This window comes from Acetobacter conturbans, assembly GCF_011516755.1.
Classification (GTDB): domain Bacteria; phylum Pseudomonadota; class Alphaproteobacteria; order Acetobacterales; family Acetobacteraceae; genus Acetobacter; species Acetobacter conturbans.
In genome coordinates this window covers 57,672-172,056 of record NZ_WOSY01000002.1, presented here as the reverse complement: position 1 = coordinate 172,056, position 114,385 = coordinate 57,672, and the positions used below count along the sequence as shown (strand labels likewise).

General features: G+C 58.1%; 107 protein-coding genes and 3 tRNA genes (2 of these 110 only partly in view). 51 read left to right on the top strand and 59 right to left on the bottom strand.

Annotation, left to right across the window (positions count from 1 at the left end):
* From upp to GOB81_RS02835, 4 genes are all read left to right on the top strand, one after another.
* Positions 1-521: the 3' portion of a uracil phosphoribosyltransferase gene (gene upp / locus GOB81_RS02850; RefSeq protein WP_173568857.1), read on the top strand. Its footprint begins 124 nt before the window's first position; 521 of the gene's 645 nt are visible here — the last part of the coding sequence; its start codon lies beyond the left edge, outside the window; it ends in the stop codon at positions 519-521.
* A 42-nt stretch (positions 522-563) separates the two neighbouring features.
* Entirely contained in the window at positions 564-1,019 is a 456-nt protein-coding gene (locus GOB81_RS02845; protein WP_173568983.1) for a 23S rRNA (pseudouridine(1915)-N(3))-methyltransferase RlmH, read from the top strand.
* A 378-nt stretch (positions 1,020-1,397) separates the two neighbouring features.
* Complete coding sequence (locus GOB81_RS02840; RefSeq protein WP_173568856.1) at positions 1,398-3,152, top strand: hypothetical protein; 1,755 nt, start codon at positions 1,398-1,400, stop codon at positions 3,150-3,152.
* 440 nt (positions 3,153-3,592) lie between these two features.
* On the top strand, positions 3,593-4,120 hold the full coding sequence (locus GOB81_RS02835) for a Hint domain-containing protein (RefSeq protein WP_173568982.1): 528 nt from the start codon (positions 3,593-3,595) through the stop codon (positions 4,118-4,120).
* A 39-nt stretch (positions 4,121-4,159) separates the two neighbouring features.
* Here GOB81_RS02835 and GOB81_RS02830 read toward each other — a convergent pair whose 3' ends face one another.
* The 3 genes from GOB81_RS02830 to gltX all read right to left on the bottom strand — a co-directional run bounded on the left by GOB81_RS02830 (position 4,160) and on the right by gltX (position 7,836).
* Complete coding sequence (locus tag GOB81_RS02830) at positions 4,160-5,245, bottom strand: glycosyltransferase family 61 protein (RefSeq protein WP_173568855.1); 1,086 nt, start codon at positions 5,243-5,245, stop codon at positions 4,160-4,162.
* Between the two features lie 5 nt (positions 5,246-5,250).
* Positions 5,251-6,387, bottom strand: a complete 1,137-nt coding sequence (locus GOB81_RS02825; protein WP_173568854.1) for a glycosyltransferase family 61 protein — start codon at positions 6,385-6,387, stop codon at positions 5,251-5,253.
* 120 nt (positions 6,388-6,507) lie between these two features.
* Positions 6,508-7,836, bottom strand: coding sequence for a glutamate--tRNA ligase (gene gltX, locus GOB81_RS02820; RefSeq protein ID WP_173568853.1), 1,329 nt, complete (start codon positions 7,834-7,836; stop codon positions 6,508-6,510).
* A gap of 354 nt (positions 7,837-8,190) precedes the next feature.
* Here gltX and GOB81_RS02815 point away from each other — a divergent pair, with 354 nt between their 5' ends.
* The gene (locus tag GOB81_RS02815) at positions 8,191-11,868 is read left to right on the top strand and encodes a methyltransferase domain-containing protein (protein WP_173568852.1); all 3,678 of its coding nucleotides are present in this window, start codon (positions 8,191-8,193) and stop codon (positions 11,866-11,868) included.
* A gap of 11 nt (positions 11,869-11,879) precedes the next feature.
* Here the strand turns inward: GOB81_RS02815 and GOB81_RS02810 are convergent, their stop codons facing one another.
* Positions 11,880-12,899, bottom strand: coding sequence for a HoxN/HupN/NixA family nickel/cobalt transporter (locus tag GOB81_RS02810; RefSeq protein ID WP_173568851.1), 1,020 nt, complete (start codon positions 12,897-12,899; stop codon positions 11,880-11,882).
* 29 nt (positions 12,900-12,928) lie between these two features.
* On the bottom strand, positions 12,929-14,206 hold the full coding sequence (gene gluP / locus GOB81_RS02805; RefSeq protein WP_338421299.1) for a glucose/galactose MFS transporter: 1,278 nt from the start codon (positions 14,204-14,206) through the stop codon (positions 12,929-12,931).
* 171 nt (positions 14,207-14,377) lie between these two features.
* Here gluP and galE point away from each other — a divergent pair, with 171 nt between their 5' ends.
* From galE to GOB81_RS02785, 4 genes are all read left to right on the top strand, one after another.
* Positions 14,378-15,361 carry a UDP-glucose 4-epimerase GalE gene (gene galE, locus GOB81_RS02800; protein ID WP_173568850.1) on the top strand — a complete coding sequence of 328 codons (984 nt, stop codon included), beginning with the start codon at positions 14,378-14,380 and terminating at the stop codon, positions 15,359-15,361.
* Positions 15,362-15,364: 3 nt separating this feature from the next.
* Positions 15,365-15,781 carry a cytidine deaminase gene (locus GOB81_RS02795; protein ID WP_173568849.1) on the top strand — a complete coding sequence of 139 codons (417 nt, stop codon included), beginning with the start codon at positions 15,365-15,367 and terminating at the stop codon, positions 15,779-15,781.
* Between the two features lie 294 nt (positions 15,782-16,075).
* Complete coding sequence (locus tag GOB81_RS02790; protein WP_242010007.1) at positions 16,076-16,690, top strand: trypsin-like serine peptidase; 615 nt, start codon at positions 16,076-16,078, stop codon at positions 16,688-16,690.
* A 139-nt stretch (positions 16,691-16,829) separates the two neighbouring features.
* Positions 16,830-17,426, top strand: coding sequence for an acetate uptake transporter (locus tag GOB81_RS02785; protein ID WP_173568847.1), 597 nt, complete (start codon positions 16,830-16,832; stop codon positions 17,424-17,426).
* Between the two features lie 70 nt (positions 17,427-17,496).
* Here the strand turns inward: GOB81_RS02785 and GOB81_RS02780 are convergent, their stop codons facing one another.
* Both GOB81_RS02780 and GOB81_RS02775 read right to left on the bottom strand, forming a co-directional pair.
* Positions 17,497-17,898 (bottom strand): VOC family protein, encoded by a 402-nt coding sequence (locus GOB81_RS02780; protein ID WP_173568846.1) that lies wholly within the window; start codon positions 17,896-17,898, stop codon positions 17,497-17,499.
* Positions 17,899-17,961: 63 nt separating this feature from the next.
* Positions 17,962-19,761: an ABC transporter ATP-binding protein gene (locus GOB81_RS02775; RefSeq protein WP_173568845.1), complete on the bottom strand. Its 1,800-nt coding sequence runs from the start codon at positions 19,759-19,761 to the stop codon at positions 17,962-17,964.
* Between the two features lie 196 nt (positions 19,762-19,957).
* Here GOB81_RS02775 and GOB81_RS02770 point away from each other — a divergent pair, with 196 nt between their 5' ends.
* Both GOB81_RS02770 and GOB81_RS02765 read left to right on the top strand, forming a co-directional pair.
* Positions 19,958-20,989, top strand: a complete 1,032-nt coding sequence (locus GOB81_RS02770; RefSeq protein WP_173568844.1) for a glycosyltransferase family 4 protein — start codon at positions 19,958-19,960, stop codon at positions 20,987-20,989.
* Between the two features lie 277 nt (positions 20,990-21,266).
* On the top strand, positions 21,267-21,656 hold the full coding sequence (locus tag GOB81_RS02765) for a hypothetical protein (protein ID WP_242010026.1): 390 nt from the start codon (positions 21,267-21,269) through the stop codon (positions 21,654-21,656).
* 8 nt (positions 21,657-21,664) lie between these two features.
* On the opposite strand, the gene GOB81_RS02760 is transcribed toward GOB81_RS02765, so the two are convergent.
* Entirely contained in the window at positions 21,665-22,084 is a 420-nt protein-coding gene (locus GOB81_RS02760; RefSeq protein ID WP_173568843.1) for a secondary thiamine-phosphate synthase enzyme YjbQ, read from the bottom strand.
* A 27-nt stretch (positions 22,085-22,111) separates the two neighbouring features.
* On the opposite strand from GOB81_RS02760, the gene GOB81_RS02755 reads away from it, so the two are divergent.
* Complete coding sequence (locus GOB81_RS02755; protein ID WP_173568842.1) at positions 22,112-23,443, top strand: carbohydrate porin; 1,332 nt, start codon at positions 22,112-22,114, stop codon at positions 23,441-23,443.
* 14 nt (positions 23,444-23,457) lie between these two features.
* On the opposite strand, the gene GOB81_RS02750 is transcribed toward GOB81_RS02755, so the two are convergent.
* The 4 genes from GOB81_RS02750 to cmk form a co-directional block, all read right to left on the bottom strand.
* On the bottom strand, positions 23,458-24,828 hold the full coding sequence (locus tag GOB81_RS02750) for a chloride channel protein (protein WP_173568841.1): 1,371 nt from the start codon (positions 24,826-24,828) through the stop codon (positions 23,458-23,460).
* Between the two features lie 153 nt (positions 24,829-24,981).
* Positions 24,982-25,908, bottom strand: a complete 927-nt coding sequence (locus GOB81_RS02745) for a cation diffusion facilitator family transporter (protein WP_408736890.1) — start codon at positions 25,906-25,908, stop codon at positions 24,982-24,984.
* Positions 25,901-26,953, bottom strand: coding sequence for a cation diffusion facilitator family transporter (locus GOB81_RS02740; RefSeq protein WP_408736895.1), 1,053 nt, complete (start codon positions 26,951-26,953; stop codon positions 25,901-25,903). The genes GOB81_RS02745 and GOB81_RS02740 overlap by 8 nt, the downstream gene beginning before the upstream one ends.
* Positions 26,944-27,648: a (d)CMP kinase gene (cmk, locus tag GOB81_RS02735; protein ID WP_173568839.1), complete on the bottom strand. Its 705-nt coding sequence runs from the start codon at positions 27,646-27,648 to the stop codon at positions 26,944-26,946. The genes GOB81_RS02740 and cmk overlap by 10 nt, the downstream gene beginning before the upstream one ends.
* Positions 27,649-27,871: 223 nt before the next feature.
* Between cmk and GOB81_RS02730 the strand changes: the two genes are divergently transcribed.
* Together GOB81_RS02730 and GOB81_RS02725 are read left to right on the top strand one after the other, a co-directional pair.
* Complete coding sequence (locus GOB81_RS02730) at positions 27,872-28,072, top strand: DUF2905 domain-containing protein (protein ID WP_173568838.1); 201 nt, start codon at positions 27,872-27,874, stop codon at positions 28,070-28,072.
* A 51-nt stretch (positions 28,073-28,123) separates the two neighbouring features.
* Complete coding sequence (locus GOB81_RS02725; RefSeq protein WP_242010005.1) at positions 28,124-28,567, top strand: hypothetical protein; 444 nt, start codon at positions 28,124-28,126, stop codon at positions 28,565-28,567.
* A 16-nt stretch (positions 28,568-28,583) separates the two neighbouring features.
* On the opposite strand, the gene secF is transcribed toward GOB81_RS02725, so the two are convergent.
* The 4 genes from secF to GOB81_RS02705 form a co-directional block, all read right to left on the bottom strand.
* The gene (gene secF / locus GOB81_RS02720; RefSeq protein ID WP_173568837.1) at positions 28,584-29,525 is read right to left on the bottom strand and encodes a protein translocase subunit SecF; all 942 of its coding nucleotides are present in this window, start codon (positions 29,523-29,525) and stop codon (positions 28,584-28,586) included.
* A 12-nt stretch (positions 29,526-29,537) separates the two neighbouring features.
* Positions 29,538-31,094 (bottom strand): protein translocase subunit SecD, encoded by a 1,557-nt coding sequence (gene secD, locus GOB81_RS02715; protein ID WP_456304167.1) that lies wholly within the window; start codon positions 31,092-31,094, stop codon positions 29,538-29,540.
* Positions 31,095-31,482: 388 nt separating this feature from the next.
* Positions 31,483-33,414 carry a glycosyltransferase gene (locus GOB81_RS02710; protein ID WP_173568835.1) on the bottom strand — a complete coding sequence of 644 codons (1,932 nt, stop codon included), beginning with the start codon at positions 33,412-33,414 and terminating at the stop codon, positions 31,483-31,485.
* Between the two features lie 123 nt (positions 33,415-33,537).
* Positions 33,538-36,816, bottom strand: coding sequence for a Hint domain-containing protein (locus tag GOB81_RS02705; protein WP_173568834.1), 3,279 nt, complete (start codon positions 36,814-36,816; stop codon positions 33,538-33,540).
* A gap of 316 nt (positions 36,817-37,132) precedes the next feature.
* Here GOB81_RS02705 and GOB81_RS02700 point away from each other — a divergent pair, with 316 nt between their 5' ends.
* Genes GOB81_RS02700 through GOB81_RS02670 form a run of 7 tightly spaced genes read left to right on the top strand, consistent with a single transcriptional unit; the run spans position 37,133 to position 42,112 of the window.
* Positions 37,133-37,438 (top strand): AtpZ/AtpI family protein, encoded by a 306-nt coding sequence (locus GOB81_RS02700; RefSeq protein WP_173568833.1) that lies wholly within the window; start codon positions 37,133-37,135, stop codon positions 37,436-37,438.
* Positions 37,439-37,466: 28 nt separating this feature from the next.
* Positions 37,467-38,216, top strand: coding sequence for a F0F1 ATP synthase subunit A (locus GOB81_RS02695; protein WP_173568832.1), 750 nt, complete (start codon positions 37,467-37,469; stop codon positions 38,214-38,216).
* Positions 38,217-38,268: 52 nt separating this feature from the next.
* Positions 38,269-38,493 (top strand): ATP synthase subunit C family protein, encoded by a 225-nt coding sequence (locus tag GOB81_RS02690; protein WP_010667433.1) that lies wholly within the window; start codon positions 38,269-38,271, stop codon positions 38,491-38,493.
* A gap of 15 nt (positions 38,494-38,508) precedes the next feature.
* A complete protein-coding gene (locus GOB81_RS02685) occupies positions 38,509-39,126 on the top strand; it encodes a F0F1 ATP synthase subunit B family protein (protein WP_338421298.1) in 618 nt (205 codons plus the stop codon).
* Between the two features lie 22 nt (positions 39,127-39,148).
* Positions 39,149-39,643: a F0F1 ATP synthase subunit B family protein gene (locus tag GOB81_RS02680; RefSeq protein ID WP_173568976.1), complete on the top strand. Its 495-nt coding sequence runs from the start codon at positions 39,149-39,151 to the stop codon at positions 39,641-39,643.
* Between the two features lie 16 nt (positions 39,644-39,659).
* Positions 39,660-40,445 (top strand): glycosyltransferase family 2 protein, encoded by a 786-nt coding sequence (locus GOB81_RS02675; RefSeq protein ID WP_173568831.1) that lies wholly within the window; start codon positions 39,660-39,662, stop codon positions 40,443-40,445.
* On the top strand, positions 40,439-42,112 hold the full coding sequence (locus tag GOB81_RS02670; protein WP_173568830.1) for an ArnT family glycosyltransferase: 1,674 nt from the start codon (positions 40,439-40,441) through the stop codon (positions 42,110-42,112). The genes GOB81_RS02675 and GOB81_RS02670 overlap by 7 nt, the downstream gene beginning before the upstream one ends.
* A gap of 437 nt (positions 42,113-42,549) precedes the next feature.
* On the opposite strand, the gene GOB81_RS02665 is transcribed toward GOB81_RS02670, so the two are convergent.
* The 7 genes from GOB81_RS02665 to GOB81_RS02635 all read right to left on the bottom strand — a co-directional run bounded on the left by GOB81_RS02665 (position 42,550) and on the right by GOB81_RS02635 (position 50,632).
* Positions 42,550-43,500 carry a hypothetical protein gene (locus GOB81_RS02665; protein ID WP_173568829.1) on the bottom strand — a complete coding sequence of 317 codons (951 nt, stop codon included), beginning with the start codon at positions 43,498-43,500 and terminating at the stop codon, positions 42,550-42,552.
* Between the two features lie 402 nt (positions 43,501-43,902).
* A complete protein-coding gene (locus tag GOB81_RS02660) occupies positions 43,903-44,505 on the bottom strand; it encodes a PqiC family protein (RefSeq protein WP_173568828.1) in 603 nt (200 codons plus the stop codon).
* Positions 44,506-44,537: 32 nt separating this feature from the next.
* Positions 44,538-45,524 (bottom strand): MlaD family protein, encoded by a 987-nt coding sequence (locus GOB81_RS02655; RefSeq protein WP_173568827.1) that lies wholly within the window; start codon positions 45,522-45,524, stop codon positions 44,538-44,540.
* Complete coding sequence (locus GOB81_RS02650) at positions 45,514-46,359, bottom strand: ABC transporter ATP-binding protein (protein ID WP_173568826.1); 846 nt, start codon at positions 46,357-46,359, stop codon at positions 45,514-45,516. The genes GOB81_RS02655 and GOB81_RS02650 overlap by 11 nt, the downstream gene beginning before the upstream one ends.
* A 3-nt stretch (positions 46,360-46,362) precedes the next feature.
* Positions 46,363-47,541 (bottom strand): ABC transporter permease, encoded by a 1,179-nt coding sequence (locus tag GOB81_RS02645; protein ID WP_173568825.1) that lies wholly within the window; start codon positions 47,539-47,541, stop codon positions 46,363-46,365.
* A 176-nt stretch (positions 47,542-47,717) separates the two neighbouring features.
* Complete coding sequence (locus GOB81_RS02640; protein WP_173568824.1) at positions 47,718-49,157, bottom strand: DUF2252 domain-containing protein; 1,440 nt, start codon at positions 49,155-49,157, stop codon at positions 47,718-47,720.
* Positions 49,158-49,213: 56 nt separating this feature from the next.
* Positions 49,214-50,632 (bottom strand): amino acid permease, encoded by a 1,419-nt coding sequence (locus GOB81_RS02635; RefSeq protein WP_173568823.1) that lies wholly within the window; start codon positions 50,630-50,632, stop codon positions 49,214-49,216.
* Positions 50,633-50,820: 188 nt separating this feature from the next.
* On the opposite strand from GOB81_RS02635, the gene argC reads away from it, so the two are divergent.
* From argC to GOB81_RS02615, 4 genes are all read left to right on the top strand, one after another.
* A complete protein-coding gene (gene argC / locus GOB81_RS02630) occupies positions 50,821-51,759 on the top strand; it encodes an N-acetyl-gamma-glutamyl-phosphate reductase (RefSeq protein ID WP_173568822.1) in 939 nt (312 codons plus the stop codon).
* Positions 51,760-51,762: 3 nt separating this feature from the next.
* Entirely contained in the window at positions 51,763-52,410 is a 648-nt protein-coding gene (gene grxB, locus GOB81_RS02625; protein ID WP_173568821.1) for a glutaredoxin 2, read from the top strand.
* Between the two features lie 52 nt (positions 52,411-52,462).
* Positions 52,463-52,547: transfer RNA gene (locus GOB81_RS02620), tRNA-Leu, on the top strand.
* A gap of 16 nt (positions 52,548-52,563) precedes the next feature.
* Entirely contained in the window at positions 52,564-53,754 is a 1,191-nt protein-coding gene (locus GOB81_RS02615) for a phosphoserine transaminase (protein ID WP_173568820.1), read from the top strand.
* A 602-nt stretch (positions 53,755-54,356) separates the two neighbouring features.
* Here the strand turns inward: GOB81_RS02615 and GOB81_RS02610 are convergent.
* Positions 54,357-55,397 carry a cysteine synthase A gene (locus GOB81_RS02610; RefSeq protein WP_173568819.1) on the bottom strand — a complete coding sequence of 347 codons (1,041 nt, stop codon included), beginning with the start codon at positions 55,395-55,397 and terminating at the stop codon, positions 54,357-54,359.
* Between the two features lie 138 nt (positions 55,398-55,535).
* On the opposite strand from GOB81_RS02610, the gene GOB81_RS02605 reads away from it, so the two are divergent.
* A complete protein-coding gene (locus tag GOB81_RS02605; protein ID WP_173568818.1) occupies positions 55,536-55,943 on the top strand; it encodes a rhodanese-like domain-containing protein in 408 nt (135 codons plus the stop codon).
* A 36-nt stretch (positions 55,944-55,979) separates the two neighbouring features.
* On the opposite strand, the gene GOB81_RS02600 is transcribed toward GOB81_RS02605, so the two are convergent.
* Both GOB81_RS02600 and mtnA read right to left on the bottom strand, forming a co-directional pair.
* Positions 55,980-56,858, bottom strand: a complete 879-nt coding sequence (locus GOB81_RS02600) for a DUF2272 domain-containing protein (protein WP_242010024.1) — start codon at positions 56,856-56,858, stop codon at positions 55,980-55,982.
* Between the two features lie 246 nt (positions 56,859-57,104).
* Complete coding sequence (gene mtnA, locus GOB81_RS02595) at positions 57,105-58,205, bottom strand: S-methyl-5-thioribose-1-phosphate isomerase (RefSeq protein WP_173568816.1); 1,101 nt, start codon at positions 58,203-58,205, stop codon at positions 57,105-57,107.
* Positions 58,206-58,696: 491 nt separating this feature from the next.
* On the opposite strand from mtnA, the gene GOB81_RS02590 reads away from it, so the two are divergent.
* On the top strand, positions 58,697-59,230 hold the full coding sequence (locus GOB81_RS02590) for a hypothetical protein (protein ID WP_173568815.1): 534 nt from the start codon (positions 58,697-58,699) through the stop codon (positions 59,228-59,230).
* A 101-nt stretch (positions 59,231-59,331) separates the two neighbouring features.
* Here the strand turns inward: GOB81_RS02590 and GOB81_RS02585 are convergent, their stop codons facing one another.
* Genes GOB81_RS02585 through GOB81_RS02575 form a run of 3 tightly spaced genes read right to left on the bottom strand, consistent with a single transcriptional unit; the run spans position 59,332 to position 61,189 of the window.
* Positions 59,332-59,727, bottom strand: coding sequence for a flagellar protein FlgN (locus tag GOB81_RS02585; RefSeq protein ID WP_173568814.1), 396 nt, complete (start codon positions 59,725-59,727; stop codon positions 59,332-59,334).
* Complete coding sequence (locus tag GOB81_RS02580) at positions 59,724-60,041, bottom strand: rod-binding protein (RefSeq protein ID WP_173568813.1); 318 nt, start codon at positions 60,039-60,041, stop codon at positions 59,724-59,726. Before GOB81_RS02580 ends, GOB81_RS02585 begins: the two co-directional genes overlap by 4 nt.
* Complete coding sequence (locus GOB81_RS02575) at positions 60,038-61,189, bottom strand: flagellar basal body P-ring protein FlgI (RefSeq protein ID WP_173568812.1); 1,152 nt, start codon at positions 61,187-61,189, stop codon at positions 60,038-60,040. Before GOB81_RS02575 ends, GOB81_RS02580 begins: the two co-directional genes overlap by 4 nt.
* Before the next feature lie 150 nt (positions 61,190-61,339).
* Between GOB81_RS02575 and GOB81_RS02570 the strand changes: the two genes are divergently transcribed.
* From GOB81_RS02570 to GOB81_RS02525, 10 genes are all read left to right on the top strand, one after another.
* Positions 61,340-61,804: a flagellar assembly protein FliX gene (locus tag GOB81_RS02570; RefSeq protein WP_173568811.1), complete on the top strand. Its 465-nt coding sequence runs from the start codon at positions 61,340-61,342 to the stop codon at positions 61,802-61,804.
* A gap of 126 nt (positions 61,805-61,930) precedes the next feature.
* Complete coding sequence (gene dksA / locus GOB81_RS02565) at positions 61,931-62,344, top strand: RNA polymerase-binding protein DksA (protein ID WP_173568810.1); 414 nt, start codon at positions 61,931-61,933, stop codon at positions 62,342-62,344.
* Positions 62,345-62,431: 87 nt separating this feature from the next.
* A tRNA-Thr gene (locus GOB81_RS02560) sits at positions 62,432-62,506 on the top strand.
* A gap of 342 nt (positions 62,507-62,848) precedes the next feature.
* Complete coding sequence (locus tag GOB81_RS02555) at positions 62,849-64,231, top strand: MATE family efflux transporter (RefSeq protein ID WP_173568809.1); 1,383 nt, start codon at positions 62,849-62,851, stop codon at positions 64,229-64,231.
* A gap of 97 nt (positions 64,232-64,328) precedes the next feature.
* The gene (locus GOB81_RS02550) at positions 64,329-66,653 is read left to right on the top strand and encodes a cache domain-containing protein (RefSeq protein ID WP_173568808.1); all 2,325 of its coding nucleotides are present in this window, start codon (positions 64,329-64,331) and stop codon (positions 66,651-66,653) included.
* Positions 66,650-67,609, top strand: coding sequence for an MlaE family ABC transporter permease (locus tag GOB81_RS02545; protein WP_338421297.1), 960 nt, complete (start codon positions 66,650-66,652; stop codon positions 67,607-67,609). The genes GOB81_RS02550 and GOB81_RS02545 overlap by 4 nt, the downstream gene beginning before the upstream one ends.
* 51 nt (positions 67,610-67,660) lie before the next feature.
* Positions 67,661-68,359 (top strand): ABC transporter ATP-binding protein, encoded by a 699-nt coding sequence (locus GOB81_RS02540; RefSeq protein ID WP_173568807.1) that lies wholly within the window; start codon positions 67,661-67,663, stop codon positions 68,357-68,359.
* Positions 68,359-69,309: an MlaD family protein gene (locus GOB81_RS02535; RefSeq protein WP_173568806.1), complete on the top strand. Its 951-nt coding sequence runs from the start codon at positions 68,359-68,361 to the stop codon at positions 69,307-69,309. The genes GOB81_RS02540 and GOB81_RS02535 overlap by 1 nt, the downstream gene beginning before the upstream one ends.
* On the top strand, positions 69,306-70,259 hold the full coding sequence (locus tag GOB81_RS02530; RefSeq protein WP_173568805.1) for an outer membrane protein assembly factor BamD: 954 nt from the start codon (positions 69,306-69,308) through the stop codon (positions 70,257-70,259). Before GOB81_RS02535 ends, GOB81_RS02530 begins: the two co-directional genes overlap by 4 nt.
* Positions 70,256-70,462 carry a hypothetical protein gene (locus tag GOB81_RS02525; protein ID WP_173568804.1) on the top strand — a complete coding sequence of 69 codons (207 nt, stop codon included), beginning with the start codon at positions 70,256-70,258 and terminating at the stop codon, positions 70,460-70,462. The genes GOB81_RS02530 and GOB81_RS02525 overlap by 4 nt, the downstream gene beginning before the upstream one ends.
* 12 nt (positions 70,463-70,474) lie before the next feature.
* On the opposite strand, the gene GOB81_RS02520 is transcribed toward GOB81_RS02525, so the two are convergent.
* From GOB81_RS02520 to GOB81_RS02490, 7 genes are all read right to left on the bottom strand, one after another.
* Positions 70,475-71,881, bottom strand: coding sequence for a pilus assembly protein TadG-related protein (locus GOB81_RS02520; RefSeq protein ID WP_173568803.1), 1,407 nt, complete (start codon positions 71,879-71,881; stop codon positions 70,475-70,477).
* Between the two features lie 91 nt (positions 71,882-71,972).
* A complete protein-coding gene (locus tag GOB81_RS02515; RefSeq protein WP_173568974.1) occupies positions 71,973-73,436 on the bottom strand; it encodes a SulP family inorganic anion transporter in 1,464 nt (487 codons plus the stop codon).
* A 33-nt stretch (positions 73,437-73,469) separates the two neighbouring features.
* Positions 73,470-75,065: a tetratricopeptide repeat protein gene (locus GOB81_RS02510; protein ID WP_173568802.1), complete on the bottom strand. Its 1,596-nt coding sequence runs from the start codon at positions 75,063-75,065 to the stop codon at positions 73,470-73,472.
* 53 nt (positions 75,066-75,118) lie between these two features.
* Positions 75,119-75,709: a CarD family transcriptional regulator gene (locus tag GOB81_RS02505; RefSeq protein WP_173568801.1), complete on the bottom strand. Its 591-nt coding sequence runs from the start codon at positions 75,707-75,709 to the stop codon at positions 75,119-75,121.
* A 193-nt stretch (positions 75,710-75,902) separates the two neighbouring features.
* A complete protein-coding gene (locus GOB81_RS02500; protein WP_173568973.1) occupies positions 75,903-77,558 on the bottom strand; it encodes a porin family protein in 1,656 nt (551 codons plus the stop codon).
* 270 nt (positions 77,559-77,828) lie between these two features.
* Positions 77,829-78,704, bottom strand: coding sequence for a bestrophin family protein (locus tag GOB81_RS02495; RefSeq protein WP_173568800.1), 876 nt, complete (start codon positions 78,702-78,704; stop codon positions 77,829-77,831).
* Between the two features lie 633 nt (positions 78,705-79,337).
* Positions 79,338-79,715, bottom strand: a complete 378-nt coding sequence (locus GOB81_RS02490) for a hypothetical protein (protein ID WP_173568799.1) — start codon at positions 79,713-79,715, stop codon at positions 79,338-79,340.
* 43 nt (positions 79,716-79,758) lie between these two features.
* On the opposite strand from GOB81_RS02490, the gene GOB81_RS02485 reads away from it, so the two are divergent.
* Together GOB81_RS02485 and GOB81_RS02480 are read left to right on the top strand one after the other, a co-directional pair.
* Positions 79,759-80,337, top strand: a complete 579-nt coding sequence (locus GOB81_RS02485; protein WP_173568798.1) for a YqaA family protein — start codon at positions 79,759-79,761, stop codon at positions 80,335-80,337.
* A 213-nt stretch (positions 80,338-80,550) separates the two neighbouring features.
* Positions 80,551-83,136: an HWE histidine kinase domain-containing protein gene (locus GOB81_RS02480; RefSeq protein WP_173568797.1), complete on the top strand. Its 2,586-nt coding sequence runs from the start codon at positions 80,551-80,553 to the stop codon at positions 83,134-83,136.
* Positions 83,137-83,161: 25 nt separating this feature from the next.
* On the opposite strand, the gene GOB81_RS02475 is transcribed toward GOB81_RS02480, so the two are convergent.
* Positions 83,162-84,145 carry a zinc-dependent alcohol dehydrogenase family protein gene (locus GOB81_RS02475; RefSeq protein ID WP_173568796.1) on the bottom strand — a complete coding sequence of 328 codons (984 nt, stop codon included), beginning with the start codon at positions 84,143-84,145 and terminating at the stop codon, positions 83,162-83,164.
* A 178-nt stretch (positions 84,146-84,323) separates the two neighbouring features.
* Between GOB81_RS02475 and GOB81_RS02470 the strand changes: the two genes are divergently transcribed.
* Entirely contained in the window at positions 84,324-84,671 is a 348-nt protein-coding gene (locus tag GOB81_RS02470; protein WP_173568795.1) for a DUF3147 family protein, read from the top strand.
* A gap of 40 nt (positions 84,672-84,711) precedes the next feature.
* Here GOB81_RS02470 and GOB81_RS02465 read toward each other — a convergent pair whose 3' ends face one another.
* From GOB81_RS02465 to GOB81_RS02435, 7 genes are all read right to left on the bottom strand, one after another.
* Positions 84,712-85,227 (bottom strand): DUF1543 domain-containing protein, encoded by a 516-nt coding sequence (locus GOB81_RS02465; RefSeq protein WP_338421296.1) that lies wholly within the window; start codon positions 85,225-85,227, stop codon positions 84,712-84,714.
* Positions 85,228-85,408: 181 nt separating this feature from the next.
* Positions 85,409-87,619: a TonB-dependent receptor gene (locus GOB81_RS02460; RefSeq protein ID WP_173568794.1), complete on the bottom strand. Its 2,211-nt coding sequence runs from the start codon at positions 87,617-87,619 to the stop codon at positions 85,409-85,411.
* Positions 87,620-87,729: 110 nt separating this feature from the next.
* Entirely contained in the window at positions 87,730-88,227 is a 498-nt protein-coding gene (locus GOB81_RS02455) for a DUF2946 family protein (RefSeq protein WP_173568793.1), read from the bottom strand.
* A 133-nt stretch (positions 88,228-88,360) separates the two neighbouring features.
* A complete protein-coding gene (locus tag GOB81_RS02450; protein ID WP_338421295.1) occupies positions 88,361-88,909 on the bottom strand; it encodes a DUF2147 domain-containing protein in 549 nt (182 codons plus the stop codon).
* Positions 88,910-88,964: 55 nt separating this feature from the next.
* Complete coding sequence (locus GOB81_RS02445; RefSeq protein ID WP_173568792.1) at positions 88,965-89,423, bottom strand: DUF1178 family protein; 459 nt, start codon at positions 89,421-89,423, stop codon at positions 88,965-88,967.
* An 8-nt stretch (positions 89,424-89,431) separates the two neighbouring features.
* Entirely contained in the window at positions 89,432-89,692 is a 261-nt protein-coding gene (grxC, locus tag GOB81_RS02440) for a glutaredoxin 3 (RefSeq protein WP_173568791.1), read from the bottom strand.
* A 151-nt stretch (positions 89,693-89,843) separates the two neighbouring features.
* Positions 89,844-90,581 carry a double zinc ribbon domain-containing protein gene (locus GOB81_RS02435; protein WP_173568971.1) on the bottom strand — a complete coding sequence of 246 codons (738 nt, stop codon included), beginning with the start codon at positions 90,579-90,581 and terminating at the stop codon, positions 89,844-89,846.
* A 164-nt stretch (positions 90,582-90,745) separates the two neighbouring features.
* On the opposite strand from GOB81_RS02435, the gene GOB81_RS02430 reads away from it, so the two are divergent.
* On the top strand, positions 90,746-91,633 hold the full coding sequence (locus GOB81_RS02430) for a methyltransferase domain-containing protein (RefSeq protein WP_173568790.1): 888 nt from the start codon (positions 90,746-90,748) through the stop codon (positions 91,631-91,633).
* A 108-nt stretch (positions 91,634-91,741) separates the two neighbouring features.
* Here the strand turns inward: GOB81_RS02430 and GOB81_RS02425 are convergent, their stop codons facing one another.
* A complete protein-coding gene (locus tag GOB81_RS02425; RefSeq protein ID WP_173568789.1) occupies positions 91,742-92,347 on the bottom strand; it encodes a glutathione S-transferase C-terminal domain-containing protein in 606 nt (201 codons plus the stop codon).
* 212 nt (positions 92,348-92,559) lie between these two features.
* Between GOB81_RS02425 and GOB81_RS02420 the strand changes: the two genes are divergently transcribed.
* The 6 genes from GOB81_RS02420 to GOB81_RS02395 all read left to right on the top strand — a co-directional run bounded on the left by GOB81_RS02420 (position 92,560) and on the right by GOB81_RS02395 (position 99,008).
* Positions 92,560-93,246, top strand: a complete 687-nt coding sequence (locus tag GOB81_RS02420) for a phosphoadenylyl-sulfate reductase (RefSeq protein ID WP_173568788.1) — start codon at positions 92,560-92,562, stop codon at positions 93,244-93,246.
* A 24-nt stretch (positions 93,247-93,270) separates the two neighbouring features.
* Positions 93,271-94,065 (top strand): sulfate adenylyltransferase subunit CysD, encoded by a 795-nt coding sequence (gene cysD, locus GOB81_RS02415; RefSeq protein WP_173568787.1) that lies wholly within the window; start codon positions 93,271-93,273, stop codon positions 94,063-94,065.
* A 23-nt stretch (positions 94,066-94,088) separates the two neighbouring features.
* Positions 94,089-95,966 carry an adenylyl-sulfate kinase gene (gene cysC, locus GOB81_RS02410; protein WP_194299767.1) on the top strand — a complete coding sequence of 626 codons (1,878 nt, stop codon included), beginning with the start codon at positions 94,089-94,091 and terminating at the stop codon, positions 95,964-95,966.
* A 149-nt stretch (positions 95,967-96,115) separates the two neighbouring features.
* Positions 96,116-97,657: an ArnT family glycosyltransferase gene (locus GOB81_RS02405; RefSeq protein WP_173568786.1), complete on the top strand. Its 1,542-nt coding sequence runs from the start codon at positions 96,116-96,118 to the stop codon at positions 97,655-97,657.
* A 62-nt stretch (positions 97,658-97,719) separates the two neighbouring features.
* Positions 97,720-98,430 carry an NAD-dependent deacylase gene (locus GOB81_RS02400; protein ID WP_173568785.1) on the top strand — a complete coding sequence of 237 codons (711 nt, stop codon included), beginning with the start codon at positions 97,720-97,722 and terminating at the stop codon, positions 98,428-98,430.
* Positions 98,427-99,008 carry a uracil-DNA glycosylase family protein gene (locus GOB81_RS02395; RefSeq protein ID WP_173568784.1) on the top strand — a complete coding sequence of 194 codons (582 nt, stop codon included), beginning with the start codon at positions 98,427-98,429 and terminating at the stop codon, positions 99,006-99,008. Before GOB81_RS02400 ends, GOB81_RS02395 begins: the two co-directional genes overlap by 4 nt.
* 182 nt (positions 99,009-99,190) lie before the next feature.
* On the opposite strand, the gene GOB81_RS02390 is transcribed toward GOB81_RS02395, so the two are convergent.
* Positions 99,191-99,904, bottom strand: a complete 714-nt coding sequence (locus tag GOB81_RS02390) for a MarC family protein (protein WP_173568783.1) — start codon at positions 99,902-99,904, stop codon at positions 99,191-99,193.
* A gap of 141 nt (positions 99,905-100,045) precedes the next feature.
* Here GOB81_RS02390 and GOB81_RS02385 point away from each other — a divergent pair, with 141 nt between their 5' ends.
* Entirely contained in the window at positions 100,046-100,441 is a 396-nt protein-coding gene (locus tag GOB81_RS02385) for a DUF4112 domain-containing protein (protein WP_242010004.1), read from the top strand.
* Positions 100,442-100,451: 10 nt separating this feature from the next.
* On the opposite strand, the gene GOB81_RS02380 is transcribed toward GOB81_RS02385, so the two are convergent.
* The 9 genes from GOB81_RS02380 to GOB81_RS02340 all read right to left on the bottom strand — a co-directional run bounded on the left by GOB81_RS02380 (position 100,452) and on the right by GOB81_RS02340 (position 107,630).
* Positions 100,452-101,165 (bottom strand): DUF1275 family protein, encoded by a 714-nt coding sequence (locus tag GOB81_RS02380; RefSeq protein ID WP_173568782.1) that lies wholly within the window; start codon positions 101,163-101,165, stop codon positions 100,452-100,454.
* A 9-nt stretch (positions 101,166-101,174) separates the two neighbouring features.
* Positions 101,175-102,542, bottom strand: coding sequence for an AtzE family amidohydrolase (locus GOB81_RS02375; RefSeq protein WP_173568781.1), 1,368 nt, complete (start codon positions 102,540-102,542; stop codon positions 101,175-101,177).
* The gene (locus tag GOB81_RS02370; protein ID WP_173568780.1) at positions 102,539-102,736 is read right to left on the bottom strand and encodes a DUF4089 domain-containing protein; all 198 of its coding nucleotides are present in this window, start codon (positions 102,734-102,736) and stop codon (positions 102,539-102,541) included. Before GOB81_RS02370 ends, GOB81_RS02375 begins: the two co-directional genes overlap by 4 nt.
* Before the next feature lie 51 nt (positions 102,737-102,787).
* Entirely contained in the window at positions 102,788-103,573 is a 786-nt protein-coding gene (locus GOB81_RS02365; RefSeq protein ID WP_173568779.1) for a DNA polymerase beta superfamily protein, read from the bottom strand.
* 133 nt (positions 103,574-103,706) lie between these two features.
* Entirely contained in the window at positions 103,707-104,726 is a 1,020-nt protein-coding gene (gene moaA / locus GOB81_RS02360; RefSeq protein ID WP_173568778.1) for a GTP 3',8-cyclase MoaA, read from the bottom strand.
* Positions 104,727-104,803: 77 nt separating this feature from the next.
* Positions 104,804-104,989: a DUF3553 domain-containing protein gene (locus GOB81_RS02355; RefSeq protein WP_173568777.1), complete on the bottom strand. Its 186-nt coding sequence runs from the start codon at positions 104,987-104,989 to the stop codon at positions 104,804-104,806.
* Between the two features lie 25 nt (positions 104,990-105,014).
* Positions 105,015-106,424 carry a phosphoglucomutase/phosphomannomutase PgmG gene (pgmG, locus tag GOB81_RS02350; protein ID WP_173568776.1) on the bottom strand — a complete coding sequence of 470 codons (1,410 nt, stop codon included), beginning with the start codon at positions 106,422-106,424 and terminating at the stop codon, positions 105,015-105,017.
* A 1-nt stretch (position 106,425) separates the two neighbouring features.
* Entirely contained in the window at positions 106,426-107,304 is an 879-nt protein-coding gene (gene galU / locus GOB81_RS02345) for a UTP--glucose-1-phosphate uridylyltransferase GalU (RefSeq protein ID WP_173568775.1), read from the bottom strand.
* Between the two features lie 240 nt (positions 107,305-107,544).
* Positions 107,545-107,630: transfer RNA gene (locus tag GOB81_RS02340), tRNA-Leu, on the bottom strand.
* Positions 107,631-107,706: 76 nt separating this feature from the next.
* Here GOB81_RS02340 and lipB point away from each other — a divergent pair.
* Positions 107,707-108,423, top strand: a complete 717-nt coding sequence (gene lipB, locus GOB81_RS02335; RefSeq protein ID WP_173568774.1) for a lipoyl(octanoyl) transferase LipB — start codon at positions 107,707-107,709, stop codon at positions 108,421-108,423.
* 28 nt (positions 108,424-108,451) lie between these two features.
* Here lipB and GOB81_RS02330 read toward each other — a convergent pair whose 3' ends face one another.
* Positions 108,452-109,693, bottom strand: coding sequence for an MFS transporter (locus GOB81_RS02330; protein WP_173568773.1), 1,242 nt, complete (start codon positions 109,691-109,693; stop codon positions 108,452-108,454).
* 75 nt (positions 109,694-109,768) lie between these two features.
* Positions 109,769-110,521: a PRC-barrel domain-containing protein gene (locus tag GOB81_RS02325; protein ID WP_242010003.1), complete on the bottom strand. Its 753-nt coding sequence runs from the start codon at positions 110,519-110,521 to the stop codon at positions 109,769-109,771.
* Between the two features lie 172 nt (positions 110,522-110,693).
* Between GOB81_RS02325 and GOB81_RS02320 the strand changes: the two genes are divergently transcribed.
* Together GOB81_RS02320 and GOB81_RS02315 are read left to right on the top strand one after the other, a co-directional pair.
* On the top strand, positions 110,694-111,410 hold the full coding sequence (locus tag GOB81_RS02320; protein ID WP_173568772.1) for a response regulator: 717 nt from the start codon (positions 110,694-110,696) through the stop codon (positions 111,408-111,410).
* Between the two features lie 94 nt (positions 111,411-111,504).
* Positions 111,505-113,082, top strand: coding sequence for a sensor histidine kinase (locus tag GOB81_RS02315; protein WP_242010002.1), 1,578 nt, complete (start codon positions 111,505-111,507; stop codon positions 113,080-113,082).
* Positions 113,083-113,091: 9 nt separating this feature from the next.
* Here the strand turns inward: GOB81_RS02315 and dnaQ are convergent, their stop codons facing one another.
* Positions 113,092-113,787: a DNA polymerase III subunit epsilon gene (gene dnaQ, locus GOB81_RS02310; protein ID WP_173568770.1), complete on the bottom strand. Its 696-nt coding sequence runs from the start codon at positions 113,785-113,787 to the stop codon at positions 113,092-113,094.
* A protein-coding gene (gene coaE / locus GOB81_RS02305; protein ID WP_173568769.1) for a dephospho-CoA kinase crosses the window boundary here: on the bottom strand, positions 113,784-114,385 show its 3' portion. The gene runs 1 nt beyond the window's last position; only the last 602 of its 603 coding nucleotides appear in the window; the start codon is cut by the window's right edge — 2 of its three bases fall inside, at positions 114,384-114,385; it ends in the stop codon at positions 113,784-113,786. Before coaE ends, dnaQ begins: the two co-directional genes overlap by 4 nt.

The following is a 114,385-nucleotide window of genomic DNA, read 5'->3' as shown; positions in this document are numbered from 1 at the left end:
GCCTGTTGCTGGGATATGAGGCGACGCGGGGTCTGAAGCTGGAGCCGGTGACGATCGAAACACCGCTTGAGACGATGGAAGGCGAGCAGCTCTCTGGCAAGAAGCTATGCTTCGTGTCGATCCTGAGAGCGGGTAACGGCATTCTGGACGGGATGCTGGACCTCGTTCCTTCGGCCCGGGTCGGTCATATCGGCCTGTTTCGAGATCCTAAGACGCTGGAAGCGGTCGAGTATTACATGAAGCTTCCGGATGATGTTGCCGAGCGGCAGTGCATCGTCGTGGACCCTATGCTGGCGACGGGACACAGCGCGGTCGCGGCGATTGATCGGCTCAAGCATGTGGGCTGCGGGCCGATCGTGTTCGTGTGTCTCCTCGCGGCCCCAGAAGGCGTCGCATGTCTCAGCGCCGCCCATCCCGACGTCCGGATCATTACAGGTGCGCTCGATCGCGGTCTGGATGATCACGGCTATATCCGCCCGGGTCTGGGCGATGCCGGCGACCGGCTTTTCGGCACAAAGTAAGGGAATGGTGGCGTTGGGTAGTTGGAGCCGGGCGGGATGGCTATGCGTCTGATAGCGGTCGGGCGGATGAAAGATGCTCACGAGCGCGCTCTGGTGGAACGGTATGTCAAACGTCTCAGTCCGGCGCTGACCATCACGGAATTGCCTGACGGCCGGGGGAGTGCTGGTGAAATCAAGCGCCGGGAAGCGGAGGCCATGCTGGCGGCATTGCCCGACCGGGCCTTTGTCGTGGCGCTTGATTTGGACGGAAAAACTCCCGGCAGCGAGGCGTTCTCCGAGCAGATCACGGGATGGCTGGAGACCGGACGAGAGCTCTGCTTCCTGATCGGAGGCGCCGAAGGCCTTGATGGCAGTGTTGTCGCTCGTGCGGATGCGCTTCTGTCGTTGGGGAGCTTCACATGGCCCCACATGCTGGCCCGGATCATGCTGGTTGAGCAACTCTATAGAGCCCGTGCCATCGCGAGTGGTCATCCCTACCATCGTTCAGGGCGCCCATAATGTCTGCGGTGGAATGAAAATACACCGATTATCTATATTTTTATACTATAATATTTATTTGAACCAAGGATCGTTTTATTTTTGGGATTGGTATTTCCGGAAACGTGTTGATTGTTGATAAAATTGGATACTTATTTGTGATTGTTGCTTCATATAAATAATGGTTTTAATTTTTTTGAAAATAATTTTGCCTGGAAAAGTAGCCCGGACAGTCAAAATTCCTTACGGGGCAAAGTTAAACCTCGAAAAATTAAATAGTCAATTGACGCTGGTGGCCAGCCCCCTATATCGATAATAAATCGTTAAAGGCCTTCCGGGCGGCGACTTTGCCTGTCTCTGGGAAGCATTCCGGACATACAGATTGAGAGCGACCCGGGTATGAGTGATACTTCTCTGATTCTAACGGGCACAGCCAGTGATGATGCAAGCAATCAGGTCGTTGCCGGCTCTGTCAGCTCTTCTTCTGTAGCGGACAGTCTTGCGGCGGCGTATGCTTCGCCGACGACAACGGATACCACTACAGCAGGTAGTCTTGCCGCCACTGATTATACAGGCAGTAGCAGCGTTGTTTCATCGGCTGCCACTCAACTTGAATCGTCCGGCACCTCCACTTCGGCCTCTCTCTCGTCGACTGGCACCGCAGTATCCTCGACGTCATCAGGGACGACCTCCATTCAGTTCCTTAGCGCGAGCACTGCGCAGGTCGCCGCTGACACTTCTGTCGCCAACACCGTGAACGATACCAATTTTACATGGTCCAGTTCGCTGGCCGCCACAAAACCGTTCTTTGTGACGACGGACCAGACAGCTCTTGTGGATCAAAGTGTCTCATGGGCGTTTCAGTCCGTGCTCGGTCGCAATCCCACGAGCAGTGAACTACAGGAATATAGTTCCCAGATTGTTCTGGAATCATTGAGCACCCAGAATTCTCAGGGATTTATGTATTCGGATTATTCCGGTCTGGTGAAAACGCTGGCCAGCAGCACGGAAGCCGCCAATACGCTTGAAAGTTATTTCGTCGATTATACAGGGAAAGAAGCCACCACCAGCATTCTCAGCGAAGGGCAAACCTTGCTGGCAGGAGAAGATACCCTCGCCAATCTAAAAGACGCAATCATCACATCGGACCAGACAGCCAGCGCGATCGCTTCTGTCTATTCCGACAAGCTCAACATCACGATTTCGACTTCTGGCAATGAGGTTACTGCATGGGAAACCATGATGGAAAACAGCAGTGCCACGCTTACAGACGTCGTTCAGGGTGTCACGCATGGTGATGAAGCCCAGTCTATCATTTCGGATGTTTATTCCAGTCGGCTGAATATCACACCGAGCGCCACTGAAATCAGCACATGGGAGGATGCGCTCGCGGGTGGCCAGACATACAGTTCGCTGGTCACATCCGTTTCGACGGGGTCGGAAGCGCAGGCCGTCATCATAGGCGTCTATGAACAGAAAACAGGTCTTCCTCCCAGTTCTGATGCGGTCAGCGCATGGGAAAGCGCTTTTGCAAACGGAACGACCTATAGCGATATGGTCACTGCCGTGTCTGAGGGAAGTGAAGCCAGCGCAGCCATTACATCTGTGTATCAGCAGAAAATCGGCGTGACGCCTTCTGCCAGCGAGATCTCCGCCTGGGAAGATTATCTGGCGGCAGGCGCCTCATATCGTGATCTTGTAAATGGTGTCAGCACAGGGCAGGAGGCGCAGCAACAGATCATAGCAGCCTATCAGACCAAAGCTGGTATCACGCCGTCTCAGTCACAGGTTTCTGGCTGGGAAGCTTATCTGGCTTCGGGTGCCACCTATAGCACAATGATATCCGTCATCAGCCATGGGCAGGAAGCGCAAAGCATGATTGCCAATGCTTATACGCGCATTCTTGATGAAACGGCGTCTTCAGCACAGATCAGCGCTTGGGAAGATGTCCTGGCTGGCGGTGTAACCTATGACAGTTTACTTGATATTATCTCTCACGGCACTGAAGCGCAGGCTATGATTACGGGCTTTTACGAAAGCAGTCTTGAGCGTGCTCCCGCTTCCAGCGAACTTGAAGCGGCGGAGGACATGCTTCAAAGCGGTTCCAGTTATAGTGACGTCAAAAAGGCTATTGCGAATAGCGCCGTAAGTTAAAATCCGCGTTTGAAATACTCGTGGCTGATCAGTCTCTGGCATCCTGAGTATTTCAAAGGGCTTATTGATTTTGTAGGGCTGGAAGATTTTTGGAATTTTTAATGTAGTTGTTTTTATAAAGACATAACGAGAAGTAAATTATTTCAATTTTAATCAAGTATTAAGTGATATATTTTAGGGCCGATAATCCATCTGCATGAAGATGGGCAATATTAGCGTGGAATAAAGTAAATTCTGTCGGCCAATGCAGAAAGGCCGATAGACCATGACGACTGTCAGTTCCGGAAGTTCCGTTTCCAATACGACTGCGACCGCGACTGACCTCCTGACTGTTCTCGAGGGAGGTGTGGTCTCCAATGGGACGGTTGATAATGATGGGGCGCTAACAGATGCAGGCCCGGTCATTTCCTCGACTGTTCTTGTGAGAGGAAGGCACGTCGATCCGCACGCTGGGTGGGCAATTCGTTCCGTTACGCTGGCGGGGAACCCGACGCTATACACACAAACAGATGGTTCTGAACGCGATGGTCTGTCCGATTACGGTCCGGGCGGACGCGTTTGCTTGTGGGGTCCCGCAACGAAATCTCCGTATATCCCAGATGCATGCTCTTTATCTCGAAGGGACGCTGATCCCCGTTTCCGCTCTGGCCAACGGGCGCTCGATCTTTATCGAACCTCCTTCCTTGTCGGTTGAGTATCATCATCTGGATATCGGACCGCACGGCATCATTCTTGCCGAAGGTACGCCGACAGAATCCCTCTTGAATAATGACGCATCCCGACGTGGGTTCGATAACTATGATCCCCGCATTACAATGTTTCCCGACGATCCGGCGTGTTCACAGGCAGCACCATGGATTGAGGCAGGGGAAATGATCGCCGCGTTGCAGCAACGCTACGCGCGGAGAGCCGAGCAGCAGGGCTTCCCGCTCCACCATGTCGATGAAGCGGACTTTCTTCTTGTGTGAACAGGCATATTTTCACACGGCTCTGTCTTACGCAACGGATCAGGCTTTCAGCAGGTAGGGTAAAAACCGCTCCAGTCTGTCTATGTCGCGCGTGCTGACCCGGAACGCATGAGGGTGTTCGCCCGTCAAGGCACCGAAGACATAAGCGCAATCCTGCCCTTTTGCGTCGCAAAGACCGGATTGCAAAAAGGCCGGATGAATTTCAGCGGCATGAAATGCGACCACAGGCACATCCGCAGGCGCAAAGACCGAACTATGCAACCCGGAGCCGTATTCTCCGATCAGCGCGCGAGCATCGTAAAACAGTTCGACCTGCTCACGAATGGACAGCTTTTCCGGATAGACGATTTTGCACCCGGCAGTCTCCATGCGGGTCGCGATTTCATCGGCATTCACCATGCGGCGTGTGGCATTGCCCCAGTGTTCACGTGAAATATAGAGCATGTGAGAGCGGGTAGGGGGGCGATCTCCCACCACCTGCCGCGTAAATGACGAGCAGATATCTCGCATCAGGCTGTTGGCCCGCATATAGCCGCGCAGATTGCTCGGGATTATGGCTTTGCGAATATGACAGCGGTCTTCTGTCACATGATAAGTGCGCACATTGGCGCGCGGGATGCCGAGAATCTCGAGCCAGTCCCAGGCAAAGCGCGGCAGTTGTTCCGGCAGCAGATATGTCAGTGTCCGGATATCCAGCCCGGCAGCCATCAGCAGCCCTATCCGCGGCATGAGATCGACGATCCAGTGGCCGTACATCGAATAACCGGGGCCACAGAGCAGGACGACTTCTTCGTCGATCACGACATCCCGCACGGGATTGACCTGTCCCAGTGCCTCGTTGACCGTAAAATCGTTTATGCCGTTTTCAAAGATGAAGATGTGTCGGCCGTCGCGGTAAAGAAGGCGATCGCCGGAAAACTGGACAGCCTCAATCGTGGACAATCCACATGAGGGGGTGACTTCGTCTCCGAAGAAAGTATCCGCAAAATCCTCAGGTATGGGACCGAGAAGAAAGCGGGGCGGCTTTCTTGGTCCGCGTTCTTCCGGCGAAAGCATCCGCCAGCCAAAACCGGGCAGTTTGTCCCGACATGCATCCACAATGTTGAGAGAGTGGTCATCCGACATGGGCGCTATATCCGCGAGTTCTGTTCGAGGTTTCTGATCGCGTGCATCAGGCGTTCCGCTGTCAGGTCATCATGGGACAGATCGAAGCTGCCGTAGATCAGTTTCCGCTGTGCGGCGATGAGATAAAAACAGTTCCGGAGATGGTTCTGCCCATCGAGAAGGCGATTGAGTTCCAGAACTTTCGTGCCGGGACGTGCAAACACCAGATTGGCGAGCCCCGCACCGTGCGGCGCCACGATGAGTTCCGCCTGTCGGAACAGCGCTACCTGACTGCGAAAATCCAGATGCTCCAGAAAGATTTTTTCGATGCCGGTGGCGGCCAGCAACTGATCGATGGCGTGCTGTTCGTCGGGGGAAATGCGCGCGTTAACGGACTTCTCCCGGGTTACATAAAACCGGCGCGGAAGATCGGGACGGAAAGGCGCTTCAATGTCATCGAACGTGCGATAGGCCTCGTAAATCGTGAGGTACAGCTCGGGCATGGTCGGTTCATGCCACATGAAATGCAGCTTCTTGATCCTGATTGCTCCGGGCCCCATCCGCACCAGCCGGTTTCCGAAATCATATCCACGCAGCGTTTCTTCGAAAGTTTCCGGGGAATAGGCAAACTGCTCCCGGTCCAGAAGGCGCGGCACGTCAGGGATGATGAGTTTGACGGAGGGCGGCAAACGCTCGCAGGCAATTTTGGTGCGGGAAAGTCCGTAAAGCAGCCAGTGATAGTAATTGGCATAAGGGGCGTCGAAACCCACAAAGGCCTCATCCAGCTCCTCTTCGACCTCAAGTCCGGAGAGACTGGCTTCCATTCTCGCAAGGTCATAGGTGCAGAAGCAGGACGGTTCCACGATCCGCCGGTTCTGGCTGTCCAGAACCATGCCGCCCACAGCCGTTCCCATCAGGACGGTCGCGTTCTCTATCGTGAACATCGATAGCGTCATGGCGGGGAGCCAGATTGAGCGCCGGTCCGTTGAAAAAACGACGTTATAAAGTTCCAGCCCGCGTGCAAAGGCGTCCGTCTGTTGCCCGTCGAACAGTGGAACCGGCATGGGACACCGGACGGAGGACGTATAAGCCACCTTTGACCGGGAAATTTCGTCCGAAAAGGCGCTCAGATTGGTCGATGGGAGCGGGATCGGCGTGGACATGGGCGGGGTTGTTCTTCCTGCAATCCGGAAAAGGCGGAGCCGGAAAGGATACCCCGCACGGAGAAAGCTGCCCATCCCCCGCTGAATGGGGGAGGGAAGCTGTTCTTTAGAGTGGGTTTATTACGAACCCGTTGTCAGGCGCTGAAGTGCTTTTTCCCGCCCGATCAGCGGCAGAAGATCCTTTAGCTCCGGCCCGTGCTCCTCGCCGGTCAGCGCGAGACGCAGCGGTCTGAAAAGCGCTTTGCCCTTCCTGCCCGTTGCCTCACTGAGGGCCTTCGTCCAGTTGGCCCATGTTTCCTCAGACCATGGTTCCTCGGGCAGAAGCTGCGCGGCTTCCGCGAGATACGCCTGCTCTTCCGGCTGTTCTGCAGGAGTGATGCCGTCATGCACCACATGCCACCAGTGATGGCATTCGGTCAGAAGTTCGATATTGCCCCGAATGACCAGCCAGAACTGCTCCGTCGCGCCTTCAGGCAGGCGTTCACGCACATCCTGAAATTCCGAACTGACGAGGATACGACGATTGAGCGCCAGAAGCTGGCGCATGTCGAACCGCGCGGCTGATTTCGAGATGCAGGACAGGTCGTAATCCTGGGCAAGCGCGTCGAAACCCATCGGCTCAGGCGATTTGGAGCTGCCCAGACTGGCCAGATAGGTCGTCATCGCTCTGGCTTCGATGCCATCACGGTGCAGCGTTCTGATCGACATGGAATCGAAGCGCTTGGACAGCTTTCCACCACCTTCATCCAGCAGAAGCGGCAGATGAGCGAAGGTGAAGCGGGTCGGCTTGGCGCCTAGCGCCTCGGCAATATCGAGCTGCACACCCGTGTTGGTGATGTGATCTTCGCCACGGATGATATGCGTGACGCCTGTCTCCAGATCATCCACGATGGAGGCCAGCGTATAGAGCACGGTGCCATCAGCGCGGACGAGGACAGGGTCGGACACGGCGGTCAGCTTGACGGAGCAGTTCCCCATCACGAGATCGCTCCAGGCCTTGCTGCCACTGGTCAGTTTGAAGCGCCAGTAGGGCACCTTGCCGTTCGCTTCCGCCTGAGCGCGCTGCGCCGCCGTCATTTTCAGCATGGCGCGGTCATAGAGAGGCGGCTTGTGCTGCCTGATCCGCATTTCCCGCTTGGCCGTGAGTTCCTGCTCGCTTTCAAAGCAGGGGTAGAGGCGACCACTGGCTTTCAGGGCTTCAATAGCGCACTCATAGCGCTCAAGGCATTCGCTCTGCCGGAATGTCTCGTTCCATGAAATGCCCAGCCATTCGAGGTCTGTCCTGATGCCGGTGGCATAGACTTCCTGTGAACGACCGACATCGGTATCGTCAATCCGCAACTGAAAAGTCGCGTTATGCTTGCGAGCAAACAGGGCATTGGCGATGGCTTGCCGGGCATTGCCCACATGGAGCATGCCGGTGGGACTGGGAGCAAAACGAAGTTTCATCAGGGAAAGATGCCGTGTCCTGTTTTGGTGATCGCAGGGAAGGGATCGCGTCAGGACTGCACCATATTCCAGTTCCACTCCGACTGCCATCCCGACCGTGAGGTCATTGTTACAGGAAAACTTGAGGAGGGGCCGAGATCCGGTGGGGTAAATTTCTGCGTGCTGTATGTCGCAAGGACGGGTGTGAATAAAAATTAAATAAAAAGACCATTATTTTTCTGGAAGATCTTTTTTTGATATCAGATAAAATCGGCAGATGTCTGGCCTTCTTGACGCTCTTTCGTCACTCTCTTAGGAAATTTCCAACCGCTCACGGGTTTTGTGGCAGGCGGAAGCAGTGCTGAGGAAATGCCAATGATCTTGGAAGCCACCGGTGAACGGTTCATGCCCGACATGCAGGGTGAAACCGCGATCGAGCACATGCACCGCTATCTGTTCGCGCGAGAACTTGTTCCGGAAGGCAGCACGGTTCTGGATGTCGCCTGCGGTGAAGGATACGGCTCCGCTCTCCTCAGCGCGAAAGCCGAGAACGTAACCGGTGTGGATGTCTCGCCAGCCGCTGTCGAGCACGCGCAGGAAAAATACGGCAACGACCGGGTCAGATTTCTGGCGGGCGATATCTGCGCGCTGCCCCTGCCGGACAAGAGTGTCGATGCCATCGTCAGCTTTGAGACGATCGAGCATGTTGCCGATCATGAAAAGATGCTGAGTGAGTTTATCCGGGTGCTGAAACCTGCGGGCATCGTGATCATTTCAAGTCCGGATAAATATCAGTATTCGGTTGCCACCGGCTACAGCAACGAGTTCCACGTCAAGGAACTTTTCAGCCATGAGTTTGAAGCGCTCATGAAAAGCCGGTTCAGGAATGTCGTGTTTGGTGGACAGAGAAACCTGTTCGGGTCTGTCATCGACTTTGCCGGCAATCCCAGCCGGGACGTCAGCTTTTCTCTTGCGGAAGGCGGCGTGGCGCGGTTCGAAGATGTGCCTCAGGCGATGTATCTCCTCGCCGTAGCCTCTCAGGAAGCCTTGCCCGAAGTCGTGCGCGGGGTGTGCATCGATCATGTCACCTCCAGCGATGCATTTCGCGATATCGGGCATCAGATGCTGGAAAAGGACGATGCGTTTCAGAAGCAGGAGGAGCGGCATCAGAGTGCCGTTTCAAGCCTTGAGGCGGAACTTGCTGAAAAAGCGGCACTTGCGGGCAAAAACGACATTCTGCGCGGACATGTCACGACCCTCGAAGGAGAGCTGGATCGTGAAAAAGTCCGGGTCATCGAACTGTCGCGCCAGCTTTTCGAGGAGCGCGAAAAAAATACCGCGCTGCTGAAGGATGTGTCCCGTCTGCATCAGGACGTGGCCAATATGATGAATCTTTGCGGCGAGCGGGAGCAGAGGATCAGCGTTCTGAGCGGTCAGAATGCGGAATTGTCACACCGCGTCGAGAACCTCAGGGATTTTGAAAATCGTTATACGCTGATCGAAAACAGCACGGCATGGCGCATGACGAAACCCATGCGCAACGTGATCGACAAACTGCCCGCCGTGAAGGGAGCCGCGCGCCGCATCCGACATCGCAAGGTCGGCACGGGAGACGCATCTGGGTCGTCGAATACACCCAACCCGGAGGGAGAAACTCGTAGCGAAGGTCAGGCGCCACCATCTGTTCCTTCTGTCGTTCTGGATGAGGAGACGCGGCAGTTTATTTCCGATATCGCACCGCTCTTCAATGTCCCTTATTATGTCGAGCAGGTCGGGGAAGCAGGTGCAGGTTTCGATGCCCGGTCCGCTGCTGAGCATTACTTGCTTGAAGGGTGCAAGGCGGGACTGAACCCTTGTCCTGATTTTGACACGAACTATTATCTTTCCCGGCATCAGGATGTTCTGGAATGCGGGATGAACCCTTTCTGCCATTGGGCTCTGCACGGACGGCGTGAGCGACGTCTTACACTGCCATATGCAAGCAGATTACTGCGTACAGCGCGTAGACCGCTCGTCAGCGCGATCATCACAAATTTCAATCATGCCCGCTTTCTTGAGGATCGCTTTGAATCTATTCTGAATCAGACATATCGCAATATTGAAATCCTCTTTCTTGATGATGCATCAGAAGATGACAGTCTTGATGTCGCGAAACGATATGCTGAGAAATATCCTGAAAAAATCAGGATTATTCCTAATGCGTCAAATTCCGGGAACGTGTTCCGGCAGTGGCGAAAAGGTGTCGATGAAGCCAAAGGCGAGATCGTCTGGATCTGTGAGAGCGATGATTTCGCTGAGGAACGGTTCGTTGAGGAACTGATCCATGCTTTTGTTGATCCCAGTGTCGAGATCGCCTTTGGGCGGATACAGTTTTGCGACGTCGATGGCCGGATGCTGGACGGTCTCGATGGTTATCGTGAAAGAGCGCAGGCCGGAATATGGGGTGAGGCTTTTGTAAAGCCCGCAGGCTGGTGGTTCCAGAATGCTTTTGCCGTCTCCAATGTCATCGCCAATGTCAGCGGCTGCCTGATCCGTCGTCATTTCGTGCGCGACGAGGTCTGGGAGCAGGCGCAGACGTTCCGTGTTCTGGGAGACTGGTATCTGTACGCAGAGTGGGTTGCAGGCGGCCAGATTGCCTATTCACCGCGGGCAGTGTCGTACTTCCGGCAACACGACAAAAATACCTCCGTCAACAGTTTCCGGACAGTCGGGTTTTATCAGGAACATCAGCGGATGATCGAGCATCTGCGCCGTAAATGGGGTGTGGATGAAGAGCATGTAAGACGTTTTGCCAGCGCCCTGAATGACACGTTCCGGCATGTGCGGGCAGAAGAGGTTCTTGGATCGTTCGAGGCGGTGTTTGACATTGAGCAGGTTCTGGCTACCCCGCATGAGCAGCAGCACATTCTGTTCGCAGTGCTCGGCTTCGAACTGGGGGGTGGGGAAATCTTCCCGATCGAGCTTGCCAACAGCCTCGTCCGGAAGGGCGCCATGGTGTCGTTTCTTGTATACGACCATCATCGTGAAGATCCGCAGATCCGGGCTTTGCTGGATAGCTCGGTGCCCGTTTATTCAGCAGATGTGGCACGGGAGATCGGTGTCTGGCGGTATGTCATGGATCTGCATGCCGATGTGATCCATTCACATTTCTGCTTCTGTGAAACACTGTTTTTCCCAGACGATGAGACACTGCCTTTACTTCCGTACATCGTGACGCTGCATGGTTCTTACGAGTGTGTCCGCTTCCCCCCGGATGTCGTGGAGCGCCTCAGGCGTGGCGTGGCGCTCTGGGTTTATCTGGCGGAGAAAAATCTGTTCCATCTTCGGGGGCGTAAAGACGAACTGCCCTGTGGTGACGTAGCGTTCATAGGCAACGGCATGGCCGTGGATAAACGTCCTTTTCCTATGGACCGCAAAGCCCTCGGCATCGGGCCGCAGGATTTCGTTCTGGCCGTCGCCAGTCGCTGCATTCCCGAAAAAGGCTGGAAACAGGCTTGTGAAGCCGTTCTCACCCTGAACGAGGAGACGGGTGCGCCCCGAAAGATGCACCTTCTTCTGTGTGGTTCAGGCGATGCGCTCGAAGGGTTGCAGGCACGGTACGGAACAACATCGAATATCCATTTCCTCGGCTATCAGGAGTGCATCAGCGGCCTTTATCGTCTGGCTGACTGCATGCTGCTGCCAACACGTTTTCCCGGTGAATCCTTTCCGCTCACACTCATTCAGGCGCTACAGGTCGGAACGCCTGCTATCGCCACCGATGTCGGCTTCGTCCGGCCTATGATGACCGGTGAAGCAGGGGATCTCGCCGGCCTGTTTCTGCCGCTCGAGGCGGAGGATGCAACATTTGAAGCAGCCATCGTCACAGCCGTGAGGGAAATGATGGATGAGGGGAAGCGGGCCGCCTTCGCCCGGACTGCGCGGACATGCGGAGCACGCTATGACATTGCCAATGTGGCCGATACTTACATCCGCACCTATCAGCGCTTTCGGAGCGATGACAGGCTTATGCTTCCGTCATCATCTGCCGGTTGCCTTGAGGCTGCCGAGTAATCGGATGAAAATCAATGAATCTGGTCAGTGAGGGAATCTTTTGCGTGGCACGGCGAGCGTGCCGCCCGAAAAGCTGCAGCTCCCCATAGGGCCAGAAAGCCGCAAACAATACCGCTGCCAATCAGCGGGAAATAGTCGCCCGCAGCGTCGACAGCATTTCTGAGGCAGTCGGGCAAGCGGCCATGATCCGAGGCCGTCTGTGCCAGTTCAATGAGTGCCACGGTCCCGGCTGCCGTGGCTGACAGGGCCGTTACGGCAAAGGTATAGCGTGCCCGCCGCCGGGTTGAACCCGCGCTCCAGCTCCATGCTCTCACCATGAGAACAGTGTCGAGGCTGTCCATCAGCGCCATGCCTGCTGTAAACAGAAGCGGCAGGAGCATGATTTGCATCGGTGTCAGCCCATGTCCGATCTCTGAAGTGGTGAGACTCAGGAGGCCGATTTCCGTGGCGGTGTCGAATCCCATCCCGAAAAGAAAGCCGAGTGCGAACATCTGGTGATCAGCGCGAATCAGTGCTGTCACCGAAGAAAACAATCGGCTCAGAAGGCCGGTGGGGCCGGAAATGATTTCCTTTCCCGCTTTCATCTGCCGCCATTGGGTGCAGGCTGTCAGCGTATTTGCCGTGGCCATGACAAGAAGAAATGCGATGGAAACACTCGCCCCGATCGCTCCTCCTACTGCATGCCACTGTTCGAGCCATGAATGAAAAGGCAGGAGAATGAGCGCAAGAGTGGCGAGGATCACCACGCTTGAATGTCCCAGTGAAAAGAACAGACCGACAAGAATGGGTCGCTGTTCGCGCGCCATGAGCCGGCGTGTGACAACATCGATCGCGGCAATATGGTCGGCGTCCAGAGCATGCCGCAGCCCAAAGGTCCATGCCAGAAGAGCTGATCCCATGAGGCCGGGGACGGATGCGCCGGAAAAGATCGTGGCGAGCCAGATCGTGCCATTGGCGGAAACCAGAAAGAGCATCAGGACAAGTGATGAAAGGAATCCTGCCCGTATTCCGGCATGGTTTAGGCTCTTCACTTTCCGAGACGCTCCTTGGATGGAAAAGGTCAGCGTAATGCGTTTGAGAAGCGTAACGAATAAGCCAGAACCACACCATAGGACAGGATCGCGAGGGCGCTAAAGGTCTCCTGAAAGCCGAAAAGCGGTTTGAGCAGCACAAAGAGCTGAGGAGTGAACGCTCCCCCCGAAAATGCCATGACCAGCAGGGCGGAGGCCGTCGGGACATGGGAGCCCGCATTGCGAATGGCCATCGGGAACAGGCCGGGCATGATCATCGCGTTGGCCAGACCGAGGAGGGCCACGCAGAGAATGGACACATGACCCTGGGTGCAAAATGCCGCGACGGAGAGGGTAACGCCGAATAAGCAGGACAGGGCCATGCAGCGTTCCTGCGAAATAAAGCGCGGAACGATAAGCAGGCCTCCGGCATAGCCGATCATCATCGCGGCAAGGGTCAGGGCGGTGAAAAAGCGCGTCTGGTCGAGCGGAAGCCCGAATCCCTGTCCATAAGTGCCTATGGCGTCTCCCGCGAGAACTTCGATGCCGACATAGATGAATGTTGTGACGATGCCGCCTCGCAGGCGTGGCGTAAAACGAAAAGACGACGATTTCGCAAGAGCCGGTTCCGTAGGAGTGAGATCCGGCAGGCCGGACATCATCACGGCCCCTGAAGCAAGGATGAGAAGGGCTGCCATGATGAGGTAGGGCCAGTATATGGCGTGGGCGAAGTTCGAAAGAATAGCCTCGCGCTCTGGACCTGCCGCCGCATGGCGCGCCTCCTCGGCCACTGTGCCGATATTATTCATGGCCCAGGCAGCAAGCACGACAGGCGCGGCGATGCCTGCGCATTTGTTGCATAATCCCATGATGGCAATGCGCTGGGCAGCCCTGTCATGAGGTCCTAGCAAACTGACATAAGGATTGACCGTTACCTGCAGGAGAGACAGTCCGGCGCCGATGATCAGCAGGCCGGTCAGGGCGCCCGAATAGGAACGATCTGCGATAAACTGGCCGAACAGTGCGGTTCCGCCGCCCATGGTGGCGAGCGCTAGTGAGAAACCGAGTTTGAGGCCGGTTCTCTGTGCAATTTTTGCAGCGGGAAGTGCAAAAATGAGATAAGAAAGATAGAAGACCAGAGGAACAAGAAACGCGCCGACATCTGAAAGCGAGAAGGCGACGCGTACGAAAGAAATCAGTGGTCCGTTCAGCCATGTGACGAAGCCGATAAGAAAGAAAAGACCGGCGGTGGTCAGGACAGGTGCCCAGCCGAATGAGCCGGCAGGGCAGGGAAATCTCAATCGTGGGAAAATGACTGATTTATACACGATGTTGAAAGATCCTGAACCTTCTATGGGTTTTTTGAATAGCTTTGAATAAAGTGAAGATCTTTTGTTAGTTGATTTTTAACATTGTGCTAAGCCCGACGTAATGTTGAGGTAATGGTATCAAGCATGGGTCAACAGAGACACCCATGAAAGAGCGATCAGGAAATTAGAATGCGTTTTCTTGTAACAGGCGGCGCGGGCTACGTCGGCAGTCATATGGTTCTGGCCCTTCTGGATGCCGGTCACGAAGTGACCGTGTTCGACAGTCTGCGCACGGGCCACCGCGCCGCAGTTCCGGAAGGCGCGCGGTTCATTCATGGTGATCTGGCGGACATTCCCCTACTCGACAACGTCCTTGCTGACGGGCCGTGGGACTGCGTGTTTCACTTCGCGGCTCTCTCTCTCGTCGGTGAGAGCATGCAGCATCCGATGATGTACATGCTCGCCAATGGCGCGCTCGGGTTTGGGCTGATCGACGCCTGCATCCGCAACGGGGTTGGGAAGTTTGTGTTTTCTTCCACGGCGGCGCTTTTCGGTTCAGCCGGAAATGAGCTGATCGACGAAGAAACGCCGGTTCATCCGGGTTCGGCTTATGGCGAGAGCAAATACGTCGTGGAGCGGGCGCTCTACTGGGCTGATCGTATTCACGGCTTCCGCAGCGCCTGTCTCCGCTATTTCAATGCGGCCGGCTGTGACCCGCAAGGCCGTGCCGGGGAAGATCACAAGCCGGAAACGCATCTCATGCCGCTGGTCATTGATGCGGCGCTGGGACGGCGTGGTGAGTTGACGCTGTTTGGTCAGGATTATCCGACACCAGATGGAAGTTGCGTCCGCGACTACATCCACGTCAGCGATCTTGCGCAGGCCCATCTCGCCGTATTGCCGCTTCTGGAAGAGCGTAGCGTGACCTACAATGTTGGAACCGGAAGGGGTAACTCCAATATGGAGATTATCCGGGCCGTCGAAAAGGTCAGTGGACTGCCTGTTCCGTGGAAGCTCGGGGACCGTCGCGCGGGTGATCCGGCGATGCTCGTCGCCAGTCCCTCCCTCATCATGCGGGAAACAGGCTGGAAGCCGCATTTCACCGAAATCGATCAGACTGTTGAAACAGCTCTGGCATGGCGCAAGGCTCATCCCAACGGATATGCGGACTGAGTTGTGGAGGCGCCGGAAAAGAACGAACTCGTGGCGGCTGCACTCGCCGTCCGGCAACGTGCTTACGCGCCCTATTCCAGTTTCATGGTGGGAGCCGCTTTACGATGTGAAGACGGCTCGCTTCATGTGGGTTGTAACGTTGAAAATGCCGCTTATCCGGAAGGGATATGCGCCGAAGCAGGGGCCATTGCTGCAATGGTGTCTGCCGGGGGAACTTGCATTGTCGAAGCTGTGGTGTGCGGTGGCGGCTCGGCCCCTTGCACGCCTTGCGGCGGGTGTCGCCAGAAGCTGAGGGAGTTCGGTGCTCCGACGATGCGCATTCACATCGTGAATGCCGAGGGGGCCATTCTCCTGACCCGCACTTTAAGTGAATTGTTGCCGGACAGCTTTGGGCCGAGCAACCTTGGGCACGGTGGATAACCTGGCTGCTTTTGCCAGAGCGCAGGCAGCCAGGTCACCAACGGAGCAATATCGGAGGATAAAATCCCCTGCATGGAATGTGCGCTGTTTCAATAAGCGCAGACTGACAGCGGGTATTTAAAAATGAGTAAATTAACGCGACTTAGATTCTGCCTCAAAGTTTTCCGTAATCATTCCATTTTTCCCTGCATGGCACTGGGCCTGCTTTTCGCTGGACTGCCTGCATCCTCCGTTCAGGCGGCGATACCGCTCCGGCCCGGTATTGGCCCAACGGACATGAGGCAGACAGTCGATATGACTGCGCTTCCGTGGAGCGCCATCGGACGTGTGCAAACGGAACTGGGCAGTCGTTGCACAGGCTTCCTGATTGCTCCCAATGTCGTGGAAACTGCGGCTCATTGCCTGTTTCTTCCAAAGACCGGCCATTACATCCGGCCGCAGGACATTCATTTTCTGCGTGCGTATAGCAAGGGGCAATATGCCGCTCATGCGCGCGCTACACGGATCATCGTATCGCCGAATTATGACGAGCGACGAGAAAACGCCACTGCGGCCTTTGATCGCGCCACCCTGTTTCTGGAGGTGCCCGTTGCCACTCCAGATCAGATTCTGCCCGTGGCCAGCGGTCTCCCTTCCGTCGGTACGGATGTGGTCCTCGGGGGGTACGAGCAGGACTTCAGTGAGATCATCAGGTCCGATATGGGTTGCCGCGTCATTGGAATCGGCTGGGACGGAGAGGGGAAGCCTCTGATCCGTCATGACTGTTCCGCCACGCGAGGCAGCAGTGGCGCGCCGTTGCTTGGTCGTCAGCCGGATGGCAGATGGATTGTGTGGGGTGTGCAGGCGCTGGCCAATTATGGACAAGGCGGAGAGGTTGTTCCTTTGACGGATACATACCGCTCTCCCTGAACGCACTCTATCGTGAAATATAGGAATCGTATTTTAGTTATTATTTTAATTGTTAAACGTGGTTTGACGGGCAAGCATCAGGGATCGGGGAACAGGACTGCTTCCCGCGCTCAATCTCCTCTTTCAGGGAGTGTATGTCATGGATCGCCTAGCCAATCCGGCACCGCTTGGTCTTGCGGGGTTTGGAATGACCACCATTCTGCTCAACGTCTGTAATGCGGGTTTTCTACCCCTCAATTCGTCAGTGCTCGCCATGGGCCTTGCGTTTGGAGGCTTCGCCCAGTTCTGCGCAGGCATGCTCGAATATCCCCGCGGGAACACCTTCGGTTTCACTGCATTTTCCTCGTTTGGCGCGTTCTGGATCAGTCTCGCCGTTCTGATCTTTCTGCCGAAATTCGGTCTGGCTGCTCCGGCAACACCCGGCGCGATGGTTGTTTTCCTCGGTCTGTGGGGTGTGTTCACGGCTTTCATGTTTGTAGGCACCCTCAAGGCCAATCGCGTGCTGCAGTTCGTGTTCGCGTCTCTGGTCGTACTCTTCGCCCTTCTCGCTCTGGGAGAGGCGAGTGGAAACGCAGCCATTACGCATTTCGCCGGTTTTGAAGGGCTCGCCTGTGGTGCCTCAGCTCTTTATCTGGCGATGGCGGAAGTGCTTGAGGAGCAGTTCGGTCATCCCGTCCTGCCGATCGGTGCCCACCATCATCCGGCACCGCCGTCTTCCGTAAGACTGGCAGTCTAAGGACCTCTTTACGTCAGAAAAAACCCCGCAGCCGAAAAGGCTCGCGGGGTTTTTTCTTATGCGTGGGCCGTCAGAGAAAACGGCCTGGCGCACCGCGCTGGAGCACTTCGATACGGTATCCATCAGGGTCCGAGACAAAGAAGAATTTTCCGAGCAGCCGGCCCTCATGAGACAGTTCCTTCACCGGCTGGGGCTTCAGACCTTCCCGCTCGAAGCGTTCATGTTCGGCCACGACATCGGTGACAGACACGGCGAGATGTCCGTAGCCGTCGCCCGGATCGTAGGGATGGTCCCGGTCGTGATTGATGGTCAGTTCAAGCTCAAAACTCTGCTCGCTGTTCGACAGATAAATCAGCGTGAAGCTGTCAAAGACGATCCGCTCCGCCACACTCAGCCTGAAGGCTTTTTCATAGAAAGCCAGCGATGTTTGTTCATCGCGAACGCGGATCATCGAATGAATCATTTTGGCCACGAGGAAGGGTCTCCCTGATTGCACAATGGCTTTGGACGAAAGAAGGACAGCCTTGGCGGCCCGTCAGAGGGGGGGGATATCGAACGCCTGCAACTCAAGGAAGTCGCGGAACGGGCCGTCCTGACGTTCGAGATCGGACGGCGAGCCATCCTCGATGATGCGCCCCGTCTGCATGACGACAATCCTGTCGAAATCGCGGAGTGTCGAAAGGCGATGAGCCACGGCGATGACGGTGCGTCCCTGCATCAGGCGGTGGAGAGCCTCCTGAATGTGATGCTCGCTTTCGCTGTCCAGCGCACTGGTCGCTTCGTCAAGAATAAGGATGGGGGCGTTTCGCAGGAAGGCACGGGCAATTGCCAGCCGCTGCCGTTGTCCGCCGGAGAGCTTCACGCCGCGATCTCCGACTTCCGTGTCGAAACCCTGCGGCAGGGCAATGATGAAATCCGTGCAGCCTGCCGCATCTGCCGCTGCCCGGACATCCTCATCCGGTGCATCCGGCTTGCCGTAGCGAATATTGTCGGCAACGGAGCGCCGCAGCAGGGAAACGTCCTGCGGTACCACGGACATGCACCCTCGGAGCGCTTCTTCCGACAGTTCACGGATATCGACGCCGTCGATCCTGACTGCACCGCCCTGAACGTATCGCTGGCGCTGCAACAGGGCCAGCACCGTGCTTTTGCCTGATCCGGAACGCCCGACCAGCCCCACGCGCGCGCCAGCCGCTACATGCAGATTGAAATGGTCGAGCACGTTGGGGCCGCCGGGATAATGGAAAACCACGTCCTGAAAGGCGATTTCACCCCGCGGTGTGTGCGGGAAAGCGTGCGAGTCCTCACGGTCGCTCATCTCATGCGGTATGAGGATGGTTGAGAGCGTTTCCCCAAGACGGGCGGTATGCTGAACTGTTTCGACAAGGGCGACGGCCAGATCGCGTGTTCCGTGCAGGATCATGAAGCCAAGACTGACGACCATCACGACATCGCCGATCGTCGCGCTGCCCATTTGCCAGAGATACACGATCCAGACGAGGAGGCCCGTAGTCAGGACGGCTGTCAGGATGGCGTGGACAAGGCGCAGGATTTCCATGTTGCGCAGGGAAACGCCCCGGATGGCCATTTCCCTGTCCAGCGTGCCCGCAAGTCGTGTGCGTTCGTAGCCGAGCATGCCGAAGGTGCGGACAAGGGACAGATTGCCGACGACATCCTGCACTTCTCCATCCACATTGGCGGCTGAGCCAGCATAGGACGTGTGCAGGCTTTTTCCCCCACGTGCCATCCGGAACATCAGCCCGGCGAGACAAAGGGCCAGTGCGGTAACGACGCTCCCCATGAGAGGGCTCACGCTGATCATCAGGCCAATGGAGAGCAGAACGTTGAGGCAGGGTGGCAGAATGTTCCAGGCCAGCAGGCTTTCGAGTGTGAAGGACGCGTTTCCGGCTGTTGAAATGCGGGCGGCGAGTGCGGCAGGCATCCGGTCGGCGAAGTAGCCCATGGAGTGGCCGGTGAGGTAGCGGAACAGATCCCGCCTCACATCGCCCGTGACGGCCACGAAGGTTCTGGCCGCATACCATCCCGCGACGCGCCAGGAGAGATTATCCACGCCAATGACGGCAGCCAGCCATATGACGGCATCCCACACGGGCCGGACGGATGTGCCTTTGGTATGCTGGGTCATGGTGTCGACCAGATGCCGTATGGCGGAAGAGGAGAACACCGCGCACGCCACGGCGAGAGCCACGAATCCGAACACCATCAGGTGGGGAAAGGCTCTGTTACAGGCATATCGAAGAAGGAACCGGACGGGATGGCCCGCATAATGCGGAAGATCGGGGTCCGGAACCGTGATTTCGCTCTCGCGTATCAAGCAGCGCTGTCCATGCGTAAGCGTCCTGTCACAACTTTTGGCTGAGTGTATGCGTTTGTGGCATGTGAGGAAAGCTGGGGGAACCGACACAGCAAAGCAGGAATTGCGTTGCGTCTCCAGTCCAGCCTCGCCAGATCATTCAGGTGGCCACCTGATGCGCTGAATAAAAACAACAAGGCCGCGGAGTTGACCGGTCATGCGTATCGCCCAGATTGCGCCGCTTCATGAAGCCGTGCCGCCCAAGCTCTATGGTGGCACGGAGCGGGTCGTGGCTTTTCTCACAGACGAACTCGTCAGGATGGGACACGATGTCACGCTTTTCGCGAGTGGCGACAGCGTGACGGCGGCCACCCTCGAAGCCGTCTGGCCCCGGGCGCTCAGGCTCGATCCCGCGATCCGCGATCCGATCGCCCCGCACATGCTGCTCATGGAGCGTGTGGCGCGGCTGGCGGACCAGTTCGACATTCTCCATTTCCATATGGACTACTGGCCTTTTACCTATTTCAGCCGTCAGCCCACGCCTTTTGTGACGACGATGCACGGGCGTCTGGACCTTATGGAGTTGCAACCCGTTTTCGATGCCTTTCCGCAGGTGCCGATCGTCTCCATTTCAGACAACCAGCGTCGCCCGCTCCCGCAGGCCAATTATGCCGGAACGGTTCTCCACGGCCTTCCGGAGGATCTTCTGACTCCGCAGCGCGGACCGCGCGATTATCTCGCCTTTCTGGGGCGCATTTGTCCCGAAAAGGGGGTGGACAAGGCCATTCGCATCGCCCGCGCCGTTGGGATGCCCCTGAAAATCGCGGCCAAGGTGGACAAGGTGGATGTGGAGTATTTCGAACGTGACATCGTGCCGATGCTGGGCAACGGGGTAGAGCTGATCGGAGAGATCGGCGATGCGCAAAAGTCCACTTTCCTCTCAGGAGCCCGCGCCCTGTTGATGCCCATCGACTGGCCGGAGCCTTTCGGACTGGTGATGATCGAGGCGATGGCGTGTGGGACGCCGGTGATCGCATTCCGCCATGGATCGGTGCCTGAAGTGATGGAGGATGGCGTGACGGGAGCCATCGTCACCAGTGAACAGGAGGCTATCGCGGCCTATCCGGCGGTGGCGGCACTGGACACGGGAAACATCCGCCGGGAGTTCGAAAAGCGCTTTACCGCACGGCGGATGGCTGAGGATTATGTGGGGATCTATCAGCGCCTCATTGACCACTCAGCCGGTTGAGCCGGGACCTCCCGTATGGGAATTTTCCTTGCGGGAGCCAGTCATGTTTTCAACCGAGCTTGACCGATTCCGACACGCCGTCGCAAGGTCGCGCCGTCCGGCACGGCTCCCAACAGAACCGTGTCCACTGACCCAACCATCGGCAGGTCTGTCCTAAATGAAAACCCGTCATATCTGGCATCCGCCCAACTGGTTCTATCTGGGCCACCATCGGAACGACGATACGCCTTCAAAACCGAACTGGGTGGATCGTTTTAACGACCGACTCGCGGTGAGAATGACGGTGCTCTTCGGCAGCATCTGGTGTGTGTATGTCTTCCTTCTGTTCTCGATGATTCCAGTCATTAAGCCGGAATGGCAGGGGCCGCTGCTTTATGTCAGCAACGCGATTCAGCTTGTTGCGCTCCCCGCGCTGATGGTGGGTAACGCCATTCTGGCCCGTGGCAGCGATCAGCGTGCTGGCGAGGATCATACCGCACTTGTCGAAATCCTGAGTGACGTGCGGGAAGAAGTGGCTCGTCTGCGGACCATGACGGCTGGCATCGCCCAGCAGGAAACGGAAAACAGCGAGCGCCCGACGGACGTGGTCTCCATCGCGGATGAAGCCGTTATCTCCGTGAATGAACCGGGGCCATCTGCCGCGCCCGGCAAGCCATCGGGAAACTGAAAACGCAGTCAGTCACCCAGAAGATGCAGAATAACCTGTCGCTGATGGGGTGCGCGCCGGTGCTCGAAGAGGTAGATACCCTGCCAGGTTCCGAGAACGGGCTCGCCATCCATGACCGGTATGGTGAGGCCTGAATGGGTGAGCATGGTCCGCAAGTGAGCGGGCATGTCATCGGAGCCTTCGGTTGAATGCAGATAGCGCCCGCTCTGCTCGGGAACGAGGGTTTCGAAAAAGGTGGCTATGTCTTCCCGAACGGTCGGGTCCGCATTTTCCTGCACAGTCAGGGAACAGGATGTGTGCGGGCACCACAGGGTGAGAAGGCCGGTCTCCACGCCGGTCTGGCTGACCCAGTCGAGAACGGGACGAGTGACCGGAAGCAGCCCTTTCCCATGCGTTCTCACGGTTAGTCGATGGGTGTGCTGTTCCATGATTCGCCTCCCTGATCTGGCGGTGAGATGAGCGGTCATCGTTGCGCTCGTCCAGCCTTTCGCCTGCAACGCGGGGTTGTGGTCTGGGTTTTCGCCGGAATGGTTTCACTGGTGTCGCAGGAGGCCCGTGCCGCCGACTGGAGCGATTTCCTGACCGATCCGGGCGGATGGAATGCGCTGAAACAACAATGGCAGAAGACGGGTGTCGATGTCAGCATCGAGGACGTCGAGGAGCTTTGGTCGATCCCCACGGGAGGCGCACGGCCTTCGGAACATTATGTCGGACTGACGCAAGTCGATGTGACACTCGACCTCGCGCGTCTGGCCGGGGAAAACGGACGTGAGGGAGAGTGGGGCAAGTTCGAGATCAGTGCGATGGATCTGCGAGGCAAACCGTTCAGCAACTATCCGCTCTATGCTTTCAACCAGACATCATCCAGTGAAGCCGACCCCAATCTCCGGCTGTATGAACTGGCTTATGGCTGGAGCAGCGCAGATGCAAAATTCGCGACCCGCGTCGGCAAGCTCGACCTCAGTCAGGATTTCATGGTCAGCACGACAGCCCTGACATTCCTGAATGCATCGTTCGGGTGGCCCATGCTGCCCAGCAACAACCTTTACGGTCAGGGCCCGGCTTCTCCTGTCGCGACACCGGCGGTCTGGCTGCGTTATCAGTTTCCCGAGGGGTGGCAGGGGCAGATCGCACTGGCGGATGACAATGCCACCGGAGCGCGCTCCTTCCTCAATGCGACAGATCCATGGAACCAGAACCAGGATCCCAGTGGAACCCGGTTCAACTTCGGAACCGGCGCGTTCCTGATCGGCGAAGTGGCGCATAATGTGAATCACGGTGGACGAACCGGCACCTACAAGGCCGGTTTCTACATTGATACCGGTCGTTTCCCGCTTCAGGCCGATTCCGACGTCAGCCGCCGCGGAAACTGGGAAGTGTATATGATTATGGATCATACGCTTCTGAAGGACCGGGGCGCGGGAGAACTGCGCGGTTTCGTGCGCTGGGAATATACCGGGCTTGCCGACCGCAACCAGATTTCATCGTCGCTTGACGCAGGTATGGTGCTGGTGGGGCCGTTTCATCGGTCCAATGATAATGTCGGGCTGGGCTTTGGTTACGCCGCGCCCAGTCATGATCTGATGCTGCAAAAACCGGATGGAAGTTTCCGTCATCATGGCAACGAGTACCATCTCGAACTAACCTATGCCGCACAGGTTTTGCCGTGGATGACACTTCAGCCGGATGTGCAGGGACTGATCAATCCCAGTGGTGGCGCTTACGATTCAGGAAGGCGCGTGAAGAGCGCCCTGATCTTCGGGCTGCATCTGGGACTGTCTTTCTGACATCACCCTGTTTCTCAGGCGGTGTGCTTTGTTTTCGGTTCCGAGCGGTCGGCATCAGGGGCCGGGACGCTGCCGGGAGCGACCGTGTGTAGGAAGCGTTCCGCCAGTGCCCCATAGAGGGGTTGCGAGCAGATCGTGCGCGAGACACCGAACGCGAGGAAAGAACTGGAGAGAAGCGCCAGTGTGACCTGCTGGTTGTCGCACATTTCCATGACGATGACCGTGGCGGTCAGTGGAGCCTGCACGACGGCGGAGAAATAGGCCACGGTGCCGAGCAGGACGACCGCCCCCGGCGTCGTGTGCGGCAGGAACTGGGCAACCCAGCCCCCCATGCCCGCACCCACTGAGAGAGAGGGGGCGAACAGACCGCCGGGAATGCCGGAGCAGTAGGAAATGATGGTCGCGAGAAGCTTCAGGACGAAATAGGACGCCGGATAATGCTCTTCGCCCTGAATGATCGACCGGGCCTGCGTGTAGCCGGTGCCGTAGGTCATGCCTCCGGAAGCAAGCCCGATCAGTGCGAGCGCCAGGCCACATACGGCGGCGAAAGCGACTGGGTGTTCGGAGATGAACTGTCCTGCACGACCGGGAAGCCCTTTGGAGGCCCGGATCAGAATGGCTGAGAAAGAGCCGCCGGTCACACCACCCAGCAGCCCGCAGGCGATCACGGCCAGCCAACTGACGCCAACGGGCACAATCGAATCCGTATGGCCGAAATAGGTGTAGTTGCCGACAAGGGCGATGGCCGTCACACCAGCCAGCACGACGCCCGCGAGCATGACGCCACTTGTTCTCTGCTCAAACGAGTGGGCCAGTTCCTCAATCCCGAAGACGATACCGGCCAGCGGTGTATTGAAAGCGGCGGCAACACCAGCCGCACCCCCCGTCAGCACCAGCGCGCGGCGGGAAACTGTATCTCCCATGTCGAGAAAGCGTCCCACGGCGTTCATGATGGCCGCGCCGATCTGGACTGTTGGCCCTTCGCGTCCGATCGAAGCCCCTGCGAGGAGGCCGAGGCAGGTGAGCATAACCTTGGCGGCAGCCACTCTCAGGGATAGCACGCGATCCACGATCTTGTGGTCTGACAGATGCATGCAGGCAATGGCCTGCGGAATGCCGGATCCCTGTGCGCCCCGGAAAAACGTGCGGGTGAGCCAGATCGAAAGCGCCAGCCCTCCCGGTGTGACAATCAGCATGAGCCAGGGGCTGACCGCGATAATGCTGTTGCGCAGATGCGCTGCCTTGTCGGCCAGAGCGGCAAAGGAGACAGCCGCGAGTCCGACAGCAATCGATCCGCCCCAGTAGATCAGCTTCCGGCGCCACTCCGCTGTTGTGATGCGGGCTGTGTTACGGAAATGTCGAATGCGGCCGGTAGTGGAAGCCATTGTTGCTTACATCAATTCATTCTGTGGCGCGGCGGAAACCCACTCTCTCAGGACGGCAGGACACGCTGTCTGTCAGGCTTACGCTTCGCTTTCACGTATTCCAAGACCTGAAACGGCGTTGGGTTGCATTGTCGCCGGATGGAACCTGTCACGTCAGCTGGCGGTGGTTGCGTGAGCGAGGACGATTCCCATGTTCTTGGCCTTGTGTTCCGGCTCCACGTGAATGTTGATGACGCAGCGTCCTAGAGCCTGCCTCAGACCGGCTTCGATCCGGTCGCAGATGTCGTGCACTACCCCTACGGTCATGGTGCCGGGTACCACCAGATGAAACTCGATGAATGTTATGGCGCCCACTTCGCGAATGCGAATGTCATGAGCCTCCAGAGCACCAATCGCCTTTTCCGCGATGATATCGTGAAGTTTGGTCAGGGTGGCCGAGTCCGGCGCTTCATCCATGAGTCCGGAGACGGACTGACGCAGCATGTCCCAGCCCACGCGCAGCACATTGACGGCAATGAGCGCCGCAATCGCGGGGTCAAGCCAGTGCCAGCCAGTGAAGGGAAGGAGAGCCAGCCCTGCAATCAGCCCGCATCCCGTCCATACGTCGGACAGGACATGCTGCCCCCCGGCCACAAGCGCGGGGGAGCGGATGCGTCGTCCGATCCGTAGCAGCGTGAGTCCCCAGCCGAGATTGACCACCGTGGCCGCACCATTAAGCGTGATGCCGATCCACGGAGCATGGATGGCCTGCGGGTGCATAAACCCGTCATAGGATTCTCGAGCGATCAGCAGCGCCGTCACCAGCACCATCGCGCTTTCGATGATGGCGGAGAGATATTCGGCCTTGTAATGCCCGTAGGTATGGTTGTCGTCAGCCGGACGTTCGGCGAGATGAATCGCCCAGAGGCCGCCGATTGCCGCTGCCACGTTGATGACGGTCTCCAGCGCGTCGGACTTGAGCGCTACGCTGCCAGAATATGCCCATGCGGCATATTTCAGACCCAGAGCGAGAAGACTGACGCCCAGGCTGATCCATGCGATGACATTCTTGCGGCGAGCCGGTGATTGCGTGTCAGACACTGCCAAACTCTTGCTGTGCGCAGCCGACGTCACAGCGGACGGTTTCGATCTGGATTGTGGGGTGGATAATGCCGAACCGCATTTTCAGCGTCTCCCCGATGGCTTCCAGCAGGCTGTCATTGTCAGTGCTTTCTGTCCGCACCAGATGCGCGGTGAGGGCGGTTTCCGTCGTGCTCATCGCCCAGACATGCAGGTCATGCAGACCCGTGACGTCGGGGAGCGCGAGCAGATAGGCTTCGATCGCCTGCATGTCGACACCCTTCGGAACGGCATCGAGCGCCATGTCGAGTGAATCGCGCAGCAGAGACCAGGTGGCCAGCACGATAAGAGCGGAAATGGCGAGGCTGATTGCCGGATCGAGCCATTGCAGCCCCGTCAGCAGCACCAGTCCTCCGGTGATGACGACAGCCAGTGAAGCCACGGCGTCGGTCGCCATATGCAGGAAGGCGGCCCTGATATTGAGGTCATGCTGCTGCCCCTTCATCAGGAGAAGGGCAGTGCCACCGTTCACCAGAATGCCCAGCGCTGCCACGATCATCACGGTCAGGGCCGAGACGGCCTCGGTTGGATAAATCAGCCGCAGGATGGCTTCCCACGCGATACCGCCGGTGACCACCAGAAGGATGACGGCATTGGACAGCGCGGCAAGAATTGAGGAGCGGCGCAGTCCGTAGGTATAGCGAGTCGAGGGGGCGCGTTTGGCGAGGGTATGCGCCAGCCATGCGGCGCCCAGCGCCAGAATGTCCGACAGATTGTGACCCGCATCCGCCAGTAGGGCGAGGGAATGGGCGAGGACACCCCAGATCGCTTCGATAATCAGATAGGCGCTGTTCAGCAGCATGCTGATCGCGAAGATTCCGCCGAACGTGTCCGGAGCGTGGTGGTGATGACCGAAAAGCCCGTGATCGTGGTCATCATGCTCGTGGTCATGATGGTCATGCTCATCGTGATCGTGGGTTTCCGGTCCGTGATGATGATCCTCGTGAGAGCACTGAGGACCGTGGTCATGGGAGTGTCCGGTGTCCGGTAGCGTGTTCAAGAGCAGACATCCTGCGCACGGGCAACGAGGTTTGCAGCGCAGGAAGATTCCGTTTTGCTGGACATTACAGCCCGCACGATTCTCAGGGATTCGGAGAGCACCTCGTCAGCGGACAGGGTGTCAGTCTCGATTTTCGTGGCATCATCCGCCATGCGCAGGGGAGCCGAGGCGCGCGTGCTGTCGGCATGATCGCGTTCGATCAGCGCCTGTTCCACAGCGCGTATCCGCTCTTCCCGGTCCGGGGCGCTTTCCGACCCGCCATTCTGCGTGTAGCGGCGCTGGGCGCGCGTATACGGCGTCGCGGTGATGAACAGCTTCACGTCCGCATCCGGAAAAATGACCGTGCCAATGTCGCGGCCGTCCAGCACGGCGCCCTGTTCGCGGGCGAAAAGCCGCTGCATGTCGACGAGTGCCTGCCGGACCGCCTTGTCACGGGCCACAAGGGAGGCGGCTGCATCGACGTCGGGCGTGCGCAGATCCTGTCGCTTCAGGTCGTCGGGCGACAGAGTGCGCGCGATGCTCTCGCCTGAGGTCGAGGCCGGATCGAGACCGGCATCGATCATGAGGCGGCCGACGGCGCGGTACAGGAGGCCGGTATCGAGATGCGGAAGACCCAGCGCCGCGGCGAGCCGTTTCGCCAGCGTGCCTTTACCGGCAGCGGCCGGACCATCCACGGCGATGACAGGTGCCGGTTTCGTCATAGTAGGTCCTTATGTGTGCGATGGCTGGTGTCGCAGGGCGATACGCATGGGAAAAACGGGCGTCAACCTTGTTGGTATCCTATCCGTTCCGGCGCACCCTCTATACCGGTGCAGGCACCACGTTTCCACGCCGTATGTCCGCGATGCCGCCACCGGGGTGTAATCCGTTCACGTCAGTGGCCATATTTTCAGGCTCACACAAACAGGGAGAGAACGACTGACCATGACCCGTCTGCTTGTCATCCTCGGTCTTGCTCTTGTCGCGGCAGGACTACTCTGGCCCTGGCTGGGGCGTCTGCCGATCGGACGGCTACCGGGAGATATCCTGATCCGGCGGGAAGGCTTCACCTTCTACGCTCCGATCACCACAGGTATTCTGCTGAGCATCCTGATTTCAGTGATCCTCTGGACCGTCCGGCGCTGAAAGGCCGCTCTGGCGACCATGCGGACCGACTGATAGAAGAGAATCCACTTCATGAAACGGATTACAGGACCCTGGGGAGAGAGCATGGCGGTCGCGGCTGCACATAAAGAGACAGCGACCGGAGGTTCCGAGATCCGTCAGCGGCGCTTCGGGTGGCGGGCACTGAGCATTTGTGGTGTGCTGGGGGCCTGTCAGGCCGCGCCGGTGGTCAATCTCGACCCAACACCGCATACCCTGATCTACAGTTATCTGATGGCGCACGGCATGGCGCGTGGCGCGGTGATGTCAGGCGGCATGAACATGCAGCAACTGCTCGATCTGATCAGGATCGACCGGGAGGCGCTCAGGGCTGTGTCGCGAGAAACAGCGGCTCCCGGTAGCGATAATCTTCGTGCGGCCAATCAGGCGGTTGAACGCCTGATCGATGCCACGAAACCCCTTGATGGAGGGCCTGCCACACCAGCAGGCTCTGTGAAGACGTCCGGCTCGCGCTGAAAACGCCGGGAAGTCCTCAGACTTCCTTTTTCACAGCGGGGCGTGTGTCCCTACGGAGCCGCTTCTCGCCCAGAAGCAGGAGCAACGGTGCCGCGATGAAGATCGAGGACGAGGTGCCAACCACGATTCCGAACAGCATCACCCACGCAAAACCGGAGAGACTCGCGCCTCCAAAGATGGCCAGCGGGAGAGCAGCGAGGAAAACGGTGCTGGACGTGCCGAGTGTACGGCTGAGAGTCTCGTTGATGGAAAGATCCAGCAACTCCCGCAGCGGCATGGTGCGATAACGGCGCAGGTTTTCGCGGACGCGGTCATAGACCACGACCTTGTCGTTGGTGGAATATCCAAGGACCGTCAGGAGGGCTGCGACCATCACGAGATCGAACTCGAAATGCGTCACAACCAGAAAGCCTACGGCCTTGGTCAGATCGAGCACCAGCGTGATCACCGCTGAGAGGGCGAACTCCCACTCGAACCGGAACCAGATGTAGGCGAGGATCATCAGAAGGCTGATGCCCAGCGCCAGCAGTCCGTTGCGTAACAGCTCTGCCGAAACCGATGCTCCAACAGCGTCCGCCCGAATGATCGTGGCACCGGGCTGGGCTTCCGTTATGGCGTGACGGACATTGTCCACCACGGTGTTGGTGTTGATGCCTTCATTCGCGCCGATACGAATGAGAACATCATCCGGGCCACCAAAGGCCTGCACACCCTCGGTCTTGATGTCGTGAGCAGTAAGAGCCGCGCGTATCTTGCCGAAATCAGCCGGACCGTTCGTTTTCGCCTCGACGATGATGCCACCCCGGAAATCCAGCCCGAGCGTCAGGCCCGGATGGAAGAACAGGATGAGCGAAGCCAGAGAGAGGACGGCGGAAGTGGCGAGTCCGACGAATCGGCCACGCATGAAGTTGATGTGCGTATCCTTGCGGACAAAGCGCAGAAGGGGGCGACCAAGCATATCGTGCGCCTCTCAGACCGGAAGGGTGGATGGGCGGGCGACGGCGTACCAGCGCACCATCAGCATCCGCGAGAGCAGAAGGGTCGAGAACAGGGTCGTGGCGATGCCGATCGTGATCGTCAGGGCAAAGCCACGCACGGGACCTGTCCCGAAAACGAACAGCATGACGTGCGCGAGAAAAGCCGTCGCGTTACTGTCCAGCACCGTGGCCGTCGCCCGCTCGAAACCGGCCTGCATGGCGGCCAGCGGGGTCCGCCCACGTTTCAGCTCTTCACGGATGCGCTCGATAATCAGGATGTTCGCGTCCACCGCCATACCGAGGGTCAGCAGCATACCGGCCATGCCGGGCAGCGTCAGGGTCGCGCCGAACAGGGAGAGAACGGCCAGCATCAGCATGAGGTTGGCGAACAGCGCGATGTTCGCGTACCAGCCGAAGCGACCATAAAACAACGCCATGAAGACAATGACGAGCAGGAGGCCGACCCCAAGGCTGATAGCGCCCGCTCGAATCGAGTCAGCGCCGAGAGATGGGCCTATGGAGCGCTCCTCGACGACAGCGAGCGGCACAGGAAGGGCGCCAGCCCGGAGCAGCAGAGCGAGGTCGGTGGCCTGATGGGCGTCGAAATTGCCGGTGATGATCCCGCTGCCTCCGGTGATGGCGCTGCGGATGACCGGTGCTTCGATGACCTTGTTATCCAGTACGATAGCGAAGCGGCGGCCTACATTGGCCTGCGTGACCTCACCGAAGGCGCGTGTTCCGACGGAATCGAGCGAGAAGCTGACGGCCCACCCGCCTGTCTGGTCATCGGTGGTCGCACCGGCATTGGTCAGGGCCGCGCCATCGACATCGACATGATTACGGACGGCGAGCGTCGAATCCGGATGATCGGCTTGCGGTAGAAGTGTGTCGCCAGGTGGCGCGATCACTGTTCCCGCAGGGAGTTCATCGACCAGCCTGAACGTCATTTTCGCGGTGGTGCCGAGCAGCGCCTTGATGCGCTCCGGATCGCTGATACCCGGCAGTTCGACGACGATGCGATCTTCGCCCTGACGGGTGATCTGGGGATCGACGGCACCGGTCGCATCAATGCGGCGGCGAACGATTTCAATGGCCTGCGAAACAGCGTCATGAGCCCGGACCCGCACGGCGGCGGCTGAAAGGGTCAGAACAATCGCCCCGTCATCCCGGGACGTGACCGCAAACTCGTTGGGGACGGCCTGCGGCAGATTGGCGAGGCTTTTCAGGTCGCGATCTTTTTCGGAAGGATCGCGAGGGAGGAAGCTGATCTCGCCTTTATCCGCATCTACCTGAACATTCTTGTACCCCAGACCATCGTTGATGAGCGACTGCTTCATCCCGTCAGAGAGGCTCTGAAGGCGGTCATGCGTCAGGGACGACAGGTCCACCTGCATCAGAAGGTAGGAGCCGCCACGCAGATCGAGACCCAGATGAATCTGAGGCCAGGGCATGGAAATATTGGGTTTGCGCACAAAATTGGGGAGACAGAACAGCGCCCCGAGAAGGCAGACAGCTGCCACGGAGAGCAGTTTGATCCGGCTGTAATACATCATCGTGTAGGCGACCGTTCTCCCTCGGCGCCGAACGGGGCGACCGTACAGGATACGGTCTCACGGCCCTTTACGTCCGGTGCCTCTTTGATAAGCGGGCGGAAGATGCAGTTCATCAGCGGCGATTGCAACCGTAGGGACGGCATGGAATGGCAGGAGATGGCGTGGAAATCCGGTAGTCTAAGAACCTTATGAGGAGAAAATCGCACTTCTTTGTGTGTATTTTTGTTGGAATTCAGATGGTTGAGGTTGTTTGTTAAAAATTTGCTTCACAGGAATCGGATTGGAGAAAGTCTCTCACCGCCGATATAGGCGACGCACCATCAGACAGCCGCATTTTATAATGTGTGAATGTGCCAAAAAAATATCATAACACATTCATATTACACTATTTTGAAGTGGTCGAAACACGAGGCAGGCCCAGACTTCTTTCCAGCGCGTTCCGGACACGCTCCTCGGAATGCCGGATACGGATGTATTCACGTCCCGCATCGGCGAGAGATTCCGACAGGTCTTTATTCTCGTAAAGCTCGCAGGTCAGTCGGGCGATATCTTCCGCACTGCTGGCCACGGCAGGCAGCAGCGCAGGCGGAAGAGACATGCCTTCCACCGCGATGGGTGTGGCCACGCAAGGAATGCCGCTGGCCCAGCTTTCAAGCACTTTACCCTTGATTCCGGCTCCGAAGCGCAGGGGAGCGATCGTCAGCCGGACGGATCGCAGGAAACCATCGAGGTCGGCGACGTGGCCGAGCACGCGAACACCATCAATCTCGTCCATTCGGACCACGGCATCCGGCATTGCGCTCCCTACAAGAAGCAGTTCGATCCCCGGAGAATGCGCTCGTACGCGCGGCCAGATTTCACCAACCAGCCATTTGGCTGCGTCGAGATTGGGTGCGTGACCGTAATGGGCGATGAAGGCGACACCATGCCGCAGATCAAAGGAGAGCGGTGGCTCCTTGAGGCGCAGATGCCACGGGACAACGTAAATGCTGGCTGTAGGCACGGCCGCGCCAAGAAGATTGGCTTCGACCGATGAGTGAGTAATGACGGCGTGAGAAGCCCATGCCGCCATGTGTTCCCTGACTTTCTCCTGTCCCGCCGCCATACGCAGTTCCGGTCGGTTTTCCGCGATGGATTCTCGCTGGAGGCGCAGCCACGCAAGATCCGCCGCACTGGAAATCAGTCGGGCGCCCGGCATGTAGAGGCGCGCGAGGTCGAGATACCGCGTGGCATTGGACAGGCGATGGAAATAAATCCCGTCGAAGGAATTGGATTGGGAACGGAGAAGAGTTTCGACAGTCGGATAAGCCGGGGGATGCCAACAGGTAATTCCCTGATCTTCCAACTGTCGTATGGCGGCCGAAGAGGGCGGCATGACGGACGCAATGAAGCTCACCTCATAATGGAGGTCACAGGCTGCGACCATATGGGAGAGCAGGGCGTTGGAGCCCGCATCACGCGACGGGTCGGGAGCGCGGTCATCAACAAAAAGAAGGCGTGGCGGAGTGGCGGCGTCGGCATCGGTTCGGCCCAGACGCTGGGCAGCCCGGTGCTGGAGCGTCGCTGTTTGACGCGAATCCTCTCGTCCCTGCTGGAAGCGCAGCTGATCGGCCTGCTCGGCCAGAAATGCGAGCGCCTGATCGCGTTGCCTGGCCGAGGCAATGCCACCCAGAGTCTGCCGGACGTGCTGACGAAATATTTCGTTGAAACGTCTCGTTGCCGGGAAGTGGATTGGCGATCCCGGAAGATTTGCCCCGGTTTCCGGGCAAAGAATGACGACGGTGTGATCGCTCTCCGCCGAAAGCGGCGGGTTGAGGAGGATGTCGAACCCATAGCGTCCATCACCAAGCCCGCTATCCCGAAGATCGGAGCGGAACTGATTGGCGAGGGTGCGGTGGCGCAGTGCTCCATCCACCATCACGGCCACGCTCAGCCGTGTGGTCGGGGCCGCTTCGTTTCTGAGCCAGCCAGCGATACGGTCCCGTCCGATGATGTCGATGGATGCCCGTATTGTCACATGTGCGGCTGCAGCAAGTTGTTCGGTCAGAGGCAGACGCTGCCGGTCGGGCAGCGTGATGACATCGAAAGCCGTCAGGTCGGCATCGCCGACCCCTTTGGTGTCAGGGACAATAACGGAAAAGGCGTGATGTCCATCAGCCTCACCGGGAATGACGAGATCCTGCCGGAAGTTGTCAGCCGTGGCTCGGGCGACTTCCTGACCGTGGCACAGCACGGCGATGGCGAAGCGGGTAGCCGGTGCTGTGCTGCTGCGAACCCAGCCTGCGATCGTCCAGCCCTCGCCGGGCATACAGGTCATGACATCGACAAACCCTGAAAGAGACGCCTCAGGTGCCTGTCGATGCAAAACAGAAGGGTCTGCGGAAACACTCATGGTAGGCAGCGTCGCGCAAAACCCTGAACGATTTACAAACGCGGCACTTCAGGCCGCGTTACTGGCCTCTTCTGTCGTGGCCGGATTGACCAGCCGTTGTCCGGTCGCAGCGTCTTCCACGCAAATGAGCGAGGCCTTCACGGGTATTCCCAACGGAAAAACGAAGGCAAATCGACCGGAGAAGCGGCCTCCTTCAGTCAGGTCAGCACGAAAGCGGTCTGCCATTACGCGCCCGATTTCCTGATTCTGATGGAAGACGATGAGTTCTCGCGGTTCGTCGGCCCATCCATCGCAGCGGGCCCACCCCTCGATCGCAGTCTCCGTCACGAGATCGACAAAACCGCCGACTCGATTTTGTTCCATGATGCCAGGAGCCAGAATCGCAAGACGGTGGCGGATGGCTTCAAGTTGCACGCCATCCTCGACGCGGGGCAGGCAGAAACGGGCAGGGGACCATGCGGCATCTGGATAGAGCGCGTCATATTCGCCCGCGTTGTGGAACATGGCACGGCTGTCGTCGTCGATGAATGTTTCGGACGGCGCGCCTTCGGCCAGCAGCAGGTCATGCGTCTCAAGTTCGACGTGAATATAATCCACGCGACAGGCTTTTCTGAGCTGAACGATGCTGGAGCCGTTCACCAGCAGGCTGATCGGGATGAGAACACCGTCAAGCGCCATGGCGTGGAGCGGAGAGACTTTCAGTCTCCGCCGTGGCAGGCCGTTTCCGAGTGCCCCCGCATGAATGAGAACGGGTAGGATATCAGGGTTCCCTGCGGCGAAACGTCCATCATAGCTGCGGCGACCGATCCAGAGAATCGGACGGGATTCGCCTGAGGCTGTCATGACCATGTCGCCGATATTCAGCTCCTCGACAGGCCGTTCCCCATTCGGCGTTGCGATACGCGTGCCGGGGCAATAGCAGGGAACGCCGTAGGTGATTTTCGTGCCGCCGTCTGGTGCCTTCTGGAAATAGAAGGGGGAGCCGAACGTGCCATCAAGGCGGATCGCGACACTCTCATTGCCTTCCGTGACCGTTAGGATCCCGTCAGCACCGATATAACCGCTGTCGATTTCTCCGGAACTGCCACTGAATGTCAGGTTGGTGATGACGATTTCATTGACCGTGTCGATTGTCTGGGTGCCCAGCGTACTGCCGCCGCCGCCCATGCCGAGGGTGATTGTCGAGCCGATCGCATCGAAGCCTGAGATCGTCATCGATTCGATTTGAGCAATGTTCGCACTGACGATGGAAGCGGTCGTATGGGCACCTGCGAACCCGTAAATCTGCGCTCCGGATTCGACATTCGGTAGGAATGTGAGGGTGCCATCATAGAGCGCCCCATTTTCAAGAATGAGCGTGCCCCCATCAAGGGAGACGTTCGAGGCGCTGCCACCTGCCTGCACGTCGATGACCGCATCGGCGTTTGCCGTCGTGCGAATCGATGCGCCGCCTGAAGCGACAATCTGGCGCGCATAGCCGTCCGCCCACATCGGGGTCGTATGGTAAAACCAGCCGAGATGCTCTCCAGTCAGCGTCGTGCCCACGACTGTTCCGCCATCATCGACATACTGATAGCTGTCGGAGAGGGCGACGCCATTGGCCAGATAGGTGTTGCCCGCAGACGCGACGGTAACGACCGTGTTGCTCGCGATGCCACCGCTGCCGACAATCTGCACACCATCAATCATGGTGTCCTGATCGATCGCCGTGGCGTCGTACCGGCCTGTCACCGCCGTATCGATGGCCGTGCCACCGAGGACCGACTGCTCGCCGCCGTTCACCTTTGTCGCGGACGTTACGCCGCCTGAAAGGACGAGTTCCGAACCGTAAACAATGCTCTGGATAGCGCTTCCACCCGCATTGACCTGCTCGACACCGGATATCTGGTCCTGAACGCCGATCCCATCGACAAAGAGCTGTCCACCCGTGTTCACCGTCGTATTGATGGTTGTGGAACCTGCGGCGATTTCGGCTCCGTTTCCTGACGCCACCACGGTGGACGTGCTGCCGGGATCAAGGATCGTGCCGCTATAGGCTGAGGCGCTGTTCCCCAGCGAGAGGGTGGCGGCGGTTCCATCCGCATTTTCGGTCAACTGCAATCCGGCTCCGCTGTAATCCTGTCCGCTTCCCAGAAAAATCGTCTCGATCACCGTACCTGACGATTCGATAAGAAGGTCCGAACCGTTTGTGAGATCCAGCGTCATGCTTGATGTGACGCCCGAGAGGACGATCGAATCATCGACCCCAAAGCCAGCGACTGAGAGGGAGGAGGGCAGGGATCCGAGAACCAGTGATTCGTGGGCTGATGTGGAAAAGGCAAAATTCACATGACCAGCTTCCTTGCCGTCCTCGACGATCATCGTTCCGCCTGAGAGAGAAGCAGTGCCGGAGAAATTCTCCAGAGCACCTGAAGCAAAACGCACCGTCATGCCTGAACCGGTCTGGAGGATGGCGCCTGAGCCCGAGATCTGCCCCAGAATCGAACTCTGCCCATCGAAGAGAAGCGTGCCTTCGTTGATGACGGAACCACCGGCTTCGACCAGGCTGTCGCTGGCCATTGCACCAGAGTCGATGATCTGGTTGCCATCCGAGCCGACAGCGACGGAGCGTGCAGTTGCTCCGCTCAGCAATGTCTCGGTGCCTCCCGCATCGACGGTTCCGTCCGCCACCAGCGCTCCGTCCCAGACAGTTTGCGAACCGCCACTCATGAGCAGAAAGGCGCTTTCCTGAGCATCCGTCCCTGATGTCGCTGGCTGTATTACCTCCAGAGCCGAAGCGCCGCTCACCACCGTCCCGACGGCAGTTCCTTCGGTGAGAACCAGCGTGCCGCCTGAGCCGACGGAGAAGCCGACGGCGGATGTGTCTGCCCCCAGCGTGAGCATTCCGCTCGAAAGGCTGGAAACGGGCAGGGGTGCGCTGGTGATGGTGGCGGTGCCTCCCGCGAAAAGAAGGGTGGTGACCTCCGCTCCTGTGAGAGAGACGCTGCCGCCCGAGCCCACTACAATGGTATCGGCAACAGCGCCGCTATCGAGATCGACCGCACCACCGGACATCACCAGAGCAGTATTCAGGGTGCCGCCGGACAGGACCTCCAGCGTTCCTCCGACAAGGGTAGCATTCTGCTCGGTGCCGCCACTGGAGACGATCTCCCGGGCAACGCCGACGGTGGTTCCCTGTAATCGCGTTCCATTGGCGATTCCGTTCACCACAAGCGTTCCACCTCCGACGACCGTTGTGGCGGAGACAACAGACCCATTGGCGATGGATGCTGTTTCTCCACTGATGACGAACGCCCCTGATCCGGAAATGGTGGTGGAAGTGGTCATGGGAATGCCTTTGTGTTCCGGTTCTGGTGTCCACAGGGTCCTGCGGCGTTGAGATCAAGAATCGTTCCGGACCGCATGCGATGGATTCCGGGGAGTGTCGCACCGATCTTTTTTTAACGGCTGTTAAAAGGTCGGAAACAGCCGTTAAAACGGCGTTTAAATGGGTGTGCGGAGCGTGCGATTTTCTAAAACAGGCAACGTCAGAGCTCGTTCGGGTGCATCTCCTGTGTGTCATGTGATTACAGAACCGTCATGCTTGCTTGACACGGAAATGCCTGATCGTTAGCAAGCCGTTGCACCCGATCGGGAGGTGCGAATGACCGAGGACAGAAATTCCTTTGACGAACGTCTCCGTGCCGCGCAGAAGCGTGTCGCGGTGGAGCAGCCGAAAACCGGCAAGCCGGATGAGGAGGACAGATCACTCCTCTCTCTGGCTTCGCGGGCGGGAAGCGAAATGCTTGGCGGGCTTGTTGTTGGAGTGCTGGCAGGATGGGCGGTGGACCGGTGGTTTCACTTTCGTGCTCTTTTTCTCGTGATCTTCGCATTGCTCGGTGGTAGTGCCGGTATCCTGAATGTCTGGCGGCTGATGCAGTCGCTGGAACGAAAAAATAAAGAGTCCTGAGCGGTCACAAGGGCCGGGGAGAATGGCGTTGGCGGGCGGTTCAAGTATCAACGTGCTCGAGCAGTTCGAGCTGCATCCGATTTTCGGTGGTCTGGGAGAAGCTTTGCGCTTCAGTCAGGCGCCGGTTTTCATGGTTGTGGCTTGTTTGATTGTTCTCGCGTTCCTGCATTTCGGCATGAAGCCTGCCGCAGTCGTCCCCGGTCGTCTGCAGGCAGCGGCTGAAATCTGCTATGAGTTCATCCATAACCTTGCCGTGGATACAATCGGTCCAGAAGGAACGGCTTTCTTCCCGTTCATCTTCGCTCTGTTCTTCTTCATCCTCGCAGGTAACTATCTCGGCCTGCTCCCGTACTCTTATACCTTTACGAGCCATATCGCTGTCACATTTGCGCTCGCGATGATGGTATTTCTGCTCTCCATCGTTGTTTCGCTGAAGGTTCAGGGATTCAAGTTCTTCGCGCACTTCATGCCTGCTGGTGCCCCGATGCTGCTTGCTCCCCTGCTGGTGCCGATTGAGATCCTCTCCTTTCTTTCACGTCCCGTCAGCCTGTCGATCCGACTGTTCGCCAATATGGTGGCTGGCCACGTGATGTTCGATATCTTCGCAAGCTTCGTCGTCATGCTCGCCAGTCTTGGCTTCATCGGTGACGTGCTTGCTGTGGGCCCGCTCGTGATCAATGTCGCGCTGATGGGGCTGGAATTGCTGGTTGGTGTGCTGCAGGCTTATGTGTTTGCCATCCTGACCTGCATCTATCTGCGGGAGGCCGTGTCCCACTGAGTTGGGGCAGACCCCGTCTGTTCGCGCTTCTTCGTAAACAAGGAAAACCAAAATGGACCTCGCTTCAGCCCGCGAAATTGGTGCCGGTATCGCTGTTATCGCTCTTGCCGGTGTCGGCATTGGCCTGGGCAACATCTTCTCGACGCTGGTCAGCAGCATCGCCCGTAATCCTGCTGCCCGTCCGCATGTGTTCGGCCTCGGTATGCTTGGGTTTGCGCTGACTGAAGCAGTCGCGCTGTTCGCCCTGCTGATCGCCTTCCTTATCCTGTTCGTCTGAGGACGGAGTAGCCTCGTGCGTCATCCGGTTTCCCTGATTCGTCGCTCCCTTGCTGCGGGAGTTTCGAGTCTGCCGCTTCTCATGGCGGCGGCGCCCGGCGCGCGCGCGGCGGGTATGCCCCAGCTTGACTTCCACAACCCGCTCCTGACGGGGCAGGTTGTGTGGGGTGCTGGTATTTTCTTATTTTTCTACCTCGCATTGCGTGGGTGGGCTCTTCCTCGCGTCGAAACTGTTCTGACGAACCGTAATCAGCGGATTAACGGTGATCTGGATCAGGCTCATGCCGCAAAGGTGGAAGCTGACAACGCCGTTCGTGAACTGAATGAGACCAAGAAGGCTGCATCTGCCGAAGCGCAGGCGCATCTCGATGCGGTTCTTGATCAGGAGCGGAAAGCGGCAGCTGCCCGTCTGGCGGAATTGAGTGCGAAACTCGAAACCGAGATCACATCAGCTGAAAAAGCCGTGGCTGCCGAGCGGGCACGCGCTTTGGAATCCCTGAAACCAATAGCTTCGGATGTTGCCGAAACACTGGTTCAGAAGCTGACAGGCTCCCGGCCTGATCGGGCTCGTATCGAAACAGCCGTTGCTCATCAGGTGGCTTCTGAGGCTGCGTCGCGGCAAGCGATAGCGTGACGAGGAGATAAGGTCGGTGTCTATTTTTCAGCAAGCTGGCTTCTGGTACGCAACGTCCTTCGTGCTGTTTTTTGCCGTTTTTGGACCGAAAATCTGGAAGCCGCTTACCCAGCTTCTTGATGCCCGCGCTGATCGCATCCGCGTAGAGCTTGAAGAAGCCGCTCGCCTTCGGCGGGAAGCAGAGCAGATGCGAGAAGATGCCATGCGCGAGCGTGAGCAGGCTTACGCCGAAGCGAATGCAGTCGTGGAGCAGGCACGCAAGCAGGCCGAGGATATGGCAGCTAAAGCGCGTCTGGATGCTGAAGAAATGCTGCGTCGGCGCGAGCAGATGGCGCGTGACCGGATTTCCGCAGCTGAACGCGCTGCGGTTGAAGAAGTTCGTGCGGCAGCGGTCGAAGCAGCTTTCGGCAGCGCGCGTCGCGTTATTGGTGAGACGATTGATGCCCAGTCGGCTTCTGCCTTTATCGACAAGGCAATTGCCGATCTTCCGGCATCCCTGACGGCTCACGCAGCCTGAGTTTCTGGATTTGTCTTTGACTGAGAACAACACAACGCCCGTTGAGGATAAGAATGCCTCAACGGGCGCTTGTGTTTTGAGCGTGGTTGTGACCGTGCTCAATGAGCAGGATAATATCCTGCCTGTTTGTCAGGAGCTGGCAACCGTATTGTCGTCCTTGCCTGCTTGCGAGATCGTCTTCGTTGATGATGGCAGCCAGGATGGGACGGTTGAAAAACTCAGGCAAGCACGAGCGACAATTGCCGGTCTCGGCCAGTTGCGTATTCTCCGTCATGACCGTCGTTGCGGAAAATCGGCAGCATTGCGAACGGGAATCCGTAACGCCAGAGGGCGCTGGATTGCCACCATTGACGGTGATGGACAGGATGACCCGGCGGAAATTCCGCTTCTGTTGGATCTTGGTCTGGCAGAAGAGCAACGACACCGTGCGCCGCTGGTCGTTGGAACACGTCTGAAACGTCAGGATACGGTCTGGCGGCGAATTGCCACTCGTTTCGCCAATGGTCTCAGACAGAAATTGCTTCATGACGGATGCCCTGACACCGGGGCTCCGATGAAAGTGTTTTTGCGGCAAGATTTTTTGAATTTACCCCAGTTTGAAGGCTTGCACCGGTTTTTGCCGGCATTGCTCAAAACTTATGGCGTGCCTTTGGTATGCAAACCTGTCGGTCATCGTTCGCGCCTGCATGGTGAGTCCAAATATACCAATCTGGGGCGCGCTGTGGTGGGTGTGCGGGATCTTCTGGGCGTGATGTGGTTGCGAAACCGCACCCGGCTTCCCAAAACCGTTCAGGAATGTTGAAGCAAGTCCTTACCCGGAAGTGGGGACTTCGCCTCCTGCTTCTGGTCTTTGGCGCATTTCTTTTTTTGCTGCCAGGACGAGCCTCCATTCCCCCGTTTGATCGGGATGAGCCGCGCTATATGCAGGCGACGGCACAGATGCTTGAAACCCATGATTTCATTGATGTTCGTTTTCAGGACAAGCCTCGCTATCTCCAGCCCGCTGGTATCTACTGGTTGGAAGCTGCGGCTGTTTCAGTTTCAGGCACTCTGAAAGACCGTGCGGTATGGGCTTATCGGGTGCCGTCTCTGGTTGCCATGACCGCAGCGGCAGGGCTCACGGCATGGATGGGAGCCATTCTCTTTGGACCTTCGGCAGGATTGATGGCCGGAGCTTTGCTGGCGACATCAGTCTTGGCGGCAGCCGAAGGGCGGATGGCCACAATTGATAGCGCCCTTCTTTTTGCAGTTCTTCTGGCGGAAGCGGCTGTACTGTCGGTCCTGCAGGATCGCGAAGCTCAAAGACCGACATCTGCCTGGTGGGCGCTTCTGTTCTGGTTGGCCCTTGGATGCGGGCTGATGCTGAAAGGGCCGGTGGTATTGATTCCCGGTCTCGGCACCCCTCTGACGCTTGCCCTCGTTGAACGCAATGGAAGCTGGCTGCGTCGGTTACGCTTTCAATGGGGCTGGCTGGTGATGCTGGCGGTCGTGGTGCCCTGGTGCGTTGCTATTGGTCTGATCAGTCATGGTGAATTCTTCCAGCGTGCAGTGGGGCGCAATTTCCTTGGGAAGATTGGCCAGGGCCAGGAAGCACATGGTGGCTTCCCAGGATTTCATCTTGCGGTTTTCGCTCTGGCATTTTGGCCTGGGTCTTTTTTTGCTGTCGCTGCCTTTCCTTTTATCTGGGCCAGACGAAAAATATGGCAGTTCCAGTTTCTGCTCTGCTGGATTGTACCGCACTGGATCGTCTTCGAACTGATTGCGACGAAACTGCCGCATTACGTTTTGCCAACGTACCCAGCCATTGCGATATTGACGGCTGCCGCATTGTGTAAAACCGAACAGGGATGGCTCTGGCCCCAAAAGCGATGGGGCAGGGTATTGATCGGTTTTTACGGCTGTATCTGCCTTGCGATCGGGAGTGCACTTGCTGTCGCGGGTATCGTCCTGAGTATCGTTCTGGAAGGTCATGCACCGGTGGAAGCATGGCTGGGGATGGTAGGGAGTGTGCCGCCGTTAGTGCTTGCTGCGCGGAATGTTGTCGTTGGAAAAATGAAGCGAGCGGCTTTAAGTGCAATGGCTGCCGCCGTCGTCATATATACCAGCCTGTTTCTGGGAGTGATTCCCCGATTACACTCAATCTGGCTGGCCCCAAGACTGGTATCCATGGTCGAGCGTCACAAATCCTGTCCTGATAGCAGGGTGATGTCCAGTTCGTTCTCTGAACCAAGTTTTGTGTTTTTGATGCACGGTAATGTTTCGCTGGACACACCTGATGCTGCGGCTTCGATGTTGAGCAAAAACAGCCAATGCGGACTCGCGCTTGTCGCGCAAAAAGATTTCCCGACATTTGCAGCTTCTGCCCAGAAATATTCAGTTCAGTTGAATGAGTATGAACGCATCAAAGGCTTCAATTACTCGACAGGGAAATGGCTTGATATTGGTTTGTATGGGGCACACCCGCAGTAGCCGGATGTGAAACGTTTGCCCGCGCCATGCCTGCTACTGCAGAAAATGGACTCAGAGAAGGTATATACCCCGGCAGACAGCGTCGGACATAGGCGGGGGCCCTGCGCAGGACAAGCGTGCGGCAGCGAGTATCCATTTCTTTCCACGCGGACGTCGGTGTATTCGCGGAATCAGGAAGAAGGTCAGTGCGGCCCGCCAGTAGAGCAATGGTAACACGCTCGGGCACCGATGTTATCTGCCACAACAACTCAGGGGCGATGCGGCCTGTGGTAATGAGTCTCGCCGCTTCAACTATACGCATATCGATACCCCTTATCGCTCCGTAATATTCACGCTGGTTTGCGTTACTTGAGAGACGTTAAGGGGAAATACTTTTTAAAACGTTAATCTTGCGAGCATTTGCCTGCTTGTTAATTAAATTCCCCGATGGTCTGCCTTCAAAAATGAGGAGGCTGGCGATCCCAGGTCACGACCTTGCCGGGTCCACAGATGCCACCTTCAGTGCCGCCAAATCCATAAAGTGTGGCCGGAAGCACAATATTGCTCCAGGAGACTTTGGTCTCGACGTAGCAAGGTTGTTTGGGGGCCTGAGGATTCCAGCCATTAACGGTAATGGTGGATCCTGCACTCATATAGATAGAGCCCGCAGGAACACCTGGCAGCGCATTCAAAATGATTTCCGGTTTGCCGTTCTGAGTATTTTCAATATGCCCGGTAAAGTCAGTTGGACCATTCAGGATCATTTGCTGGGCGTTATAATCAAAACTCGTGCCGACGAAGTTGATTTCGGCACTTGATTCCTCGTCCAGACCGAACTGAGCATTGTTATAAATTGTCCCGCCTACAAATGTACTGCGCTCACCAGCGTCTTTTGTCCCGGGCGGAACGTATATTCCAATGTTTCCCTCGCCGATCGTGACATTGAACATATCAACGCCCCACACCCCGTTCGCCAGCACGAGACCATGGTTGAATCCACGGATGGAGACGCCTGAAAGCGTCATGGCTGCATCAGTGACGTAATCTTTCGGCACATCGTAATTCATCGTTATGCCATCGATAGTTTTATTGCCAAAGAGCGTGACGTTCTCCAGACGGTTGGTCGTCGGGTTATTCCGATGTCCATAACCTTCTTCCGAAATATAAAGGCAGGTCCCGGAAGGCATGCGGCATTCAAAAACCGCATTACGAATGCTGGATAATTCTGGATCTACTTTTATGGTTTTCTGGAGAATTTTTCTTTCCCCATGAAAATCCAGGATGCAGCCTCCTTTCCCGGCATGGCAAGCATCCAGTGCAGCCTGAATGTTGCTGCTCGCGTCCTGCGCCTGTGCTGCATGCGCCGTGGCCATAAGCCCGAGAGCAGAAAGGAAGAGGCGGTACATCATAAAATACGGATATCCCATGGTCGTCTCGTCTACGAAAAGTGAGTGGAAGAACTTAACGTACGAGTCTTCTTTCCAGACGCGCGATAAAGGGCGCACACGCATTGTGAGCCGAGAGGCGGCTTAAGCAAAACTGTAGCATTCGCATCATGCAAGAAGGCGAACGATTTTGCAGCAAAACATCTCAGTAGTGTTGCGTAGAGTTTTTTTTAACAAAACACCTGTAATTGTGTAACTGTAAATTACTTTGCGAATAATTTTCCAAACAGGCCTGCCATAAAGGCATAACTCGAACGACCTGACTTTCAGTTCTGGATAGGTCGAGGCCTTCGGACCATCCTTCGCTGGGAGAGCGGTCACCCTACACCGCTCTCCGTAAATAGGGTGTTTTGAATACAGCTTGGCTTAGCCGTGCCAGCCTTGTGGAAGTGAGTGAATGATGCGGTCACTGAGCTGACGGACAAGGTTATCTGTTATCGCAACGGAATCGCCATCTGTCGTCAGTGGACCCGAGGCCGTGAAGACACCGCGCTCAAGTTGTTCAGGCTCATGTTCGTCTGACGGGATGAAAGCCCAGCTCGCTTCCATCGTCGCCTGACCGGAACGGGGAAGGTCGAGCCGCGAGATCGTGATGGCAAGCCGGGCAGAAGTGTTCGCTGTGAAAGGTTGTTCTGTCACGAAAAGATCCGGCCGCGCAGCTCCGATCCGGCTGCTGATGAGGTCGGTCATGCCATTTGACAGCCGTTCCGCCCACCGTCCGTTAGGGCTGCGACTGAGCGAGGTGCCGTCCCGGGTGATGATATCCTGAGAGTCGAGATAGTCGGGCAGAGACACTCTGCGGACTTCGACAACCGGCGCTCCAGCCGCGATGGGACCAGTGACAGCGGAACCGGCCGTTGCGGGTCCTTCAAGAGTGTAGAGTCGCAACGGCGGGCTGGCGCAGCCCGCGAGGGAGAGGGCTGTCAGGAGGAGAACCAGAGCTGGGCTGCTCTTTCGTGCTGAGGTCATCTGTGCCTCCTGCTGCAAGTTGGCGCTGTTCCTCATTGGTGACGTCCCATCAGGAGAAGCTGCGGGTTTCGCTCGACATCGCTGGCAAATCCACGCAGCGATGCCGCCGCGGCAGAGATGTCACGCAGAGCGGAGTCCAGATTGTCACGATCGGCCGAGCGTGGAGAAAGGATTCCCTGCACACCTTCCAGCGTCTTGCGGGCCTGATCCGTCGCCCGTGTCGCGCTTGTCAGAGTGTTGTGTAGGTCAGATCCACGGCTCTCAAGCTGGGCATTGCCGGTGCGCATCAGACGGTCAATGTCCAGAAGTGTGGTGTCCAGCTTGCCCTGCAGGTCATTGATGGCGTTCGTGGCGGTTGTCAGGGTCTTCTGGGCATCTTTGGAGCTTTCCTGCAGGCTGATGGCCAGCGGCGGCAGGTCGCGGTCCAGCTTGGCAGCCACATCCCGGATGGACAGCACAGCTTCGTCAGCATGTGCCGCAAGTTCCTTGAGGGGGAGATCCGTGATGGTCTCCTTGATCTTCTGCATGGCGGACAGATGGGTTGGAATTTCCGGGAGAGTGCTCACACGAGGATGAAATTCCGCTGGCGAACCGGGGAAAAAATCCAGATTGATGTTGAGAGTGCCTGTCACGAAACTCTGGAGATTCTGCTCGGCCCGCAATCCATTGGCCACGACTTCTTTCAGGCCAAGCGACTGTGCCCCAGAATCCGCGTTGTGCAGGACATGGATCTGGCTCGATTCAAGGGTAATTTCGACCGGAATATAGGCAACGTTGGTTTGCGGATCATAACGCAGGGTAATCCTGTCCACGGAACCGATCCGCACCCCCCGGAAGGTCACGGGCGCGCCGACCGCTAGCCCGGCCACTGAATCCTGAAACACGATGACTGCGCGCGTGTTTTTGGAAAACAGATTCATATTGCCGAAAAATATGAGTGCCAGCACTCCCAGAAGAGCGCCGCCTGTAACGAACAGGCCGACGAGAGTTTGCCGGGTTGCTCCTGAATCAGTGGCCATTGGTAATCGGGCCTTTCGTGGCTGGCTCAGCGGGTGACGCCTCGGTGTAGGCTTCGCGGTTCATGAAGGCATGGACCTGTGGATCCGTGCAGTGAGCGCGCAGGTCACGGGGCGCGCCATGTGCGATCGGTGTCTTTGTTTGAGCGTCAAGGAAAATACCGTCATCGGCGATGGCGAACAGGCTGGGCAGTTCGTGACTGACAATCACGATTGTCGCGCCGAGTCCGTCCCGCAGGCTGAGAATGAGATCATCCAGACGTGCGGACGTGATGGGATCGAGTCCGGCGGATGGCTCATCGAAAAACAGAATATCCGGATCCAGCGCCATCGCCCGCGCTAGTCCGGCACGTTTTCGCATGCCCCCGGAGATTTCCGACGGATAAAGATCAATGGCGTGCGAGAGGCCGACAAATCCCAGTTTCAGCTCAACCAGATTGCGGGTCATCGTCTTGTCGAGACGCGTGAACATCTCCAGAGGGAGAGACACATTTTCTCCGACCGTCATGGACGACCAGAGGGCTCCGCTCTGGAACAGTACGCCAAACCGGCGGTTGAGTGCGGTGCGATGACTGTCGGGGCCCGTCCAGTAATCATCGCCGTCGACCGTGTATCCACCCGATTTGGGACGAAGCAGGCCGATCATGCTGCGAAGGATGGTGCTCTTGCCGCAGCCGGAGCCTCCCATGATGGCGAAGATCGAGCCACGCTTTACGTCCATCGAGACGTTCTGCTGGATGATCTTGCTGCCGTAACCGATGGTGATGTCACGCAGGGACAGCAAAACCTCGTCTGTCGGCAGGGTCTGCGTAGCTTGTGAGGTGGCGTCTCTTTCCATTGCTCAGATGCCTACCGCATTGGCGATGACGGCAAATATCGCATCAAGCGCGATGACACCGACGATGCCCACCACGACGGCGGACGTGGCGGCGGTTCCCACATCTGCGGCGCTCCTGCCAGCTTTAAGGCCGATCCGGCAGGCCGTCAGACCAATCATGACGGCGAAGACGATCGACTTCATGAAGCCGAATTCGAACTGATGGAGATCGATCGCATAGAAGGTCTGGTGAATGTAACCGGCGCCGGTGATGTCGGGCAGCATACCGACGGCCACCGTATAACCACCTGCAATGCTCATCAGGCAGCCATAGAGATAGAGCAGCGGCATCATGATCATCAGGGAGAGGACTGCGGGGAGCAGAATGTAGCTTGAGATGGGAATGCCGAAGACCTGAAGGGCGTCGATTTCCTCATTTCCCAGCATGGTCGCGATGCGGGCGGCATAAGCGCCGCCTGTGCGACCGGCCATGATGATCGCGGTCATCACGGCGGAAAGTTCGCGGACGCAGGCGATTCCCACAAGGTTCGCGACATAAATATCGGCCGAGAACTTCTGGAGCTGGATAGCGCCTACGAAGGCAAGAATTGCACCCACAAGGAAGTTGACCACGCTCACGATGATCAGGGCGGATGGTCCCGCATCGAAGATATTGGACAGCAGATCGCGTAGTCGCATGCCGCCATGACCGCTTAGTCCCTTTGGGGCGGTGCGGGCAGTCTCAATACCGAGAGTCGTGACCGCTCCGATTTCGTCCAGAGTCGCGAGCGTGAAGATGCCGCTGGTCCGGAACGGATTGGGAATGCAGGTGTGGGGCGTTGCAGGGGCCTGAGGTGTTTCCGGCAGAAGCGAAAACAGCCGCTGCATACCGCGAGGAAGCTGACTGACATCGAAGGTCATGCCGGTTCTGGCAGCAGCCTGTTTCGCGCTCCAGAGAAAAGAAACGAGGGAAGAATCCCAGCGGCCGATCCGCGTGGTGTCGACTGTCAAAGCCGAACCGGAACCGCCCTGTACTGCCTTGAACGCATCGTCAGGCAGGCTGGCAGGTACAGCCTCGTCGACGATCCAGTCTCCTGAGACCTGCAGGACCGCTTCGTTGCCGCTTGGTGCGATGGCCCATTCAGGATGATCGTGATTGTCGCTCCTGGCTGTCGCCGGGCCACTGGATTGGGAAGTGTTCATGGATGGGATGAAAATCTAAGCCAAATTAAGGTGCTTGACCAGCAGAGGAAGGCCGGTGGCAAAAGCCATCAGGCGATAACTCTTTCGTGATCCCTGTGATTTTTGCGATGCACGCAGCCATCGTGACGCCAGATATCTTCGGTCAACCGGGGATATCCGCGCGTCACGCTGTGTCCTTACGGCTTTCGGAATGAGTGCGGCTCCGGAAGAGTATTGTCCGGCGAGAGATTTTTACAAAACATTTCCCAGTCGAAGCGGGTCTGGCGTGCATACTGCGCGGAGAACGAGGCGATGGCATCCGAGAAACCCCGTCCTTTTCCCAGATAGCCAGCGATGGCGGCAACGTCTCCGGTGCGGGCATGCGCACGGGCCAAAGTGCGACCGCACAGAAGCGCGTAGTCCGCCAGTCCTTCCTGCGCCACGTCGGAACCGATCGCCGCAAGACGCGTGTCTTTCAGTCGCCGGACGTAAAACTGCCGTTCCTCGGGCGTCTCGGTGAGAACCGGGGATGCGGCAGCGGTTGTTGGCGACGTACTCGTATGGGTCCAGCCCAGAAAAGGATCGAACACGGCCTGCATCATCCGCTGACCGGCGACGACACGCTCTCCCTGATTGTGGAGCGGAGAGGGGGCGGTGAAAGGCGCGAGCACGGATGTCTGCGCTTCCTTGATCTGGAGCAGCAACGTCTCGTTGTCCGCCGTGACGAACAGGCCGATGGCGCAGAACATGCCGACACTACCGACGCCGACGACCTTGAAAATGACATCCTGAAGCCGGTAGCGCTCAAGCAGAATGGCGCGTTCGGGGGGCTGGGTGGACAGATACCGGCGGAACGCAGACCGGATGGTGTCATCTTCGGCATTCAGTCGCACCACCAGAGGGGGATGCTCGCAGAGGGACGGGACGCTGCCACTGACATCGACAAGGTCGAAGTGATGATCGGCGCTGTCCATGCGACGCTGGAGTTGAGCCTTGACGCGATCACGGACCTTCTGATCCGTGAAATTATTGATCGCGGCCATCAGGTCGATGCGGTCGGCCCACACTTCCAGCGGTGAGAGAGCCGCCAGACGGGTCATTTGGGCGGCGTAGGTCTGCGTCATTCTCTCGGCAAGCAGGCGCGAGTTCTTGTCGGAGAGGCCGTTTTCCATGCCTGCAAGAACAAGAGACGTTCCCAGACGCTTCACATCCCATTCGAATGGAGCGCGAAGCGTCTCATCGAAGTCATTGATATCGAAAACCGGCACCCCTTCAGGCGAGGCATAGCTTCCGAAATTCGCCAGATGGCAGTCACCACAGGACTGCACTGTCAGGCCGCTGGTAGGGGTATTGGCGAGATCGTTCGCCATGATGATCGCCGCTCCGCGCAGAAAGGCGAAAGGCGATGCTTTCATGCGGGAATAACGAACCGGCAGCAGGGCGGGGATGCGCGTGGCTCCCTGACCGGCCAGTTGCTCCAGCGGCATCGCTCGCCCTGAGGCAGGAGACCAGTCGGCATGGCTCGCACGATTGGCGGTCTTCCGAAGCGCAACGCCATGTTTCTGGCGCTCGACACGGTTCAGGAAGGGCGTTTCTGAGTGGCTGACAGCGACTTCAGGGGCAGCTTTGCGTTTCATTGCGGCATCATGGTCCCTGATGCCCTTTCTGTCACGCTGGCCTCCGAGAACCTGTCTTATCGGGACGGACTGGTGGAAGTGTCCATCCTCAGCGGTGGAGTCACGGTTTTTCTGGCGTCGGGACGTCGCACAAAATTGAACGCCACAGCCGCGACTAGGAACGCCCCCACACTCGCAATGACAGTGGAGCGTTGCTCAGGCTCGACCAGCATTGCCGCGATTACGAAGAGCACGGCGCCAATCACCAGATAATTCGCAATCGGAAAAAACGGCACGCCGACATACGGCCATGATGCACCGCTGGCGATGGCCTGCCGACGCAGGCGCAGGTGGGCCACCACCACGAACAGGTAGGCAAACAGCATCACGCCACCCGTCGCACTCAGCAGGAAGGCAAAGACCGTGCCGGGTGCAAGAATGGAGGAGAAGGCGACGAGAAGCCCGACCAGCCCCGAAAACAGTACGGCTGCGCGTGGCGTTCCATTTCCAGCCGTGACACCGAGGAGAGCCGGGGCTTCGCCGCGCTGGGCAAGTCCGCGGAGCGTGCGTGTCGTCACGTAGAGGGAGGAGTTCAGGCAGGAAACGATCGCACTGAGAACGACGATCCGGATGATCATCGGAGCGCCGGGGATGTGCATGGCCTCCATGGCCAGTACGAACGGCGACTGCCCAGGGGCAATCTGATCCCATGGCTTCACGCACAGGACGAGGAAGAGCGACGCGATATAGAAGATGCTGATCCGGGTGCCGATCGTGCGTGTAACCTGCGCGATACTGCGCGTGGCATCGGCTGATTCAGCCGCGGCGACGGTTGCGATCTCGCTGCCGACCATCGAAAACAGCACGGTCGGCAGAATGGAGAGCAGCGCCGCCCAGCCGTGGGGCATGAAACCTCCATGCCCCACGAAATTCTTGACCGGTGTCGGATGGCCACCGAGAATTCCGGTCAGATACACGCAGGCCACAGCGCAAAAAGCGATGATGCATGTGACCTTGATGAGGGAGAGCCAGAACTCACATTCACCGAAGATGCCCACCGCCGTCACATTGATCAGCACGACAGCGATAACGAGCAGCGTGGCCATCAGCCAGACGGGCAGGGCGAACCAGTTTTGCAGCACGATCGCTCCGGCGATGGCCTCACTGCCGACGGTGACAACCCAGAATGCCCAGTAGAGCCATGCCGACATGAAGCTGGCCCGCGGACCGCAGCCTTCGCGGATATAATCGATGAACGAACCCAGCCCCGGACGCGCAATCAGCATCTCGCCCAGCATGCGCATGACGCCCATGACGAGAATACCCGTGAAGGCGAAGGTCAGCAGGACGGCAGGGCCGCAACTGGCAATGGCCGCGCTGCTGCCAACGAACAGGCCCGCTCCGATAACGCCGCCGAGAGCAATCATAGTGACATGACGGCTTTTGAGCTGGCTCACGGAATCCTGCCCGGCAGTTGGCCCCGTCACTTCCTGCATTCCCACCTTCATCCCGTCATGGACATTGATTAATCGTTACGGAAGTGTGCCGAAGGCTGAACGGCGATGCAAGTAACTATGACATTTGGGTGTCAAAGCCCTCTCAGGTGTATGAACATCCAACTGACTCGCGTCAGAAGAGTCCGGATGGTTATAGAGAACCGGAATACGGCAAAGGAAAGCAGGACATGATGGCCGAACCCGTTGTTTTCATTGATGGCGAAGCGGGAACGACAGGGCTCGAAATTCGCGAGCGTCTTCTCTCGCTGCCCGTGCGGATCTATTCGGTCGATCCGGCGCGCCGCAAGGACCCTCAGGCGCGGGTCGAGGCGATGGCCGAGGCGGATCTGGTGGTGCTGTGCCTGCCCGATGACGCGTCGAGAGAGGCGGTCGCGATGGTTGAGCAACTGGCCACCGATGGACGAAAAGCCCCCAAAATCCTTGATGCAAGCACGGCGTTCCGCACGGCTCCCGGCTGGGTTTACGGGTTTCCCGAACTTTCCGAGGACCAGCCCGAAGCGATCATGCGGGCGAACCGTGTCTCTAACCCCGGCTGCTACCCGACGGGCGCCATCGCGCTTTTGCGCCCGCTTGTCGATGCAGGAGTGATGGCCCCCGACTTTCCGGTGACGATCAACGCCATCAGTGGCTACACCGGTGGCGGACGGTCCATGATCGAGGAACAGGAGCGCGAAGGGGGCCCCGCCTTCCTGCTGTACGGGCTGAATCTTGCCCACAAGCATCTGCCTGAAATCCGGAGCCACGCGCTTCTTGAGCACCGTCCGGTTTTCGTGCCGTCAGTGGGGCATTTTCCACGAGGCATGATCGTCTCGATCCCGATCCACATGAATCTTCTGGAGAAGGGAACTACTGTCGAAGATCTGCGTGTCATTCTTGAGAAGCGCTATGTCGCTTCATCTTTCGTGACCGTTTGCAAGGCTGAGAACACCCTTGTGGCTGACGCGCTGGCTGGACAGGACGGCATGGAGCTTCGTGTCCATGCCGACCACGAAGGGCGGAACGCAGTGCTGACGGCGCGACTGGACAATCTGGGGAAGGGAGCGTCCGGCGCGGCGATTCAGAATATCGCGCTGATGCTGGGTGTCTCCCCCGGGAGAGGAGAATGAACGATGGTCCGCACACTTTACGTTTATGAACATTGTCCGTTTTGCGTAAAGGCGCGGATGATTTTCGGCCTCAAGGACATTCCGGTCGAGATCAGATATCTTTTGAATGATGACGAGGCCGGCCCGATCCGGATGATCGGCCGGAAACTGCTGCCTATTCTCGAAGAAGACGGGAAATTCATGGGCGAGAGCATGGATATTGTCGCCCATATCGACAATATCGGGAAAAACCGGCTGTCCGAAACCGTCAGTCCGCCCATCTCCGACTGGCTGTCCGCTGCCGGACCGATCCTGTACAAGCTCATGCTGCCGCGTGTCGCGTGTGCGCCATTCCCCGAATTCGCCACGACAGCCGCACGCGCCTATTTTGTGCGCAAGAAAGAACCATCCTGCGGGCAGTTCGCCACCTTGCTGGAGGACGGGTCCGACTTTGTCGCGGCACTCAACACCCACCTCCAGACGCTCGCTCCGCTGATACGGTCGGTTGAAGCCGTGAATGGTACGCTTTCGACCGACGATATCCATCTGTTCGCCACGCTGCACAGCATGTCGATCATCAAGGGTGTCATCTATCCTCCAGAGGTCGAGCATTATCGCCAGACCATGGCGCGTCTTTCGCGCGTGCCTCTGATGGATGAACACGCCGCCTGAACGGATTGGCGTCTTTCCTGAAGGCGCAGATGCTGGTAGAGGACAGGCAGTCGCGAGAGTGGCGGAATGGTAGACGCAGTCGACTCAAAATCGACCGCCTTTTAGGTATGGGGGTTCGAATCCCCCCTCTCGCACCAGCATTCCGGATGTTTCATGACAGTTACCGCAACGCCTGTGTCTTCTCGTCCGGGCAAGCCTTTGGCACGCCCTGCTAATCCTGCCTTTTCCTCCGGCCCCTGCGCCAAGCGCCCGGGCTGGACGATTGAAGCTCTTTCCGGTGCATTGCTCGGTCGTTCGCACCGCGCTCCGGAAGGACGGGCCCGGCTGAAAGAGGTCATTGACCGTTCTGCCGCCGTTCTTGGCATGCCGGAAGGCTGGCGGCTCGGGATCGTCCCCGGCTCCGATACCGGAGCGGTTGAGATGATCCTCTGGTCGCTGCTCGGCACGCGCCCCGTTGATGTTCTGGCCTTCGAAAGTTTTTCCGCGACGTGGGCAAACGACATTACCGCCCAGTTGAAACTCGATGCCCGTGTGCTGACGGCCGACTACGGCGCGTTGCCATCCCTCGCAGACGTGGACTGGTCCCGGGACGTGGTGCTGGCATGGAATGGCACGACCTCTGGCGTTAAGCTGCCTGACGATGCGGCCATCCCCGCCGACCATGAAGGGCTGGTGATCTGCGATGCCACTTCTGCGGCCTTTGCCATGGACCTGCCGTGGGAGAAGCTCGATGTGGTGACGTGGTCGTGGCAGAAGGTCCTCGGTGGAGAGGCCGCGCATGGGATGCTGGCGCTGTCACCCCGCGCTGTCGCTCGCCTCGAAGAAGGCCCTGCGCCACGTCCTCTGCCCAAGGTTTTTCGGCTTACGTCCAAGGGAAAGCTGATCGAAGGTATTTTCCGGGGCGACACGATCAACACGCCCTCCATGCTCTGCGTGGAAGATGCGCTCGACGGATTGAGATGGGCTGAAAGTGCGGGTGGTCTGCAAGGTCTGATCTCCCGTAGCAAAGCCAATCTGGCTGCTGTGGAAGCATGGGAAAAGACATCTGAATGGGCTGAGTTTCTCGCTCGGGATGCAGCCACCCGATCCAGCACGGCGATCTGTCTGCGTATTGTGGCGCCGTGGTTCACAGTGCTGGATGAGGAAACGCAGGCCAAAGCAGCGAAAGAGATCGCCGGTCTTCTGGCCCGTGAAGGTGTGGCTTACGACATTGCCAGCTACAGAGATGCGCCTGCGGGGCTACGCATCTGGGGTGGCGCGACGGTCGAAACCTCGGATATCGCGGCCCTTCTTCCCTGGCTCGACTGGGCGGAAGCTGAGGCGAGACATACATTCACTCGGTAGTCCCATCTGGATTGCAGGCAAGCCTCATCGGGGAGAATGATTTCTTACCGATGAGGGCGCTTTACACTCATCGTTCCCGGTTTTTGTTTTCTAAAAAAGATGTCGGAGTTCAGTAAAAATACTGCATGCTGGCATGCCTTGATGGTGCCAGCGGGCTGTCTTCTTAATTGCTCACAAAGCCGGATCATGGGGCGTGGGGGTTCTGGCTGGTGGCGCTGATAGAGAAGCCTTCCCTATGTCCGCAACATAGGGAAGGCTGAGAGCGTATCGACCGCTTGTCTTCACAGCCCCCGTGCAAGTGTCAGACCAACCCACATTTCCTGAGTGTGAATGTCATTGTGCATGACGAGTGCGCGCAATGATTTTGCTCCGAAGTCGGACGGGGAGCGCTGGGGGACGAATGACCGTCCCGTTGCCTAACCTATCACCTGCGGCGTAGAGCTTACTTCCCTTGGAAAACACACCTCCCTGCGCTTTCTAGGTTATTTTATGCTTTATAATAAGATACTTGCCTGATCTTCCTAAGATCGAAAGTCAGCATTTTCTTTTTATTGGCCTTAAAAAAGGAAATGCTGAATAATCAAATCTCTATCCCGATATGTTTATTTATCGAGCCATGATGGCACAGGAAGATCCTTCGAGCGCAGAAATTCCGGATTGAACAGCTTGGACTGATATCTGGCTCCGCCGTCGCACAGGATCGTCACGATCCGGTGGCCTGCTCCAAGGCGTCGGGCCACGCGGATGGCAGCCGCGACATTGATGCCCGAAGAGCCACCCACGGAAAGTCCTTCGTGGATGAGCAGGCTGTAAATCTGTTCCAGCGCTTCCGCATCCGGAATCCGCTCCGCATCGTCAATCGGAGCCCCTTCAAGGTTGGCCGTGATGCGGGATTGGCCAATACCTTCGGTGATGGAAGAGCCGCTCACAGACAGATCATTGGACTTCACCCAGCCATAAAGACCAGAACCTTCAGGGTCGGCGAGAACGATATCCGGACGCTCCGTGCCAGCCTGACGAGAGCAATCTTCAAGACCGAGCGCTGTTCCCGCCAGTGTGCCGCCGGTGCCGCAGGCGCAGGTAAAGGCATCCACGCGGCCGTCGAGCTGCTCCCAGATTTCGGGGGCCGTAGTATGGCGGTGGCCTTCGCGGTTGGCCACATTGTCAAACTGGTTGGCCCAGAGAAAGCCGTTCTCTTCGGCAATCCTGCGCGAGACATGTACGTAATTGCCCTGGTCACGATAAGGCTTGGCAGGGACGAGGCGCAGATCCGCACCGATCATGCGGAGAAAATCGATTTTCTCCTGACTCTGCGTTTCCGGCATGATGATGATGCACTTATATCCACGGGCATTGGCGACAAGTGTGAGGCCAATGCCGGTATTACCTGCCGTGCCTTCAACAATGGTTCCGCCCGGCTTGAGCTGACCACGCTTCTCGGCATCCTCGATGATCGCCAGCGCCGCGCGATCCTTCACGGACCCACCGGGATTCATGAACTCGGCCTTGCCGAAAATCTCGCATCCCGTCGCTTCCGACGCACGTGTCAGACGGATCAGAGGAGTGCCGCCGATGGCGCCTGTCATGTCACGCGAGCTGGTGGTCCAGCCGGGAAGCGACAGGGAGTTGGGTGTCGAGGTCATGCTGTCTGCCTTTTGTCCTGTTGAGATTGGGGCTAGCGCGTGTTGTCACCGCATGCAATCAGGTTTGCCATGGATGGAGCATGCCTGCGGGCAATAACGCAACATCCCGAAATCTGAGTGTCTGGAGTTTCTGGGAAAATGGTGAAAGACATCCCCTCGCGCGCGACCTGGGACGCGCTCGAAAAAGATGCGGGTGCGTATCTGATTGACGTTAGAACGCCTGAAGAATGGCAGTTCGTCGGGGTGCCGGATATCTCGAAACTGGGACGGCGGGTTTATACCATCAGCTGGCAGTTTCTGGGTGGATTGATCAACGGTCAGTTCCTTGAGGAATTGCGCGGAGCCGGCATCGACAAATCCCAGCCGCTCTATTTCATCTGCCGCTCGGGGGCACGCAGTCGCTCTGCTGCCATCGCCGCCTCTGGCGACGGGTTCGAAAAGGTTTTTAATGTTGAGGATGGCTTTGAAGGTCCGCTCAACGGTGACATGCATCGCGGAGTAGTCTCGGGCTGGAAGGCCGAGGGTCTGCCCTGGCGCCAGAACTGACGACAGGAAAGCCGTGACCCCGGAGAGGTGCTGGTTTTACCGACCAGCGTCCGGCTCTGCGTCCGCGTCATACAGCACTTCGAGCACGGCACACCACGGATAACGTGTGTCGTAGCTGTGCCCATCGGCTGAAGCCACAGCGCCGTTGGAATCTGTCGGGACGTGCGTTAGCGCCACGGCATCGTCGATGTTGCCGCCGATAATACTCAGCTGCCGACCGAAGGGCTGTCCATTTTGACCTGTTGCGACGACAAAACCGCAATGAGCCGGGAAGCCATAAGACGTGGGCAAGCTGGAGAAACGGACTGATTTGCTGCCTCCACGCCCGGTACAGATAAGATCACCCAGCTTAGGCACGTAACTGCCGGGATCGTGTGCCCTCAGACCTGTGGACTGGCCGGAAGCCGCTGCGTTGATGTAGGTCGAGTGATTGGGCGAATAGGGGAAGCGATCGTTCGCACCCGCCACACGCATCACATATGAAATGAAAGCTGCTGACCAGGCGTAATGACCATCACTTTCGAACGGAAAAATGCGCCCTTCGGCATCGTATTTTCCGCTCCATGACGCTTCCGTTTCCTGCGGGTCCTGCCCAATCCACCAGTATTCACCGACCCGTTGCCACAGGCCGGGAGCGCGTTCGGGCTTTACACTTGCAGTGGTGGGTTCCGGGCGCAGTTCGGGGTCGTCATCATCGACCGGCATGCCAAAGAGGCGCCACTCACGCATTGCGATTGCCACGACATCCTGCCGGTTGAAGGGCGTAAAGTTTCGTGTGGCGAAGTCCGGGACATGAGGATCATAGGCAAGGGTGCCGAAACCACCGCGATACTGGGCGACCGGTGTTTGTGCCGGAGTGGGCGAAACTTGTGGATGAGGGGAGCAGGAAGTGGCCGCCAGAGCCACACACAGCATGAAGGATTTGCGGGCCACGATCTTGGTCATCTACATGCCAGAGCTTCCTCTGGTTCCCCGGTTGAGTGGGGCAGCATGTGCCCACGGCTGACTGTCAGACATAATGTTAGAGTCTGTTTAACGCCAACCGGCGCATACAGGAAGATGGCGTCCGGTACGTCTCTCTCCTTTTTATATGCGTTTCAAAGTCTTGGCGGACCGTGAGGATCCGCCAGTTGATCGGATGCCGGACAAGACGCGACGATTTCAGGAGATGCTCCCGGGAAACAGCTTGCGCAGACCCTCGGCGCTGGCGGTGCACCGGCCCCGTTCGGTAATCAAACCTGTGACCAGTCGGGCAGGTGTCACGTCAAAGGCGGGATTCGCTGCATTGCTGCCCTGTGGTGTGATCCGGACTGTCTGCAATTCACCCGCTGCGGTCTCACCGGTCACGGTGGTGACTTCTTGCGGCGAACGTTCCTCAATGGGAATTTCCCGCAGACCGTCTCTGACCCGCCAGTCAATGGTGGTGGAGGGCAGGGCGACCCAAAAGGGGATTCCATTGTCGTGAGCGGCCAGCGCCTTGAGATACGTGCCGATCTTGTTGGCAACATCGCCCTGCGCCGTGACACGGTCAGTGCCGACGATGACCAGATCCACCTTGCCGTGCTGCATAAGGTGACCGCCCGCGTTATCCACGATCACGGTATGCGGCACACCGTGACTGCCCAGCTCCCACGCCGTAAGAGCGGCACCCTGATTACGAGGTCGGGTTTCATCGACCCAGACATGCACCGGCAGTCCTTCATCATACGCCATGTAGATAGGGGCGAGAGCGGTACCCCAGTCAACCGTCGCGATCCAGCCTGCATTGCAGTGGGTCAGGATATTGATTTTTTCGCCTGATTTCTTGTTTTTTGCGATCTCGCGAATCAATTCGAGCCCATGTCGGCCGATTGCTTCGTTCTGTGCGGCATCTTCATCACAGATATGTCCAGCCTCGTCATAGGCCACTGCGACGCGATCTTTTTCTGCCACAGCACGTAATTTCGTCAGCATACGCTCAATGGCCCAGCGGAGATTGATGGCGGTCGGCCGCGTAGCCGCCAGCATTGCCGCTTCATCTTCCATTGCGGCATCACTGGCATCCTTGCTCAGTGCCAGGGCAAGACCATAAGCCGCCACCGCTCCGATCAGGGGAGCGCCTCGAACCTGCATGGAGGTGATGGCATGCGCGACTTCGGCTGATGTCGTAAGCTGCAATGTCACGAGGGAAAAAGGCAGTTTCGTTTGATCAAAGATGCAGACGGTGCGGTTGTCCGTCTGATCGATCCACACACTGCGATACGGTACGCCGTTGATTTTCATGCCACGCCATCCTGTCGCAGAGGAAATTTAAGATGCGAAAGAAATAGCGAAACAAAGACAGAATCACAAATAGCTTTTATCGGATGATGCATATGTCAGGCGAGATACGCTCGACGAAACCAGTTGCGAAAGCTCTAGATATGACGGGAGTGCATATGGGGTTTTCCATATTTTGAAAGTTATTTTCTCAGGCACATGCGCGTAATACTTCCTTGTCATGGGAAGTGAATTTTTAAATTGCAGTGGATGGGCGGGGGGCTTTCTGCTGCGTGGGAACGTGTTTTCTTACAGAACCGCAGATTGATGATGTTGCAAACGCCATGTCGAATCTATATTGCAATCAAATTAAATAGTGAGGAAACGGCTGAATTATCACCTTTTCGATGAGATTGAAGGGTAGATTCTGAAGTCAATTCCTTAGAAAGTTTCAATAAATACTTCAGTGTTTGCAAATGCAGCCTGATGTCGATTTGACGGGATAAGACAAAATCATGGCCAGAAAACCAAGCAAGTCAGCAGCCACGCCTGCTCCTGCTGCCAAACCAGCCGCACGACAGAAAGTCACTGCTTCCACTCCGGCCCCTGCCACAAGAGGCCGTAAGAAGGCCGTGGTGGAAGAGACTGTGACCAGTCGCGCAAAAACCCGCGTGGCCGCAGCTGCTCCTGCGAAGCCAGCAGCCAAGACGGCACGGACAGCCGCTGCGCCCAAGAAAGCGGCTGTTATGAAAAAAGCTGCCCCCGTAGTCGCCAAGGCCCCCGCCAAAGCACGCGCACCGAAGATCGTGGAAAAAGTAAAAGCGGCCCCCAAGGTTTCTGCGAAAGCAGCTAGCAAGAGCACGCCCCGGAAAGAGGCCGCTCAGGTGAAACTGTCAGCCGTTGAAAAGCTCCGTCATACGCAGACCGCCAGAAAGCAAAAGCGGCTGGACAGACTTGCAGCTGAAAAAACTGCACCGGTTGCTGCAGCACCAGCAAAGCGTTCGGCAGCGCGAGCCAAGACGACGTCGCGAGTAGCTCGTCGCGGCTAAATATAGAATATATGCGGGAGTAGGGTGTTGATTACAGCACACTGCTCCCGTTTTTTATTTTAAAGTATCCGCACACATTACCTGAACGCTTAAAGGGTCTCTCAGGCGTTCTTGCGATAAGTCTTTCCATGCATTTTTTGAGCTGAATTGTAAGACCCATTCTTTCCGTAAGGAGTTTTGGTGTCTGGCCGGGTAACTGCACTTGTCAGCAACTGAATGATATGCGCCTGCGCTGTCATCGCTCTCTTTAGAAGTGTGCGATTCAACTCAATTGCGGTCTCCAGTTTCTTTGCCGCGTCTCGCACTTCCGCTGAACAACAGACTTCAGATGGGGCCTTGCTTTTGCACTCCATCGACAGACTGTTCAGCCGCGCAAGAACGGCTTCCTTCCTTTTGAAAAGCCCAGCAACAGCCGTTATATTTCCGTCCGTAATGTTGCTGTTTTCTTCCTCAAGGATCGATGTTGCGCTGTCAATGACAGATAGGGCTTCGTTCATTGCTTTGCCTTCTCCTGCATTTCTAGCATTTGGTGATAGACGGATGGGGCCAGACCGAGGCCACCACTATTTTCGATTTGTTTGGCCATTTCCGTGGTCAGCATGGGCTTGAAGCTTGATTCTCCCACGCCACCACCGAAGAAACCGGCTGACGTATCCACAGTGTCAAACATGGGCTCCAGCATCTGGTTGATCGTCATGGATTCAAAATCTTTGGCGGTCTTCCATATCTTCGGATCTACCGTTTCTGAGCCGCTGGACTGCTGGACTGTATAAGTGCCCGGAGACATCAGATTTTTAATGGCCGTCGTCATCGGACCTCCAGATCTGCCTGTAATGCGCCATCGGCCTTGATGGCCTGAAGAATTGAAATCATGTCGCGGGGTCCAACACCAAGGGCATTGAGGCCCGATACCAGATCGCTGAGAGCAGGTCCGTTTCTCAGAATACCCAGCTTGGCATTGTTCCCGTTGTTCACATTGATGCTGGTGCGCGGCGCAACCGTGGTGGTCCCATTCGACATCGGTCCCGGCTGAGACACGATCGGCGTCTCGGTCACCTGAATGGTCAGATTGCCTTGTGCGATCGCGACCGTGCTGATGCGCACATCATTGCCGATCACGATTGTTCCGCTCGCATCATCGACCACGACCTTGGCGAGAGTATCGGGCTCGACCATCAGGTCACCGATCAGCGACAGGGACTGGATATTGTCCCGCATTGTAAGATCGAGAGCGATGGTGCGGGGATCCATGACCCTGGCGATATTGCCGCCAATATTGGAATTGATCGCTTGCGCCATTCGGGTGGCAGTCGTGAAATCCGGGTTTCGCAGAGAGAGATGCAATTGTTTCTTGTTGGCCAGATCAACCGGCACCTCACGTTCGACAACCGCACCATTGGCGATATGACCGTTGGTCGGAATGTTATGAACGATCGATGCGGCGGCACCTTTGGCACTGAAAGCATTGGTCGCCAGTGACCCCTGCGCCACGGCATAGACCTCTCCGTCAGCCGCCATAAGCGGGGTGACAAGGAGAGTGCCTCCTGTGAGGTCAGTGGCATCACCCGTTGCGGAAACCGTAACGTCGATTCGGCCGCCTCCATGCGAGAAAGCCGGGAGATCGGCCGTGACCATGACGGCAGCGACATCATGGGTTTGCAGCTGGATTTCACGGTCACGGATGTTCACGCCCAGACGGTTGAGCATGCTGATGAGCGTTTCGCGGGTAAAAAGCACATTGGTCAGCTTATCGCCCGTGCCATGAAGACCGACGACAAGTCCGTAACCGATAAGCTGGTTGGTCCGGACTCCTTCAAAGTCGGCAATATCCTTGATTCGAACCCGGGCCGCCTCAGCGGAGAAGGGCTGAATCAGAATGGAGATGCCGAGAAGGAGCGTCGAAAACAGGCGAAACACCTTGGGATTCCGGGTTTCAAACCTGCGAGAAAAAAAGGTCATTCCGTTCTTTGCCGCTCGTAAATGTTTCGAGGCCACACTATCGACTGGAAGAACAAACAATTTCTGAACGGGCGCAGGGGTGTCCTTCTTTGAAGACAAGCGGTCCCCGCCTGCAGGCCGCTTCACTCTGAGAGAGGACGCGGAGATCCAATGAGCAGAATCGACTCACTCGGCTATGTGACCCGCGGAAGGATGCCTTCAAAGACTCGAAGCCCGTCGGCAAAGTCTGCGTTTTCACTGCCACGGGAAGTGGAGGCCACCGAATCCGAGATCAGACCGGCGGCAGTTTCTCTCACCTTATTGTCGTTGCAGGAATCTTCTCTGGCAGGGGATGAGAAAGAGCATCGTGAAACACTGGCCTGGGGTCAGGCTGCTCTTGATGTGCTGAAAAAACTGCAGATTGCTTTGCTGGACGGACGCTCATCCCCGGAAGCGTTGCTGGTTGAGCTGGATGGAATCTGCCGGGACATGCCGCCATCGGGGATGAACGGCATTGCAGCGGTAGCCAATTCCATCCGTGTGAAGCTTGCCGTGGAGGCCGCCAGAATAAGGCGACAGGAAAATAAGAAAAATCATATTTCTCAGCAGGTGGGGCCTACAGCCGACCAGTCCTGAAAATTTTTCCGTCTGGAAGCATAGCAGAAAATCATACGCCGATTCGAGCTTGGCTGGATCGGTGGGCGCCGCTATAAGCCGCGCATTCGTGAGGGGGCGCCGCCTCAGGGAACGGAGATGAAAGACATGTTAACACTTCCTCCGGACTATGGACCGTCTGACGACGAAGAATTCATGAACCCCCTGCAGACGGAATATTTCCGTCAGAAGCTGATCAAATGGCGTGCGGAGCTTCTTAAGGAAGCTGGCGGCACGCTGGCCAGCCTCTCCGAGGGGGGAATCCATGAAGCTGACGTCACGGATCGGGCCAGTGTCGAGACAGACCGGGCGCTGGAACTGCGCACCCGGGATCGTGCTCGCAAGCTTATTGGCAAGATCAATCAGGCATTGCAGCGTATCGAGAATGGCAATTACGGTTTCTGTGAGGAAACCGGAGAGCCGATCGGCCTGAAACGGCTCGAAGCACGTCCCATCGCCACTCTGTCCATTGAGGCGCAGGAACGTCACGAGCGTATGGAAAAGATCCATCGGGACGACTGAGTGAGGGCGAGGGATAAAAAGTCTCTCGCAAATGGATTTGGGGGCTTGCCGAGACTGCCCTCAGCGGGTAGGAACCCTCCCGTCGGCGCTGCTGTAGCTCAGTGGTAGAGCACTCCCTTGGTAAGGGAGAGGTCGCGAGTTCAATCCTCGCTAGCAGCACCATCTTTCCCACCAGTATGGTGGTTGAAACGAAATCTTCAACGCAAGACAATATGTTGAAGAAACCGGCCAGCAGGTTCAGCTGTCTTGAAAACAAAATAAAGACAGTCATTCCTACCTGTAGTCATAAAAACATCATAGGCAGGCCTTACCCAGATCGAGTGTTTTTCTGGCTGTGAAAGTTGAGCGGTGAAACGTCTGGACTGATCGCCACGTCAACAAGACTTTGTTTTGCCACTTCAGTGTTTTATGAAAGCCGGCTTTCAAATGAAGCTCTTTCGTAACAGGCAATGCGATGCACGCACCCGTTACGAACAATGAAGCCTGTCACTGAGTGAGAATACTGTGTCGATCGAACAGACGGACGACGATATTCGGTCAGAACCGCAAGCACGGCAGAACGATCGAAGCCTCATCAGTTCTTTCCTGATTTTCATGTTGCCCGTTCTTCTGGACTGCATCCTGCAGTCACTTTCGGGAACGATCGGCAATATTTATATCGGCCGCCTTCTGGGGGCCGCCGATCTCGCTGCCGCCAGCACGTTTTATCCTCTGCTGCTGATACTGGTTTCCTGCGGCGTGGGGCTGGGAACCGGTGCGAGTGTGCTTGTCGGGCAGTTCTGGGGAGCCGGGGAGCCTGAGCGGGCCCGGGCAGCCGCAGCGGCCTCCATATCGATGTCTGTGGTTTTCGGGGGCGTGATTGCCGTCGCAGGGCAGTGGATGGTGCAGCCGATGCTGACGTTGTTCAGCGTGCCGCATGATATTTCCGCGCATGCAGCTCAATATTGCCGGGTCTTTCTTGCCGGAACGCCGGCACTGATTCTGGTCATCACTGTCTCCATCACGCTCAGGGGTGCGGGAGACAATATTCGCCCACTGGCGATGATGGCGTTGCAGATCATCATGTCACTGGTGCTGACACCCATCCTGATCACAAGCCGACTTGGGATTTCGGGAGCAGCGGTGACGGGCATCATCAGCTGGTGCACCGCGCTGTTGCTGGCGGCCGTCTGGCTGCGACGGCTTGGCCATCCTCTGGCTCCCGGCCGACAGATGATGCGCGAGCTTCTGCCTTCGCGGGAAGTTTTGCGTTCCGTGATCCGGCTTGGATTTCCGTCAACCATTGAGATAGCGACGCAGGGGCTTGCCGAAGTCGTGCTGGTCGGACGCATCAACGGGTTCGGTGTGGATATGACAGCGGCCTACGGTCTTTTCACGCAGACGCTGACCTATATCGAATATCCCGGCATGGCGGTGGGCATCACGGTGTCCGTGCTGTGTTCGCATGCGATCGGAGCGCGCCAGCCTGAAAGGGCGCGCGCCGTGCTGGCTCTGGGTTTCGGGATCGGTCTGGCTCTGACAAGTGCGCTGGCGTTGTTCGTCTCGCTCGCCCCCGAGATGGTGTCTTCCCTTTTTACATCCGACCCCAAGGTGATTGCGATCACCACCCATGTCTTCCGTTCCGTGATGTGGAGTGCCGTCCTGCTCTCGCTGGGTGGCGTGCTGGGTGCGGCGATGCGGGCCAGTGGTGACACGGTTCCACCAATGGCAATCATGCTGGGCTGCATTGCTCTGATCGAATTACCCGCAGGCTACCTGTTCGCCAGATTCTACGGTTCATGGGGAGTATGGTTCGGTTATTCCGCCAGTTTCTCCGCGATTTTCATCGCCAGTGTGCTCTATTGGGCGCTCTGCTGGCGTCACCGGTCTCTCATGCCACTCGCATAGGGTGTTTAGAGCTGGAGATTTTTGGTAAGACCTTGTTAAAGTTAGACCGTTGCGCGCGTGCCGAAGCCTGCACGTCTGGATGAGGGGTGCGAAACTCTTGGCTGCGAACGAGATTGTCGACCCGACCGAACAGACGGATGCTTCCCTGCGGCAGAAGTTTATTCAGGTCGTTATTCCTGTGGCGACCGTTGTCCTCATCCTTGCGGCAATCGGCGGCATTGGCTGGCATTCCTACCGCACCACCCGCGAAGGCGTGCTGAAGCTCACCCACGAGCTGCTTCAGTCCGTGCAACGCTACGTCGTGCAGGATGTGACCGGTTATATCGGCGCGGCTACGCTGGGCGGGTCCTTCGCACAGGACTTCATTGGTCATGCGCCAGCAGCCGTGGCCGAGAGAGCATTTTATGCTTACGGCGCATCGATGCTGCGACTGGTCCCTCAGATTCAGTCCTATTATCTCGCGGATCAGAACGGCAACTTTCTACTGGTTGAACGCGATCCGAACGGAAAGGGACTGGAATATACCCAACTGAAGACCGACGGAAAACAGGCGGTCTTCCATCACGATTTCTATGACGAGAGTGGAAAACTCCTGCGTTCGGACGAAAACCCGACCGGCGGATATGATCCCCGCACGCGCCCCTGGTATGAGAATACGATCCAGAAAAAGGGTTTTGCCTGGACGCCTCCCACGATCTACGCAAATACCAAGATGCTGGTGGTGACAGGGGCGGTCCCACTCGTCGGAACGGATGGCGTCCAGCGTGTTTTCGCCATCAATGTCTCCCTCAATCAGTTGAGTCAGTTTCTGGATGGATTGAAAATCAGCCAGAACGGGACGGCGATCATTCTCGACAAAAATGGGCGCATCATAGCCGGTCATGACTTCGAGAAAGTGGTCGTTCGCGCTCATGGCGATCCCACGAAGATGACGCTGGATCCCACGGCACAAGGGACCTTTCGCCGCATCTACGACATTTATCGGGTGCGCGGTCCCGGTTCTCACCCCTTCAAATATGAAGGCAACAACTACATCGGCATGGCTCAGACCTTGCCCACATCCGATGACTGGGCACTGCTTATTGTTGCTCCGGAAAATGACTTTGCCAGTTTCGCGCGGCAGAGCGGGCGTGAAAGCCTCCAGTTCTCCGTGATCATCGTGGTGCTGGCCGTGGTGCTGGCCGGTCTTCTGGGACGGCAGGGACAGCGTGCGGAACGGCTGACACGTCAGCTTGCATTTGAGCGAGCCCAGACCAGCACCCAGACGGTTGCCCTGCAGCAGGTAGCTCTCACGCCGGATATTCTGGATGCGAAGGACGAAGCGCTAACCCTGACCGAAGAACTGGCCCGGGTCAGCCATGCTCGCAGGGTTTCCTTGTGGCGACTGCTGCATGACGGCACGGCGCTGATTTGCGAAGACAGTTACGACGCCAAGGAGGAAGCGCATTCCGGCGGCTTCGAGTTGTCCCGTAAGGACATGGAGGATTTCTTCAAGCTCGTGGACGCCGGAGCGCCTGTAACGGTGGCGTCAGCGGCAGGGGACCCTCGCACTGCGGCCTATGAGCGGATGGTCATGCGGGACAACAGCACAACGTCGCTGACAGTCCACCCCATTCGCGGAACGAGTCAGGGCCACTCCGACATTGTAGGCGCCATCACGATGGAGGATGCGCCTTTCGCCCAGCATGTCAGCTACTTCCTCGAAATTGTTGCCTCCATCGCCTCCATCCGGTTCAGCGGGATGGCGGAGTTGCCCGCCGCCGAAAGTGCCGTTCCGACGGGCAACGATGCCGTGTCAGGGCAGGTGCTGCCGCCGCCGCGGATTGACGAGGCTCTGATGCAGGCCCCCAAAGTCGGTGGTGAAATCGGAGAGGGACTGTTCCCGAGCGTAGCGGTCATGGTCATCACTTTTTCGGACCCCGTCATGGAGAATGGCGACGATGCCTCCGGGCTGTTGTCGCTCATCGACAAGATCGCGACCGAAGTGCAGGACATCGCTGTTCGTTACAGCCTTTTCTCGGTCAAGGTGGCAGGCCATCGCCTGATCTGCGTCGCAGGCTGCACGAAGGAGCCCGATCCGACGGCGATCTGGCGTCTTGCGGAAGCGGCTCTGGTTTTGCGCGAGACCTGCATGACGCTTCTTTCAACGGCCAATATCGAGCCGATCTTCAGCATCGGCATGGATTTCGGTCCGGCGATGGGCGGGGATCTTGGCAAGGAGCCCAAGACGTTCAACCTGTGGGGTGAGACGGTGACGCTCGCGGAACTGATGGCGCAGGGTGCGCCGGATGTCGGGACGATCGAAGTCACGGAACGGGTCTATCAGGCGCTGCGTGAGCATTATCTCTTCCACAGTCGCGGGTCGTTCTACGCACCGCGTTCGGGCATAGGGCGGGTGTACGTGCTCGCAACCCGCCGGTGACAGGGTCCTCCACAGGCCAGAACGGATCGGGCGACGACGGCAACCCCAACCCGCCGACGAGCGGCGTGCTGCCTGCCGGCCCGTCGGCGGACGTGCATGGTCAGGGTGCCCCTCCCGAAACCTTTCATCGTGATGATGATGGACGCCCCCAAAATCTGACGATCAGTGATCGTTTCGTGCATTTTCTCGGCACGCTGGGCGCAATGGTCCGCAAGCGGGTGTGGTTCCTGCTCATCATGCTCGGCACAAGCTGGGGCGTGCTGCGGGAGAGTTTGCGCTCCAACACATGGCGTCGCACCGTCCGTTACGAGTTCCAGCAGACCCTGGCGACGGTGGCGGGCCGCGGTCTGCTCAGTACGGTGGTCATGGGCGCACTGACGGGCGTGGGCGTTGTGTCTCAGGCAATTTACTGGCTGGGATTTGCCGGGATGGCCAAGATGACCGGCTCCGTGCTGGTGACCGTTATCGTGCGGGAACTGGCGCCTATTCTTGTCGGCATTCTCATGCTGGGACGAAGCGGCATGTTGTCCCTGGCTGAAGTGGGCATGATGACCACGGGAGGGCAGGTGCGCTCCATGCAGGCCGAGGGTCTCGATCCTTTCCTCCTGCTGGTAGTGCCGAGAACGCTGGCTTTCACGGTGGCAGGCTTCACGCTCGGCATCATGTTTTCACTTTCCTCGCTGACCACGGGATATGTCATCAGCCGTGCGTCCGGCGCGCTCTCCAATTCACTCCTGTCATTTTACTATGATGTGGTTACCGCCATGACATCGGCGGATTACCTTTTGATTCCACTGAAATTCATTGTGGTCGGCTTTCTGGTGGGGCTGGGGTGCTGTATCGGCGGACTGACGGCATCCAACGAGGATTCCATCGCCACCATGCTACCACGCGGTTTCACACGCGGGATGCTGATCGTCATGACGGTCAGCGTTCTCTTCAGTCTCAAGCTGTGAGGGCAGGGTGATGATGTTTGTCTTCAGAGCCGGATCGTCAGGAGCAGAAGGGTGAATCGTCTTGGCGGCCCCCTGCTGGAACTGACGGAAGCCACACCGGCATTCGATGAGAGCAGCCTGCCTCCCGTGCCATTCACGTTGCGCGTGATGGCAGGTGAATGCGTGGTGATTGAATGCCGCGATATGTCTCGTGCGACCATGTTTGCCGACCTTTGTTCCGGCATGGTGCATCTCAATCATGGCACCGCGCGTTTCATGGGCATGAACTGGACGGAGCTTGACGACCGGCATCGCAATGCTCTGCGGGGGCGCATCGGCCGGATTACCCGGCGGCCGATATGGACCGATCTCTTCGGCACGCATGTGTCCATCATGATCAAGCAGCTTCACCACACCACGGTGTCGATCGAGGACCTTACAACCGAGACGCTGCATCTGAGCGAACAGTTCGGTTTGCCGGGCATTCCTACGGAAACGCCGCGCCGCCTGTCGGATGCGGATATCGTGCGGTCCGCCTGCGTCCGCGCCTTTTTGGGACAACCCCAGATGATGTTGATTGAAGACCCCCTCGAGACCAGCCCGGTCGATTTGTCTCAGCCATTTTTCGAATGTCTGACGGCGGCACGGGACCGGGGGGCGGCTGTCGTCTGGTTTGTGCGGGATTCAAGTGTGTGGCAACCCTACCGCAAGGCCGTCAGCGCCTTGTGGCGGCTTGCGGACGATGGACTGTTAACGGTACGGAGGCGCTGATGTTTCAGATCAGATTACGGCAAAAAGGCCGCCCTCTCATCCATCTTCATTATGCGGATGAATGGGTGGGACTCCTCGTACTGGTCGCCATCGTGGTGTTCGCGGCGGCGGTGATTGAGGCGGGTGTTCTCAGTGACTGGCTCAGCCCGCCTGCACGTCTTCGGGTCGTTTTGCCCGAGACCGGTGTGGGCGGCCTGACCGTTGGCGGGGATGTGCAGATTCTGGGCGCGCACGCCGGGACGATCCGTGCGATCAAGCTGAACCCGACCGGTGGCATGTATGCGATGGTCGATCTGGACCCGCAGGTGGAACCGTTCCTGCATCGTGACAGCACGGCGGTGATCCGCAAACAGTTTGTCGTGGCCGGCGCGAGCTATCTCGATCTTACGCGAGGGGCCGGGGAGCTGATGGACTGGAACTATGCCGTCATCAATGCTGTGACGGAACCCAGCCCCACGGACATGATCACGCAGACGCTCAAGAACATTCAGGCCGAAGTCATGCCCGCGCTGGCGAGCGCCCGCCACATGATGTCCCAGCTCGACGATGCCATCACCGACATGCATGCAGGCAAGGGCAGCGTGGGTCAGCTGATGACCAACGACGAGCTTGTGCGGAAGTCTGAGGCGATGATCGTTTCCATGAACGACGTGGTCAATCGCCTGCGACCCGAGGAAGAGCAGCTTCGCAAGATCCTTTCGAAAACTGACACCACCATGGCGAACGTGCAGTCGGCGACACATGACCTGAAGAAGGCGACACCGCGACTGCCATCAATCGCGCGTAGCGCGGACGAAAGTCTTGCCGATGTGCCTGCTATGCTGACGCAGGCCCAGACCACCCTCTACACTCTTCAGAAACTGACAAACCAGTTACGGGGCCTGTGGTTGCTGGGTGGTCAGAAAACGACGACTTCCAACAGGCTTCCAGCCCGGAAAGTCGCGCCATGAGAAAGAGTGCGCTGGCCTCGACGGCTATTCTTTCCCTTCTGGCTCTCTCAGGATGCAGCGGGTCGGGACCAGACGAAACGATTCAGGATCAGGACACGGCCTATCAGCAGGCCATGGACACCGGGAGCCAGGCTCTGGCCATCGAACGTTACACGGTGGCGGAGCGATCCTACCGTGAAGCCGCCCGGCTGGCGCTTCGTCGTGACGATGCCAGTGCGATCGGGGATGCTTCCTACAATCTGGCGGTGACTCAACTGGCTGCCAACGAAGCACCGGCGGCTCTTGAAACTGTCCGGAATGCGCGTAACGCGCTGGCAATGAGGCACGGGGAAGAAGCCTCCGCCCAGACGGGGGGGCTGCCGAAAACGACTCATGGCGGCAGCGCGGTGAACACGGATACGGGCGCACTCGATCTGGTGGCCGCCGCTGCGGAATACCGTCTGGGACAACTCCCGCAGGCGGAGCAGGAAGCGCATCTGGCCTCTCAGGCTCCCGATACCGATATCGCCTTACGGGGCGCCTTCGTGAGTGGACTTGTCGCATCACGGCAGGGAAACGGCGTGACACTGAATGCAGCGATCAACATGCTGCAAACGGCCAAACTGCCTCATTCTGCTGCCCAGCAAGGTGATCTTGCCGAATTACAGGCGTTGCAGGCTCTGGCCGGGAACCCGACGCAGGCCATGGAGTTTGCTTCTACAGCCGTAAAACTTCGTCGTGAGACGGGGGATTATCAGGCTATGGCAAGAGCGCTTGCTCTTGAGGCGCAGGCCGCACGTGCGGCGGGGCAGGGCACACGGGCCAGTGCGCTGTTTGCACAAGCCGCGCAAAGCATCGGGGCTACAGCAGGCACGGATGACAAACCGGCGCCTGAGGCTTCGCGTTACATGAATGAATCCAATCTTCTGGCGCCTGTTCAACCCTTCAAGGCCAAGGATACGACACCATGATGCAGCGTGAACTTGCCGGGTCGACAGCATCCGAAAGCCATCGCCGTCTGCGGAAAAAGAAAGCATGGGTCATTTTGCTTGCGCTTGGGCTGACAGTCGCGGCGTGTGCCGATGATGAAGGAAGTCACGGCCCTGCCTTTCACAACAAGCATCACTCGGGCACGCGGGCACCAAGCTGGTACAAAGTGCCACAAGCCCACTGAACCGGGCGTGAGCTATTTGATCAGCCGAAGCCCGACATCCTGAATGATGGCCCCGAACGTCGATTGAATCGCGTTTTGAATGCTGGGTCCATCCGTGGCGAGAAAAAAGTCATTGGTTCCAGAGGCACAGTCTTGCATGGCGCCCTCCATTGAACCGTCTCCGGTTCCGGCATAGGGCGCGACAAGAGCGGCATATTGGCCTGCTTCCGATCCGCTCAGGACGGCGTAATAAGGCGTCCAGATCGTAAACAGCCGGATGCCGGTATTTTGCAACGCCGTGCAGGCACTGACATAGGGAACGCCGGTTGCGCGCCCCCATGCGGAACTGCCGGGGGTATCTTCCAGCCCATCCGAAAGAAACACGATAAATGTCCGCATCGAAGTGGCCGATGAACCATCGCCCACGTTCGTCAGGTTGTTCAGAACGGTGGTGAGGCTGTTTGTCGTATAGGTGTAGCCATAATTGTAGGTTGGCCCCATCGAACTCTTCCAGTTGGTCACCGTCTCGATGTCGATGGACTGGGCTTTCGTGGCGGCCGTGGTCAGGTCCGTCGTGGGACTGAGCAGGGTGGTGAAGGAATAGCCGAACGTATCGATGCCAACAGTGAAGTTCGCACGCTCATCGCTGGAATATGTCTGAAGTTGCTGGATGAAAAGCTGGATCGCCGAATTCACGTAATCGATCTTCAGCTGAATCCCCTGATTCTTGGCGACAGTACGTTTATCGCAGGAGTTCCATCCAGTTCCCCGTTTTGTGCAGGATGTAGTCTGGGATGAATAGCTGTTGGGATCATGGCAGGCGAACGCGCACTGGTCGGCATTGATCAGCGTCTGGATGGCGCTTTCTGTGCCACCCACACCCATTGAATTTGAAACATCGACGACGAAGATGATCTGGAAGTAGCGGGAACCGGGAGACATGCTGGCCGTGGCACTGGCGGAGACATCAAGTGCCTGCGAACCGATCAGGGATGACATCATTGATGGCAGGCTGGTGGTGAGTGTCACCTGTACTGTCGATGAGTAATCGCCGCTGGACGTCAGGGAGACGGTCTGGGCTGGCGGGGTCGACAGGCCGGCTTTCTGATAATTGGATGTGACGGAACTGGTCACTCCGGCCGAAGCGATCTGGGAAGCCGTGCCCTGGTCGGCGCTGTCCAGCTCCTCGGCAAGGTAATCATTGGTCGCTTTGGCACCGGCAAGAGCACCGGCATCGGCCAGCATTTGCAGCCGATAGCGGGTATCCACGATCTGAGCGACATTCACGCTGACAGCGACGCCGATCATGAGCGGGAGCGCCGACAAAGCGACGATGATCAGGACATTTCCGTTTCGGCTTGCCAAAAAATCGCCACGGCGATGCGTGGCAATGCGTAACCGCAGGCGCCGGAAACATCCGAAAAACCGACGTCCAAGCATATTCCATCATCCTCTACGGCGCGGAGGATAAGGGGCGAATAATTAAGTGCTCCTTAATTATAACCGGAGAGCACTTTCTTGTTTCTATTTGTTACTCATTTGCTGCAGGAAGCGCGGAATGCCGTTCGACAAGCTGTGCGCTGCCCTGATTGAGCCCCAGAAGACGGACGGTATGACCGTGTTTCTGTAAATTCGCGACAACCGCCTCGACAGCAGCCGTTCCGGTAATATCCCAGATGTGGGCGTCGGTCAGGTCAATGATGATCTCGCTGGGTGGTCTGTCAGCGGGCGCGAATTCAATGGCATCTTCCAGTAACTCCGCCGATGCGAAGAAGATCTGACCATGCACGGCAAAGCGTAAAGTGCCGGTCTCAGGTTCCGCGATCCGATCGACGCGCAGCATCGACGACACGTTCGAAGCGAAGAAGATGCCACTGAGCAGCACGCCCACGGCAACGCCTGCTGCCAGGTTATGTGTCAGCACCACGACAACCACTGTGGCAACCATAATCGTGCTGGCCAGTCGGGGATGCGTGACCAGTTCCCGGAGCGATGACCATGAGAATGTGCTGGCGGATACCATGACCATGATCGCGACCAGCGCCGCGACGGGCACCTGTGCCACAACGGGGCGCAAAGTGACCATCAGCAACAGCAGAAATGCGCCTGCGACGAGGGTGGAAAGCCTTCCACGTCCTCCATAACGGACATTGCCAACCGTCTGTCCGATCATGCCGCAACCAGCGATGCCACCAAAAATGCCCGTGGTGAAATTGGCGAGGCCCAGCCCGATCGATTCACGGCGCTTGTCTGATGGCGTCCCGGTCATGTCGTCGACAACACGCGCCGTCATGAGGCTTTCCAGCAAGCCCACCATGGCCATGGCAAGGGCGTAAGGAAGCACAATCCCCAGCGTTTCAGACGTCATGGGCAGGTGCGGCAGCGTTGGAAAAGGCAGGCCATCCGGCAGATGCCCAAGATCCGCCACGCGGGCGACAGGCATCGGATACACCATCACGAGTGCAGTCAGCGCAAAGATGCAGATGAGCGGGGAGGGAATGGCGGTGAACACCAGCGGCACGCCATAAATGATAGCAAGCCCCAGACCGATCAGGAGCCATGTATGCCAACTCACGCCGATGACATGCGGGATCTGTGCGGAAAAGATCAGAATGGCGAGGGCGTTCACGAAGCCTGTTCTGACAGAACGTGAGACGAACCGCATGAGAACATGCAGCCGCAACAAACCGAACACGACCTGAAAGGCGCCGCACAGCAATGTCGCCAGCAGCAGGTATTGTATCCCGTGAGCATGGACGAGGCCTGCCGCGACCAGCGCCACAGAGCCCGCAGCGGCGGAAATCATGGCCGGTCGGCCGCCCGTAAAGGCGATCACCACACTGATGACGAAGGAGGCGTAAAGTCCGACCGAAGGATCAACGCCCGCGACAAAAGCAAAGGCGATGACTTCCGGAATCAGTGCAAATGTTGCGACCATGCCGGCAAGGCATTCACGCACGGGATCGGCTTTCCAGCCGTCAAGAAGAGCAGTCATCATTTTCCTGAGTGGTGGGCAGGCGCGTCGTATTCAGCGGCGTCGATGGTCTGCTGCCATGCCACGCAGGTGCGCTGCAACCCTTCTGACGACATCATCCCAGTCACGCGGACGGTTTTGCCGGACGATTGTCAGGTCCGGATACCAGATGGAATCTTCCCGACCTGACAGCCAGCGCCAGCAATTGTCGAAACGGTCCATGAGCAGGACTGGACGACCGAGACCGCCGGCAAGATGCACGACAGAAGTATCGACCGACACAAGAACATCAATGCCCATGAGAAAAGCCGCAGTGTCATCAAGATTATCAGCATAAGGCATGAGATCGGCAATCGCTTTCCCACAGGGAAGGATGGTGCCGTCCTCCGCATAGGGGCCTTTCTGGAAGCTGATCAGATTGATGCCGGGAATTTTCCCCAGCGGATCAAGCTTCGCAAACGGCAGGGAACGTCGTCGATCGAGCATCAGGGCGCTGCTGGAGTGGGGGCGAGGCGCACCGCCCCAGACCAGGCCCACATTCAGCTTGCCATTAGCGGGCAGAAGTTTTCGCGCTTCCCGCATCTTGATCGGATTTGCGTGCAGATAGGGGACGGGATCACCCGTTTCCTCCCCGGTTCCGACAAAGGCGCGCGGAAGGCTGATGAAGGGACAATGCCAGTCAAACTCAGGCAGCGAGCCGCCGACCTGAACCACAGCGATTCCTTCAACGCGACGGCAGAGTTCAGCGAGTGTTTCCGGCACCCAGACATGCACGATGGCGCCACGACGGGCGAGGGCAGGCAGGTAACGCAGATACATCAGCGTATCGCCGAGACCTTCCTCCTGCGTGACCAGAACCCGTTTGCCCCGCAGATCCACACCGTCGCCCAGCGAAGGCAGCAGGCGGGCTTCAGGCAACTGCGAATGGCCGGGCAGCCGCAGTCTCCATTCATGTTCCGCCCAGCCTTGCGCGGAACGACCGGCTTTGAGGAGTGAGATGGAGTAATTCAGGCGAATGACCGGATTGTTCGGACGTTCGATGATGGCCGAGCGATAGAGTGCCAGCGCATCGTCCGTCCGGTTGATGGCTGAATAGATGCACGCGAGATTCGAAAGGGCAGTCGCATTGTCGGGCACAAGTTCGAGAACTTTTCCGAAAATCGCCTCCGCCTCACCAATGTCACCGCGCTCCATGAGGGCGATAGCCTTGAAATTGAGTGCCATGGGAGAAACGGGACGGATGGCCAGTGAGCGATCCAGCACTGCCACGGCTTCGTCAAACTTGCCCAGTTGCGCCAAAAGGTCGCCCAGCGCATCCAGCACGCGGGGATCATCAGGTGTGAGTTTGAGAATGGCCTCAAGGGTTTTTCGGGCGGCCTCACGCTGGTCGAGCCGTCCGAACAGGCTTACCAGATCAAGGGCAGGATGATTGCCGCCCGGCGAGGCGAGCCCCACAGCCACCAGCAATGCAGCGGCTGGCTCCGGGCGGACAAGGCCAGCAAGTGCAAACCCAAGAAGCCGGTCAATTGCGGTGAACCCCATGCCGCCATAAGGTTCAAGTGCTGTTTCGACTTCCTGAAAATGCCCTGTCTCAAGTTCCGCTTCCGCACGCCGGACCAGCAGGGGGTGGTGATCAGTCTCCCCTCTCATCGAGGGGGACCGGGCGGCGACACGGAGCGTTGCAGACACATGAAACCCCGGTGTTATGCTGCCTTCATCACGGCGGTGAGGGACTCAAGCACGTCTGCCGGTTCTTTCTTTTCAAGGACAGCCACTTCGGCCACAAAACGCTCCTGAGCCGCTTCAAAAAGCTTGCGCTCGCTGAAGCTGCCATCAAGGCTGTCCACATTGCGGCGCAGATCACGGAGGACTTCCGCGATCTGCACGAGATCGCCGGAATTGATCTTTTCCTGATAAGCGACGGCGCGACGGGCCCACATGCCCTTGCTGACGTGCGGCTTGCCCTTGATGATGCCCATCGCCTTGTCGACGATCTCGCGCGAGACGATCTTGCGCAGGCCAGCCTTGCGAGCCTTTGACAGCGGGATACGGAGCGTCATCTGATTGCCGGGGAACGATATCTGGATGACTTCCAGCTTTGTTCCGGCGATTTCATCAATGCCAATGCGATCGACGCGCCCGACACCGTGGGCAGCGTAGACGATTGAATCGCCTTCCTGAAAAGGATCCTCGTCCTTTACTTTGGTTTTGGCTTGTGCGGCCGTTGTCGCCGCCGCCGTGCGTGCCATGGCGTCCGTAACGCCGCCTTTCGGAGAAGATCTGAATGTGCTCATAGTCTATGGTTCTACCACAAAAACACATCGCTGTCTCGGGGGTTCCAGAAACCCTGATGACAGCGAGGCAGACCTCTCAAAGCATAGATAACTGAAAAGTTTCGTAAAAAGCGCGCATCGTGGAAAACACCACGGATATGTCGTGTGGAAAGGACTGTGCGGAAGGTTCAGGACAGTCCTTTCCATGCCTGCATCAGAAGAAGAGAACAGCGCCCCCGGATGCGGAGTTGTCTTTGCCGCGATTATTGCTGTGAGAGATGGATTCCGTATGGCTGTATTCAGCAACTAGCTGCAACCAGTCCGTCCATTTGTAGAACAGGGCTCCCACTTCGGACTCATTGCGTCTGACGAGGATTGAATCGATCTCACCGGGCGCCTGATAAAGATTACTGACACCATAGCTTCCTGAAACGCGGAAGCGTTTGTCAAAGGAATAGGTCGCCTGAACGTAGTAGCCCTCTGAATTACGCTTGTGACCACTCGGTGTCACACCGTCGAAGAACAGACCTGTCGTCCCGAGACCGCTGGCACGATAGTAATAGGCCACGCCTTCGAAGCCTTTGTAGCTCAGCTTTGCGCCAACTTCTCCGGCTTCGACCGTAGCGCTCTTCTTTTCCTGCTCGGTGATGACGGAAGAATAAAGACGCTGCTGACGTTGTAACAGGAAACCAGCCCAGAGCCGCGCCTTGATGTCACCCGCGGTGAAATCGTACGTGACCTTACCCTGCACCATGGGCGAACTATGATAGGAGGACTGCGCGGACAGCGCTTGCGTACCCGTTCCGTTGTCGTTCGTGCCGGCGAAATTATATTCATCGAGTGGCTGCAAAATACCGCCGGTAAGCTGCACGCCATGCATGACCGGAGACTGATAGGAAATCTGCGGTATCCAGTCGGCATAGAGATAACCGACACCAATACGGCCCAGGCTGGTGTTGCCCGGCGCGGAATTGCCGCCAATCGAACCCAGTGTGATGAGGGTGGCATCGGAGAGAATGGCATCCGACCCGAAGATGCCGAGATCACGTCCGATCTTGAAGGTTCCGAGCTTCTTGTTGCCGAAGGTCATGTAAACCTGACGAAAATCGATGCCAGGCGTGCCCAGCGCCAGAGGACTGCCGCCCGAGTTGGCGTTCAGGGCGCCCGTCTTGCTGTTGTCCATGCCCGGATACATGCCGAAGACGGCGGCCATGTCGATCCCGTTCTGGGTCGTGGTGATCTTGGTGATCAGCGCGGCAGGCAGATAACCGTTACGGACGGCCGAGGCATCAAACTTGCTGCCACCAGCGCCTGCGGACGTTCCGCCACCGACATAGCGCCCATAGGCGTTGTCGTATGTGTAGAAGCCGTTCACAAAACCCGAAAGATTGATCGCCACTTCCCCTGCATGGAAGGTGACGCCTTTTCCCGGAACGTATTTGTCGGTCCTGACGATGGTGGGGTCATGGATCGCGGCCTGCGCGGCGAGCATGGAGTCATGGGCGGACTGTGCACTTGCCGCCGCCCGGTCTGCTGCATCCCGCGCGTCAAGAAACACGGGTGTCACGTCCGGGTCGGCCATTGTGCCATGACCGTGCGCCGTCCGTGTCGCCGTGGTTCGCAGATTCGAGGAACGATCGGCTGTCCGTGCGTCAGCGAGCCGGGCAGGGCGGCCCTCTGAACGTTCCGAAGCGTCCTGCTGAAGATGACGGCGATGCTTGGCGGTCAGGACGCTGTATTCGCCCTGCGTCAGACTGCCTTTCACCCGCAGGATATCGAGCAGGTCGGTATATTCATCCGCATGAGCGGGCTGAGCGACCGCCACCAGCGCGGAGCCCGCGAGAAGTCCGGCACCGAGAAGCGGGCGCATGAACGCACCGATGCTCTGGGAGGGAGAGGCGAGCGGTGACGACCGTCTCACGGAGCGGAGACGCGAGAAAAAAAGCAGCTCCGACTGAATGAAGATCATTTTCGTCCTTTTTGCACCCGTGACACACGAAAAGTCCTGCCAGCCCGGCATTCAGGAAACCTGTCTGAGTCAGTTGCCTTTCATAGCATTTCAAGTGTGACAAAAAGGTAATGGCGGTCAATGGCACAAAGGGCGACCTGAACATCTTGTGATCGAGAATTTTTTCTCGCGTCAGGGGAGAACGCCGTTACACGCCACAACCTGCGGGGAGGGCGTTTCACCGATCGACTGAAGGAGATCTCTTTCGATGGTTCTCGCCATGGCTTCCATTGGAAGGGCGTGTGGAGAATCAACGAACGGCTCCTGCAGGTCAGCTCCGGTCTTGTCGAGCACCACGAACAGCAGGCCGACGAGTGACGAGCCGAGAGGGGTAACCCAGCCAAGCGTCTGCACTGCGGAAATCGGCAGCACAATGCAGAAAATGTTGGCAAGAGCACGCGGCAGGCCAGAATACTGGATGGGAAGGGGCGTCTTGCAGATCCGCTCCAGACCGCCCTGTGCATTTGCCAGATCGGACAGAATGCGGTCGATCTGGCCGTGCAGAGCCCCATCGATGCCGCGTTTCGTGGCTTCCTCGGTCACACCCATCCCGAGTTGCAGCAGAATGCCGTTGGGCTGGTTTGCCCAGCCTTTGATATGTTCCGCCATTTCAGGGGCGAGCAGGCGTTCCACATCCGCTGAAGCGTCAATATCGCCCAGCGCGGTCCGCAATGCATGGGGGTAGGCGGCCATCGCCCGCACAAGGTCTTTCCTGCCGCCGAGAAGGGTGCATACCTGTCGGCCGAACGAGCGTGAATTGTTTGTCACAGCTCCCCAGAGCGTCCGTCCTTCCCACCACCGTGCATAGGCTGTGTTGTTACGCACGCTCATGAAGAGCGCCAGAGCCGATCCTATGAGGGAGAGTGGGAGGGTGGGAATTTCCATCCATTCCTGATGGAAGAGCTGGTAAAGCATAACGACAACAAAATCCCAGGCGGCCAGCAGCAGCAATGTGCCGGCGCTTTCCCGCATCAGAACCAGAAGTCCGATCCTTTTATTGACGATCATTCCAGCCTGTCTCTTTTCCTGTTCGAATGTTTGCAGATAAACGAATTTCTTCAACCCGATAACGGGCTCAAAGTTCTGCACCGGCCATTGAAAACCCCGGAATGGCCCGCAACAACCCATCGACGAAGCCTACACATAGTTTGTCACCGGATGGTCAAACCAATCCGCTCATTTAGTTGGCATAATATATCTTATGCGGCTTTTGGGTGTTTGAGTGAAATGCTGTTGCCATCGATGGGCCAATCTCCCAACGCTTCAGAATGTGGCCCACAATCGGGCAATGGAGTCATGTAACGTCTCCAACGGGCTTCTCATGCCCTGTCAGGGTGTATCCAACGACATCCCCCCGTGGTTCCGGCAATCTTTTTTCATGGATATCCATGAATTAGGCACCCCACCTTCGGGTATCCCTGAAAAACGCCGCTGCCTGTCCCCTCCTCCCCCTATGGCATTCGCAATCACCACTCCGGGCATGCCATTGAAGGCCAAGGGCAATTCTTTTTCTTCATGGCTCCGTGTTTCATCATCACACGGTAAATTACGCTCGTATGCTGCGGATAGCAGTTCTTGGGACAAAAACGCCCAATTTCACTGTAATATTTCTTCAATTTGCGCGCGGAATCGCCAATTCCATCATTGATGGCCTGAAAAGCTGTTGACCTGCCATGCTAAGATTAAAGCGTCGCACAATACGAAGGACGATGGATTGATATCAATGCGTTCAGACGGTCCTGACGACAGGAGCAGCGCATCCGTTTCGACGATCTTTCTCTTGGAAGTTGTGGCCAATAATACACCCGACATGCACGCCATGTTCCTGATCCGGATAAAGCATGCAGAACGCCATTCCGGAGAAATCCGGAAACTCCCCGTCACCATAACCGTGATCTGTTCGATTTTGAGCAATGGCGTCGACGAGAATTTATTGAAATGGAGCGCGAAAAACAGATCGGAGGCCAGTATCGGCCTGATACACGGAAGCCCCTTGCCCGCGTGACGACTGAATGGCATTCCTGCGGCTCTTCTCACCTCTGTCTCAAAGGAGTACGGGGCCATGCTTGACCGTCTCTACACACGCGTTCGCGCTCATGCAGCCGGTCCGATGGCTCCTTTCTGGCTTGGTATTCTTGCCTTCAGTGAGGCAAGTTTCTTCCCGCTGCCGCCGGAAACCCTTCTCATTCCTATGGTGCTGGCTAATCGTGGCCGCGCATGGCGTTACGCCCTCATCGCGACCCTGTGCAGCGTCGCCGGCGGCGTGCTCGGATGGTATATCGGAGCCGTTCTGCTTGACGTGGTCGCCAGACCCATCGTGCATTTTTACCATGCGGACGCGACGCTTGCCGCCCTGCAGGAAAAATTCAGGAAATGGGGTGTCTGGATTGTCCTGATCAAAGGCCTCACCCCGGTTCCTTACAAGTTCGTGACCATAGCAAGCGGCGCCGCCCATTTTCCCCTACTGCCATTCCTTCTCGCCAGCCTTGCCACACGCGGCATCCGGTTTTTCCTTGTTGCCGGTCTCTTGCAGCGCTTCGGCGCACCAATCGAGGCCTTCATTGAAAAGCGCCTTCCCCTCGTGTGTGGAGCGTTCGCGCTGGCGCTTATCGGTGGCATCCTCGCGCTGGCATATCTCTAAAGTTGATCATCAATTTCAATTTATTAACAATCTCTGGCTGAGAGACGGGAATGTGTCTAAAAGATCAAACGGTGACGTAAGTTTTTTTACTCCCGATGTATCCATCAATAACTATAAGCAGAAGACACTGTTTTTCCTCGTGCACCATGAAACGGGTTCGCTCTCCCATGGGACCGGTTCCGCAAAAACAGGAAGCCTTACCGGACATGATCGATGGACGCTGATCGCGGCAACAGAGCTGTAAAACCGTTTGGGAATAGCGTCCTGGCCGATGGCGTCCAGACCGGGGTTTCCTCCATCCCCAGGAGCGGCCTCATCCAGCCGCAAGGCTGCCTTCTGGCGTTCGACGCGGAGACGCTCCTGCTCCAGCGTCAGTCGGCCAACGCTTCCCGGTTCTTTGCACCACAGGATATTCCATTCGGAGTGTCACTCGAAAGCTGCGTGGGCGCCAACGCCGCAGAAGCCATTCTCAGAGCAACCAGAGAAAGCCTGACCACAGGACGCCCCTGCCTGCTTTTTGGTTTTCGTATGGGGGAATCCCAGATCACCTGCGATGTGGCGGTACATATTGCCGGTCAGGATCTCGTTGTTGAATGCACGCCCCAAAGTCCTCTGGGACTCAATGGTGAACTGATTTGCCTCTTGCGGAGTGCCATCGATAGCCTGCGCGAGAAAACGGATTTTCAGGTGCTGTGCAATGAAGCGGTGGTGCAGTTACGGTCGATGACCGGCTACGACCATGTGATGCTTTACCGGTTTGCGCCCAATGGCATGGCGGAAGTGGTCGCGGATGATTGTCGGGCCAACCTGAGCAGCCTTGCAGGCCAGTTCATGGCCCCCGAGGATTTGCCCCTCGCCGTCCGGGGTGTCTATCGCCGCTCGCTCGTCCGGGTGATCGAGGACGTGGGCGCCTCCCCTGAGCCTGTCCTGTCGATGCCGGATCTTCCGGCATTTGATCTTTCTCTCGTCATGTTGCGGGCGGTATCGCCGACAGGCCGTGCCTATCTGCAGGATTGCGGTATCCATGCCTCCCTGCTGCTGTCTCTCGTCGTGGATGGCGCCCTGTGGGGAATGATCGTCTGCCGCCATTATTCGCCCAAAAACATCCCGATGGACGAACGCGCTGTTGCGAAAATGCTCGGGGAATATGTGGCATTGCAGATATCGGCGGTCGTGCGCCTGAATCGCCTGCAGATGACCCACCGGGCGCACACGCTCATTCAAGAGTTTATCCAGCTCGGCACCACCTTCAGCGGTGATATCCCAAGCTACATCCGCGCCCACATCGGCGAGCTGGCGTCTCTCGTGGAATGTGATGGTATCGCCGTCTTCATGGAGGGCGGTTACGGAAGTCACGGTCTCCCGTTTTCGGAAGAAGCGCTGGAGGCTCTGGTGAGATGGTCACAATCATGCGCGGGCGACATGACGCAGATATGGAGCACGGTCTCGCTTGCCGAGGATGCTCCTGCGCTGGTCTCTCGTTTTCCCGGTATTGCGGGCCTCATGGTCATTCCTCTGACCGTGCAGCCGGGCGACTATCTTTATCTTTTCCGGAAGGAAAAAATGTGGATCGTCAACCGTGCCCCGCGCCCGGGCGAAGGGGTGGATGTCCGGTGTGGCGAAAGCGGTTTCTGTCAGGAACAGATGCACAACTGCTCCGGCGCATGGACCATTGAAAACGAGGAAGCTGCGGAAGAACTGAGGTCTGCGCTCATCGAGGCGACGGGGATCTATCGTCAGATCCAGCTGGAACAACGTGCTGAAGCCGAAGCGCAACAGCGTCTCCTCAATGATGAGCTGACGCATCGTGTGAAAAACATCCTCTCGGTGGTCCAGTCGGTCGTCAGCCGTTCGATTTCAGACGAAAGCGACCCGCAGGACGGTCTCCGCAGGTTGCGGGACCGGATCGGCGCGCTGGCGACGGCTCATGATCAGATCATCGGCGCGAATGCAGGCGGTCGTCTTTCCGCCCTTCTGCAAGCCGAACTCGCGCCTTACGCCACCCCCACCGTGACCATCACCATCTCCGGCCCGGATCTGTGGATGTCGGGGAAGGCCTTGTCGATCATGACATTGCTTTTCCACGAACTGGCGACGAACGCGGCGAAATACGGCGCGTTGTCCGCCGACAAGGGGCATCTGGATATCCACTGGTATTTTGATGAGGATTCCCAGACCTGGAAACTGACATGGATGGAGACCGAAGGGCCAGCCGTCCAGGAACCGATACGTTCAGGATTTGGCACCATTCTTCTGGATCGGGCGCTGAAGCATGAACTGGGAGGGGCTGCCCGCCGGGAGTTCCGCCCTGAAGGCATCGTGATTTATCTGACGCTGCCTGCCCGACACGTCCGTGAAGTGAAGGATTCTGGTCGTACACACTGGCATATTGCCCAGTCTCCGGAAACAGAACGTCCCACCGGCACGCATGGAAATGCCGAGACCCTTCAGGAAATGGAAGTGCTGATTGTCGAGGATCAGGTGCTGATCGCGATGGAAGCCGAGGATACACTTCTCGAACATGGCGTGGGTAGCGTGTGTTCGGCCGCATCGGTGTGCGAGGCTCTTGAACTGATCGAAAGCCGGGCTCCGGACGCGGCCATCCTCGATATCAATCTCGGAGATGAAAATGCACTGGAAGTGGCTGTTCTGCTAAAAAAGCAGGGTATTCCCTTCATTTTCACAACCGGGTACGCCAATCACACCATGATCCCGAAGGAATTCCACGATATCCCGGTTGTGCAGAAGCCTTATTCATCGACAGCCATGATACGGGCGCTAAAAGCGGTGCTCCCCTGAGCGAACACTGCTTGCGGACGAGACCTTACGGCACCAGCACGGCCGCGCCATCGAAACGGCCGTGCCGGAGATCATCCAGCGCTTCATTGGCCTTCTTCAGCGGATAGGTCGTGGTGGTTGTCTTGATGCCGATTTTCGGAGCCAGGGACAAAAACTCTATCCCATCCTGCCGCGTGAGATTGGCGATCGAGACGATTTCGCGTTCTCCCCAAAGAATATCGTAGGAAAAAGCCGGAATCTCGCTCATGTGGATACCCGCACACACCACGCGACACCCCTTGCGCACAACTTTCAGAGCCGCTGGCAGCAGAGGACCAACCGGCGCGAAAATGATGGCCGCATCAAGAAGTTCGGGCGGCATCTCATCGGACCCGCCAGCCCATTTTGCACCGAGAGACCGGGCAAATTCCTGAGTCTTCGTGTCACCGGGCGTGGTGAAGGCATAGACCTCCCTGCCCTGCCAGCGCAGCACCTGTGCGATGATGTGAGCGGCAGCCCCAAACCCATACAGACCCACCTTCTTGCCGTTTCCAGCGTGAGAAAGTGAGCGCCATCCGATGAGGCCAGCACACAGCAGCGGTGCGAGCGAAACATCGTCCCCCTCTTCGCCCATCGGAAATGCATAATGTGCATCGGCAACGGTCATCGTCGCGTAGCCGCCGTTGCGGGTGTAGCCTGTGAACAGCGGGTGATCGCAGAGGTTCTCTTTTCCCTCGTCGCAATAGAGGCAATGGCCACAGGTGTGGCCCAGCCAGGGAATGCCCACCCGCTCCCCGATCTTGAGATCGGTCACGCCTGCCCCGATGGCATCGACACGCCCCACGATCTCATGGCCGGGAACGATCGGCAGCGCTGGGTGGGTGAGATCCCCGTCCACGACATGAAGATCCGTGCGACAGACCCCGCATGCACCGACTTTCACGCGGATCTGTCCCGGACCGGGTTGCGGATCTGGGAGTTCGACCCATTCGAGCGGCGTGCGGGGCTTGCTCAACTGCATCGCGAACATCGTCGTCTCCCAAGTCACATGACCAAAAACAGGTTATGGCACGTACTTTATGGAAACCTTGGGGATTTCGCATTGATTTCGCGCAGGCAGGCCATGCCTTTATTCAGGGGCAGCCGGGATGACTGTGCAATCATGGTAAAATGGCATACCGAGAGGAACACTAAGCGAGCGGCCTTCGATGTTTTTTCTGGTAAAAGTCATTCTCTCAGGCCTGATGATCGCTCTCGCGTCCTCGGTGGCCAAACGCTATCCAGCGGCCGGGGCGCTGATCGCCTCCCTGCCGCTCGTCTCGATTTTTGGCATGTTATGGCTATGGCAGGAAACGCATGACGCGGAACGCATGCAGGCGCATGTCTTTGCCACGTTCTGGTATGTGCTGCCGTCCCTGCCCATGTTCCTCCTCATCCCGTGGGCGATGAAACAGGGCGTGGCGTTTTATCCCGCTTTGCTGGGAGGGTGCTGCCTGACCTTTGTGCTGTATCTTGCCACAATGGGGATTCTGAGGTGGATGGGATATGCACTGTAGTCGCGTGACCGCCAGCGCATATCTCCACAGATCATCAGACTCAGATTGGCTGGTACCCCTGCCACGAGGCGACGACAGGTGAGCCCGTTTCACAAGGTGTCAGGTGAATATAGAGACCATCGATCTGCTCCAAAGGAATGCAGTCATCGACTTCCATGAAGTTATCTTTGTGACGGTGCACCCGACCCGGTAACAAGATGTCCTTCGCTTTGGCTTTTGCCTCTTTCGCTGTATCGGCAACAAGAAAAGTAAACTCGTGCTCCTCTCTCAGCATGCCTTTCTCATATCCACCCATGTTGAGGAAGTAGAGATGCTTGCCTGAGACCGGCTTTTCCCGGCTCACGGTAATAGCGAAGCCATCGGCCCAGAACACCGTGCCATATGCGTCAATATGCACGGATTTCCGCGTTCCGAACCATCGCGCGACCAGCGATTGATGAGCATCTTCCGGTCGTTCCGCAATCGCAAACTGGACGTCATGGACTTCGATGTTTGCGCCCGGAGCTGATCCGCCGAGATAGAACACGAACAGCTTCATTCGATCGTCCTTCTCCACCCTGAACTCCCTTTCACGCCACCTCGTCGCAAAAGGTATGGGCGGACTGGCTCGCTTGACAAGGTGGTGCCGTTGTCGCCGCCGCTCCCGAAGGAAATCGGCAGTGACGGAGGAAATCACGATCCTCCGTCTACAGGTCGGCCCTTACACATAAGGGGCAAACCCGGTGCGTGCCTCGCCTTCAGAAAGAAGCTGTCAGGCTGACATTGAAGGAGCGTCCCATACCGGGCAGCGGACCGAGGATGCCCGTTGCGTCGTAATCGCCAAGCGACATGCCTCCAAGGGGAAGATAGTATTTCTGGTTGCAGATATTCTCGATGCTGGCGTCCAGCAGGAAATTGCGCCAGCGATAGCTGCCGCCGATGCCGAGCAGGGCATAACCCGGTGTCCGCGGCTCGTTGCGCACCCAGTCAACTGTATCCTTGCTCTTGACCAGTGTGACTTCCGCCCGTCCCGTCCAGTTCTGATACGTCTCGTACAGACCGACCGTGCCGTTGGTCGGCATCTGGTGGTACAGGCTGGAATGGTTCTGCAAATCCTGCCCGCGTACCCAGTTGAGGTTCGCGCGTATTTCGCCGGTGCCGTAAGCATCAGTCTTCCACAAACGTGCCCGGGCGGATGAATTGATGCCGTAGCTCTGGGCGTTGTGATTGACGAACTGGAGCTTTGACAGTCCGTTGGAAAAGGACCCGATCCTCACGACGTTAATGTAGTTGTGGGTGTAGGTGTAATAGGGCTGCACCTTGATTTCCCAGGCATCATCCGTCGGGTCATGCCATGTGATGGTGAAGCTGGCCGTATTGGCCACTTCGGGCGTCAGATTGAGATTACCGACATAGCCGTTTCCATCCCCGAACCAGCCGATCATGCTGGTCGCCATAGTGCCCTGCGCCCACGAGTAGCGCTCGTAAAGGTTGGGGGAGCGCGTCTTGCGGGCATAGCCGCCTTCGATCGACAGGCTATCCAGAGGACGCCAGCGGGCCATCGCCGTCACGTCGAAATTGGTGTCGGTCCGGCCCCGTGAGGCGGCATTGAACCGCTGTGCCGCCATCGCATCCGCCATCGACATCATGCTGGTCCATGAATAAGGCGAGACTGTCCCTGTATTCATCATGATGATGTCGCTGCGGAACCCGAGCAGGGTGGACAGACGCGGTAACCACTGAGCATTCCACTCGGCATAATGGCCGAGCCGGTCGCGATGACCGTTGTTGATGTTATGGAACGTGTTCGGTCCCATCATCATGCTGCCGGAAAGCGGGGGCCACCAGTCGTTGAGGCCATTGTGATCGAACTCGCTCCCCAGCGTGAGCGTGTGCTTCGGGGTCAGCCGGATCGTGGCCTTGAGGGTGTATCCGACGGACCGTGAGTCCGTGTTCATCGGCATGCCGGTCGTCGCCGTATGCCCACCCTTGTCGTTCATCATGTTCATCGCATGATCGACGCGCTGCCAGTAAGCGCGAGCCTCCAGAACACCCCAGTCGAAATCGCCCTTGTACTTGCCGTTCACATAGGTCGAGCGATTGTTGGTCATGTCCATGTACTGGTTCGCAAACCCCTCATACGGAATATCCTGCTGCCCGAACGTGACAGCCACGAGGTGATTATCCTTGTGGAAACCCGCCGTGACGGCATGGTTGAAGGTGAGATAGCTGGTCGAGCGCACCTGCCTGTTTTCACCCCCAGTCCTGTAGTTGCTCGCGTGCGCATAGGAGCCCGTATAGCGCAGGCTCCATGTATCATTGGCGACGGTGAGGGTGCCGGACGCGCCGGATCCACCGCCGTTGCTGCGATAATCACCACGGACATGCCCCGTCACCAGAAGCTTGCCATGCTCGGCGAACAGCGGATCACGGCGTTCAACAATGATGCTGCCCCCTGTGCTGTCGCCGCCCACGCTGACCGGCGTGATACCGGCGATGGCTTCCGCCTTCGAGACGGAATCCGGATCGATGTAGGACAGCGCCGGGTTCATGTGATTGGGGCAGGCTGATGCAATACGCATGCCGTCAACAATGGTGGCGACGCGATCGTCAGCCATGCCGTTCAGAACGGGAAGCGCCGACACACCACCGGCCGAATAGGAACTGAAGCCGAGACTGTGACGAAACAGGGAGGTAGTATCGGGGCTGTGGCGGTCTGAAAGCCTGAGTGCATTCACCACGATATTTTCATCGGCATGAAACGCTATTCCGTCCTTGGCCGGACTGGATTTTGCGGCAGAAAGCGGGGCAGCGGCTGATTGGGCCGGTGTGCCTTTCTGGCTGTTGGCCAGATGGTCTTCCTTCGTCAGATCGAACGAAGCCGCCCTGACGGGAGACGTGGAACTGACGATAAAACCAAGTGTGAAGACAGAGCACAGCAGGGCGTGCTTGCGACTGGGCGCGGGCATGACAGGATAATCCCGGGACTGAACTTACGGTCAGCCGCAGCCGTCACCTCTTTCCGAATGCGCGAAAGCATCCGTTCGGCAGGTCTGGCTGCGACGATGAGAAAGCGGGTTCAGAAAAGGAGAGGAGGTCCTGTCGCCGGTGGAAGTGCCAGCGTGAAAGCAGGAGGCGCCCGCGGTTGCGCCAGAATGCGCCGCATAGACAACCATGCCGTGCTGATGGCGGGCAAAAACGTAGCACTGCCGAGAAGAATGCCGAAGATCAGCAGTAACGGACAGAGAGGGCAGTCCGCATCGTGATGGTGGCCCGTTTTGGGGAGGCTGTCTTTTCCGCCTGGCTGCGCGTGGACCGGCATGGCATGCTGCGGTCCTGCTTCCATGCCATGATCCATCGGCATGGATTTCATGTCATGGGTCGCGGCATGTGCTGAAGGGGCGACGGTCGGACTGATGTCGATGCCCGTCAGACGCAGAATGGCGGCGCGGGGAGACTCGTCAGGAGCCGTCAGGCCCTGAAGCGCGACCTGCCCCAGAAATCCGATGAATGTGAGCGCGACAATGAGCCAGCGACCGATGAACGGTCGTGTCGCAACAGAACCTATTCCCTTCATCAGAAGTGCAAAAAGCCTGCCCCCATCTTTCGAGACCATCAAACTGACAAACTCGTGAAGCATGGACTAGTCGCATGAACCGACTTCGTCCACCCACACGCAATATTTCGTGATGAAGCGTTAAGCTTCGGTTTCAGAGGTTGGGCGGCATCCGGCAGTTGGGACCAATCGTCCCTCTATAGCGGCTCCATGTCTGGGTCTCCCCGAATACAGGAACCAGAATATACCCCCGCAGCTTGAGGATATCAGGCTGGGGTGACCAGATCTGGGCATGGTAGAGATTCCCCGCATCAGGATCGAGAATCTTGCCTCCCCAGCGTCCGGGATCATCCTCAAGGGGGCGAAACCCGGTCAGCATAACGAGATTGCATTCCGACCGCCCATCCTTCGCCGTCGGCATGGGTTCGCCGGGACCATAAGACAGCCCGATAAGCGTGCCGCACACGGCATTGCCGCAGGGGGCGATACGAAAAATGCCATCATGTTTTTCGCTCAGCCACATCCCATAAACCGGCGCACTTGCCGGAATATCAGCGGACGGAGTGTCTTCTGCCTGAGCGCGGGGGATACCGGAGAGAGCCGACAGCAGAACCAGTGGAAGTGTTAAAAGCTTCAGCGCTTCCCTGACGCGCAGATGGCGTGCCGGTCGGGGACCCATTGCTGAAACTGAGTTGGTGGTCACGTACCTCGTCCTTCCGGCTCTTCCGGCCTGTGCGGCCGGTCCTGTCGCTGAGCGCTCACCCTTCGGCGCGTGGCACCCACGGAAGCCGTTGCACAGAAACCCCTTCTTCCTCAAGGCGTTCGTGCTCGTCATCTGTCATGCTGCCGTAAATACCACGCTCTTCCGCGTCACCCCGGTGAATGCGCAAGGCCTCGTCAGCGAACTGCTCGCCGACATTTTCACAGTGGCTTTCCACCTCCTGCCGCGCCTTCTGCAACACAGCCAGAAGCGCATCGGGCATGCCCGCCAGAGGGAGTGCGGGCGGCGTGGATTCGGCCGAAGGCTCCGGTTCCTTTTTTTCGGAACGGCTTGCCATCCGCAAAGCGGGCGCCATCAGCGCCCGGTCAACCTGCGTGGTTCCGCAATAAGGACAGGACAGAAGCCCCCGTGCCGCCTGATCCTCGAATGCAGCGGAGTTCCCGAACCATCCTTCGAATTCGTGGTCGGCTGTACACCGGAGTTGGTAGAGGATCATGGCGTCGTTCAGCCAGCTTTCAGGAGCGGGTCCAGTTTGCCACTCCGCTCAAGGGAAAAGAGATCGTCACATCCGCCGATGCCCTTTCCGTCGATGAAAATCTGCGGAACCGTGGTTTTTCCACCCGAACGTTCCCTGGATTCCGTACGCTCAGCCGTTCCATGGGGCGCATTGATCTCCCTGAACGGAACGCCCTTCTTTTCAAGCAGGGCAACGGCGCGAATGCAGAAGGGACAGCCACGCTGGGTATAGATCTCGATATTCGGCATTATGTTTCGTTACTTTTCCGGCAAGCTGTTGTGCAACAGGTATCAGGGTCTCTGCACCATACCGCGTCCTTCTGTCCTGTCACACGGATGATATGGGTGCCCGGGACATTCACTTCATCCCGAAACTAATATTTCGCTCCTGAAGAACCCTTCAGTCTTCCTCTGTGTCCGGGCGGCTGATGTCGTCGTTCGCATCGGGGGCCGTCCGCGCGGCGGCCAGCAGCGACACGGACGCCGCGCCTGCTGCCAGCAGCATTTTTGTGCAAGCTGTCGCGGTCGCGCCCGTGGTGAGGATATCGTCCACCAGAACCACATTCCTGCCCCTCAGGAGGGCTGCCCGGGCTGCCCGCACACGAATGGCGTCTTCCATTTCACGGGCACGCTCGACGGCGGAAAAACCGGCCAGACGTGAAGTGGCATGCGGTCTCTGGAGCGCATCCACGAGGACCGGCACACCGGCCAGCTTTCCAACGGCCCGCGCCAGAAGTGCTGCCTGATTGTATTTCCGCTCCATCAGGCGACGCCAGTGAACCGGCACCGGAATCAGCCAGTCCGCCGTTTCAAGAATATCGCTTCCGGCCCGGGCCATCTGACGGGCAAGCACGGCGGCGTTCTGGGTTCGATCGGCATATTTGAGGGCAAGAATCAGGTCGCGCGAGCCTGTGTCGTAAACATAGGCAGCACGGCCCTTCGACCAGGCGGGATGGTGCAGTTCACAGGATACGCATCGTGCATCGCGCCCGAGATGAGCGGCGGAAGGTAATGGCACGCCACACTGGTCACAGCGTGGGTCTCCGATCGGATGCATCCGCATGAAGCAGGCAGGACAGAGGGAGCGCGGCTGATCGACTTCCGTGCCGCAGACCGCGCATGTCGGCGGCAAGATCATGTCAAAAGCAAAGCGTCCGGCCGTGCGGAAAAACCGGCCTATCCGCCCGTAATCCAAAGCCGGCTGATCTTCATTCACCTGCACGGCCTGCTCCGGGGACGCCACCAATCGTTACCTGCCTTTACTCTTGGCACAACGACCGGACTGGCGCACATGATTCCCTGATGGAACACCACCATGCCATTTTTGATCGCCGTGCCGTCAGGCTGCATCGGGACCGCGCCACCCGCACGCTGGATCTTGTTTCCAGCCTGCTGGAGGAAGCGGCTGACCGGCTTCTGGACAGACTCGACGACCTGACCCGTAGCTTCCCTCTGGCGCTTGATATCGGCAGCCGTGGCGCGACACTGGCGGGCCTGAAGGCACGGGGGATCGAAGCCGTCAGCTGCGATCTTTCTCCCGGGATGGCACAACAGGTCAGGGACACAGGGCACGGTCTCGTCGTCTGTGCTGATGAAGAAGCCCTGCCTTTTGCCGAGGGCAGTTTCGATCTGGTGATCGCCAGTCTTTCCCTACACTGGGTCAACGATCTGCCGGGCACGCTGCTCCAGATCCGTCGCATCCTGAAGCCGGACGGTCTCCTGCTCGCCAGTATTCCCGTCCTCCCAACTCTGGCCCCCCTGCGTGCCGCGTTCGAGGAGGCGGAGCTCGCCCTCACAGGGGGCGTCTCCCCTCATGTGTCGCCTTTCCCCACTCTGCGCGATTGCGCTTCCCTCCTTCAACGCGCCGGGTTCGCCCTGCCTGTGGTGGATGCGGAGACAATCGATATCGGCTATCGGTCCGGTCTTGCGCTGCTGCGGGATCTTCGGGCCGCAGGCGAAACCAACGCAGTGGCCCTGCGTGACAGGCGTATCCCTTCACAGGCGCTTTTTCCGGCGGCGCTGGAGGGGCTGAGCGAACGCAGCGCCAATACGGAAGGTATTCTTTCCGTTCCGCTGCACCTTGCGGTGATGAGTGCCTGGGCCCCCGCCCCCACGCAACCCCAGCCTCTGGCTCCCGGTCAGTTCACCACGTCATTTCATGAAGTGCTGGGAGAGGATGACAGGGCATGAGAGGCGCTCATCCGGGCCGTGAAACGCTCCACGTCAGGCCAGCCGTGAGAGGCCGGACGCGAAAAAACCAATGCCGCGCCCGGACATGCATGGACTGATGTGCGCCGCTTAAAGCAGCCCTTCTTCCGTCATCGCGGCGATCACGGCTGGTCGTGCTCCCACACGCTTTTGCAGCGCGGCCACTTTGGCATAGCGTGAAATGTCGATTTTCAGTGGCTTCGTCCATGACAGGATCACGAACACATAGGCGTCAGCCTGCGTAAAACCGTCAGCCAGCCAGTAATCGCCGCTGTCGGGCAACATGGCTTCCAGCTGTGACAGCCGTCGTTCCGTGCCCGCCACGGCCTTTTCACGCTGTTCCCCGGTAAGGCCGGACGCGAACAGCGCGCCGATTGCCGAATGCAGATCCCCGCAGAAGCCGAGTGCTTCCTGAAGACGGGCCCGCTCAAGGGAACCATAGGGTGGCTTGAATGCCGGTATGGTGGAATGATCGCCTATATACTGGAGGATGGCAGGGTTTTGCGTGATGTAGACGCCCGGTGAAATTTCCAGCGCGGGGACTGCACCACGGCCGTTGACCTTCAGATAATCTTCGCCTGTTTCGGTTTTCTTTGTCCCAAGATCGACCTTTTCCAGCGAATAAGGGAGGTCAGCCTCCCTGAGGACAATATGCGCCGCGAGAGAGCAGGCGCCGGGAGAATAATAGAGCTTCATAAGTGGTCTCCAAAAGTATCCGGTCGACTTTAATCGTTCTAGCACATGCCTGATCAAAGGCACGCCATAAATTCAACTGTAAATTATAGTGAAAATAAATTGCGGTTTTCCCTCACTGTGGGTCTGACATGCCTTGATATCGCCCGCTTCATCTACTACATGCTCACGAGAAACCACGTCTTCTTGTCGTATAACAAGCAGGTATGCCCGGCATGAGTGTCACAAAACAGCAGGTCGATGCCCTCACGGCAGTCGGAACGGACGCCACAGCCATCATCCGGGCAGCGCTCGACGTGCTGCCGGGGCAGGTAGCCGTGCTGTCGTCGTTTGGTGCTGAATCGGCAGTTCTGCTCGCTCTTGCAGCTGAAATCGATCCCGCCATTCCGGTCCTGTTCCTCGATACCGGGATGCATTTCCCCGAGACCATCGAATATCGCCACGAACTGGCCCGAACGCTTGGTCTCATGGATGTGATCGATGTCAGGCCCCCACGGCAAGTCACTCAGGACCGTGATCCCGAGGGGCAACTCTGGGCATTCGATCCTGATGCCTGTTGCAAGATGCGCAAGGTGGAACCGCTTGATGCGGCTTCCCTGCCCTATCCGGCGTTAATCACGGGACGCAAACGGTCGCAGGCGGCCACCCGCAACCGGATGGAAATCGTCGAACCGGATGGCGAAGGGCGGATCAAGATCAACCCGCTGGCCGAGTGGACGAGGGAGGAAATCGATGCGGAAATGACCCGCCGCGGTCTGCCCCGGCATCCTCTCGCCTCGAAAGGTTATCCCTCCATCGGCTGTGCACCCTGCACGCGGCCGGTTGGGGAAAATGAAGATTCACGAGCCGGACGCTGGGCCGGTCTCGCCAAGGTTGAATGCGGCATTCATCGTCCGACCTGAAAGCAGAAAAAGGCTTCCACAATCATGGACCATCTCGATCAACTTGAGGCGCAGAGCGTCTTTATTCTCCGCGAGGCGTATCGGAAACTCAAGCCGCTGACCATGCTGTGGTCGCTCGGCAAGGATTCCAATGTCATGGTCTGGCTGGCGCGCAAGGCGTTCATGGGCCGCGTGCCGTTTCCGGTGATGCATGTCGATACGGGCAAGAAATTCCCCGAGATGTATGCGTTCCGTGACGAATACACCAAGAAGTGGAACCTCGACCTGCTGCTCGGCTACTGCCCGCCAGTCGAGGAAATGGACCCGACCCTGCCGCCTGCCGCCCGTTCGGCAGCCCGCAAGACGGTTGGTCTCGCCAACATGATTGAGGCCAACAAGCTTCAGGGTGTTATCGCAGGCATTCGCCGCGACGAGCAGGGCACGCGTGCGAAAGAGCGCGTGTTCAGCCCGCGCGGCGCCTCCCACAAATGGGATATCCGCAACCAGCCGCCCGAGTTCTGGGACCAGTACGCCACGCCGCACGAGGAAGGCATGCACATCCGCGTGCATCCCCTGCTGTCATGGCGTGAAATCGACATCTGGCGCTATGTCGAGCGTGAGAACATCCCGCTGGTGGATCTGTATTTCTCCAAAGAGGGCAAGCGTTACCGCTCGCTCGGCGATTCCGACATCACCTCCCCGGTCGAAAGCAACGCTTCCACCGTGGCTGAAGTCATCGCGGAACTTGAGACCACCAAAACGTCCGAGCGCGCCGGTCGCGCCATGGACCATGAATCCGAAGATGCATTCGAGCGGCTGCGCGTCGCCGGTTACCTCTGAGGCAGCGAGATAGAGACGATATCATGAGCGATACCCTTACCGCCGCGCGCCTCGACCCGGCCGACCGCGAAGCCCTTCTCGATATTGCCACGCCGATCGTCATTGTCGGCCATGTGGATCACGGCAAGTCCACCCTGATCGGCCGTCTTCTGTATGACACCGACAATCTGCAGGACGGCAAGGTCGCGCAGATTGTCGAATCCTCGAAGAAACGCGGTCTGGCGGTCGAATGGAGCTTCCTGCTCGACAGCCTCCAGATCGAGCGCGATCAGGGCGTGACGGTTGATTCCACCCGCATCCCGTTCCGTCTCGGCAACCGCCAGTTCGTGATCGTCGATGCGCCTGGCCACCGCCAGTTCCTGCGCAACATGATCACGGGTGCGGCTGATGCCGAAGCCGCCGTTCTGGTGGTGGACGCCAACGAAGGAGCACAGGAGCAGACACGTCGCCACGCGATGCTGCTGCGCCTGATCGGCATTCGTCACATCATCGTGCTGCTGAACAAGGCCGACCTGCTGGGCTTCGACGAGCAAAAGATCCGTGCCGTCGAAAAGTCCGTGACCGAACTGCTGGCTCAGCTTGAACTGACGCCTTCCCTGTTCGTTCCAGCCTCAGCCCGTGACGGCGACAACATTGCCAGCCGCTCCGAGCACTCCCCTTGGTACACAGGGCCGATCCTTACCGAGGCTCTGGCTGCCGTACCGAGCGGCAACACGCGTGCCGCCCTCCCGTTCCGCATGCCGGTGCAGGACGTCTATCGTTTTGACGATGTGCGTTATGTCGCCGGTCGCGTTGAGCGCGGCGTCATTCGTGAAGGCGATACGGTGGAGATCGGCACGCAGGGCAGTAAGGCCCGCGTTGCGAAGATTGCCCGCTGGCATGCCACGGACCGCAATGAAGCCGAGGCGGGAGAGTCCATCTCGCTCGTGCTTGAACCGGACGTGATCCCGGCGCGTGGCGACATGCTTTTCCTGCCGCATCAGGCACCGGAGAAAACCGCCCGTATCCGGGCGCATCTGTTCTGGCTGCGTCAGGAACCCCTGCGTGTTGGCGAGAGCTTCCGTCTGCGTCTCTCCACTGCCGAACATCAGGTCACGGTGGCCTCCATCGACTCTGTCTTGCGGCTGGATGACCTGACCGAACAGCAGGCCGAGGAAGTGGGGCCTGAAGGCTTCGCGCAGGTGACGCTGGTGGCAGGTGAAGCCATCCAGTTCGACACGTTCTCACCCGGCACGTCCGATGGTCGTGGTGTTCTGGTCGATCGTAATCAGCGGATCGTCGGCGGTGCGCCGCTGCTCGGACCGGCTGACCTGAAGAGCGGTCATGCGATCCATCCGTCCGGTGGCGAGGTCGGTGAAGCCGAGCGCGCCCGCACCAAAGGCCACAAGGCACGTGTTGTGTGGCTGACCGGTCTCTCCGGCGCGGGCAAAAGCACGATCGCTCGTCTGGCGGAGAAGAAGCTGTTCGCGCGAGGCATCGATGCTTTCGTGCTGGATGGCGACACGCTTCGCATGGGGCTGTGCAGCGACCTTGGCTTCACTGATGCTGATCGTCACGAAAACGTCCGTCGTGCCGCCGAGGTGGCGAAGATCCTGACGCAGGCTGGTCAGGTTGTGATCGTTGCTCTCATCTCACCGCTGGTGACCGACCGGGCGCAGGCACGGAAGATCATCGGTGGAGCATTTGACGAGGTGTTCGTGGATACGAGCCTCGCCACATGTGAGGAGCGTGATTCCAAGGGGCTCTACAAGGCCGCGCGTGATGGCAAGATCGAGAACTTCACGGGCATCAGTGCACCTTATGAAGCTCCGACGAAGCCGGATATGCACATCAAGGCCGATGGCGCGACGGCCGAGCAGAATGCGGACGCACTGGTCACGCACATTCTGTCCGTGATCTGACAGAAGGGAGAAAATAACCGGGTGTAATCGGCTTTTCAGCGTCAAAAACGATTACACCCGGTTACCTCTTTCGATTTGCCCTGATCCTGTCTGCATGGCACGACCGGTCGGAATGGCGGCTGGTTGTGCCGCGACATGACAGGCGTTCGATGTTGAAACTTACTTCATGCAAGGAAGGCTCCAGCTTCCTCATACCCGCCCTCCTGCTCTGTTTTGCCGTTCTGTGCCGGTTTCAGCTTTTTGGTGATCCGCTGGGTCACATAGACGAGCAGTTCTATCTCTTTGTCGGTGGACGCATGCTGCACGGCGATCTGCCGTTTGTGCAGCTCTGGGATCGCAAGCCGATCGGCCTGTTCCTTCTTTACGCCTTTTTCCACCTGTTCGGTCCTTATCGCATATGGGCCTACCAGATTTTCGGATTGCTGAGCGTCTGGGGCACGTCCCTGCTTCTTGTGAAGATGGCGCGCTTGTTTGCCCCGCTGGGCGGCGCTGTCATCGCCGGGATGATCTATATCGCGTGGCTCGATCTTTCCGGTGGAGAAGGCGGTCAGGCTCCCGTTTTCTATAATCTTCTTGTCGCCGCCGCGATGGCGCACTGTCTGTTTGGCACCATCATTCCCCAAGACGGCGGGAAGCGGATACGATCTGTCGGGCTGGGCTCCATGGCGCTGTTCGGCATAGCGTTGCAGATAAAATACACTGTCGTTTTCGAAGGTATTTTTCTGGGGCTTTTTCTGCTGTGGCATGACAGCAGAACGGGGCGTTCACTAAAAACCATCGTGACTGACGGCCTGCTGTGGGCGGGAACCGCGCTCGTCCCCACACTTCTGGTCGTTGGTTTCTATATGCTCAAAGGCTACGGCCATGAATGGTTTTTCGCCAATGTGCAGTCTATTTTTCTAAGGGCTCCGCATCCGGCATCAGAAACCCATCTGGCGATGATGGATCTACTCAAACGCCAGATCCCGCTGGTGTTCACCGGGCTCCTCGCTTTGCTCACTCTCTCTCCCGATGTCAGAAAGTCTGTCCAGACAAGGTTTCTGGTTCTATGGGCAGTCGTGGCGTGGTTCGGTGTTGCGATATTTGGCGACTGGTACAGCCATTATGCGCTGCCGACATTTGCTCCCCTCGCCATCGTCACCGCTCCTCTATGGAACCGGCGCGCCGGACAGATCTGGCTGGCCCTCCTGCTTCTCACCGGCACGATTATGGGCGAAAAAAAGGTCAATCAGCACATCAGAAAATGGGGGAATGCCCATGTCTTCAAAGCACTCAAAACAACCCTGACCAGTCCGCCCGGGTGTGTGTTTGTCTATAGAGGCCCCATTGCCATCTATGATGCGATATCGTGGTGCCCTCTGACCGATCACCCTTTCCCCGGTCATTTTCATGAAGCAGTGGAAGATCGTGCGACCGGCATTGATCCAGTGCATGAACTTAGTCAGATATTGGCTCGTGAACCGTTATATATCGTTTCGGATGCAAGCGCAGGGGACTTTGAAAACATGCGGGCGCGCACCTATCTGGATGACGCACTGAAACAGGATTATCACGAAGTCTATCGATATGTACCGCCAACTCACAAACGTCACGATCCCAAACTGGATTCGGAAATCATCATCGTTTTCAAACGAAACACTGCTCCCGGACAGGCGATCCTCTCTTCTCCAGAGACCATGAAGGCTCAATAGTCCCTTGATGCGGGGTGCATGGTATACTCCCGTCACGGCAACTGCATGAAAGCGCTGGTGGAATGAAAAGGATCGTCATTCTCACAGGAGCAGGAATCAGCCGGGAGTCAGGTCTGGATACGTTTCGGGATGCAGGCGGCATCTGGTCTCAGGTGAGTCTGGAAGATGTCTGCACTCCTGAGGGATTTGCCCGAAACCCTGAGATGGTTGACGAATTTTACAACCGCAGAAGGCAGGAACTGACGCAGGTGGTGTCCAATGATGCCCATCGCGCCCTCGTCGAACTGGAAAACGCCTATGCTTCCAATGACGATGATGCCTTCCTGCTTGTCACCCAGAATACAGACGATCTTCACGAACGGGCCGGGTCAAGGAATGTCCTCCACATGCATGGCGAACTTCTTCGCCTGCGCTGCATGAACTGTTCCGCCACGCCAGAGTGGAAAGCCGACTGTACCCGCGCGACTGCCTGCCCTGAATGCGGCCAGCGATCCTTGCGCCCGGATGTCGTCTGGTTTGGAGAAATGCCGCTCCATATGGACCGCATCCTGCTGGCGCTGGAACGCTGCGATATGTTCGTGGCAATCGGCACATCCGCGACAGTTTATCCTGCGGCGGGGTTCGTCGATCAGGTCTCCGGCCATGCCTGCACGGTGGAACTCAATCTGGTCCCGTCCGGCAATGCAGGCGATTTCGATGAAGGTGCGTATGGACCCGCCACAACGGTCGTCCCCCGCTTTGTAAGTCGGGAACTGGGCTCCCTTTTGTCATGAGCGATGCGTCTCTGGAGCGTCTCGTCACGCGCATAAAAGCCTGCAATGCCTGCGCGGCGGACCTCCCCCTTGGTCCGCGCCCTGTGCTGCATGTCTCCCCAAGGGCACGTCTGCTCATCGCCAGCCAGGCTCCCGGCACCAAAGTCCACGAGACCGGCATTTCCTTTAATGATGCTTCCGGCGACCGCTTGCGCAACTGGCTCGGCATGGATCGGGAGGCGTTTTACGATACACAGAAAGTCGCTCTCGTCCCGATGGGGTTCTGTTATCCGGGGCGATTGCCGAAAGGAGGCGACTGCCCTCCCCGCCCAGAATGCGCGCCGCTGTGGAGAGAGCAGGTTCTCGCCGAACTGCCCGATGTGCGCCTGACACTCCTTGTGGGTTCGTATGCCCAGAACCATGTCCTCGGTCCGGGTCGCGTTTCCGACCGCGTGGCCCATTTCAGGGACTATCTGCCCCGGTATTTCCCCCTGCCGCATCCCTCATGGCGGACCGGAGCATGGGAAAAACGCAATCCGTGGTTCACCGAAGAGGTGCTGCCCGCGCTCCGTGAGGAAGTTGCCCGCGCCTTTGCATGAATTTTTCCTGAGCCTTGCAGGCGGTTTCCAAAGCTCTCGTCTGGAGATTCGGAGAGCGCTTCCTATGTTTCTGTGCTCTCAGTCAGCATAGTTACTCGGCTCCAATTTCAATGCTCAAAAACACACATCGTGGCGATCATTCAAAGAGTTCTGGCTCCGTAGAGTGCTTTTGAAACAGCCTCTCACTTCGCTGCATGCGTTTCCTTGAGAGAATGCAGGAAATCCGTGGTGAAACCCATGATGCCAGCCGCCACGATCTGCACGCCAATGGCAAGGAGGATAAGGGCCGCCAGCCTGCTTAGGATGCGCGTGCCCGTTACGCCGAGCATGTTCGTCAGCCGGTCGGCATAAGCGTAGGCAAGCCATACGGTCAGGGCGACGGCCACGGCCGCAATGGAGAGACCGCCTTCATAAGCAAGGGAATGTTTTCCGTTGTCTCCCGCGCTGAGAGCGATCGCGACAGACATCGTTCCCGGCCCGACGGTGAATGGCATCGTCACTGGAAAGAATGCCACATCCCGCCAGTGCGGAGAGGAAACCGGCGTGCCGTCATCGGTCATGACCTGACTCTGACGTTTCTGCTCGGTGTCTTCCGGGCTTTGCAGCATGATCCAGCCACCTCGCGCCACGAAAAGGCCGCCTGCTATGCGCAGGGCATTGATGGTGATGCCGAAAAAACCAAGCAGAAGGCCCCCCACCCAGACGGAACCGATCAGCAGGACGAGGGTGTAGAACCCCACCAGCCGAGCAAGGTCGGCGCGCTCGGCCCGGGTGCGGTCTCCGGTGATCTGGAGAAAGATGATCGCCGCGCCAAGCGGATTGATGATCGAGAAAAGAGCAGGAAAACCGAGAAGGAAACTGTCACGGGCAACGGTGACGGCTGTAGGAAGATGCATGGCCGGATGGATTCCGAAAAAGCTAGATCATCCGGGTGCCGGGAACGGGGGATTCCGGGTCGGAATCTGATCATTACCTAATTATACCGGTTTTTCCATCCACCTCTTGCTGGGTAACTGGCCAATCCCCATGTCATATCCATGAATACATCGATCCCATTCGGTAACGCCCCTCCTTCATCCACGGCGGCCAATATGTTCCAGCGGATTGAGCGATTGCGGCGACTGGCGTGGCTGCTTGATGCGGCCATCCGTTTGCCGGGCACCAAAATTCGTCTGGGGGCCGACTCAGTGGTGGGGCTTCTGCCGGGCGGCGGCTCGCTGCTGATGGCTGCGGTGTCACTGTACTTTGTCTGGGAAGCATGGCGGTTGCGGGCACCGCGTAATGTTCTTGCGCAAATGGTATTCAATATTGTTGTGGAGGGGGTTCTGGATGTGGTCCCGGTACTGGGAGACATCGCGGATATCGCCTTCAAGGCCAATCTCCGCAACGTGCGCCTGCTGGAAGACCATTTTGGGATGCCTCACCGTCCCTGACGTCATGCCGTCAGGGTTCTGCGCTCCGGCGCAGGCCCGGTGCGGCTATGGCACTGAGAACTGAGGCCAGCACCAGAAAAAAGTAGCCACCTTCATTGCTGTAAGCGAAGGCACCCCCGATGCCTCCCATCATGAAGGCGATGACGATACCGCCATGGAGAAAGAGTTTTTCGCGGTTGACCCGTGCTTTCTCCTCGTCCTGACGGAAGAAAAGCCCTTCCAGCCAGTCAGCGAATTCGATGCCGACATCGGTCAGCATTCCGGTCATATGGGTTGTCCGGACGCGAGCGGCGGAAATGCGCGTGACAGTCGCATTCTGCAATCCCATGAGAAAACTGAGACCATAAGCCAGCACTGGTTCGGCCATTTCCATAGGGGCCGCCAGAGCAAAGCCTCCAAGAACCGCGAGCATGATCGCTTCTGACAGGATGCTCCACGCATAGACGGAGCGCTGGGCACGTCGCCGCCCCATGTTCACCAGCACCGTGGCAAGCATGGCTCCGCTGACGAAGGCCAGCACCAGACCGCCGCATGACAACGCGACAGCTATTTTACCGGCGTGCAGGGCCGTCGTAAGGGTGGAAACATTTCCTGTCATGTTGGCTGAGTAATAGCCAACCGCCAGAAAACCGGCGGCATTGATGCTGCCCGCGACGGCAGCCAGAGAAAATCCAAGCCCACAATCGTTGGCGAAATTTCGCTCCAGTCCCTCTCGCCTGAGCACTGGACGAAGTCAGCCCGCGTCGCCGGTCGCACCCATGACGGGGTAACCGGCAAGACCTGCATGAGCCAGCGCCTTCCCGACCGCGAACAGAACATTCTCCCGCCCCGGCGCGGCAATCAGTTGCAGGCCAAGCGGCATGCCCGCACCGGGACCGGTGGTGACAGGCGGCAGTGGCATCGAAAGGATCGGCATCCCGCCCAGACTGAGGGGCTGGGTGAACAGTCCCAGATTGGCGCGTGCCGAAACCTTTTTTCCACCGATCGTGATGGTTGACTGATCAATGCGGGGCGCTGCTCCGACCGTGGCGGGCGCGATCAGCACATCGACTTCACGGAACAGATCATGCAATCCGTTTCGGAACCAGCTTCGCAATCTGTGTGCCTGCACGAAAGCAGATGCAGGCAGGATCGCCCCGGCCATCAGCCGATCGCGAGTGGCCGGATCATAGTCCATCGGTCTGGCGCGCAGACGCGGAAGATGCAGGGCACCCCCTTCACTTGCGGAAATCACGAAAGCTGCCGCTCGCAGCCGTGATGCTTCCGCGAGTTCAACCTGCCGGGCCTTGCCGAAAAACGCCCTGATCCTGTCAATGCCGTCGAGGATTGAGGGTTCGACATCCTGCGCGAACCATCCTGCAAGCTGGGCGATCCTGAGCCCACGGACATCATCAACTTCATCGAGAGAATGACCCTGCATGGCCTCGAAGATGCGTTGCAGGTCGGTCACCGTTCCCGCCAGGGGGCCGACAGTATCCAGACTGGGCACGAACGGATACACACCCGTCAACGGCAGCAGGCCCTGTGTCGGGCGCAGCCCCCACACGCCGCAGAGCGATGCCGGAACGCGGATCGATCCATTCGTATCGGACCCAAGCGCGAATGGCAGCATACCGGCAGCGACTGCCGCCGCCGAACCACCGGATGACCCCCCGGCAAGGCAATCCGGATTTCTCGGATTTCGCGTTGTGCCGTAATGGGCATTTTCAGTGGAAAACCCGTAGGCGAACTCATCCATGTTCAGGGTGGCGACCGGAATGGCCCCTGCCGCGATCAGGCGCTGTACAACCACAGCATCATGCTTCGCGGGCGGGTTGTTTTTGAGCACCACCGACCCCGCTGTCGTGACTAGACCCTCGATATCGAAAAGATCTTTCACGCCGAACGGAACCCCGGCCAGTGCACCAACCGGCGTCCCGTCCGCAATGCGGGCATCCAGTGTTTCCGCCATCCTGAGAGCGCGATCAGCCAGCAGCTTTGTCACGCAATGGTATGTCTGATCGCGGGTCTGAAGGATGTTGAGGGTGTTTTCGACCACTTCCTTCGCCGACCGCAACCCGAACCTGACGGTGTTCGCAAGGGCGACAGCGGTTTGCGTCATGGGGTGTACTCATATGCAGGAGCGCAATCATCCGGCAGGTCGAAACCGAGAACGAGATCGACATAGCTGTTCAGGAGTTCAGTATTGGCGATCACACCCGGAAGGCAGGCGTCGGGAATGGGCAGACGCACCACGCGCGCCATGGCGGCGACTTCCTGGGCTGTTTCCGCGTTAGCCTGAATGTCACTTGCCATTGGTTGCCACAACTCCCTGTCGACCCTGTTTATCCTACACCCATGATCCGTTCAGCCGAACCGGCGAATGGTATCGGCGACCACCCGATTGAATGGCTCGGCTGCGGGAGGAATGCTTGCCGGGATCTGCAGCGCGCGCAGACGTGGAAGTTCTGTATCCATGAAAATCTGTGATCGCGAGGACGGTGGGACTTCCGCCGAAGCTGGTGTCTTTCCCTTGGCCTCAAGCATCTGATCGATCTCGGTTTTCAGGTCGTCATCGAGATCGGCGTAGAGTTCACGGATATTGTAGGGAAGAGGTCCTTTGCCATCCGCAATCCAGCGCGCCGCAAGCGTGGGCTGCAAAGCTGACAGAAACTCGCTGGTGGTCAGCGTGTCGCCAAAGGACCAGCTTCCCGTCGCCTTCGCCGCTTTTGTCAGTTGTGCCACCAGTTCTTCCGCTGGCCGCCATGCCCGACGCTGAAGTCCCACCAGACGGGCCAGAAGATCCTGATCCGCACGGTAGACCGATGCGCTTGTCAGCCAGCCGGTTTCCGGCAGAGGAGACTCCTGAATTGTCCGTACGAGGCGTCGAATATCCCAGCCTGTAAGGGAAAATGCGTCCGACGCCGGTAATTCGATCTGATCCGTGCCGGGCGTCAGGCCGAGATACCAGTCCAGACGGTGCACATAGACAAAACGGATCTGGTAGGGGCTGTCGACTGACGGCGCCCCCGCTCCGCGCGGCCCGGCATCCATCGCAAGAATGACGCGTGCATCCAGCGATGCCTCGATTTCTTCGAGCGCCCTTTCGACAATGTCCTGAATAACGGGACTGACCCGGTTGCTCACATTCATTTCCGGCCTCGGTTTCGTGCTACGCGGCATGAGGCACGGAATTCATTGAAAAATTACCAATTCCGTTCGCCTGCCGCATTTTCCCGCGCACTGTCCGCAGGTCACCGGACCACGTCAACCGGGGAAAGGAATTTTACCCGCCCGTGACGCTCATGAGGCGGCGTGGTCCCTGCACGGCCCCCCCATCGTCGGGAATGAGGAAATCGTGGCGGAAAGGTTTGTGCGCAAGCCCCTCCTCCACGGCAGCGAGAATATCGCTGTCGCTGCCACCACCACGCAGGACGGACCGGAGATCAACCGCACCACGGGAACTGAGGCAGGTATAGAGCTTGCCGTCACAGGACAGCCTGACGCGATTGCAGGAGTCGCAGAAATTATGGCTGAGCGGCGTGATGAACCCTATGCGCTGCCCTGTTTCCCTAATCCGGACATACCGTGCCGGACCGCCCACTCCATGAGTGGCATCACTTTCGAATGTCCAGTTTTCCGCGAGCCGCTGCCTGACTTCATGCAGTGACAGGTACTGCGCCCTTCGGTCTTCGCCGGTTTCTCCCATCGGCATGGTCTCGATCAGGCAGAGATCCGCCCCGATTTCCCCACACCAGCGCACCAGGTCGTCGATCTCGTCATCATTCACGCCCTTCATGACGACGGTATTGATCCGCACGCCCAGTCCAGCCTTTCTGGCGGCCAGAATCCCGGACAGCACGCGCTCGAAATGGCCGCGGCGTGTAATGGTGAGGAAGCGTTCAGGTTTGAGTGAATCCAGACTGACATTGATTCGTCGGATACCGGCGTTCACCAGCATGGTGACATGACGGTCAAGCTGGCTGCCGTTGGTCGTGAGCGTCAGTTCGTCAAGCGCCGGACCGTCCGAGCCGGGGTCCACTCGCCGACCGAGCGCGGTAATAAACTGATCGACATCCCGACGGACAAGCGGTTCACCGCCTGTTAGCCGGATGCGTCTGACACCGCGTTTGATGAAGATGGAACACAGATGTTCCAGTTCCTCGAAATCCAGCACATCCGGACGCGGCAGGAACTCCATGTCCTCGGCCATGCAGTAGACACAGCGCATGTCGCATCGATCGGTCACGGAGACACGAAGATAGGAAATATGCCTGCCTTTGGAGTCGATTAAACTGGACTGCATCGGTCCTGTATAAAGAAGAGGCAACAGGCTGGAAAGACAAACATCATTCCATCTGATTCCGCGGTGCTATGGACGTCTCAGCCTGAGACAACCGTCAAAGTGACGATGCGCGCATCCAGCGCAACTTTTCCCATATGCTCGAAATTCACTGTCACGCGGTGGGCAACGGCTGACTGAACTTGCCCGATCCCCCATTCCGGAAGATCGGGATGCCGGACCCACTGGCCCGGCTCAAGAAAGGAGCGAAACGTGTCATCAGGCACAGCTCCGCTCCTTCCTTTCGGTCAGTCAGTGACCGGCATTGTCACCCGAGAAATCGGGCTTCTCAAGGCCGGACATCTCAAGCTGACGCGTCAGCGCCGCCTTGAGGTTGTCGAGACCAGCATCGCTCTTGCCTTCGCAACGCGCGACCAGAACGGCCTGCGTGTTGGAAGCGCGAAGCAGCCACCAGCCATCCGGCGTGTTCACGCGCACACCGTCGATCTCGGATACATCCGCGCCGTCCTTGCGGAGACGCTCAGCCACTTCCTCGATCACCTTGAACTTGCGCAGATCATCGCAGTCAAAGCGGATTTCCGGGGTGGAGATCGTCTGCGGCAGAGCCTCGCGGAATGCGGACAGCGGCTCATTCATGCGAGCGACAATGCCCATGACACGGATGGCAGCGTAGATCGCATCATCAAAGCCATACCACTTGTCGGCGAAGAAGATGTGACCGGACATCTCGCCAGCCAGCGGAGACTTCGTCTCAGCCATCTTCGACTTGATGAGCGAATGGCCCGTGCGCCACATCAGAGGCTCACCACCAGCCTTCTTCACTTCGTCGAACAGGACCTGAGAGGCCTTCACGTCGGCGATGATCGTGCCGCCGGGATGGTTCTTCAGAACGTCGCGCGCCAGCAGAACAAGGATCTGGTCACCCCAGAGGATGCCGCCCTTGTTGTCCACGAGGCCGATACGGTCGGCGTCACCATCGAAGGCAATGCCCAGATCGGCCTTGTTCTCCAGAACGGAAGCAATGATCTGCTCGAGATTCTTGGCAACCGTCGGGTCCGGGTGATGGGCCGGGAACGTGCCGTCCACTTCGCCGTTCAGGACGATGTGCTCGCCGGGCAGCTTGTCAAGCAGAGCCGGGAGAATGTCGCCCGCAACGCTGTTGCCGTTGTCCCAGACAACTTTCAGCGTGCGCTCACCACCATCGTAATCCTTCAGGAGTCGTTCGATATACTCCTTCTTGATGTCGATAGTTTTGACGGTGCCCTTTGTCTCGGGGACGACATCGCCGATGTGGGACAGGTGGCCGAGATGCTTGATCTGCTCACCGAAGAACGGCTTGCTGGCCAGCATCATCTTGAAGCCGTTGTAGTTGGCCGGGTTATGGCTGCCCGTCACCATGATCGCGCCGTCCGCCTTCAGCGTGACGGATGCGAAATACAGCATCGGGGTCGGGCCACGGCCTACGCGGATCACGTCCGCGCCGGACGCCACGGCGCCGTTGACCAGAGCCTCTTCGAGAGACGGAGACGACACGCGGCCGTCAAATCCGATCACGACGGTCTTGCCACCGTTCTTCAGAACGATGCTGGCGAAGGTGCGCCCGATGGCGAACGCATCTTCGACATGCAGCGACTTGCCGACAATACCGCGGATGTCATATTCGCGCAGGCTTGTCTGTTCGAAAGTGTGCTTGAAGCTCATCTCAGAGGGCCCCTGTGTATTTCTTCAGGAACGTTTTCACATCCGAGGCGAGATCGGGGCGCTCAAGCGCAAAGGCGATCTGTGCTTCGAGGAAACCGATCTTGTTGCCGCAGTCGAAACGCTTGCCTTCATAACGCAGACCATGGAACGGCGCCTTGCCGATCGTCTTGGCCATTGCGTCCGTCAGCTGAACTTCCCCGCCCGCGCCTTTTTCAAGCAGAGCAAGGAACGGCATGATTTCCGGGGTCAGGATGTAACGACCGACGATCGACAGGTTGGACGGTGCGTCTTCCGGCTTAGGCTTCTCGACCAGACCGGTGATCTCCACCATCTTGCCGTCGTCCTTGCCCGGCTTCAGGATGCCGTAACGGTTGGTGTGCTCGCGCGGCACTTCTTCCACCGCAACCACACTGCCACCCGTTGCGTAGTAAGCATCGGCAAGCTGCTTCAGGCAGGCGACATTGCCCTGCATGACATCATCCGGAAGCAGAATGGCGAACGGATCGTCACCGATGAAGCTGCGGGCGCACCAGATGGCGTGTCCAAGCCCGAGAGGCTCCTGCTGACGCACGGCGATCAGCGAGCCGGCTTCGATGCTGGTGGGTTCCAGCGCTTTCAGCGCATCGACCTTGTTGCGCTCGCGGAGGGTATGTTCGAGCTCAAATGCGACATCGAAATAATCGATTAACGAATCTTTGCCACGACCGGTGATCAGGCAAATTTCTTCAATGCCTGCGGCCCGGGCCTCATCGATTGCATATTGAATGAGCGGCCTGTCGACGACAGGCAGCATTTCTTTCGGCATGGCCTTTGTGGCCGGCAGAAATCTCGTTCCCAGTCCGGCAACCGGAAGGACTGCTTTACGTAAAGGCTTGATCACGAACGGGCACCTTTATCCATGCTTACTGAATGAGGACGAAAGGCCAGGCCAACCGTCCGGTTACAGGACTGTAAATCGGTCCGGCCTGTTCGTTCTAGTGCCCATGCCTGTTAAAAACACGGCAAAATCGTACTTTAAGCAAATATTAAAGAAGATCACCTTTGCGTCAGTTGCAACGCAAAGGTGATCTAAATCAATTATTTAATTTTATACGTAAATTCACCCACTTAAGGGTAACTTTGGTGCGGCCGAGAAGACTCGAACTTCCACAGGGTTTCCCCCACAAGCACCTCAAGCTTGCGCGTCTACCATTCCGCCACGGCCGCCCGTGACAACCAGTTTCATTTGAGTGATACCGGTTGAAGTTGGAGGGGCGTATAACTGATGCCTGAGCATGCTGCAATGTCTGAATGTGAGATTCGTGACGATCATCCTGAAATAATCGCTGAGACCACGGTTTTCGGCGGGGATAGACCTGTTCTCTGGGAGAAATCTCCCAGTCTGGTGCCCTACCCCGCCGCTGTGGCGCAGATGGAAACTGCCGTCAGGCAGATTCGTGAAACCGGAGACGGAGAGCGAATCTGGTTGCTTGAACATCCTTCCGTCTTCACAGCGGGAACATCGGCGAAGGATTCGGATCTCTTCAATCCGCGTGGATACCCCACCTACCCTGCCGGACGTGGCGGTCAGTGGACCTATCATGGGCCGGGCCAGCGGATCGCCTATCTCATGCTCGATTTGTCCCGCCCGCATGGACCTGTTCCGGCCCGCGATCTGCGGGCCTATGTCTCGTTTCTAGAAAGCTTGATCATCGCAACGCTCGCACGCTTCGGCGTCACCGGAGAACGGCGCGACGGACGTGTCGGGGTGTGGGTTGTCGATCCCGCAACGGGGGAAGAGGCCAAGATTGCCGCGCTGGGTGTGCGTGTGACCCGCTGGGTCTGCTGGCACGGCATTTCCATCAATGTGGATCCTGATCTTTCCGCCTTCGATGGGATCGTGCCCTGCGGGATAAAGGAATTCGGTGTCACGAGCCTGCGCAAACTGGGGATCGCCGCGACGATGGAAGATGTGGATGGCGTTCTGAAAGAGGAATGGGAGCGCTTGCTGGTGATCTGACAGAACCCCCGGCAAGTTCCGCCGTAATTCACCATTCCTGTCGGCGCGTTTCCTTCATCAGAAACGCGACCAGCAGGAGGCAGACGACTCCCGACGACGACAGCAGGAGAAAAGCCTCCCGCAAGGAACTGTCGGCCACCATGCCGGCGAGTGTGGTGCTGAAGCTCGCCCCCAGTCCCATCGCAAGACCCAGAAGCCCCATGCAGAGATTGAAGTGGCCCGTCCTGCGCGTGAGATCGGCGGCGATCAAGGGAAGCATGATGCCGAAGGATGCGGAACTGATCCCGTCCAGCATCTGGATCGGCATGACAAGCCACGGGTTGACGGTGAAGCTCAGCAGAATACCGCGCAGGGGTAATGCCACGAAGGTCGCCAGCATGATCGGACGTCGGCCGATGGTTTCGGCCCAGCGACCCAGCCAGGGTGACAGGGCGGCACCAAGAAGTTGTGGCCCGAGGATACACACCGCGATGACGATTTCCGCTGAACGCCCTGCTTCCTTCGTGATCTGTCCGGCCGCGAGGGGCAGCATGGCGGCATTGGCCAGATGAAAAAACACCACGCACAGCCCGAAGACTGACAGTCCGGGCTCTTTGAGCAGAATTAGAATGGAGCGAATTTTTGCTTCTTTCGGGTTTTCGCCCTCGGCAAGACCCGATGCGCTCTCGTCAGAGGGCGTTCCAGACGGGGCGATCATACGCAACGCGATCAGCCCCGGAGCCGCCATCAGCGCCCCCAGCAAGAACGTCGCGCGCGCGGAAACCAGATAGCCCACAGCGCCCATCAAACCGGCCGACAGGGCATTTCCAATCGCCGCAAAACTCGCATTCCGTCCAAACCGCGTGCCCAGAGCGCCTTTGGCCTGAGCTGGATTGCGGGCGATCTGGACGGCAACCACTCCGAGCGTCAGAGCACTGATGGCCGGATTGAGCGTGCAACTGGCGAGCCCGTGCAACACTTCCGCAATGGCAACCGGTAACTGGTGCGGCATGCTCGCCATGATCAGGCAGGAGGCGATGATGGCCCCAATCGACAGTTCCGCTACGAACCGCTTATTCGGGAGGGCGTCGACAAGGGCTCCGGTCGGCACCTGACTGGCCATTGCCGTGATGGAACCGATTGTCAGCGCAACGCCGATTTCTCCCTGCGTCCAGTGTTCCTCGGTCAGATAAACAGCGACAAACGGGCCAAAAGCCGCCTGAAGGTTGGCCACAAAGAAACTGACGCCATCAAGTCCCCATGCGCTGTTGGTCGGCAGTTTTCTTACCATGACAGCCCGTCCGCCATCCTCTTCCGCTCTATCGCTCTCTCCCGGTTTGATCGTGCCTGAGAGACAAGCACGTCTTCACTGTCCCGGGCTGGGAGCAGGCGGTGGCGAGGCCGCACCATGATCGCTGGCAGGCACAGGATGCTCTGGCGCGACGGGCGTAAACGGACCGGTCAGGACGGAAACATCGGAGTTTTCCGGATTATAGGCAGGCGCGGATCGCACCGCGTTTGCCGGAACAAGGGCGATCACCGGTGACTGAGGAGCCGCAAGATTGACCCGCAGAAGAGAAGAGGCGACGGCCACCCGACGATTCCCGACGCCAAGAAATCCTCCGATATCGATAACGACGGCCCGTATCTCACCATTGGCGCCGATCAGCACATCCACGATATGCCCCAGATTGCCGCCTGCCACCGCTGACACATCGCGATCGATAAGGCTGCTGAGGCGCGCTTGCGTGAAGGTGGCGGCCTGCGCTCCATCGGCCGTTCTGCGCGTGGCGTCATCCGTCGGTTGGGTGGGTATCTTCATTTCGGGATTATCTCCCGTCGGCATGTCCGCGCTCGGAGAACCTGTGAGCGTAGACGGCTGATCCGGCGCGAGTGGAACCGCTGTGGAAGGCGCCGGAGAAAGCGGGGAGACCGCCTTCCGCACACTCTCAGCATTACCTGCGGACGACGCATCCGGCAGTAGATCGGCGGGTGGGGAGGCTTTCTGGGCGAAAGCCATGAACGGCAGGAGCATCCCGATGCACAGGACGAGGATACAGGTGCCTGCACAGGGACTGACTGGTTGGTGACCTGAATATCGGGCGTGCCTCACCGTCATTCACGCTCCTGCTGATGCTGCCGTTCACCGGATCAGTCCCGCCAGCGCACCCCATGATCGGGGTCACGAATGTAACGGTCAATTCACGTCTATGTCTTCGCCGTATCCCGAAGTGCAACGGAATGAAACACCGTCTGCACAGCGCCCTCAGCTTGTTTTATATGTAACAGCCATGGAGCAGACACCGCATATCCTGATTATCGATGACGACCGCGAGATTCGCGATCTTTTGTCTAAATTCCTTGAACGTAACCAGATTCGCGTCACGAGCGTCAGAGACGGTCGGGAAGCACGCCGTGTCTGGGGACAGGGGCATTATCATCTGGTCGTCCTCGACCTGATGCTGCCCGGCGAATCGGGCCTTGATCTCGCCCGCTGGCTGAGAGGGCAGGCCAACGTGCCCATCATCATGCTCACGGCCATGAGCGAGGAAACCGACCGGATTATCGGTCTGGAACTCGGTGCCGATGATTACGTCACCAAGCCCTTCAACCCGCGCGAGCTTCTCGCCCGTATCCGGGCCGTTATGCGTCGTGTGAGCGAAAGCACGGAACCGGGCAGCGCTGAGGCCAAGGAACTTCTTTTTTCGGGCTGGACCCTCGAACTTGCGCGCCGCCGCCTGCTGAATCCCGATGGAACCGAAGTGCCCCTAACCGGGGGCGAATACGATCTCATGCTGGCCCTGCTGGAACGGCCCAACCGGGTTCTGACCCGTGACATGCTGCTGGACCTCCTTCGCGGACGACAGGCCGGACCTTTCGACCGGGCAATCGACGTCGCCGTCAGTCGGCTGCGGCGGAAACTGGAAGATGATGGCCGTAACGCCCAGCTCATCAAGACAGTACGCGGCGGCGGCTATGTTCTGGCTTCTGACGTAGAACGCCGCTGACCCCACGCGTGCCTGCCTTTTCCTGTCCGGGGTGAAAACTGCCTGTATGTTCCAGTGGAAAACCCGCTTTCTGCCAAGATCGCTAGCAGCACGCATGAGCCTCCTGCTGATCGTGGGTTTCGTGGTGCTCGAGGTCACGGGCCTCACGATTGAAACTCACGATCGCATCGTGTTCGATGACCGTCTCTCCGAGCATCGGGGGTTGGTCCGGGCGATGATGATCTACCGGACCGTCGCTGAGGAGCAGCGGGATGAACGGGCGGACGAGGCGGAACGGCTTGATCTGCCCGACAATGTCATCGTACGGCTGGCTCCCGGGCCTGACGATGACATGAACACCAGACTTTCCTGGAAAGCTTTTCAAAAGCTCCTGTTTGCATCACAGGACAAAGATGAAAGGCCCATACCGGGCGGCGGTCCGATGAGCAGGATGCACGATGGCCCCTTCAGCTTTCCCTCCGGGCCACCGGCGCATCCAGATAGCCCACCTTTTCACCCGGATGAAGATTCGCCGGTAATGGGCGGGCATGACAGTTTGCCTCTTTGGCCCTTGCCGGGTCCAGGTGCCGGACCCGGCCCTCCAGGATTTGCGGATGGGAGAATGTCTCCGGGTGGCTTTTGCCTGCCGCCTCCAAATGGCCCCCGACCCTTTCACAGCTTCCTCTTCCCAGCCCCACCCCAGAATGTTGCCATGCTGCCCACACGGCGTCGCCGGGCGCGTGGCATTGCGTTCCAGATTCCCGATGACACGCGCTGGCTTGTCGTCCGATACAAGCTACCTTCCCCCAATCCTTTCGACTCCCCCACCTTTCCTCTGGCCCTTGGATTGATGACGGCGGGAGCGGGTCTGCTGATCGTATGGGGTGTCAGACGGCTCCTGATTCCGGTCCGTACCCTCTCGGCAGCAGCGGCCGCCTTCGCACCTGAGGCAGCATCTCCTCCATTGTCCGAAGAGGGTCCTCTTGAAGTGGCTCAGGCGGCTGCCGCTTTCAACGCAATGGCACAACGTATCCGACGCTTCATTTTCGAACGGACGCGCATTCTGTCCGCTATCGGCCATGATCTCCGCACGCCGATCACCCGAATGAAGTTGCGCGCCGAATTTATCGAAGACGACGAGATGCGGGAAAAATTCCTTGCCGATCTCAATGAGTTGACGGCGATCGTTGAAGCAACGCTTGAATTCGGAAAAGACAGTTCACCTAATGAAAAGATGACCTGGCTGGATCTGAAGGCGTTGCTTCAGACAGTGGTGGATGATGTCAGTGAAAGTCGTCCTGAAGACGCGGACAACATCGTTCTGCTGGATTATCCGAAAGCCGTAGTCGTCTACGGGCGCCCCATTGCTCTGAAACGCGCTTTTACCAACCTGATCATCAATGCGCTTACCTACGGAGGCAACGCGCTGGTCAGCATTCATCCCACCGCCAACAAGCATCTGACGGTGACCATAGAGGATGAAGGGGCCGGGATTCCGGAAGAAGATCAGGAGCGGATGTTCGAAGCTTTTGTCCGGGGCGAAGAAAGCCGCAATCGCGAAACGGGGGGCACCGGGCTGGGGCTTGCCATCACCCGCACCATCATCCGGGGACAGGGAGGCGATGTCATCCTGCAGAACCGCGTTCCACACGGGTTGCGGGCGATTGTCACCCTTCTGGCGGTCCGGGCCTGAAACGCGGGTTCAGGAGCCTGCTTTCGTATCCATGTTCCACACCGCCTCGGCGAACTTTCCAACGAATGCGGCGTGAGCGGCAAGAGCCTCTGCGTCAGGGGTGATGAGAACCGGCGTGCGGGTGGCAGGGCCTGCGTAATGGGCCACGGGGGTATCGCCCCCATCTTCCTCTCCCAGTCCCAGCCCATGCTGACGGCCACCCATAAGTTCAACATAGACTTCAGACAGCAGCTTGCAGTCGAGCAGAGCGTTGTGGGTCGTTCGGGCGGACAGATCGATCCCGTAGCGGCGACACAGCGCATCAAGGCTGTTCGGCATGCCGGGAAAGCGTTCACGCGCCAGTTCGAGCGTATCGACCTTGCGGGCAGGATCGAGGGGTTGTTTGCCGATCCGATCCAGTTCGGCGTTGATGAAGCCAAAATCGAAGGTGGCGTTGTGGGCAATGAGATCGTCATCGCCGATAAAATCGATAAAATCCTGAGCCACTTCACCAAATAGTGGCTTTCCCTCAAGATCGGCCCGCGTCAGGCCATGAACCCGCGAGGCTTCCTCGGGAATATCGCGTTCAGGGTCGATCAGGACATGAAATGTTTTGCCCGTCGGAAGATCGCCGATGAGTTCCAGCGCCGCGATCTCAATCACGCGGTCCCCTTTCGTGGGCTCGAGACCCGTGGTTTCCGTATCGAACAGAACCGAGCGTTTCATCCCCGCATTTCCCTGATGAGTGTTCTGACCTGCCGCCGTGTATCAGCTTTCGACAGGCCGGTGTGAATGACCACGTCAGCCCGGCATCGTTTTTCCCGGTCCGGCATCTGGCGGGCGATCATGCGTTCCGCTTCCGGGATCGTCATGCCGCGACGCCGGGCGATCCGCTTCGCCTGCGTGCGTCGTGGCGCTGAAACCACGGCCACCTTGTCGCATTTTCGATGACCACCTGTTTCGAAAAGCAGAGGTACATCCAGCACCACCCAGGCCGAACCTTTGCGACGATAGTGCTTTAGAAACTCATTTCTTGCTTCAAAAACAAGCGGATGAATTATTTTCTCAAAGTCATGGATTAATTTTGAGTCGGCCATGACCGCCTTGCGCAGCGCCTGTCTGTCCAGCGTCTCGCGTCCTTCACAGTCTGTCATCAAAGCAGCAGGCACCAGCCGGCCCATGGCTGCCACGGCCTTGCCGTTCGGGCCCTGAAGACGGTGGACCGTGGCGTCTGAATCGAAAACGGGAAATCCGGCACGTCGCAGCATGGCGGCCACTGTTGTCTTGCCCATACCCATGCCACCCGTCAGTCCGAGGATCTTCA

What these genes read in the sequence shown, in the direction of transcription:
- GOB81_RS02845 (WP_173568983.1), top strand. Translation starts at nt 564, where the DNA reads ATGCGTCTGATAGCGGTCGGGCGGATGAAAGATGCTCACGAGCGCGCT.
- GOB81_RS02840 (WP_173568856.1), top strand. Translation starts at nt 1,398, where the DNA reads ATGAGTGATACTTCTCTGATTCTAACGGGCACAGCCAGTGATGATGCA.
- GOB81_RS02830 (WP_173568855.1), bottom strand. Translation starts at nt 5,245, where the DNA reads ATGTCGGATGACCACTCTCTCAACATTGTGGATGCATGTCGGGACAAA.
- GOB81_RS02825 (WP_173568854.1), bottom strand. Translation starts at nt 6,387, where the DNA reads ATGTCCACGCCGATCCCGCTCCCATCGACCAATCTGAGCGCCTTTTCG.
- gltX (WP_173568853.1), bottom strand. Translation starts at nt 7,836, where the DNA reads ATGAAACTTCGTTTTGCTCCCAGTCCCACCGGCATGCTCCATGTGGGC.
- GOB81_RS02815 (WP_173568852.1), top strand. Translation starts at nt 8,191, where the DNA reads ATGATCTTGGAAGCCACCGGTGAACGGTTCATGCCCGACATGCAGGGT.
- galE (WP_173568850.1), top strand. Translation starts at nt 14,378, where the DNA reads ATGCGTTTTCTTGTAACAGGCGGCGCGGGCTACGTCGGCAGTCATATG.
- GOB81_RS02790 (WP_242010007.1), top strand. Translation starts at nt 16,076, where the DNA reads ATGACTGCGCTTCCGTGGAGCGCCATCGGACGTGTGCAAACGGAACTG.
- GOB81_RS02785 (WP_173568847.1), top strand. Translation starts at nt 16,830, where the DNA reads ATGGATCGCCTAGCCAATCCGGCACCGCTTGGTCTTGCGGGGTTTGGA.
- GOB81_RS02770 (WP_173568844.1), top strand. Translation starts at nt 19,958, where the DNA reads ATGCGTATCGCCCAGATTGCGCCGCTTCATGAAGCCGTGCCGCCCAAG.
- GOB81_RS02765 (WP_242010026.1), top strand. Translation starts at nt 21,267, where the DNA reads ATGACGGTGCTCTTCGGCAGCATCTGGTGTGTGTATGTCTTCCTTCTG.
- GOB81_RS02760 (WP_173568843.1), bottom strand. Translation starts at nt 22,084, where the DNA reads ATGGAACAGCACACCCATCGACTAACCGTGAGAACGCATGGGAAAGGG.
- GOB81_RS02755 (WP_173568842.1), top strand. Translation starts at nt 22,112, where the DNA reads ATGAGCGGTCATCGTTGCGCTCGTCCAGCCTTTCGCCTGCAACGCGGG.
- GOB81_RS02750 (WP_173568841.1), bottom strand. Translation starts at nt 24,828, where the DNA reads ATGGCTTCCACTACCGGCCGCATTCGACATTTCCGTAACACAGCCCGC.
- cmk (WP_173568839.1), bottom strand. Translation starts at nt 27,648, where the DNA reads ATGACGAAACCGGCACCTGTCATCGCCGTGGATGGTCCGGCCGCTGCC.
- GOB81_RS02730 (WP_173568838.1), top strand. Translation starts at nt 27,872, where the DNA reads ATGACCCGTCTGCTTGTCATCCTCGGTCTTGCTCTTGTCGCGGCAGGA.
- GOB81_RS02725 (WP_242010005.1), top strand. Translation starts at nt 28,124, where the DNA reads ATGAAACGGATTACAGGACCCTGGGGAGAGAGCATGGCGGTCGCGGCT.
- secF (WP_173568837.1), bottom strand. Translation starts at nt 29,525, where the DNA reads ATGCTTGGTCGCCCCCTTCTGCGCTTTGTCCGCAAGGATACGCACATC.
- secD (WP_456304167.1), bottom strand. Translation starts at nt 31,094, where the DNA reads ATGTATTACAGCCGGATCAAACTGCTCTCCGTGGCAGCTGTCTGCCTT.
- GOB81_RS02710 (WP_173568835.1), bottom strand. Translation starts at nt 33,414, where the DNA reads ATGACCTGTATGCCCGGCGAGGGCTGGACGATCGCAGGCTGGGTTCGC.
- GOB81_RS02705 (WP_173568834.1), bottom strand. Translation starts at nt 36,816, where the DNA reads ATGACCACTTCCACCACCATTTCCGGATCAGGGGCGTTCGTCATCAGT.
- GOB81_RS02700 (WP_173568833.1), top strand. Translation starts at nt 37,133, where the DNA reads ATGACCGAGGACAGAAATTCCTTTGACGAACGTCTCCGTGCCGCGCAG.
- GOB81_RS02690 (WP_010667433.1), top strand. Translation starts at nt 38,269, where the DNA reads ATGGACCTCGCTTCAGCCCGCGAAATTGGTGCCGGTATCGCTGTTATC.
- GOB81_RS02670 (WP_173568830.1), top strand. Translation starts at nt 40,439, where the DNA reads ATGTTGAAGCAAGTCCTTACCCGGAAGTGGGGACTTCGCCTCCTGCTT.
- GOB81_RS02665 (WP_173568829.1), bottom strand. Translation starts at nt 43,500, where the DNA reads ATGATGTACCGCCTCTTCCTTTCTGCTCTCGGGCTTATGGCCACGGCG.
- GOB81_RS02660 (WP_173568828.1), bottom strand. Translation starts at nt 44,505, where the DNA reads ATGACCTCAGCACGAAAGAGCAGCCCAGCTCTGGTTCTCCTCCTGACA.
- GOB81_RS02655 (WP_173568827.1), bottom strand. Translation starts at nt 45,524, where the DNA reads ATGGCCACTGATTCAGGAGCAACCCGGCAAACTCTCGTCGGCCTGTTC.
- GOB81_RS02650 (WP_173568826.1), bottom strand. Translation starts at nt 46,359, where the DNA reads ATGGAAAGAGACGCCACCTCACAAGCTACGCAGACCCTGCCGACAGAC.
- GOB81_RS02645 (WP_173568825.1), bottom strand. Translation starts at nt 47,541, where the DNA reads ATGAACACTTCCCAATCCAGTGGCCCGGCGACAGCCAGGAGCGACAAT.
- GOB81_RS02640 (WP_173568824.1), bottom strand. Translation starts at nt 49,157, where the DNA reads ATGAAACGCAAAGCTGCCCCTGAAGTCGCTGTCAGCCACTCAGAAACG.
- GOB81_RS02635 (WP_173568823.1), bottom strand. Translation starts at nt 50,632, where the DNA reads ATGCAGGAAGTGACGGGGCCAACTGCCGGGCAGGATTCCGTGAGCCAG.
- argC (WP_173568822.1), top strand. Translation starts at nt 50,821, where the DNA reads ATGATGGCCGAACCCGTTGTTTTCATTGATGGCGAAGCGGGAACGACA.
- grxB (WP_173568821.1), top strand. Translation starts at nt 51,763, where the DNA reads ATGGTCCGCACACTTTACGTTTATGAACATTGTCCGTTTTGCGTAAAG.
- GOB81_RS02615 (WP_173568820.1), top strand. Translation starts at nt 52,564, where the DNA reads ATGACAGTTACCGCAACGCCTGTGTCTTCTCGTCCGGGCAAGCCTTTG.
- GOB81_RS02610 (WP_173568819.1), bottom strand. Translation starts at nt 55,397, where the DNA reads ATGACCTCGACACCCAACTCCCTGTCGCTTCCCGGCTGGACCACCAGC.
- GOB81_RS02605 (WP_173568818.1), top strand. Translation starts at nt 55,536, where the DNA reads ATGGTGAAAGACATCCCCTCGCGCGCGACCTGGGACGCGCTCGAAAAA.
- GOB81_RS02600 (WP_242010024.1), bottom strand. Translation starts at nt 56,858, where the DNA reads ATGCTGTGTGTGGCTCTGGCGGCCACTTCCTGCTCCCCTCATCCACAA.
- mtnA (WP_173568816.1), bottom strand. Translation starts at nt 58,205, where the DNA reads ATGAAAATCAACGGCGTACCGTATCGCAGTGTGTGGATCGATCAGACG.
- GOB81_RS02590 (WP_173568815.1), top strand. Translation starts at nt 58,697, where the DNA reads ATGGCCAGAAAACCAAGCAAGTCAGCAGCCACGCCTGCTCCTGCTGCC.
- GOB81_RS02585 (WP_173568814.1), bottom strand. Translation starts at nt 59,727, where the DNA reads ATGAACGAAGCCCTATCTGTCATTGACAGCGCAACATCGATCCTTGAG.
- GOB81_RS02580 (WP_173568813.1), bottom strand. Translation starts at nt 60,041, where the DNA reads ATGACGACGGCCATTAAAAATCTGATGTCTCCGGGCACTTATACAGTC.
- GOB81_RS02575 (WP_173568812.1), bottom strand. Translation starts at nt 61,189, where the DNA reads ATGACCTTTTTTTCTCGCAGGTTTGAAACCCGGAATCCCAAGGTGTTT.
- GOB81_RS02570 (WP_173568811.1), top strand. Translation starts at nt 61,340, where the DNA reads ATGAGCAGAATCGACTCACTCGGCTATGTGACCCGCGGAAGGATGCCT.
- dksA (WP_173568810.1), top strand. Translation starts at nt 61,931, where the DNA reads ATGTTAACACTTCCTCCGGACTATGGACCGTCTGACGACGAAGAATTC.
- GOB81_RS02535 (WP_173568806.1), top strand. Translation starts at nt 68,359, where the DNA reads ATGTTTCAGATCAGATTACGGCAAAAAGGCCGCCCTCTCATCCATCTT.
- GOB81_RS02530 (WP_173568805.1), top strand. Translation starts at nt 69,306, where the DNA reads ATGAGAAAGAGTGCGCTGGCCTCGACGGCTATTCTTTCCCTTCTGGCT.
- GOB81_RS02525 (WP_173568804.1), top strand. Translation starts at nt 70,256, where the DNA reads ATGATGCAGCGTGAACTTGCCGGGTCGACAGCATCCGAAAGCCATCGC.
- GOB81_RS02520 (WP_173568803.1), bottom strand. Translation starts at nt 71,881, where the DNA reads ATGCTTGGACGTCGGTTTTTCGGATGTTTCCGGCGCCTGCGGTTACGC.
- GOB81_RS02515 (WP_173568974.1), bottom strand. Translation starts at nt 73,436, where the DNA reads ATGACTGCTCTTCTTGACGGCTGGAAAGCCGATCCCGTGCGTGAATGC.
- GOB81_RS02510 (WP_173568802.1), bottom strand. Translation starts at nt 75,065, where the DNA reads ATGAGAGGGGAGACTGATCACCACCCCCTGCTGGTCCGGCGTGCGGAA.
- GOB81_RS02505 (WP_173568801.1), bottom strand. Translation starts at nt 75,709, where the DNA reads ATGAGCACATTCAGATCTTCTCCGAAAGGCGGCGTTACGGACGCCATG.
- GOB81_RS02500 (WP_173568973.1), bottom strand. Translation starts at nt 77,558, where the DNA reads ATGCGCCCGCTTCTCGGTGCCGGACTTCTCGCGGGCTCCGCGCTGGTG.
- GOB81_RS02495 (WP_173568800.1), bottom strand. Translation starts at nt 78,704, where the DNA reads ATGATCGTCAATAAAAGGATCGGACTTCTGGTTCTGATGCGGGAAAGC.
- GOB81_RS02490 (WP_173568799.1), bottom strand. Translation starts at nt 79,715, where the DNA reads ATGCCATTCAGTCGTCACGCGGGCAAGGGGCTTCCGTGTATCAGGCCG.
- GOB81_RS02485 (WP_173568798.1), top strand. Translation starts at nt 79,759, where the DNA reads ATGCTTGACCGTCTCTACACACGCGTTCGCGCTCATGCAGCCGGTCCG.
- GOB81_RS02480 (WP_173568797.1), top strand. Translation starts at nt 80,551, where the DNA reads ATGGACGCTGATCGCGGCAACAGAGCTGTAAAACCGTTTGGGAATAGC.
- GOB81_RS02475 (WP_173568796.1), bottom strand. Translation starts at nt 84,145, where the DNA reads ATGTTCGCGATGCAGTTGAGCAAGCCCCGCACGCCGCTCGAATGGGTC.
- GOB81_RS02470 (WP_173568795.1), top strand. Translation starts at nt 84,324, where the DNA reads ATGTTTTTTCTGGTAAAAGTCATTCTCTCAGGCCTGATGATCGCTCTC.
- GOB81_RS02460 (WP_173568794.1), bottom strand. Translation starts at nt 87,619, where the DNA reads ATGCCCGCGCCCAGTCGCAAGCACGCCCTGCTGTGCTCTGTCTTCACA.
- GOB81_RS02455 (WP_173568793.1), bottom strand. Translation starts at nt 88,227, where the DNA reads ATGAAGGGAATAGGTTCTGTTGCGACACGACCGTTCATCGGTCGCTGG.
- GOB81_RS02445 (WP_173568792.1), bottom strand. Translation starts at nt 89,423, where the DNA reads ATGATCCTCTACCAACTCCGGTGTACAGCCGACCACGAATTCGAAGGA.
- grxC (WP_173568791.1), bottom strand. Translation starts at nt 89,692, where the DNA reads ATGCCGAATATCGAGATCTATACCCAGCGTGGCTGTCCCTTCTGCATT.
- GOB81_RS02435 (WP_173568971.1), bottom strand. Translation starts at nt 90,581, where the DNA reads ATGATCTTGCCGCCGACATGCGCGGTCTGCGGCACGGAAGTCGATCAG.
- GOB81_RS02430 (WP_173568790.1), top strand. Translation starts at nt 90,746, where the DNA reads ATGGAACACCACCATGCCATTTTTGATCGCCGTGCCGTCAGGCTGCAT.
- GOB81_RS02425 (WP_173568789.1), bottom strand. Translation starts at nt 92,347, where the DNA reads ATGAAGCTCTATTATTCTCCCGGCGCCTGCTCTCTCGCGGCGCATATT.
- GOB81_RS02420 (WP_173568788.1), top strand. Translation starts at nt 92,560, where the DNA reads ATGAGTGTCACAAAACAGCAGGTCGATGCCCTCACGGCAGTCGGAACG.
- cysD (WP_173568787.1), top strand. Translation starts at nt 93,271, where the DNA reads ATGGACCATCTCGATCAACTTGAGGCGCAGAGCGTCTTTATTCTCCGC.
- cysC (WP_194299767.1), top strand. Translation starts at nt 94,089, where the DNA reads ATGAGCGATACCCTTACCGCCGCGCGCCTCGACCCGGCCGACCGCGAA.
- GOB81_RS02405 (WP_173568786.1), top strand. Translation starts at nt 96,116, where the DNA reads ATGTTGAAACTTACTTCATGCAAGGAAGGCTCCAGCTTCCTCATACCC.
- GOB81_RS02400 (WP_173568785.1), top strand. Translation starts at nt 97,720, where the DNA reads ATGAAAAGGATCGTCATTCTCACAGGAGCAGGAATCAGCCGGGAGTCA.
- GOB81_RS02395 (WP_173568784.1), top strand. Translation starts at nt 98,427, where the DNA reads ATGAGCGATGCGTCTCTGGAGCGTCTCGTCACGCGCATAAAAGCCTGC.
- GOB81_RS02390 (WP_173568783.1), bottom strand. Translation starts at nt 99,904, where the DNA reads ATGCATCTTCCTACAGCCGTCACCGTTGCCCGTGACAGTTTCCTTCTC.
- GOB81_RS02385 (WP_242010004.1), top strand. Translation starts at nt 100,046, where the DNA reads ATGAATACATCGATCCCATTCGGTAACGCCCCTCCTTCATCCACGGCG.
- GOB81_RS02375 (WP_173568781.1), bottom strand. Translation starts at nt 102,542, where the DNA reads ATGACGCAAACCGCTGTCGCCCTTGCGAACACCGTCAGGTTCGGGTTG.
- GOB81_RS02370 (WP_173568780.1), bottom strand. Translation starts at nt 102,736, where the DNA reads ATGGCAAGTGACATTCAGGCTAACGCGGAAACAGCCCAGGAAGTCGCC.
- GOB81_RS02365 (WP_173568779.1), bottom strand. Translation starts at nt 103,573, where the DNA reads ATGAATGTGAGCAACCGGGTCAGTCCCGTTATTCAGGACATTGTCGAA.
- moaA (WP_173568778.1), bottom strand. Translation starts at nt 104,726, where the DNA reads ATGCAGTCCAGTTTAATCGACTCCAAAGGCAGGCATATTTCCTATCTT.
- pgmG (WP_173568776.1), bottom strand. Translation starts at nt 106,424, where the DNA reads ATGAGCTTCAAGCACACTTTCGAACAGACAAGCCTGCGCGAATATGAC.
- lipB (WP_173568774.1), top strand. Translation starts at nt 107,707, where the DNA reads ATGTCTGAATGTGAGATTCGTGACGATCATCCTGAAATAATCGCTGAG.
- GOB81_RS02330 (WP_173568773.1), bottom strand. Translation starts at nt 109,693, where the DNA reads ATGGTAAGAAAACTGCCGACCAACAGCGCATGGGGACTTGATGGCGTC.
- GOB81_RS02325 (WP_242010003.1), bottom strand. Translation starts at nt 110,521, where the DNA reads ATGACGGTGAGGCACGCCCGATATTCAGGTCACCAACCAGTCAGTCCC.
- GOB81_RS02320 (WP_173568772.1), top strand. Translation starts at nt 110,694, where the DNA reads ATGGAGCAGACACCGCATATCCTGATTATCGATGACGACCGCGAGATT.
- GOB81_RS02315 (WP_242010002.1), top strand. Translation starts at nt 111,505, where the DNA reads ATGAGCCTCCTGCTGATCGTGGGTTTCGTGGTGCTCGAGGTCACGGGC.
- dnaQ (WP_173568770.1), bottom strand. Translation starts at nt 113,787, where the DNA reads ATGAAACGCTCGGTTCTGTTCGATACGGAAACCACGGGTCTCGAGCCC.